The sequence below is a fragment of the Arthrobacter sp. efr-133-TYG-118 genome, from assembly GCF_030209755.1.
GTDB lineage: Bacteria > Actinomycetota > Actinomycetes > Actinomycetales > Micrococcaceae > Arthrobacter.
On sequence record NZ_JARVRH010000024.1, the window covers coordinates 1 to 113,081 of the forward strand.

A 113,081-nucleotide genomic window follows, 5' to 3' on the forward strand; every position below is an offset into this window, starting at 1 on the left:
AAAAATCGGTATCAACAAACTTGGCACACTATTGAGTTCTCAAACAACAGACACAATCCGATTACTTCTCGGAACAAATTCAATTGAATTCGCTGTTCCGCATTTCTTCGCTGCGATGTTTCTACTTTATTTCATTCATTTCCACTTTGCAAATCCAGGATTTCTCCGGAAATTCACCCAAGTGGATCGAATTTCGCCACAGAGTCTATAAATCATCCGATTCCCAGACTTTTGGTCTAAATCGGATTATTCACATTCCATGGGATTTTGTCGCAATTTATCCGCTTCAGCGGCAGCGACTCAGAAAACGATACACGCTCCCCCGGAGCCGCGCAAGTCGGCCCGGAGGAGCGTGCAATAGAAGGCGTCAGACGGTCACTTCGACGGTGGCCAGGTTCTTCTTCCCGCGACGCAACAACAGGTATCGACCGTGAAGCAGTTCCGCCTGGTCGATCACGGCGTCGGGATCGGTTACCTTGCTGTTGTTCACATAGGCGCCGCCCTCCCCCACCGTGCGTCGGGCAGCAGACTTGCTCTCGGACAGTCCGGAAGCAACCAGGAGGTCGACGATGCCAAGGCCATCCGCGCCGATCGAGGCAGACGGCAGCTCAGCCGTTGCGGACGCCAAGGTCACTTCGTCCAGAACCGAGAGATCGCCATTGCCGAACAGCGCAGCCGAAGCGGCGATCACTTTCTCCGTCGCATCGACTCCATGCACCAGCGAGGTGACTTCGTAGGCGAGCCTGCGCTGGCCCTCGCGCGCGAACGGGCGCTCGGCAACAGCGGTTCCAAGTTCCTCAATCTCGGCGCGGCTCAGGAAAGTGAAGACCTTGAGACGGTCAACGACGTCGGCATCCGCGGTGTTGAGCCAGAACTGGTAGAAGGCGTAGGGGCTGCACATGTGGGCGTCCAGCCAAATGGCGTTGCCTTCGCTCTTACCGAACTTCGTTCCGTCCGAGTTGGTGATGAGGGGCGTGCCGAGGGCGTGAACAACCTTCCCGTCGACCTTGCGGATGAGCTCCGTGCCACTCGTGAGGTTGCCCCACTGGTCCGAACCGCCGGTCTGCAGCACGCAATCGTAGTCGCGGTTGAGCTGGAGGTAATCCATGCCCTGCAGGATCTGGTAGCTGAACTCGGTGTAGCTGATGCCCTCATCGGAGCTGAGACGGGAGGCAACGGCATCCTTGCGGAGCATGGTACCCACGCGGAAGTGCTTGCCGATTTCGCGCAGGAAATCGATGGCACTCAAGGGCGCGGTCCAGTCAAGGTTGTTCACCATGCGTGCCGCGTTGTCACCCTCGAAGCTAAGGAAGCGGCGGACCTGGGCCTGAAGGTAGCCAACCCACTCCGAAACGGTGTCCTTGGTGTTCAAGGTGCGTTCCGCCGTCGGGCGCGGGTCGCCGATCAGGCCGGTGGAGCCGCCCACCAGGCCGAGCGGCTTATGGCCGGCCAACTGCAGGCGGCGCATGAGCAGGAGCTGGACAAGGTTGCCAAGGTGCAGGGACGGAGCCGTGGGATCGAAGCCACAGTAATACGTGATCGGGTCCCCGGCGAGGAGCTTTTCCAGTTCCGTTTCATCAGTGGAAACGTGGATAAGGCCGCGCCATTTGAGCTCTTGCCAGATATTGGCAAAGCCCGGGTCGTTGTGTTGGGACTCGAGGTTGTTTACGTGTGACACGAGTTCTAAGTTAGCAGGATTGCCGTGGGGCTTGCTTGCATGGCTCAGCGCTCGATACCCGCAGGCAACGGCGCGGCGGTAATGAGGCGCAGCCGCTGCGTCGGACGCGTCATGGCGACGTAAAGATCGCCCACCTTCCCATGTTCGTGGTTCAGCATGGCAGCAGGCTCAAGAACAACCACGCCATCGAACTCCAGTCCCTTGGCTTCCTTGGGACTGATCACCACGATGTCCTGGGAGTAGCTGCCCGCTCCGGTGCCCACACGGTGGCCATAGACCCCACGAAGGGCAGCTGCTGCCTGAGGCAGGAGGGCGCCGTCGGCAATCACGGCGAGGAGGCCGCCGTCGATCGCTTCCAGTTCCTCCGGAAGGATTTCGACGAGACGGTCCACCATCCCCGTTTCGTCCACGCGGTCCACGATGGGCGACCATTTACCTTCACGCACGGCCTTGGGAGCCGAGACCACCAGCCCAGCGCGGTTCGCCATGCGGACTGCCGCTTCTGCGATCTGCGAGGGGGTGCGGTAGTTGACGGTGAGTTCTTCGAGCTGCCAGCGGTCTCCGAACGACGGCGCGAGGGCACTTTGCCACGAATTCGCACCGGCGGAGGAACTCGTCTGGGCGATGTCGCCGACGATCGTGAAGGACTTCAACGGGCACCGGCGGACCAATAGCCGCCACTGCATGGGCGAGAGTTCCTGGGCTTCGTCCACCACGATGTGCCCGAACGCCCACGAACGGTCGCTCGTGGCTCGTTCTGCTGCTGTCAGGCGCGTTTCGCGTTCCTGGTTCTGGTCGGCCAGTTCCTCGGCCGTCATCAACACGTCGACGCCCATGGCCTCCATGTTGACAAGCGTCTGCTTGGCGTTCGCGATGTCGCGGGCACGGTCGTGTTCTTGCTGTGCCAGTCCCCTGCCTGCGGCAGGATCCAGCTCGCCCAGGAGCTCAGCGGCCTCGTCGAGCAGCGGAACATCGGCTTCCGTCCACGGGGCATCCGCAGGGCGAAGCAAGAGGGCGCGCTGCGCCGGCGTGAGGTGCGGAGTGCAGGCTTCCAGGATGGCGGGCTTGCTGAAGAGCTCGGAGACGAGCTTCTCGGGCGTCATGGGCATCCAGCACAGGTTCAGGACGATCCTGACGTCGCGTGCCGAACGGACGTCTTCGGCGAGGTAGGAACGGTCGGCGTTGTTGCCGATGTTCGATTCCTCGACGATCTCCGTCAGCTGTTCCGTGAGTTCGCGCAGCAGGATCTTCACGAACGTCACTCGCGCTTCGTTGTGCGGCTTGCCGGTGGCGCGGGCTCTGTCCCGGGCGCGGCGGACTTGCCGCACGGACAGCGTGAGCTTGCGGGAATCGACCTCGAGGATACGGTCCTCTGCGGGAGTCCGCTGCCGGTTGGCCACGGCATTGGCAATGACCTCCGCCATGTTCAGCTTGCCCTTGAGCGCTGCGACGTCGGGATCCGCTTCCGGGACGGCATGGATGCCGGGCATGAGGCGGCCCAGGCTCGCCATGACGACGCCGGTCTCGCCGAGGGAAGGCAGGACCCGCTCGATGTAGTGCATGAACGACGAGGAAGGCCCGACGAGCAGCACGCCCGCGGACTTCAGGCGGTCACGGTGGGTGTAAAGCAGGTAGGCGGCGCGGTGGAGCGCGACGGCCGTCTTTCCGGTACCGGGACCACCTTGGACAACCAAGGCACCCGACATGGATGAACGGATGATCCGGTCCTGCTCGGACTGGATGGTGCCGACGATGTCCGACATGCGGCCGGTGCGCTTGGAATTCAGGGCGGCAAGGAGTGCGCCCTCACCCTGGAGCGAGGCGTTGTCCGCCAGCATGCTGGCATCCAGGACATCGTCTTCGATCGCCTTGACCTCGCGGCCTTGCAGGATCAGGTGGCGACGGCGGCGGACGCCCTGGCGGTCGAAAGCGGTCGCCTGGTAGAAGTGGCCGGCTTCCGGGGCGCGCCAGTCGACCATAAGCCGCTGGAGGTCCGCGGTGGACAGTCCGATGCGGCCGATGTACTGCGCCTCTCCGGTGTCCAGGTCAAGCCGCCCGAACACGAGGCGGTCGTCGACGGCGTCGAGCTGGGCGAGGCGGTCCTCGTACAATGCCGCGAAGGCGTCCCTTTCGGAAACGTTCTGCATGGTGCCCACCGCTCCGGCGCGCCGGACCTGCGCCAGCTGTTGGCGCTTTTCCTCCCGCAGCTCATCCAGGCGCGAGTAGAGACCGGCCACGTACTCCCGCTCGTGGATCAAATCAGCGTCGTGCATCGAAACGTTCCCCTATCGAAAAAGACGGACCGTCCATTCTACAGCGGTTTTGCTTGACGTGCGTGAAACTGCCCGCACGCCGGTGCGTCACGCAATGTTCACCCGGCGCTAACCTCCTGAGCTTTTCCATCCGTACCCAGTGGTGCTTCAATGCTGCAATGCAGCACGACGTTGCCCTGACCCGACACGGCATCAGCCTGGTCCCGCTCTCCCCCGCACATGCCGGTCCGCTCTTCGATTTCGTGGACTCCGGGATGTGGGCCGGCATGGCCGCCGAGCAGCCTTTGAGCGCCGCGGAACTGGCCGAACTCTTCGCGGCCCGCCTCGAAGATCCGGCAACCTTACCTTTCGCCGTCGTCGAGCAACGGACGGGAGCCCTGCTTGGAACCTCCTCCCTGTGCGAGTACAGTCCCCGCCAACAGCGACTGGAAATCGGCGGCACTTTTTACGGGCGCCCTTTCTGGGGCAGTCACGTCAATCCGGCCGCGAAGCAACTGCTGCTGGCCTACTCCTTCGATGTCCTGGACGTCCACCGGGTTGCCTTCCGCTGCGATGCCCGCAATACGCGCAGCGCCTCGGCCATTCAGCGGCTCGGGGCCAGCTACGAGGGCACGCTGCGCGGGCATCGTTTCGCTCCTGACGGCAGCCGTTGCGACACCGCCGTTTTCTCGATCCTGCGCGACGAATGGCCCCAGGTACGTGAGTCGTTGCTCGGCCGCCTGGCGCCCTTCGAAGTGCCCGACAACCACTGCGCGTATGTCGCCGAACCGACCCGGACCGAACACGCCGCTTGAGGGACTCCTCCCCGGGCTCCTACAAAGGCTTCTCGACGGCGCGGCCCCGGCCCGGCTTGTAGCGGGACACTGTGGGGTCCCCGGAAAGCCAAAACCGCCACGGGTAGTCGGCGGAACCGCCGTCGCCGGATACTCCTACGCGGAGACCGCTCGCGACTGCCGAGGGCGCCGCCGGCGTGACCGGAAGTTCGAGGCCGAACGGTTCAGCCAGGGCATCGCGGCCGCTGTCCGCCGTGGTCAGCCCCATAGCGGAGGCAAGCCGGGCGGGCCCGCTGGCGAGGTCGGTCAGCGACTTCGACGCCGGACGGCGGGACTGTGCCAGGGCCTGCCCGGCCACGACCTCCCCTGCCCGCAACAGCAGCGCGGACGCAACGCCGTCGGGACCGCAGACAATGTTGGCGCAATAGTGCATGCCATACGTGAAGTAGACGTACAAGTGCCCTGCCGGGCCGAACATGGGTGCGTTCCGGAGGGTGGGCCCGCCAAAGGTATGGGATCCAGGATCGGGTTGGGCCGAGCCCCGCGGACCCAGATACGCTTCCACCTCACTGAGCCGGACGGATACCGTGCCCTCAGGAGTCCGGTAGCTCAGCACGGCGCCAAGGAGCAAAGGGGCAACGTCCCGCGGATCTCCGGAAAGAATGGCCCGGATGGCCTCCGGGGATGCACCCAGCGTTGTCATGCCCAGACCCTAGCAAATCCGCGGCCTGGATCCGCCGCCGGCAATGTCCGATTTCCGCTAGGAAGGGCCTGCCGATGCTGAAAGGATGAAGCCATGGATTTTTGGCAACGCTACCGTGCCATCGATGCGCGGGATCCCCGGTTCGACGGCCAGTTCTTCACCGCCGTCCGCTCGACGGGCATCTACTGCCGGCCGTCGTGCCCGGCACGGACACCCAAAGCCGAAAACGTGACGTTCTACGAAACCTCGGCCGCCGCGCACGAGGCCGGGTACAGGGCGTGCAAACGCTGCCTCCCGGAAGCGGTTCCAGGCACGCCGGCGTGGAACCTGCGCTCGGACGTCGCCGGTAGGGCGATGCGGCTCATCAACGACGGCGCACTCTCCCGGGTCGGCGTGGAAGGACTCGCCACCAGGCTGGGCTACTCTTCCCGCCAGCTCAACAGGATCCTCAGCCATGAACTCGGCGCCGGGCCGCTGTCCTTGGCGAGGGCCAGCCGTGCGCAGACCGCCAGGACGCTCTTGGTCTCGACCTCGATGAAACTCTCGGACGTGGCGTTCGCTGCCGGATTCAACAGTGTCCGCCAGTTCAACGACACCATCAACGAGGTCTTCGCCCTGACTCCCACAGCGCTCCGGGCCACCGCGAAACCCTTGGGCCATCAAGGCAGGCAAGGCGAGGCTACGTCCCTGACCCTCAACCTGCCATACCGGGAGCCTTTCGATACGGGGATTTTCGACTTCCTTGTGGCCCGCGCCGTTCCCGGCGTCGAGCTGGCGAGCGCAAACAGCTATACGCGAACCCTCCGCTTGCCCCGCGGCAACGCCGCGTTCACCGTGGAGTACGACGCCGGGGCGCGCGGCGGTGCCCTGACCCTGGCCGTCAGCACCCTGGATCTTCACGATCTTCCCGTGCTCCTCAGCCGGGTGCGGCGATTGTTCGATCTCGACGCCGATCCCGTCGCCGTCGACGAGGCGCTGGCCGCCGATGCCAGGCTCGGCCCGTCGGTTCGCGATACGCCCGGAATCAGGGTCCCGGGCGCAGTGGATCCCCAGGAACTCCTCGTCCGCGCGATGATCGGCCAGCAAATCACGGTAGCCGCCGCCCGCACGGCGTTGACCCAGCTTTCCGACGCAGGAACCCGCCTGCCGGAAGGGCACGCAGGGCATGCGCTGGGCCTGGATCGCCTCTTTCCCACGGCCGAGGAGATCGCCCGCTCGGGCCGGGAACTGCTGAAGGGTCCGCAGCGCCGCATAGATTCCGTGCTGGCCGCGGCGGCAGCCATGGCCGGCGGGGAGCTGGACTTCGACTACGGCGACGACCCCCATACGCTGGCGGACAAACTGTTGCCGCTGCCCGGCGTCGGACCCTGGACCGTGGGCTATGTGGCGATGAGGGTCATCGGCGACCCGGACGTCTTCCTCGCCAACGATGCGGCGGTCCGGAACGGCCTCAAGAACCTGGCGGCCGCGGAAGGCCTGCCTGCCGACTTCCGCAACGTGAGCCCGTGGCGTTCCTACGCCACGATGCACTTGTGGCGGGCAGCCGCAAGCAAACGCGTCAGCGTTAGTGCGCCGCGGGAACGCTCGATGGCCACGGGAGAAGTTCCGGCAGGTCAACACCGTCCGCGTCGGCGGAGGCCCGCAGGCTCCCCAGGTTAGGCGTCCGGCCGGCGAGCCAGGCTGCGATATCCGTGATCATTCCGTTGATGGCGACGGACTGCCGTCCCGAGCCGATGACCAGTTGAGGGAGACCCAGTGGCTGAAGCACGAACTTCTGGTCGGCCGGGACACGGGCCGAGAGGAAATCGAAGAGATGCTCGCAGAATTGCCGGCTCCAGGCCTCCGGGCCGCGACCGACTCCCAGATCCGAGACGTGGATGACCAGTTCGCGCCAGAGCGCCAAACCGCCGTCGAGCACTGTTCCATTCCGGAAGCTGATCCGGGTGTTCCAGCCGGACTCCACGAGCCCGTCGAAGGCCCTCAGGGCCCGGGAGAGGGCAGCTTCCGTGGCGGCGCGGTGTTCAGCGAGGCTGTGGCTCGCCGCCAGCTCAATGGCCTTCGTACGGCCCTCGTAGCCGCCGTCGTAGATGTCGATGGTCTCGCCGCGTGCTGCGTATTCCAGCTGGCGGGCCATGGCGTTGGAGATGCCGGCAATGTGCGCCAGCACATGGCCGCGGGTCCACCCGGGCAGCTCCGAGGGAGCTGTAACATCGGCGTCGTCGAGTTTGGCGACAACGTCGGTGACAGTGCCGGCTGCTTTGTGGAGCTCGGCAAGAAGCGCTGTTGTAGTGATCTCGGTCATAGCGCCATAGTATCCGACAGGGTTAACGACCGTTAACAAGGATTAACTGACACCGGCGGGCATTTCGCGGCAGCTTTTGCAAAAAACTGCCGCGAAATCCCCACGGCCCCTAACCTCGCAAGCTCGGCCAGGGAACCCTGCGGGCGTGGGCCCCTTGTTGTTACCCGGTGTTGTTACCCGGCGTAGCCCCGTGCCGCCGCGAGTTCGGCTTCGAGGGCAAGCAGTTGGCGCTCGACGGCGGCCGGAGCCGTTCCGCCCTGGGAGTTGCGGCTGTTGAGCGAACCTTCGGTGCTGAGCACGGTGCGGACCTCGGGGGTCAGGTGCTCCGAAATGCCCGCGTACTCTTCGTCCGTGAGGTCCCACAGTTCAACGCTGCGTCCTTCAGCCAGCTTCACCGCGGCACCGGAGAGCTCGTGCGCCTCCCGGAACGGCACGCCCTGGCGGACCAGCCACTCGGCGATGTCCGTGGCAAGCGCGAAGCCCTGCGGTGCCAGGGTTGCCATGCGCTCGGTGTTGAACGTGAGCGTGGCAATCATGCCGGACACTGCCGGGAGCAGCACTTCCAAGGTGTCCGCGGCGTCGAAAACCGGTTCCTTGTCTTCCTGCAGATCGCGGTTGTACGCGAGCGGCAGGCCCTTGAGCGTTGCCAACAGTCCGGCCAGGTTGCCAATGAGGCGCCCTGCCTTGCCGCGGGCGAGTTCGGCGACGTCCGGGTTCTTCTTCTGCGGCATGATCGAAGACCCCGTGGAGTACGAATCATGAAGCGTCACGAAGGAGAACTCCTTCGTGGCCCACAGGATGATTTCCTCCGAGACCCGCGACAGGTCGATGCCGATCATCGAGCAGATCCATGCGAACTCGGCGAAGACATCCCGCGAGGCGGTGCCGTCGATCGAGTTGTGGACCGCCGAGAAGAACCCGAGATCCGCGGCGACGGCCTCAGGATCCAGGCCGAGCGAGGAACCGGCCAAGGCACCGGAACCGTACGGCGAGACACCGGCGCGCTTGTCCCAGTCCTGGAACCGCTGCACGTCGCGCAACAGTGCCCAGGCGTGGGCCAGCAGGTGGTGGCTCAACAGGACAGGCTGGGCATGCTGCAGGTGCGTCCGTCCAGGCATGGCAACGCCCTGATGGGCCTTGGCCTGCTCAACGAGCGCATCGATCGTGGCGAGCACACCGCGGGCGATGATGCGGGCGTGGTCGCGCAGGAACATGCGGCCCAGCGTGGCCACTTGGTCGTTGCGCGAACGCCCGGCCCGGAGCTTGCCGCCCAAATGGGTTCCTGCGCGCTCAATGAGCCCGCGTTCGAGGGAACCGTGCACGTCCTCATCGCTCTCGGCAGGCTGGTAGGCGCCGCTCGCGACGTCCTCATCCAGCAGGGTGAGCGCCGCGAGCATGCCTTCGAGTTCGCCGTCGTCCAGCAGCCCGGCCTTGTGCAGCACGCGGGCATGCGCCTTGGAGCCGGCGATGTCGTAGCGGGCCAGCCGCCAATCGAAGTGCGTGGACTTGCTCAGTGCGGCGAGCGCATCTGCAGGGCCGCCGGCGAACCGGCCGCCCCACAGTGCGCCCGTATTCGTTGCTTCCGATTTTGGCTCAGCCACAGGTGCTACTTTTCCGAAACCCGCAGGTCGCGGCCTGCGGCGACCTTGGAGGACATTCCCCACAGCTCAATGAAGCCCTTGGCCTGCGACTGGTCGAACGTGTCGCCGGTGTCGTAGGTGGCGAGGTCGAAGTCGTAGAGCGAGGTGTCGGAGCGGCGGCCGTTGACGATGGCCTGGCCGCCGTGCAGGACCATGCGGATGTCGCCGGACACGTACTTCTGGGTGTCCTCGATGAAGGCATCCAGGGAGCGCTTGAGCGGGGAGAACCACTGGCCGTCGTAGACCAGCTCGGACCAACGCTGGCCGACGGTGGCCTTGAAACGGGCCTGCTCGCGCTCGATGGTGACGTCCTCGAGGTGCTTGTGGGCGGTGATGAGGGCCATGGCGCCCGGAGCTTCGTAGATTTCGCGGGACTTGATGCCGACCAGGCGGTCCTCGACGACGTCGATGCGGCCAACGCCTTGGGCGCCGGCGCGGCGGTTCAGTTCCTGGATGACCTGCAGCGGAGTGCGCTTGACACCGTCGATGGCCACCGGGATGCCGGCTTCGAAGGTAATGGTGACTTCGTCCGGTGCCGGCGGGAATTCCGGGGTGGCCGTGTAGTCGTAGATGTCCTTGGTGGGAGCGTTCCAGATGTCCTCGAGGTAGCCGGTTTCGACGGCGCGTCCCCAGACGTTCTGGTCGATCGAGTACGGGTTCTTTTTGGTGGTCTCGATCGGCAGTCCCTTTTCCTCGGCGAAGGCGATGGCCTTGTCGCGGGTCAGGGCGAGGTCGCGGACCGGTGCGATGCACTTCAAGTCCGGGCCGAGGGTCTGGATACCGACCTCGAAGCGGACCTGGTCGTTGCCCTTGCCCGTGCAACCGTGCGCAACTGTGGTGGCACCGAATTCGCGGGCGGCCTTGACGAGGTGCTTGACGATCACGGGGCGTGAGATCGCCGAAACCAGCGGGTAGTGGCCTTGGTAGAGGGCGTTGGCCTTCAGCGTCGGCATGGCGTATTCGTTGGCGAATTCGTCGCGGGCGTCGGCCACGTAGGCCTCGACGGCGCCGCAGCCGAGGGCGCGCTGGCGGATGGTCTCCAGCGACTCGCCGCCCTGTCCGACGTCAACGGCCACGGCGATGACCTCGGCACCGGTGGCTTCACCGATCCAGCCGATGGCTACGGAAGTATCAAGGCCACCGGAGTAGGCCAGAACAATGCGCTCAGTCACGAGAGTGCTCCTTTGTTGTTGCTTGGTTCTTTTTGAGTCAAATGCTTGGGTCGGGCGGAAGGCCCGGGTGGAACAGATTAGTTCCCCGGTCCAGCTTCCTGGGCCAGCTGAAGGAATCGGGCTGCCAGCTCGGCGCCGCCGTCTGGATCCCTGGCAACCAAAAGCAAGGTGTCGTCGCCTGCGATCGTACCCAATACAGACGGCATCACCGAGTGGTCGATGGCCAGCGCGAGGAAGTTGGCGGCACCCGGCGGGGTCCGCAGCACCACGATGTTGCCCGAAGCCTCGGCGGTGACCAGCAGCTCGCCGCAGAGGCGCGACAAGCGCGCGTCCAGGATTTCCTGGGTGACACCGCTCTTTGCATTGCGGTCACCTCCCTCGCCGGGCACCGCGTAAACCAGGGCACCGTCCTTGCCGCGCACGCGGACCGCCCCCAGTTCCACCAGGTCCCTGGACAGGGTCGCCTGGGTGACCTGCACGCCGTCGTCCGCCAACAAGGCTGCGAGCTCAGCTTGCGAGCGCACCGACTGACCGGTCAGGATCGCGGTGATCCGCGCCTGCCGGGCGGTCTTGGTGGCGGGGCTGGCGCCTTGCGACGCAGGATGGGTGGACACTAGAACGTGCTCTCCGCAGCGCCTTTTCCGGGAGAAACGTTACCTTCAACGGGGGAAAGCCCGTCGACGAATGCGAGTCCCGACCTGTGCATCAGCCACGCCATGAGCGCCTTCTGGGCGTGCAAGCGGTTCTCGGCCTCGTCCCAGACGATGGACTGGGGCCCGTCGATCACGCCGGCGGAGATTTCGTAGCCGCGGTAGGCGGGCAGGCAGTGGAGCACGACGGCGTCCGGCGCGGCGTGTGCCATGGCCGCCTCGTCTACGGAGTACTCGCGGAAGAGCTGCATGCGCGCTTCTTTTTCGGCTTCCTGGCCCATGGACACCCAAGTATCGGTCGCGACGACGTCGGCACCGTCGAGGGCTTCCGTGGCGTTGGTAGTGATGAGCACGGAACCGCCGGTCTCGGCGGCGCGCTCCTCCGCTGCTGCAACGATCTCGGCGGCCGGCAGGTAGCCTTCCGGGCCCGAGATCCTGACGTGCATGCCCGCCGTGACGCCTGCCAGCAGGTAGGAGTTGGCCATGTTGTTCGCGGCGTCGCCCAGGTAAGCCATCGTCAGGCCCTTGAGTTCGCCCTTGTGCTCTTTGACCGCCAGGAGGTCTGCCAGAAGCTGGCAGGGGTGGTAGTCATCGCATAGGGCATTGATGACGGGAACCTTGGAGTTTTCGGCCATGGCTACGAGGCCGGAGTGCGCCGAGGTGCGCCACACGATAGTGGAGACCATGCGTTCGAGGACCTTCGCAGTGTCTTCCACGGATTCCTTGTGGCCGATCTGCGCCTCGCCGGGATTGATGATGAGCGCGTTGCCGCCCATGTCGGCAATACCGGTTGCGAAGGACACACGGGTACGTGTGGAGGTCTTGTCGAAGATGACGGCGACGGTCTTGCGCCCGTTGCCGTCCGCTGCGAATGGTTGGACGCTGTACGGGGCGGCCTTCATCCGAACGGCGAGCTCGAGCACCTCGGCTTGTTCGGCCGGAGTGAGGTCCGTGTCCTTGAGGAAGTGACGTGTGGTGGGGTTCACTGTGCGTCCTTAGCGTTCACGGCTGCCGCGGCCTTGATGATGCCCGGCAGCGCGTCGAGGAAACTGTCGGCTTGCTCAGGGGTGAGGATGAGCGGCGGAGCCAGCCGGATGGTGCGCGGGCCGGGACTGTTGATGATGAAGCCTGCGTCGAGCGCGGCGGTCACCATGGCGGGCGCGATGTCGGCGTCAACGTCGAAACCGATCAGGAGACCTTCGCCCCGCACCTCGGTGACAGCGTCGACGTCGGACAGTCCGGCCCGCAGGCGGGCGCCGACGGCGAGCACGTTCGCCAGCACGCCCTGGCTTTCGATGGCATGCAAGGTGGCGAGGGCGGCGGCCGTGGCCACCGGATTCCCGCCGAACGTGGTGCCGTGCTGGCCCGCGGTCAGGAGCGACGACGTCGGCCCGCCGAAGGTGATGAGCGCGCCGACCGGGAAGCCGCCGCCCAGGCCCTTCGCGAGGGTCACGGCGTCGGGGACGATTCCGGCGTCTTCGATGGCCAACCATTTGCCGGTCCGGCCGATGCCGGTCTGGACCTCGTCCAGTATCAGCAGCGCGCCGGCAGCGGTGGTGGCTTCGCGGGCCGCCCGCAAGTACTCGACACTGAGCGGGCGGACGCCGGCTTCGCCCTGGATGGGCTCGAGGAACACTGCGGCCGTGGTTTCGTCGACGGCGGCACGGAGAGCCTCGATGTCGCCGAACGGGATGTGGACCACGCCGCCGGGCAACGGCTCGAACGGCGCCCGATATGCTTCCTTGGCGGTCAAGGCGAGCGCACCCATCGTGCGGCCGTGGAAGGCACCTTCGAGGGCGATGATCTTGGTGCGCTTGGCTGACTTTGCACCGGCGGGGGCTTCACTGTTGCGCCGCGCCAGCTTGAACGCGGCTTCGTTGGCTTCCGTGCCGGAGTTGGCGAAGAACACCTTGGATCCGGCAGGAGCTTTGGTGATGGCCAGCAGTTTCTCGGCGAGGGCGATCTGCGTGGGGCTCGTGAAGAAATTCGAGACGTGGCCCAGGGTGGCCAGCTGGCTGGCGATCACCGAGGTGACGAACGGGTGGGCATGGCCCAGGGCGTTCACGGCAATGCCACCAAGGAGGTCCAGGTATTCCTTGCCGTCGGCGTCCCACACCAGGGCCCCTGCACCACGGACCAAGACCCGCTGCGGTGTGCCGAAGACCCCCATGAGCGAAGAAGAGTAGCGGGCCAGCCAGTCACTTCCCGTGCTCTGGGAAACGAGGGTGGTTTCGGCGGAATGGCTTAGTTCGGTGGGACTCATGCGTCTACTTCCTCGTCGGGGACTACTTGGGTTCCGATGCCCGCGGTCGTAAAGGTTTCCAGGAGCATGGAGTGCGGCAGGCGGCCGTCCACAATGTGGGCTTGTTCCACACCTTCGTCAATGGCCTTCAGGCAGGCCGCCATCTTCGGGATCATGCCGGACTCCAGGCGCGGCAGCATCTCCCGCAACTCCGTGGCCGTCAGCGAGGAGATGAGCGAGGACTTGTCCGGCCAGTTGGCGTAGAGGCCTTCGACGTCGGTCAGGATGACGAGCTTGGATGCGCCCAGCGCTGAGGCGACCGCCGCTGCAGCGGTGTCCGCGTTGACGTTGAGGACCTGCCCCGTAGTGGAGCCCGTGCCGTCCCCCTCGTCAAGGATCTCGGGGGCGACCGTGGAAATCACCGGGATGCGGCCGGCGTCGAGGATGTCCTCGATACCCGTGGGATCAACACCCACCACTTCGCCAACGAGGCCAAGGTCCACTTCTTCCCCGTTCACCACTGTGCCGGTGCGCACGGCACGCAGGAGTCCGCCGTCCTCACCGGACATGCCCACGGCATAGGGGCCGTGGGAGTTGATGAGGCCCACGAGTTCGCGGCCCACTTGTCCGGTGAGCACCATGCGGACCACGTCCATGGCTTCGGGGGTGGTGACGCGCAGGCCGCCCTTGAATTCGGATTCGATGCCTAGCCGGCCGAGCATCGAGTTGATCTGCGGGCCACCTCCATGCACCACGACCGGGTGGATACCCACGTGGTGCAGGAACACGACATCCTCGGCGAAGGCACGGCGGAGTTCCTCGTTGACCATGGCATTGCCGCCGTACTTGATCACCATGGTGGTGCCGGCGAAGCGCTGGATCCACGGCAGCGCCTCGATCAGGGTCGCGGCCTTGTCCTGGGCATCGCTCATCGACGTATTTTCGCGGGTGTGCGCAGTCATGGTCATCCCGTCTAGCTCGAGTAGGCGCTGTTCTCATGCACGTACTCGTGCGTGAGGTCGTTGGTCCAGATGGTGGCCTCGGCGTCGCCGGCCTGCAGGTCGATTTCCACGAGCACCTCGCGGGGCTCGAGATCAACCAGGTTGCGGTCGTCGCCGATGCTGCCGTTGCGGCAGATCTGGATGCCGTTCATCGAGACGTTGAGCTGGTCCGGTTCGAAGACGGCGTCCGTGGTGCCCACCGAGGACAGGACGCGGCCCCAGTTCGGGTCCTTGCCGAAGATGGCGGTCTTGAAGAGGTTGGAGCGGGCCACGGAGCGGCTGACGATTTCGGCGTCGCGCTCGCTCGCCGCGTTGAACGTACGGATGGCGATGTCGTGGCTTGCGCCTTCGGCGTCGCCGATCAGCTTGCGGGCAAGCTCGGCACACACCTGGGTGATTCCGGCGCCAAGCTGTTCGGCGGAGGGGATGGCCTCGGAGGCCCCGGAGGCCAGCAGGACCACAGTGTCGTTGGTGGACATGCAACCGTCCGAGTCCGTGCGGTCGAAGGTGACGCGCGTGGCGTCGCGGAGCACGACGTCGAGCTCTTCCGCCGGGACCTGGGCATCGGTGGTGAGCACCACCAGCATGGTTGCGAGGCCCGGCGCCAGCATGCCGGCGCCCTTCGCGATGCCCCCCACCGTGAATGTGTTGCCTCCGGCATCGGTGCCGGTGAAGACTGCTTCCTTCGCCACGCTGTCCGTGGTCATGATCGCCGTGGCTGCGGCGGGACCGCCGTCCTCGGAGAGCTCCGCCAACGCTGCATCGATGCCCGGGATGATTTTGTCCATGGGCAGTTGCTCACCGATGAGTCCGGTGGAGCAGACCACGACGTCGGAGGCAGAGATCCCGAGGACGGCCGCCACTTTCTCTGCGGTTGCGTGCGTATTCTGGAATCCCTGCGGACCGGTGCAGGCGTTGGCGCCGCCGGAATTCAGCACCACTGCGTCGACGCGCCCGTCGGAGAGAACCTGGCGGGACCAGTGCACGGGAGCCGCGGCGACGCGGTTGGAGGTGAAAACGGCGGCTGCGGCTTTCAGGGGGCCGTCGTTGACAACCAGGGCGAGGTCGGGATTGCCCGATGCCTTGATGCCGGCTTTGACGCCGGCGGCCCGGAATCCCTGGGGGGCGGTGATGGTCACGGGGCGACTCCTTGGACGTTGAGGCCGGCGGATTCGTCCAGGCCGAGGGCAATATTCATGGACTGCACGGCGCCGCCGGCGGTCCCTTTGGTCAGGTTGTCGATGGCGCACGTGACAACCACGCGGCCGGAGTGCTCGTCGAAAGCCAACTGCATGACGGCGTGGTTCGAACCCTGCACCGATTTAGTGGTGGGCCACTGGCCTTCGGGCAACAAGTGGACGAACGGTTCGTCGTCGTACGCTTCAGCCCAGGCATTGCGGAGTTCGGCAGCGGTGACGCCGGCCTTGACCTTGGCTGTTGCCGTGCTCAGGATGCCGCGGCTCATGGGCGCGAGGGTGGGAGTGAAAGACACTGTGACCGGTTCACCAGCGGCGTTGGTAAGTCCTTGTTCGATCTCGGGGGTGTGGCGATGTCCGCCGCCCACGCCATAGGGACTCATGGAGCCCATGACCTCGGAACCGATGAGGTTCACCTTGGCCGCCTTGCCGGCACCCGAGGTGCCGGAGGCGGAAACAATCACGACGTCGTCCGGCTGGAGAAGCTTGTGGGCGAAGCCGGGCGTGAGGGCGAGGAGGGCCGACGTCGGGTAGCAGCCGGGCACGGCAATCCGCTTCGCGCCCTTGAGCGCGTCGCGCTGGCCGGGGAGTTCCGGCAGCCCGTAAGGCCAGGTCCCGGCGTGGGAGGAACCATAGAACTTTTCCCACGCCGCGGGGTCTTCGAGCCGGTGGTCCGCACCGGCGTCGATCACCAGCGTGCCTTCGGGTAACTGTGCCGCGATCCCGGCGGAAGCTCCATGCGGGAGCGCCAGGAACACCACATCGTGACCAGCGAGGTTTTCCACGCTGGTGTCTTCGAGAATCCGGCTGGCCAAACCATGGAGATGCGGCTGCAACTCCCCTAGTCTGGAACCGGCATTGCTGTGCGCAGTGATGGCACCGATGGTGACGTCCGGATGGCCTGCCAGGAGGCGCAGCACCTCTCCCCCGGCATAGCCACTGGCACCGGAGACGGCAACAGAAATAGTCATGGCAAGACTATACAGCAAAACTATTCATGGTTGCCGATATTTATGCAGACCTTTTTTCGAAGCCCTCATCGGGGGCCCATCTCGGCACAGCCGATTTGGGGGCGTATGCTGAGTAGAGGGTGATCTAGACCGTGCAGCCGATCGTCGGTTGCAGCGTTGCCCGTTATTTATTACGGGGCAACTGCATATGTCACCGACCTCCACCACGGAACGTCCCACTAAGAGCGTGCGGCAGCCTAACGCCGTCGTGCTCAGCTATTCCGAACTCCTCAAGACGGTCCGCGCGGAAGGGCTTTTGAAGCGCCGCGTCGGCTTCTATGTCAGCGTTTTTACGTCCTTGGTCCTCTTGCTGACCGGCACCTGGTTCGGCTTCGCGCTGATTGGCCCCAGCTGGTACCAGCTTCTCATCGCCGCGGCCCTGGGCATCCTTTGCACCCAGTTGAGCTTCCTTGCCCATGAGGCGGGCCACCGCCAGATTTTTGCCTCCCGCAGGGCCAACGACTGGTCCGCGCGCATCCTGGCCACCTCGGTTGCCGGTATCAGCTACTCCTGGTGGGAACAGAAGCACGGCGCACACCATAACAACCCGAACGTCATTTCCAAGGACCCGGACATCAAGACCGGAGCCCTGGCCTTCCACGTTGAAGCCGCCGCGGGCAGGCAGGGACGCTTCGCGTTCCTCACTCGCAGGCAAGGCTGGTTCTTCTTCCCGCTCCTCATGCTGCTGGGCATCAGCCTGCAGTGGGAGTCGTTGATGTACATCTGCCGGCCTGGAGCCATCAAGCACCGCTGGGTGGAGACCCCCATCCTTCTGGCACGGCTTCTCGCGCTGCCCGTCCTCGCCTTCACCTTCCTGCCGCTTGGCATGGCATTTGCCTTCCTCGGCGTCCAGATCATGGTGTTCGGCTTCTACATGGGCGCTTCCTTCGCCCCGAACCACAAGGGCATGCCGGTTCTGCCCACCGACTCGCGCGTCGATTTCCTGCGTCGCCAGATTCTGACTGCCAGGAACATCTCCGGCGGACCCTTCATGAACATCCTCCTGGGCGGCCTCAATCACCAGGCGGAACACCACCTCTTCCCCGACATGGCCCGCCCCCACCTGCGCCGCGCCTCGGAGATCGTCCGAAGCTACTGCGAAAAGCACTCCATTGCCTACACCGAAACCACGCTGATGCAGTCGTACGCAATCGTCGTACGCTACCTCAATGAGGTAGGACTCGCCGCCGGCCGCGGCTTTGACTGCCCTGTCGCTTCCGCGCACGGCAGAAGCTGACACGCCCGGAAGGCCACGGGACACAATTACGGCGAACCACGGCATCAAGCCGCTGACTGGACACTCGACGGACTCCGCTCCCTAGGATGGGTGTGTGAATGCGGGCACGAAAGTGCCTCGACGGAGAAGGAGACCCATGACGCAAGCGATCATTGCCCGGCAAGCCGGAGGACCCGAAGTCCTCGAACTCTCCGAGGCTGACGTTCCGGCCCCCGGCCCGCGCCAACTCCTCGTCAAAGTCGCAGCCGCCGGAGTGAATTTCATTGACACTTATCAGCGCAGCGGCATCTACAAGGTCGAGTATCCGTTCACCCCCGGCTCCGAGTCGGCAGGCACGGTGGAGGCCGTTGGCGCAGGCGTCGAGGACTTCGCCGTCGGGGACAGGGTCGCCACCGCTGAGGGATCCCGCAGCTATGCGAGGTACACCCTCGTCGACGCCGACAAAGCGCTTCCGGTGCCGGACGGTGTCGACGACCACACGGCTGCAGCACTACCGCTGCAGGGAATGACCGCGCACTACCTGATCAACTCTTCTTTCCGTGTGGAGCCGGGCCACACCGTCCTGACCCATGCCGGCGCCGGCGGCGTGGGCCTCATCCTGACGCAGTTGCTCAAGGCCCGCGGCGCCCGCGTCATCACCACAGTCTCCTCGGACGAGAAGGAAGCCCTGGCGCGGGAAGCCGGCGCGGACGAGGTTCTGCGCTACACCGGATTTGCGGACAAGGTCCGCGAGCTCACCGACGGCGAAGGCGTCAACGTGGTGTATGACGGCGTCGGCAAGGACACCTTCGACGGTTCCCTTGCGAGCCTGCGCATCCGCGGCTCCCTCGTCCTTTTCGGGGCAGCATCCGGACCGGTGCCCCCGTTTGACCCCCAGCGCCTGAACGCGGGCGGATCGTTGTCCCTGACACGCCCGACACTTGGCCACTTCCTGCAGAACCCGCAAGAGCGGCGCTGGCGTTCGGCCGAAGTCTTCCGCGCTGCCGCCAGCGGCGCCCTCAAAGTCCGGATTGGCGGAACGTACCCGCTCGCCGAAGCCGCCCGGTCCCATCGCGACCTGGAAGCCCGCAAGACCACGGGCAAGCTACTGTTGGTCCCATAACCGCAGCAACGGCCACGCGACCGCTGACACTTTTTGTTCACCTCAATCCGGGAAGCTTCGAACGTGACCCAGGAACATGACATCCCGGCGGACAGCCTGGAACTCCACATGGTGCATCTGCCCCAGCTGCAAGGCTCAGCAGCAGCGCCCCCTGCGCGCACGCTCATGGAGATCCTCCAAGACACTGCCCTGGCATTTCCGGAGGCCTCTGCCCTCGATGACGGGCAAAAGTCGCTGAGTTACTCCGAGCTCATGGCGCAGGTGCGAAGCTTTGCTGCCACGCTCAACGCGGCCGGACTGGGCCCCGGAGACAAGATCGGAGTGCGGGTCCCCTCCGGCTCCAACGATCTCTACATTGCCATTCTGGCGATCATCTCGATTGCGGCCGCCTATGTACCCGTGGACGCGGACGATCCCGAGGAACGGGCACGGCTGGTTTTCGGGGAAGCCAAAGTGTCTGCCGTCGTCACAAAGGGCCGCAGGATCGAAGTGTCCGGGGAGCGCCCAACACCGCACCCGGCTCCGCGTCCACCAAAGCTCGATGACGACTCCTGGGTCATCTTCACCTCGGGGTCCACCGGCACGCCCAAGGGTGTGGCGGTGCAGCACCGTTCGTCCGCTGCCTTTGTTGACGCCGAAGCCCGGCTCTTCCTCCAGCAAGATCCCATAGGTCCGCAGGACCGGGTCCTCGCCGGCCTCTCAGTCGCCTTCGACGCTTCCTGCGAGGAGATGTGGCTGGCGTGGCGGCACGGTGCCTGCTTGGTCCCGGCCCCGCGCGCCCTCGTGCGTTCCGGCATGGACCTTGGCCCATGGCTCATCAACCACGGCATCACACTGGTGTCTACAGTTCCCACGCTCGCGGCCCTGTGGCCTGCAGAAGCCCTCGAGAACGTGCGCCTGCTCATTTTCGGCGGGGAAGCCTGCCCTCCCGAACTCGCCGAGCGCCTCGCGGTGGACGGCCGCGAAGTGTGGAACACGTATGGCCCCACTGAAGCAACCGTCGTGGCCTGCGCGGCTCCCCTGGGCGCGGATGGCCCCGTCCGGATCGGATTGCCGCTGGACGGCTGGGACCTCGCCGTCGTCGATGCCTCCGGTGTCCCGGTCGCGGAAGGCGAGACAGGCGAACTCATCATCGGCGGCGTCGGACTTGCCCGCTACCTCGATCCGGCCAAAGACGCCGAAAAGTACGCCCCCATGCCGTCCCTGGGGTGGGAGCGTGCGTACCGCTCCGGCGATCTCGTCCGCTACGAGGAAGCCGGCCTCATCTTCCAAGGCCGCGCGGATGAACAGGTCAAACTTGGTGGCCGGCGCATCGAACTCGGTGAAATCGACGCCGCCCTGCAGGCCCTCCCGGGAGTCGCAGGTGCCGCCGCGGCAGTCCGCACGACGGCGGCAGGGAACCAGATACTGGTCGGTTACCTGGCACCGGCCGGACCTGAGGACATCGACCTCGCAGCTTCCCGCGAGCTGCTCACGGAAAGCCTGCCCGGCGCGCTGATCCCCCTGCTGACGGTCGTGGATTCGCTTCCGACGAAGACAAGCGGCAAAGTGGACAGGCACTCCCTTCCCTGGCCGTTGGCGGGCGCGGGCGCCGCGGATGCCGACAAGGCGCCACTCAACCTGCCTGAGGACGCCCAATGGGTGGTTGAGCGGTGGGAAAGCGTTCTCGGCTCCAGCGTCACCTCGCTCGACGCCGACTTCTTCGCCTATGGCGGTGGCTCCCTGGCCGCGGCCCAGCTCGTCTCGGCGCTGCGCGTGCGCTACCCCATCATCACGGTGGCCGAAATCTACGCAACACCCCGCGTCGGCGCCTTGATCGACGTCGCGCGGCAGTCACTGCCGGAAGGCGGCATCCAAGGGCCGGCGGCCGAACGCACGGTTCGCCCCACCTCCCGGAAATCACAGATCTTCCAGACCTTGATGGGTATTTTCCTCAACATCTTGGTGGGCATGCGTTGGCTCACGTATCTCATGGCCGCAAACCATTTGCTGGCCGACTTCGCCGGTTTCACAGCCGCTCCCGTTGTGTCCTGGTGGTGGATCCTGGCGTCTTGGCTGGTGTTCGTCAGCCCGCCGGGACGCATGGCGATCTCGATCCTTGCCGCGCGAACACTCTTGCGCGGAGTCCAGCCCGGAACCTACCCGCGCTCGGGCAAAGTCCACTTGAAGTTGTGGCTGGCCGAACAGATCCAGGATCTTTCGGGCGCCATCAGCCTCGCCAGCGCACCCTGGGTTCCCTACTACGCCAGGGCACTGGGTGCGAAGATCGGGAACAACGTCCATTTGCACTCCTTGCCTCCGGTCACAGGACTGCTGTCGTTGGGCAGCGGCTGCAACATCGAACCCGAAGTGGATCTCTCCGCGTGGTGGATCGACGGTGACTACGTCCACATCGGCGCCATCCATGTGGGAGCCGGCGCCACAGTAGGCTCCCGCAGCACGCTCATGCCAGGAGCCAGCATCGGCGCAGGTGCGCGCGTGGAGCCAGGTTCGGCGGTGTTGGGCAGGGTCAAGGCCGGGCACCTTGTTGCCGGCTCCCCCGCTGAACGCCGTGGCAAAGCCAAGAATGGCTGGCCCGAGACCCCGTCGTCACACCATCTGATCGGCCGGCTCTGGTTCGCGGCGTTCGCTGCGGCCTCGGCGCTGCTTGCCTTGATCCCCTACATTTCGGCGTTCGTCGCCGCGATCGTCATTCTGGCCTTCATCCAAGGCAGGAGTTCCCTGCAGGATGCCTTCCCGGAGCTCCTCGTTGCCATTCCCTTGGCGGCATTGGCCTGGTTCCTGTGTAATCTCCTGCTGATCCTGGCGACCACCCGGATGCTCGGCGTCGGCCTCAAGGAGGGGTACTATCGGGTCCGCAGCCGCGTCGGCTGGCAGGTTTGGGCCACTGAGCGTGTACTCGACATGGCGCGGGACCTGCTCTTCCCCATCTACGCCAGCCTCTTCACCCCGGTGTGGCTGCGCCTGCTGGGTGCCAAAGTAGGCCGTAACGTGGAGGCTTCGACGGTGCTGCTCCTGCCCCGCATGACGACCATCGGCGAAGGCGCTTTCCTCGCCGACGACACCATGGTGGCCTCTTACGAGCTTGGCGGCGGCTGGATGAAGATCGGGCCGGCCAAGATCGGCAAACGCTCGTTCCTCGGCAATTCCGGGATGACCGCCGCAGGCCGAAGCGTGCCCAAGAACTCACTGGTCGCGGTGCTATCGGCCACGCCGGCGAAGGCCAAATCGGGCACGTCCTGGCTGGGCAGTCCGCCTGTCAGGCTGCGCCGGACCGCAGTCAATGCGGATCAGAGCCTCACCTTCAACCCGCCGCTGGCCCTCAAGACCAAACGGGCCCTGTGGGAACTGTGCCGGCTGGTGCCGGTCATCCTGACGGTGGGAATCGCCGTCGGCATCATGCTGGTCCTGGACTGGATCGCCACTGAGTCCTCTTACTGGCTCGCGGCCGTCCTCGGGGGCGTCGTGGTCCTCGCAGCGGGTGCCGTGGCCGCGGCGAGTTCGGTCGCGGCGAAATGGATACTGGTGGGACGCATCAAAGAGGGCGAGCATCCCCTGTGGAGCTCGTTCATCTGGCGCAACGAAGTGGTGGACACTTTCATCGAAATGGTCAGCGCTCCCTGGTTCGCGCGTTCGGCGTCCGGCACGCCGGCGTTGGTGTGGTGGCTCCGGGCGCTCGGCGCGAAAATCGGCCGGGGTACCTGGTGCGAGAGCTACTGGCTGCCCGAAGCCGACCTCGTCACGCTCGGCGAAAGCTCCACGGTCAACCGTGGCTGCGTGGTCCAGACACACCTCTTCCATGACCGCATCATGAGCATAGACACCGTGGTCCTTGGGGACGGCGCCACCATGGGCCCGCACGGCGTCATCCTGCCGCGCGCCAGTATCGGAGCGGGCGGAACGGTGGGACCGGCGTCGTTGGTCATGCGTGGTGAGACTGTCCCCGCGGGCACGTACTGGATGGGCAACCCGGTCAGCCCGTGGTCCGGACCGTAGCGTAGATTGGCAAGAGGGCTTATGAAATACGAGCCCATGACAACAGCAACACAACAAGCTACACGGAGGCAGCCAGCGCACATGAGCCCTAGCGAACCAGGAATCACCACAACTGCCGCCGATCCCTACACGCTGCATCACGGGAGCCTGGCATTCCAAGTGCTGAGGTATGAGCTGGACCTTGACTACAGCCTGGGCAGCAACCGGCTCAACGGCCGCGCAATGCTTCGCTGCATGGCCCTCGAAGACACGGACTCGGTGATCCTGGACCTGGTGGGCCTGAAGGCTTCCAAAATCTTGATGGACGGCAAGAAAGTGCCGAAGTTCAGTACCCGCGGCGAGCACCTCGTGATCACCGCCAAGGACCGGTTGCGGACAGGCCAGCATTTCACAATTGAGCTCCGCTACGACGGCAATCCTAAGCCGCGCCGGGGCCTGTGGGGCGAAGTCGGTTGGGAAGAGCTCGACGACGGCGTTCTGGTTGCCGGGCAGCCGAACGGCGCCGCGTCCTGGTTCCCGTGCAACGACCATCCGCGACACAAGTCCAGCTACTTGATCAGTATCACCACCGACGACAACTACCGCGCCATCTGCAACGGCCGCCTCGTCTCCCACAGCAGGAAATCAAGCCGCGAAACCTGGGTCTACGAACAGGGCGAGCCGATGGCAAGCTATCTCGCCACTGTGCAAATCGGACGGTACCGGCTTCACCAGCTCAGCCCCTCACTCGGGGGAACCCGCACAGGGACGGCCCATCATGCCGAAGCCCTGCGGCAGGCCCCGGTGCCCCAGTTCGTTGCCGTCTCCCCTGGTTTATTGACCGAAGCCCGCGAAGGCCTGGCCCGGCAAGCCGACATGATGCGCACCTTTGTGGACTGTTTCGGTCCGTATCCTTTTGCGGAATACACGGCCGTCGTGACCGAGGACGAACTGGAAATTCCCCTTGAGGCCCAGACCCTCTCGATCTTCGGCCGGAACCACATGGAGCAATCATGGGACGCGCAGCGCCTCATCGCCCACGAGCTGTCCCACCAGTGGTTCGGCAACTCGCTCACGGTGAGCAGTTGGCGGGACATCTGGTTGCATGAGGGCTTCGCCTGCTACGCCGAGTGGATCTGGTCCGAGGAAGCCGGCGTCATGTCCCTCGCCAACCGTGCAAGGGCCGCGTGGCGCAAACTCGACGCGGGCGCCCAGGACCTGGTGATCGGCGACCCCGGACCCGAGCACATGTTCGACGACCGAGTCTACAAGCGTGGGGCCCTGGCCCTCCACGCCGTCCGTCGTGCATGCGGGGACGCAGTGTTCTTCGGATTGTTGCAGCATTGGACCGGGGCCAAGCGCCACAGCTCAGTGTCTACGGCGGAATTCATCACCGCGGCCGACGCTTACGTCCCGGGGCTCGACGCGGCCAGCGTCCTGGAACCGTGGCTTTACCAAGCAAGGCTGCCCGCCTTCGGTTGATCCTTGAGTTCAGCTAAGACACAGCCTCAGCGGGCCGATACCGCGAGGGCGGCAAGCAGTCCGGCCGGAAGATCCCTACCGCCTGCGCTGGCCGGGAGTTCCAGGTCCCACAGCCCAGGCCTTTCAAGCACATCGAGGGAATCCGGGGCCACCCTGAGCCCTTCGCCTGTCATCTTCAACCAGGCTTCCTTGCGTGCCCACAATCGTGCGCGCTCCTGAGCTCGGTGCCCGGGTTCCAGCGCGTTGAGATGGAATTGCTCGCGTGCGGTCAGGGCAACGTCGTCGAAGCCGGCGAACTCCGTGCCCGCCGCATTTTCCAGATCCACGCCCACCTGGAGCTCCGGTTCCGGATGCACGACGGCGGCAAACAGCACCCAGCCCGACGACCGTGAGGCGCTGAGCACAAGGGGTGCTGGGCCGCCGTCGAGCAGGTAACCGGGCCGGCCATGTGCGATGTCCGGCCCAGCACCACATTCCGGGCACTCATAGGCCGCCTGGAGCTTCGAAGCGGGAACACCCAGGAGGGTTGCGGCGAAGTTCTGCTGCGCCAGCCGGGATGCCAGGAATTCCAGTCGGAGGACCGGGGCCATGGCGTCTCCTCGAAGAGTCTCGGCCGGAGACAGCAATTCCGCCGCCATCTTCTCGATGGCGGCGGAATCAGCAGGATCCAGGGACTGGATGTGAACAGCCAGCCCCTGGATCCCCGGGTTGATACTCGTCAGCGCTGGACTGCTCCGAATCGCTCTGCGGCGACGGCGACGGCGGACTCGCGTGCCTCCGATGCCTCATCGGCGGTCAACGTGCGGTCCGTGGCACGGAATCGCAGCCCGAAGGCGAGCGACTTCTTGCCCTCTTCGATGCCCTGGCCCGCGTATACATCGAACAGGGCGACGTCTTCGAGGAGTTCGCCGGCGCCTTCCCGGAGGGCAGCCAGTACGGCGTCCGCCGGGACCTCCTGCGGCACTACGAGGGCAACGTCCTGGGTTGCGACCGGGAAACCGGAGATGTGCTTGGCAACAATGACGTCCGGAGCGGCGTCGAACAGTGCATCCGCGTTGAGCTCGAGGGCAACAGAGCGCGCCGGCATGTCATGGGCTGCGAGCAGCTTGGGGTGCAATTCGCCGGCGTAGCCTACGATGTCGCCGGAGCGGAGCGCCAACTGGGCGGCACGGCCCGGGTGGAACGCCTGGTGGCTGCCTTGGCTGACCACGAGTTCCACGCCGAGGACATCGCCGACGAGCCGGGCAACATCCAGGGCGTCGGCCCAGTCCCAGGCACGCGGGGTGTGGGCCGCGGCGGCCGGGGAATCATGGCCGGTCAAAACAGCGGCGATGTGCAGCGGCTGGTCCGGGACGCCGTCGTACAATCCGTCAAGGACCTCGTCCGAAGGCTTGACGCCCAGCGGCGGGATGGACGCCGTGCCCAGCTGCCCGTCGGGAAGGAACACCGAGCCTGCCTCGAAGAGGGCGAGGTCGCGGAACCCGCGGGAGTGGTTGCGCCGGGCAACCTCGATCAGGCCGGGAAGTACGGAGGTACGCAGGTAGCCGTGTTCCTCGCTGATCGGGTTGGCCAGTTTAAGGGCGGTGCGTGCCGCGCCCTCTTCCGCAACGCCGAAGGTGTCATTGGCCGGCTTGGAGACGAAGGGGTAAGAGAGGACCTCGGTGAGCCCCGCGTCGGCAAGTGCCTGGACCACGCGGCGTTTTTGCTGCTGGGTCCGGGTCAAGCCGCGGCCTGGAGGGGCCACGGGCAGGGTTGCCGGGATGTTGTCGTAGCCCACCAGCCTTGCGATTTCCTCGGAAAGGTCTTCCTTGGTTTCCAGGTCATTGCGCCAACTCGGTGCCGTGACCACATAAGAGCCGCCCTCTTCGCCCATCAGAACGATGGCGCCCAGGTCCCTCAGGGAACCGGTGATCTGTTCTTCCGTGAAGTCGATGCCGATCCGGGAGGCGGCGTAGTTGGCCGGCAGCTCAATGGTCACGGCGTCGGGTGCTGTCCCCACGTCGGTACCGGCCTCGTCTGCCGTCCCGCCAGCCAGTTCAACCAGGAGGTCAACGACGCGTTGGGCAGCAATGTTGGCAACCTGCCAATCCACTCCGCGTTCGAAGCGCTTGGACGCCTCTGACGGCAGCTTGTGCCTGCGGCGGGACCGCCCGATAGAGACCTCGTCGAAATGCGCCGCCTCGACCAGGATGTTGGTGGTCGAATCGGAAACCTCGGTGTTGGCTCCGCCCATGACGCCGGCGATGCCGATAGCGCCGGACTCGTCGGTGATCAGGAGGTCTTCGACGTCGAGCGCACGCACTTTGTCGTCGAGGGTGGTGATCTTCTCCCCCGAGACGGCGCGGCGGACCACGATATCGCCCGAAAGCTTGTCGAGGTCGTAGCAGTGGTTCGGCTGGCCGAGTTCGAGCATCACGTAGTTGGAAATGTCGACAGGTAGCGAAATGGAGCGGATGCCTGCCAACCGCAGCCGGGAGACCATCCACGGCGGGGTCGGACGGGTGGCGTCCACGCCGCGGACCGTGCGGGCCACGAAGCGGTCGCAACCGGGCTTGCCGTAGATGGGAGCGTCGTCGTTGAGTTTGACGCCGTAGCCGCCGGAGAGTGCCGCAGGGGCATTGACCTTGGCGGCAGGGTCCGTGAAGACGGTTCCGGTGGCGTGGGCGTATTCGCGGGCAACTCCACGGATCGAGAACGCATAGCCGCGGTCCGGAGTGACGTTGATTTCGGCGGCTTCGTCGTAGAGGCCGAGGAGGGACATGGCGTCGGTGCCGATTTCGGGATCCAGGCCAATGCGGGAAAGCACCAGGATGCCGTCGTGGTCCTCGCCGATGCCGAGTTCACGGACGGAGGCGATCATACCTGCGGACAGGTGCCCGTAAGTCTTGCGCGCGGAAATGTGGAAATCACCCGGGAGCACGGCGCCCGGGAGGGTCACCACAACCTTGTCTCCCTCGACGAAGTTGTGGGCACCGCAAATGATGCCCTGCACGCCGTAGGGGTCGATGCCCTTGCCGGTCAGGGTCTGCTCCTGGCCTTCGGGAACCACGCGGACCTGGCACCAGTTGATGGTCTTGCCGTTGCTCTGCGGTTCCTTGACGAGGCTCAGGACCTGGCCCACGACGATGGGACCCTTGAGTTCGTCCGTGGGGCGGTGGACGGCTTCCTCTTCAAAACCGACCTTGACGAGTTCCGCCATGACGTCTTCGGCCGTTGCGTCGGCCGGAACCTGCGCGAATTCACGCAGCCATGAAAGTGGGATACGCACTGTTAGATCTCCATCCCGAAGTGCTCGCTGAAACGTACATCGCCTTCGATCATGTCGCGCATGTCGCCGACTTCGTTGCGGAACATGAGCGTGCGCTCAATGCCCATGCCGAACGCAAAACCTGAATACTCGTCCGGGTCGATGCCGGCAGCGCGCAGGACGTTGGGATTGACCATGCCGCAGCCGCCCCATTCGATCCAGCGAGGGCCGCCCTTGGCACCAGGGTGCCAAATGTCCAGCTCCGCGGAGGGCTCGGTGAACGGGAAGTAGTTGGGACGCAGTCGGATCTGCGCCTCGTCACCGAACATCTGCCGGGCGAAGTGCTCCAAGGTGCCTCGCAGGTCGGCCATGCTCAGCTTCTTGTCGATGGCCAGGCCCTCGAACTGGTGGAACACGGGCGTGTGGGTGGCATCGAGTTCATCGGTGCGGAATACCTTGCCCGGGCACAGCACGTAGATGGGCACTTCGCGCTCCAGCATGGACCGGACCTGTACCGGTGAAGTGTGCGTGCGCATGAGGAGGTGCGCCTCGGGAGGTTCCACGAAGAAGGTGTCCTGCATTTCGCGGGCCGGGTGGTCGGGCTTGAAGTTGAGGGCGTCGAAGTTGAACCACTCGGACTCGACCTCGGGTCCTTCGGCGATTTCCCAACCCATTCCGACGAAGATGTCCGCCACGCGGTCCTGCAGCGTGGACAGGGGATGGCGGGCACCGGCACGGCGCCGCCGCGGCGCCGCCGTGACGTCGACGGTTTCCTCGACAAGGATCCGGGCGTCGTTTTCGGCTTCGAGCACAGCGGTCCGTGCGGCGAGCGCCTGGTTGACGCGGCCACGGGAGGAACCCATGAGCTTGCCTGCGGCGGCCTTCTGCTCCTTGGGCAGGCCACCGATTTCACGGTTGGCAAGGCTCAAGGGCGACTTCTCGCCGGTGTGCGCCAAGCGGACGGCTTTGAGTTCTTCGAGGGAGGATGCAGCGGCAATCGCGGCGACGGCTTCCTCAACGGCAGCGGTGATGGCGGCTTCATCCAGAGGGTTCGGGATGGCAGCGCCCGGCAAAGTGTCAGTCATCTACTGTTCTTAGCTACGAGTCGGAAATGGTCTTCACCAGGCAAGGCCATGGCAAAAGCAGGAGCAATGCTCGCTGGACGCGTCCGGCGGGCACTAACACAGTCTAGTAGAAGCGTTCGGCGGGGCTTTAACCCGTGACACCGTCCGGGCGGCGTTCGCCAGGGCCCGGGGCTAGCATGGCCTCATGACACCGGCCCGCACCATCACTGTCACCGGAGAAGGAACCGCCGAAGCCGTTCCCGACCTGCTCACGTTCACGCTCGCCGTCGAGGTCAGGCGCGACGCCGCCGAAGCTGCCTATGGCGACGCGGGCGCGATCGCCTCGGCCGTGATGGAGGCCTTGCGCGGGCGCGGTGTGGCCGGTCTTGACCTGCGGACCAGTGGCCTCAATCTGCGTGCCGAACTCGTCTGGGCCGAAAACCAAGGGCAAAAGGTCACGGGTTATGTTGCATCCACCACCCTGGTTGCCCGGGTCGGCCCGCCGTCAGCGGCCCCGGCGGCCATTTCCGCCGCGGTGGCTGCAGGCGGCGACAGCCTTCGCATCAACGGGATCGAACAAGGATTCACGGATTCCTCGGCCGTTGCCGCGCGGGCACAAGAGGCGGCATGGCGGGAGGCCGAAGCAAAGGCGGCCCGGTTTGCCGCACTCGCCGGCGGCCGGTTGGGGCAAGTGCTATCCATAGACCAGCGTCCGGAGCATGGATCGCCGGTGCCTATGATGGGCGGTATGAAGCGCGCCTCAGTGAGCGAAAGCGTGCCCATCGAAGCGGGATCGGTGGCGGTTTCTGCGAGCGTTGTGGTGCAGTGGGAGCTCGACTCATCGGGGAGTAACGGCGGCTGATCCGGGACATAGGTAGGCGGCACCGGCCTAGTGAACAGCGCCCGCCCAGTGGACAGCGCCCGCCTAGTGAACAGCGCCCGCGGATAGCTTCGCGTCCACTGGAGTCTCAAGCGCAGTGCGAACGACGACGGCGATCCCCCGTCCCATGTCCCGCGTCGCCATGCCAGGCGCGGCACTTCCCTTCGGCAGTTGGGCCTCGTCATAGGGAACGTGGATGAAACCGCCCCGCGCGCGGGGCGCAACAGCCCCGGCGAGCTCGTGCATCAGGGCATAGAACACGTGGTTACACACGTAGGTCCCGGCAGTCTGCGAGACTTCGGCGCGGATTCCGGCGATCTGCAGCGCCCTGAGCGCGGACTTCACCGGCAGTGTGCTGAAGTACGCCGCGGGCCCTTCCGGCACCACAGGCTCGTCGATGGGTCTGTTTCCAGCGTTGTCCGGGATTCTGGCGTCATCGCAGTTAAGTGCCACACGCTCCAAGGAGAGCCGGTCCCGGCCGCCGGCGAGCCCGACGCAGACGACCAGCTCCGGGCGCAGCCTCCCCATGGCCTCGCGCAGGACGGCAGCGGATTCACCGAAAACGCACGGTAGCTCGAGCGCTTCCACCTCATGCCCTTCGGCGCGCAAGACTTCCTGCGCTTCGAGGACTGCAGCCCATGAGGGGTTGTTGGAATCGCCGCCAAACGGCTCGAATCCCGTCAGCAGAATCATGAACCCACCCTAGCAACAGCCCACCCGGCTTCGGGGTTCGTCGCTCGATCTTTCACAGGCCTTCTTCAACAGGCCTTGACAAGCGTTCGAACATATATTCGAATGGAGGCCATGAGATGGGACGCACAAGCACTTTCACCACAACGTGGTCCGGCACCCGGAGACGACGGCAACAGCGTTCTGTCCGGAGCCGCCCCAGCAACGGACGCACTGCTGCCGCTGGCCGGGCTTGTGCGTTCCGTCTCAACCCCCGAATTCTCCGGAGTCACCTTTCATGAGGTCACCGCCAAATCGGTGCTCAACAAGGTGGCGTCCGGTTCCCAGATGCCTTTCGAATGGACGGTCAACCCATACCGCGGATGCAGCCACGCCTGTGTCTACTGCTTTGCACGCAAGAGCCACACCTACCTGGAGTTCGACGCCGGACACGATTTCGATTCCCAAGTGATAGTGAAGATCAACGCCGCAGAGGTCCTGCGCAAGGAACTGTCCAAACCATCGTGGGGCCACCATCATGTGGCCCTAGGCACCAATACGGATCCGTACCAGCGGGCAGAGGGCCGCTACCAACTGATGCCGGCGATCATCCGGGCCCTGGCCGATTCCGGTACTCCGTTCTCCATCCTCACCAAGGGAACCCTCCTGGGCCGAGACATCCCCCTCCTCAAACACGCCTCCAGCCAAGTGCCCGTGGATCTGGGTATCTCGCTGGCCATGACTGACGAAACCCTGGCCTCGGCCGTGGAACCGGGCACGCCCGCGCCGCGAGCCAGGCTCAAGCTCATCCGCCGGCTGCGCGAGGCCGGGCTGCCTTGTGGTGTCATGGCCATGCCCATCCTGCCGTGGCTGACGGACAGCGATGACGCCCTGGAGTCGCTCTTTACCGCCCTGTCCGACGCCGGCGCCACTGGCGTGACGGCCGGGGCGTTGTACCTGAAGCCGGGCACGCGGGAATGGTTCATGCAATGGCTGGCGGCACATCACCCCGGCCTCGTCGGCAAGTACCGGCGCCTTTACGGCCAAGGCTCGTACGCTTCGAAGGAATACAGGACCTGGCTGAGTGGCCGCATCAACTACTTCAAGGCCCGTCACGGCTTTTCCGGGAGCAGCGGATTCAGCCACAGGAACGCGACAGCGGGCAAGGAGACGTCGGTTTCCCTTCCACCGGCTTCCTTTCCAGCAACCGGTCAGTCGACTCTTTTCTAGCCAGGTCTTTTCCAACCAGGCCTTTTCTAGCCAAGCGGGCCGGAGGCCACCCGTTCAAAGAGTGCACCGACAATCGGCAGGTCGGCAGGAATCCACGGCAACGTGAACGCGTCTCCATTGCCAAGCGGAACCCACCGGAGTTCATCGTGGTCTTGGAGCGGACGCGGTTCGCCGTCAAGCAGTTCGGCGAACCATACCCTCATGACGGCCCGCTCGTTCAGGGGCCAACCGGCGCCTGCGTCCGGTTCCACTTCGGCCCCGAGCCGGACAGTGATCCCGAGTTCCTCGAGCAGCTCGCGGTGCAGCGCGTCCTCGAAGGACTCCCCCGCCTCCAGTTTGCCGCCCGGGAACTCCCACATTCCCGCGAGTTGCGGCGGGGCGCTGCGTCTTGCGGCCAGCAGCCGCTTCGGGTTTTCAAGGGAATCGACGACGGCGGCGCCCGCCACGCTTATCAGTCCAGTCACCGCAACAGTCTATTGGCCGTCAGGTCATCACCCCTGCCTATGGAAGTTGTCACATTCAGGGACATTCGCCGGAGACTCGCACTAAGCTTGAAAGTCGGCCTTATTTCCTTCGAGTGGCATCCCGCTCGCCCCCAAGAAACAGGACGATGACCACTACCGCTGTCACCAAGACCTCCCAAAAGACCGGAAGCCGTCACGTGGCGCTGGCGATCTTCGCCTTTGCCATGGGCGGATTCGCCATCGGAACCACGGAGTTCACCATGATGGGCTTGCTCAAAGAGATCGAGCAGGGACTCAATATCAGCACTCCCGAGGCCGGGAACCTGATTTCCGCCTACGCTTTGGGTGTCGTGGTGGGTGCGCCGATCTTCGCGGCGCTGGGCGCCCGGCTCCCCCGCAAGCAACTTGCTTTGGGACTCATGCTGTTCCTTTCCATAGCGAACCTGACGTCCTTCATTGCACCGGACTACGGAACCATGGTGATCACGAGGTTTGCCTCGGGACTTCCGCATGGCGCCTTCTTCGGGATCGCCGCGGTCATCGCAGCGAGCCTGGTTGCTCCCACCAAGCGCGGTTGGGCGATTTCGATGGTCATGGGCGGACTTACTGTCGCCAACGTGATCGGCGTTCCTGCGGCTACGTGGCTCGGCCAGACATTCGGGTGGCGCCTGCTCTTCGTCGTGGTGGGCGTCATCGGCCTGGCCACCAGTGTGTTGCTGTGGAAGTTTGTCCCGTTTGAGCCTGCCCACCCCGAGGCAAGCATCCGCCGGGAACTTGGTGCCCTCAAGCGCATCCAGGTGTGGCTGGCGCTGCTGATCGGAATCATCGGTTTCGGCGGCTTCTTCGCCACCTACACGTACATCTCCCACACCATGACGTCGGTGGCCGGGATCCCGGAGGCTCTGATACCTCTCGTAGTCGCCCTCTACGGACTCGGCATGGTGGCAGGCAATATCCTGGGCGGCCGCATCGCCGACAAGTCGGTCATGGGAACCATCTACCGGGTCCTTCCCCTCATCGCCTTGGCGCTGGTGGCCTACGCCGTCGCGGCCCACTGGGCGTGGTCGGCATTCATCATGGTCTTCATCGTGGGCGGTATCGGCTCCATGCTCATTCCGCCCTTGCAGACGCGCCTGCTCGACGCTTCGCCGGACGCCCCGTCCTTGGCCTCGTCGCTCAACCACTCCGCCCTCAACATCGCCAACGCCCTTGGCGCGTTCCTCGGCGGTGTGGTCATCGCCTGGGGCTGGGGATACGTCGCCCCTGCCCTCGTTGGAGCTGTCCTGGCAGTCCTGGGGCTCGGCGTCGCGGGCATCAGTGGCTGGTTGGAGCGCAAGCGGCCGTTGGCGGCATAGTGCTGCCTTCGCCAGCTTAGACCTGGACCCGCTCGACGTCGGGCTCCAAGTAGATGACCCGGGCGATCGGTACTGCAGTGCGGATCCTGAGTTCGGCGGCGTCGATCGCCTTGGCAATCGCCTGACCGGTATCTGCCGCGCCCACACTGATCTTTGCAGCGACAAGCAACTCCTCCGGGCCCAGGTGCATGGTCTTGAGGTGGATGATGCGCGTGCCATCGGACTCAATGGCTTCCGTGATGCGCGCGTTGTCCTCTTTGGTGGCCGATTCGCCGAGCAGCAAAGACTTGGTTTCCACCGCGAGAACCACGGCGATTCCCACAAGGAGCAGGCCGATCATTCCTGTGCCCGCGGCGTCCCACAAGCCATTGCCCGTGATCAGTGTCAGGCTCACGCCGAACAGCGCGAAAACGAGGCCCAGGAGGGCTCCGAAATCCTCCAGGAGGATCACGGGCAGTTCCGGTTGCTTGGCGTTGCGAATGAACTTGATCCAGCTTTGTTTTCCGCGCAAGGGGTTGGATTCGTGGATGGCGGTGCGGAACGAGAAGGATTCCGCCACAATGGCTCCGACCAGCACGGCGAGCGGCACCCACCAGAAATCGCCTTCAATGCCATGGGGGTGCTGGAATTTCTCCCAGGATTCGTACAGCGCGAAGAGGCCACCAACGCTGAACAGCACGATCGAGACGATGAAGGCGTAGATGTAGCGCTCACGGCCATAGCCGAACGGGTGTTCGGGGCTTGCGGCCCGCTGCGCCCGCTTCCCGCCAAGCAGCAGGAGCAATTGGTTGCCGGAGTCGGCTACGGAGTGGATTGCCTCCGCCAACATGGACGACGACATCGTCAGGACGAATGCGACGAATTTGAGTACAGCGATCGCCAGGTTGGCACTCAATGCCGCCACGATTGCCTTGGTACCGCCACTTGCAGCCACGAAAGCTCCACCTTTTCTTCGGTTCAGGGATGTGAGTGAATCGGCAGGAACGGACCGCAGGGCCGCGTCCCTGCAAGCAATACCGTACCTGTTGGGAAATTCTCAGGAGGCGTGCTGGGAGCGTGCGCTGGCGTAAAGGCAGACTGTGGCGGCCGTGCCGAGGTTCAGGCTTTCCGCCGAACCATAGACGGGCACTGCGACACGATGGTCGGCAAGGGCGAGCTCGGAGTCCGAAAGTCCTTGCGCCTCGTTGCCGAACAGCCAGGCCGTCGGGGCTTCGAGTGCGTAGGCGGAAGGCGCTGCCGACACACCCAGGCGGCGTGCCGCGTTCTCGTCCTGAAGTTTGTCCAGATTGAGGGTGCCGTAACCGTCCGCTGCGAGAATCCCGATGCCGCGCTCCTTGCAGAGGGCCACGAGCTCCTCGACGTCCGCACCCAGGACAACCGGCAGGTGGAAGAGCGAACCTGCCGTGGACCGCACAGCCTTCGGGTTGTAAATGTCAACGCTGGAGGCCGTCAAGACCACCGCATCCGCACCGGCCGCATCGGCGGCCCGAAGCACCGTTCCGGCGTTGCCGGGATCCCGCACTTGGCACATGACGGCGATCAGCCGCGGTCCGGCGTCGAGCACTGAATCAAGGCTGACGTCCACGAAACCGCAGACGGCCACAATCCCCTGGGGATTGACGGTGTCCGCCATTGCGGCCAGGACATCGTCATTAGCGAGCCGCAAGGCAACGCCGCCGGCGAGCTCGGCCAGTTCCGGGAGCCGGTCCAGGCAGCTTTCGCTCGCGAAGACTTCGTGTACGACGCCGGGCTCCCCCGCCGCGGTCCGCTCCCGGTGCAGGACCAGCGCCTCGCGAACGGCCTGGGGGCCTTCCGCGAGGAACCGGCCGCGCCTTAAACGGGCCGGGCGCCCTGCAAGCTTTGCGACATCCCTGACCCGATCGGCTCGGGGGTTGGACATCGGAAGTTCTTGCGGGCGCCCGGTTTCGTTCATATACAGAACTTTAGTGGCAGTTGCGACTAGTTCTTGATCTGCTGGCGGGCTTCGCCGCCGGCAGGCTCAAAGCCTGCAGCCTTTGCGGCCTCAACGGTGGAGAACCAGTATTCGGCAACAGTGACGTCGTACCAGGTGGAACCCGGAACGTGGTACTTGTTGGACTCGGCGTTGCCCTTGATGGCGTGGCCTTCCGGTGCAGCTTCGCCCTCAACGGCAACAACAGCGCCTTCGATGGCCGGCTTCTCGGAAACCGATGCCTTGACCGCAGTAGCGGTCTTGGCAGCCGGAGCAGCCTTGGCGGCAGCCTTCGGAGCGGCCTCGGCCTTGGCGGCCGGAGCGGAAGTGTCGGCAGGCAGGGAGTCCTTGGCAACCTTGACCAGCGCGGCGAAAGCGTTGGCGTCGGAAACGGCCAGCTCTGCCAGCATGCGGCGGTCAACCTCGACCTCAGCGGCCTTCAGGCCCTGGATCAGACGGTTGTAGGTCAGGCCGTTGGCGCGGGATGCAGCGTTGATGCGCTGGATCCAGAGGCGACGGAAGTCACCCTTCTTCTTGCGGCGGTCGCCGTAGCTGTACACAAACGAGTGCAGCAGCTGCTCTTTTGCCTTGCGGTACAGGCGAGACCGCTGACCGCGGTAACCCTTGGCCCGTTCAAGGACAACCCGACGCTTCTTGTGGGCGTTTACCGCCCGCTTCACACGTGCCACGTGCGTACTCCTTCAAAATTCTTATCCCAAGCTGCTACTGCCGGAAACCCGGCCGGCCTGAGAAGGCTTTGGTGTAGTCGGCAGCTACCGGATGGCAGCAACCAGAAAACTTGGAACTTAGACGCCGAGCATCTTCTTGATGACCTTGGCATCGCCCTTGAAGACGATCTTGTCGCCGGCAAGGCGACGAGTCAGCGTGGAGGACTTGTGCTCCAGGTAGTGGCGGCGGTTGGCCTGCTGACGCTTCAGCTTGCCGGTACCGGTCAGCTTGAAGCGCTTCTTAGCACCACTGTGGGTCTTCATCTTCGGCATGGGAACCGATCTCCTTACGTGTCCGCAGACTGGGTCTGCAGTTCTTTCGTGCAGCCTCCCCAGAGGGGGCGGCTGCTGCTTTCGTGCCGGGCGGAGGGGATGCCTCCTGCGGCGTGACTAGTTGGTCTTGCGTGCCGCTGGCTTCGGAGCGGCCTTGGGGGCTGCCGGTCGAGCTGCAGGCTTCGGAACCGCGGGCTTCGCCATCGGTTTCGGTACTGGTGTAGCGGCAGGCTTGGGGGCGGCCGGAACAACAGGCTTGGACGCTGCCTGCTCAGGAACCCTTGCGGGCGCCGGTGCCTTCGCCGGTGCCGGTGCGGGCGACGCTTCAACCACGGGAGCCGCTTCAACAACGGGGGCCTCTTCGACAACCGGAGCTGCTTCAACCACAGGGGCCTCTTCGACAACCGATTCCTCAGCGACCGGAGTCTCTTCGACTTCGGCAGCCTCCGCCTCAACGGCGTCGGGAACGGTTTCCTCAGCCTGGGTTTCCTCGGCCTGGGTTTCCCCAGCCTGAGTCAAGAGTTCCGCCGGGAGCAAGTCCGCAAGTGACTGGGTCAAGGGAGCATCCTCGCCTGAAACGTCAATCCGGCCTGCGGCCTTGGCTTCATTCTGGGCTTTGGCTTCTGCACGCTGCGCCGCGCGGCGGGCCTCGGCCTTGGCCTCGGCCTTGTTCTTCAACGGACCAATCACCATGACCATGTTGCGGCCATCGATGCGCGGGCTGGACTCAATCACGCCAACTTCGGCAACGTCCTCAGCGAAGCGCTGCAACAGGCGGATGCCCATTTCAGGGCGCTGCTGCTCACGTCCACGGAACTGGATCATGGCCTTCACCTTGTCACCGGCACCCAGGAAGCGAAGCGCGTGGCCGCGCTTGGTCTCGTAGTCGTGGGTGTCGATCTTCAGGCGGAAGCGGATTTCCTTGAGAACCGTGTTGGTCTGGTTCTTGCGGGCCTCACGGGCTTTGACAGCGGCTTCGTACTTGTACTTGCCGAAGTCCATCAGCTTGCACACCGGAGGCTTCGCCTGCGGTGCAACTTCAACGAGATCCAGGTCAGCCTCGGCAGCCAGACGCAGGGCGTCCTCAATACGGACGATTCCAACCTGTTCGCCGGCAGGGCCGACCAAACGCACCTCGGGGACGCGGATACGCTCATTGATTCTTGGCTCGCTAATGTCAAAGCTCCTGTTGTTGTGATGAGTATTCCACCGGCAAATAGAGAAGGCCCCCAATTGCTGGCGCAATCGAAGGCCTCGAAGATCGGATACGGCCCCTCAATGGGGCGTTCGCACCACCCAAGGCTGACCTTGAACGGTGTCCGACCAGGTACCCGGCAACTTACATCCCCGGAGGGAAACGGCTGACGCGGGTGGGAGAGAACTCCGCTTGCAAACTGAAAATCAATTCTACAGAAATCGGCAACCAACCGCACATTAACGATGGGGGGCCGAGCGCTGCGTGTGCCATGCAAAATGGCAACTTCCAGTCGGTCTGTGACAAGCTTACCAGCATGAGCACTTCAGACAGCAATTCCCTCGACCACGAGCCCTCCGGCACCGACGCCGGCGTAGGCCAGCAGATCCGCGACATTTCGGAAGTTCCGGCTGTTGAGGTCATCACCACCGGCGCCGTTCACCTCATGAGCGCAGCGGCCGTCAAGGTGGGCTTGGCCGACGACCCCGAGGCCGAGGAGCTCAAGGACCTGGACGAAGCCCGCAAACTGATCACCGCTTTGGCCGGCCTGGTCACCGCCGCGGCACCGGAAATCGGCTCGCAGCATGCCGGCCCCTTGCGTGATGGCCTGCGTTCCCTGCAGCTTGCGTTCCGCGAAGCTTCCCTCATCCCGGACGAGCCGGGCAAGGGCCCGGGCGAAAAGTTCACCGGCCCGGTCAACTGACCCGGACTACCCGTACCACCGCGACGGCGGGCTGGCCACTTTGGCCGGCCCGCCGTCGTCGTATCCTGGCGGTTTAGGCGCAATTCAGGCGGCCGGATCCTCCGCGCCGGACTGGGTGGTGGTCATGATCCGGCGCCGACGCAGCTGGAGGAACAGCCCGGCAAGGCACAGCACCACTCCGGCCGTCCCGATGGCGACGAAGCCGGCCCACGGCCCGACGCCGTCGATAAAGAGCCCCGCGACCGGCGAACCGAAAGCCACGCCTGCCGTGAGAGCCGAGCCATACCAGCCCATTGCCTCGCCGCGCCGGTCCTCATCCACGATCTCGGCGACCTTTTCCGAAGCCGCGGACAACACCGGCGCGCAGAGCAGGCCGGGGAGCAGGGACAACAAAGCAAGGGTCCAGGTGTCCCCGGCGAAGCCCATCGGGATGGTCAGGGCCGCCATGCCCAGCAGGAGGAGGATGGGTGAGACGGGGCGGTGCATGGCGCCGTAGATGAGCCCGCCGACTACCGAAGAGGCGCACCAGAAGAAGAAGACAATTCCGATCTCGCTCTCGTGCCCGCCGCGCTGCAACACCGCGACGATTCCGACGTCGGTGCCGCTCAGTACCATGCCGGATCCTGCGGCGACGGCGAACACGGCGGCCACCGCCGCGGTGAACCATGTGAAGTTCCGGGCCATCTTTCCCCGCAGCCCGGAAGGTTGCGGGACCGTCGGAGCCATCTCTGAAGCGGCTTCCTGGAGATGGGCCGGCGCCGATGCCACCACTGCGGCTTCGGCCGCATGGAGCTCATCGGCATCCCGGTCGGCCGTCTGGCCGGCATCCAGGACGCCCTCGCTACGGGTGGGCGGGTTGAACCACAGCAGGAAGAGACCGGCCGCCGAGGTACACACACCCACGATGGTCAGGCCGAGGACCGTGAACCCGCTGGTAGCCACAACCGCGCCCACCGCGGGGCCGATCATGAAGACCACTTCGGTGCCGATGGAGTCCAAAGCGTAGGCCGAACGCCGCTGCTCGCCAACAACCAGCACACCGAGGGACTGCCGGATGACGCTGAAGATCGGCAGCGTCAACAGGCCCCCGACGAAGACAAGCGGAAGGATCCATTCGTAACTGACGTGCGGCACCACGGACCAAATCACCAGCTCAGACACCACCGAAGGAACAAGCGCCCTGCGCAGGCCGACAGTGTCCACTCGCCGCCCTCGCCACGGGGCGCCAATCGCGATGCCGATGGTGAATACCGCGGCCGCAGCACCGGCGGCGGCGTATCCCTTGCCCAGGGTCAGCACGATGTGCAGGGTGAGCAGAACTCCCGCCGCCGAGTGCGGTATGCGGGCGACCATGCCTACCAGCAGGAGACGCCGCACGGACGTGATGGAAAGCATCTCCCGGTAGAGAGAGAAATTCACGAGATACATCCTCTGTTCTGCCGAGGGCAGGACAAGGACGTTCCCCCTGTGCCTTCGGCTACTGTGCCGCCCGCTGCAAGCTGACTTCGATCGAGTCAACCCGCTCGGCGAACAATTCGTTCTGCGCCCAACGTCCGTTCAGCCCGGAGACGAGATCCTGCACGGCGGCGGCGTCCAGGCCGTCTTCGAGGTACAGGACCACGCGCAATTCAGGCCCCGGTCCCCCGCCGGCCATGGCCAATCCATCAGCCGTGCGCGAAGCCATCCCCGATCCTGGCCGCATCTCCAAGCGCCGCACGGCCGGGTACGTCCCTGCCAAGGAATTGAGAGCAGCCTCCAGTTCATCATCAAGGTACGACGGCGTCCAGTCGCGCTGCTGCGCCAGTGACCACATGGCAGGCCGGCGCACCACGAAGGTGACATCCGAACCGGGATCCAGGACGAGCAGCTGGGCTCCCTCCGACACGGCAGACAACGCCGCCCGGGCCGCATAAACAGCGACGGGGCGAGCCTGCGGGTGCCATGCTTCAAGGGCGGCAGCCGAGGTGAACACGGGCATGGCTGTGCGCCCATCCGGCGCTTTCAGTGTCACGAGCGCCATGTCGGCCTGCTTGTCGGCATGGAGGCCGTCCACGCCTTCGGCTTCCTCAGCGAGCTGGGCCACCACCGGGACAAAGACCCTGGCGGTTGCCAACGAAGCCACCACGCCGGCCTCGCTGCCGGTACCGGCGAGCAAGGCCGCGACGGCGGCGAGGTACCCGGCGTCGGGCGTTCCGTCGTCGTCTTCGAAATTATGGATCTTGGCGGCGTCTCCGCTCAGGTCGCGGCCCGCCCAGGGCTGGCCGGCAGAATCGCCAGCTCCCCCGGCACCCGCCAGGGCCGCAGCGATGTGCCCGGGCAACTGCCGGGGTGCCGGAGTGGCAGCCTTGTCAGCAGGGGACTGTGGATCCCGCGACATCAGCGGCGGCCGGCGACGTCCAGGGCTTCCGGAAGCGTGAAGGCACCGGCATACAGCGCCTTGCCGACGATCGCTCCTTCGACCCCGAGCGGTACGAGTTCGCGCAGGACGCGCAGGTCCTCGAGGCTCGAGATGCCGCCCGACGCAACGACAGGTTTGCCGGTCTTTTCGACCATCTGGCGCAGCAGCTCCACGTTGGGACCCTGCAACGTTCCGTCCTTCGTGACGTCGGTGACCACGTAACGGGCGCAACCGGCGTCCTCAAGGCGGGCCAGCACCTCCCAGAGATCCCCGCCCTCCTTGGTCCAGCCACGGCCCGCGAGCGTTGTGCCGCGGACGTCGAGCCCGACGGCGATCTTGTCACCGAAGCGGCCGATGGCCCGGCGGGTCCACTCCGGGTTCTCCAACGCGGCGGTTCCGAGGTTCACTCGGGCGACACCGAGCTCAAGTGCGCGCTCGAGGGACTCGTCGTCGCGCAGTCCGCCGGAAAGCTCCACCTTGACGTTCAGCTGCGAGACGACCTCGCTGATGAGGTCAGCATTGTTGCCGCGGCCGAAGGCGGCGTCAAGGTCCACCATGTGTACCCATTCGGCTCCGGCGTTCTGCCAGTTCAGTGCAGCTTCCAGCGGGGTGCCGTAGCTGGTCTCGGAGCCGGCTTCTCCCTGAAGGAGACGGACAGCCTGGCCGTCCACGATGTCGACGGCGGGCAGGAGTTCCAGAACAGGCAGTTCGGAGGCGGTGGTCATTGAAGTCCTCGGTGTTGTGGAGACGGGCGTCAGTCGCCCGCTGAGCTAATTGGCAGGCAAGGTCACGTGGCGGGCACGATCATTTGGAAGGCAGGGTGAAGAGGTAGGCCGCCAGCAGTGCCAGGCCGGCTAGTACGTAGAACGAAATGGAGACCCAGGCGGGACGCTTCTGCTGGTGGAAGGAGATTCCGCCGCCAACCAGTAGCCCGGCCGCGCCCATGAAGATAACGGACCACATATTAGGCAGCGCCTCCGGCCCCGGTCGCCTGCGGCTGGATTTTTGCTTGCGGGCGCAAGCCCTCAACCCAGTTTCGCAGGAGCCGGGCTCCGGCGTCGCCCGACTTCTCGGGGTGGAATTGCGTGGCGCACAACGGACCGTTCTCCACGGCGGCGATGAAGGGGGCGCCGTGCTCGGACCATGTCACCTTCGGCGGGGCCATGCGGGGCTGGACGACGTCGAATTCCCACTTCTGCACGCCGTAGGAGTGCACGAAATAGAAACGTTCGTGCTCGACGCCTGCGAACAGCTTTGAGCCTTCCGGCACGTCCACGGTGTTCCAGCCCATGTGCGGGACAACGGGTGCAGGGAGGAGTTCCACCTTGCCTGGCCACTCGCCCATGCCTTCTGCCTCGGTACCGTGCTCCACTCCGGCCTCGAACAACACCTGGAGCCCGACGCAAATACCCAGGACGGGCCGGCCCCCGGCCACACGACGGCCGATCATCCGGATGGCGTCGACTGCCTTGAGTTCGCGCATCACTGTTTCGAAGGCGCCGACGCCCGGGACCAGGAGCCCATCGGCGTTCAGGACATCTTCGGGCTTGGCGCTCAATGTGACTGCTGCTCCGGCACGCTCAAGCGCCCGGACCGCCGAGCGGACATTGCCCGAGCCATAGTCAAGGACCGTTACGGTCGGTTTTCCTTCAGGCGAGACAATGCGGCTGGCGGCCTTCGGATCCACGACAGCGCCATCCTTGAGGATGTGCGTACTCACAAGGCACCCTTGGTGGACGGAATGCCCTCGACTCGGGGGTCGGACTCAACGGCGGAACGGAGCGCACGGGCGAACGCCTTGAACTGGGCCTCCACGATGTGGTGCGGATCGCGGCCCGCCAGGACATTCATGTGAAGGCAGATGCCGGCGTGCAGGGTGATGGCCTCAAAGACGTGGCGTGTCAGCGAACCGGTGAAGTGACCACCGATCAGGTGGTATTCCTGGCCGGCGGGCTCCCCGCCGTGAACGAGGTAAGGGCGCCCGGAGACGTCGACGACGGCGTGCGCCAGCGCTTCATCCAACGGGACCGTGGCCTCGCCGAAGCGACGGATGCCGGCTTTGTTACCCAAGGCGGTGCGGAGGACCTCCCCGAAGGTGATAGCAACATCCTCGACGGTGTGGTGGGCGTCGATGTGGGTGTCTCCGGTCGCCTTGACGGTCATGTCGATGAGCGAATGCTTGCAGAGCGCCGTCAGCATGTGGTCATAGAACGGCACCGAGGTACTGATATCCGAGACTCCCGTGCCGTCGAGGTTGATTTCAACCAGGACGGAGGACTCGCTCGTGGTGCGTTCCATGCGTGCTGTCCGGGCGGCCGCCGTGCTGGCGCCGTTTTCGCTCATTGATGATCCTTAGGAGGAAGGAGTGGTGGGACTTGTTCAAGTCTAGGCCGGTGCGGAGACCTGGCCGTCCAGCAAGGCTTCGAGCGCCTCAAGGAAGGCCGTGGTCTCAGGCTCCGTACCGGCGGTGACGCGGAGGTGGCCCGGTATGCCGACGTCGCGGATCAGGACTCCGCGCTCCAGCAGGCCTTGCCACAGGGCATGGGGGTTTTCGATTCCGCCGAAGAACACATAGTTCGAATCCGAGGCGGCCGGCTTGAAGCCCATGCGGGTCAACTCGCTGACAATGCGGTCGCGTTGGACCTTGATGTCCTCGACGTCGGCCATGAGGGCTTCGCGGTGCCGGAGGGCCGCCAGCGCGGTTGCCTGGGTGATTGCGGAGAGGTGATACGGAAGGCGGACCAAGCGGATCGCATCGGCGACCTCGGGAGCAGCTGCCATGTAGCCGATACGTGCACCGGCGAGGGCGAAGGCCTTGCTCATGGTCCGGGAGACAATGAGGCGCTCCCGGCCAGGGAGGAGCGTCAATGCACTCGGCGTGTTGTCGTGGGCGAACTCGTGGTAGGCCTCGTCGACGATCACTACCGTCTGGCTCGCCTCGCCGGCTTCGTAAACGGCTTCGACGACGTCCAGGCCAAGTCCCGTGCCGGTGGGGTTGTTCGGGGAGCAGAGGAACACGACGTTCGGCTTGAGTTCGCGAACCTGCGCGGCGGCCGAGGCCGCATCGAGTCCATAGTCTTCAGCGCGAACACCCGCGATGTATGCCGTGTCGGTTCCGCTGGCGAGCAGAGGGTACATCGAGTACGTGGGCGGGAAACCGAGCGCGGACCGGCCCGGGCCACCGAAAACCTGGAGGATCTGCTGCAGCACTTCATTGGAGCCGTTGGCCGCCCAGATGTTTTCGGCCGCAAGGTCGTGGCCGAGGTATTCCGCAAGGGCCTCGCGCAGTTCGGTGAACTCGCGGTCCGGATAGCGGTTCAGCCCGACGGCGGCTTCCGCTACCGCTTCGGTGATGGCCGCCTGGACATCGGCTGGTACGCCATGCGTGTTTTCGTTGACGTTGAGCAAAATCGGAACATCAAGCTGCGGCGCGCCATACGGGCTCAGGCCGCGGAGGTTGGTCCGGAGGGGAAGTCGGTCAAGTCGCTCAAGCTGGTCACTCACCATGACAGTTTAAGGCGCCGCGGTGGATGCACTGAAACTGTGACGGCCCGGCGCCCGTCCGGGCGAGCTGTCAGCCCGGTCAAGGTTGCTGTCAGGTGGAAGGAATGAACAACTGCTGGCCCGGCACGATGCGGCCGTCCTGAAGGTTGTTCAGCTGGATAATCTCGGCAACGACGTCACGTGGATCCCGGGAGGGCGCGGCAGTTCCCGCAATCCCCCACAAGGACTGGCCCACTTGCACCGTGACGCTTGTACTGGAGGTGGGCTGCAGCTCGGCGGCGGAATCAGCAGCCTTGGCCGGCGAATTCAGGAATCCCGCCAGGCTGAGAAGCACTGCGACCAAGAGCATTGCCGGGACGCCGAAGAAGACCATGCGTCCCCGGCGTGTCAGTCGGAGCCGGCCCGGTGCCGTACTGCGGCCGGATTTGTGGGTGATGGTGATTGCGGACATGAGCTGAGCCCTTCTGAACAATGCCGCGTTCCGGAATCTCTGGTTGCGGCTGCCAATTCTTGCCTTCAGTCAGTGCTTGCAGGACGGTTGTTCGTCGATCTGTTCGAACGATTCGAACGAGCACCCGAATCCTGCACCACTTTTATAGAACACATATTCGAACCTTGCTATGACATTTTTAGCACTTATCAACGAATGATGTCGAGACTCGCTAGAACAAATGTTTGATAAACGCCTGTGCCTGCCCTACGTTTGAGTGAAGGAACGAGCACTGAATCAGTGCAACAGGAGGGTCTGACATTTCAGGCCGACAGTCCCGGCAAGGCCTCAGCGCCGCACGGGCGGAACGGAAGGGCGTTGGCGAACATGGCAGCGAAAGCCACTGGCAGCGGGTCGGCTTCAGCGCGGAGCCAGCAGCCGCAGAAGACACCCAAGAGCCTGACCGTCCGCCAGAAGAAGATCCTGGAGACCATCCAACGTTCGGTGAACGATCATGGCTATCCGCCGTCGATGCGTGAAATCGGGGACACCGTTGGCTTGGCCAGCTTGTCCAGCGTCACGCACCAGTTGTCACAGCTCGAAAAGCTTGGCTATCTTCGCCGCGATCCCAAGCGCCCGCGTGCAATGGAAGTCCTCATGCCATTGACCTTGGACGGCGGCTCTGTCATACCCGGCGTTGAAGCGCCGGCGAAACTACGCAGCGCCGGCGGCCTGGCTGTCACGGAACTCGCGAGTGCCAGTGACACGGCCATGGTTCCCCTCGTCGGGCGCATTGCTGCCGGTGGACCCATCCTGGCGGACCAGACCGTTGAAGATGTCCTGCCGCTGCCCCGCCAGTTGGTAGGCCATGGCGAGCTCTTCATGCTGAAGGTCGCCGGCGATTCCATGATCGACGCGGCTATCTGCGATGGGGACTGGGTGGTGGTACGGCGTCAAAACGACGCACTCAACGGCGACATCGTGGCCGCACTCCTGGACGACGAAGCCACCGTCAAGACCTTCCGGCAGCGCGACGGCCATACGTGGCTGCTCCCCCAGAACACGCAGTACGAGCCCATCCTGGGAGACCATGCCACGATCATGGGCAAGGTCGTCTCGGTCCTGCGCTCACTGTAGTTCGCGGCAGCTTTGACGGCACGAGGCCCGCACTAGGACTGGGGCCTGCTCGTGCCGGGCTGACCGCCGCCGTGGAGCCGGGCGTCCGCGAGGACCCGCTCCGGTTGGTCCTCAGAGGGGCCTACCTGATTGCCGCGGATTTGCGGGACAGCGATTTGTCGGGTGTGGATCTGCTCGGCGCAGACCTCAGGGAAACGAGGTTTGAACGCGCTGATCTATCCAAGGCCATTTATCTAACCCAGCCGCAGCTCAACGCCGCCAGAGGCAGTCGCGCGACTCTTCTACCCTCGGATCTGGATATGCCCTCGCACTGGCACGACGGATGACCACACTACCCCGGCCCAGGACTGGGGCTTGTTTCCAGCTCCGCACCAACAGGCTCCGGGATCGGAAACAAGCGCCGGTTTTCGCGTTTAGGCCGACTCGGCGTAAAGCCGTTCGAGCGCACCGCGCACTACTGAACGGTCCGTGGTGGGCCAGAAGGGCGGCAACGCTGCCCGGAGGAAATTGCCGTAGCGCTCCGTCGAAAGCCGTGAATCCAGGACTGCCACGACGCCCTTGTCCCCCGTTGAGCGGATGAGGCGGCCGGCGCCCTGGGCCAGCCGGATGGCGGCGTGCGTCGCCGAAACTGCCATGAAACCGTTGCCGCCGGCCTGCGCCACCGCGCGGGAGCGTGCCGTCATCAGGGGATCGTCCGGACGAGGGAACGGGATCCGGTCAATCACTACCAGCCGGCATGAACCGCCTGGAACGTCAACGCCCTGCCAAAGGGACATGGTGCCGAACAGGCACGTGTCTTGTTCCTCGGCAAACTGCCTGACCAGCGCGGCCATGGTCGATTCACCCTGGCACAAGATGTCCACGTCGAGGCGTGACCGCATCGCTTCCGCGGCGTCCTCCGCTGCGCGGCGGGAAGAGAAGAGGCACAAGGCTCCGCCGTGCGAGGCCTTGATGAGCTCTTCAAGTTCGTCCAGCGCTTCGGGCGAGGTGCCGCGCCCCGGCTTGGGCAGGTGCTTGGCGACGTACAGCATGCCCTGCTTCGGGTAGTCGAAGGGCGAGCCTACATCCACGCCGGTCCAGCTGGGGGCCCCTTGTCCTGTCAGCCCCAGCCCTCCGGCCGTGGCCTCGAACGCGGAGCCGATGGCCAACGTGGCAGAGGTCAACACCACGGTATGGCCCGCGAAGAGCCCTTCCCGGAGGCGTCCGGCAACGCTGAGCGGCGCGACGTTGATGAGCGCAGGCGAATCCTCGTCGGGCGCCGTGTAGCCCTGCTGCGGATCGAAGGTGCTGTTCCTGGAGAGCCAGACGACTTCCCGGTTTTCCCGGGCTGAGAGCAGCCGTTCGCACAGCTCGAGGATCAACATCAGCCGTGAGCGCGCGAGCTGGCGTCCGCCGTCGACCGCATTGGACGAGTCTCCCTTCGAATCGGAAAGCGCTGCACGGCAGGCTTCCCGGAGCTGGTCCACGCAATCAAGTTGTTCGTCATTGAGCCCGTTGGGCAGGAGGCCTGAGGGCGCTCCGATGATCGCGAGTTCCAAGCGGTCCGCAGCGGCGTTCAGCGCGTCCACAGTGATGGCAGTGTGTTTGCGGGCGCTCGAGGCCGCGGCATGGATCATCGCCACGGACAGCTGCCCGGACACGGCACCGGTCACGCGGTCCTGGAGCTCATGGGCCTCGTCCACCACGACCACGTCGTATTCGGGCAGCACGGCCAGGCCTTCGAAGGCGCTGACGGCAAGCATCGCATGATTGGTGACTACGACATCGGACTCCGCGGCACGGTGGCGGGCCAGCTCGCTGAAGCACTCCTCGGCCATCGGACACTTCTGCGCCCCGAGGCACTCCATGGACGTGACCGATACCTGGCGCCACGCCCGGTCCGTCACGCCGGGCATGAGTTCATCCCGGTCCCCCGTCGCGGTCTTCCCGGCCCACTCACGCAGCCGCAGGACTTCCTTGCCGAGCTGCGAGGCAGGCCCGCCGATGGCTGCGGCGAGATGCGGAACGCTCGTGTCCTCACCGAGGGAGAACAACTGTCCTTCAGCGGGCTCCTCGCTGGGGAAACCGCCCTCGAGCTTGTGCCGGCACACATAGTTGGCCCGGCCCTTGACCAAGGCGATGCTGACCGGGCGCTCCAGCTCCGGATTGATGGTTTCCAGGAGCCGGGGCAAATCCCGGCCCACGATCTGCGTCTGCAGGGCGAGGGTGGCCGTCGACACGAGGGTAGGCTTGTTGCTCTCCATCGCGTGCGCAATCAGCGGAATCAAGTACGCGAGGGACTTGCCCGTGCCCGTGCCCGCCTGGACCAAGAGGTGTTCACCGGTCTCGATCGCCCGCGCCACCTGCCTGGCCATCTGGTGTTGGCCCGTGCGGTTCTGGCCACCCATGCCCGCGACGGCTTTGTCCAGGAGTTCGAGGGCGATCCGTTCCCCCGTGGTCTCGCCGCGCTCCCCCGCTTCTGGATCAACCATTGCTGACGAACGACTCCAGCTCGGCTGCCAGGTGCTCATGGACCATGGCCACCACGCGGGTACCTTCCTCCTCATGCTCAAGGCTGAGGATTTCGGCGTCGGTGTTGTGCAGCTTGTTGATGAGCTCACCGCGGTTGTACGGAATCAGAACCTCAAGGCGCACACCAGGACGCGGGATAGCCTCGCTGATGGCTCCAAGGAGCTCGGCAATGCCCTGTCCGGTGCGGGTGGACACGACGACGTGGCGTGGCTCTTTCTGCTTGAGCCGTTCCACGACAAACGGATCCGCGGCGTCGGCCTTGTTCAGGACAATGATTTCGGGGATCTTCCGGGCATCCACTTCGCTGAACACCGTGCGGACGGCCGCGATCTGGCCTTCCGGATCGGGATGCGAAACGTCCACCACGTGGAGGATCAGATCGGCGTCGGCCACCTCTTCCAGCGTGGAGCGGAAAGCCTCCACGAGCTGGGTGGGCATCGAACGCACGAAGCCGACGGTGTCCGAGAGCGTGTAGCCGATCCCATCAGGAGTCTGGGCCTTCCGGACCGTGGGATCCAAGGTGGCGAACAACGCGTTCTCCACGAGGACACCGGCATCCGTCAGGCGGTTGAGCAGTGACGACTTTCCGGCGTTCGTGTAACCGGCGATGGCGACCGAAGGAACGGCATTACGACGACGGTTGGCCCGCTTGGTCTCGCGCGATGGCTTCATCGCGGCGATTTCACGCCGCAGCTTGGCCATGCGTGTACGGATCCGACGGCGGTCAAGTTCGATCTTGGTTTCACCAGGACCACGCGAACCCATGCCGGCGCCGGCACCACCCACCTGGCCACCGGCCTGGCGGGACATGGAATCGCCCCAGCCACGCAGGCGCGGCAACAGGTATTCCAGCTGTGCCAGCTCAACCTGGGCCTTGCCCTCGCGGCTCTTGGCATGCTGCGCGAAGATGTCGAGGATCAACGTGGTGCGGTCCACCACCTTGACCTTGACGATGTCTTCAAGGCCGCGCCGCTGGGACGGCGCCAGTTCGGCGTCGACCACCACGGTGTCCGCGCCGGTGGACATCACGATGTCCTTGAGCTCCATGGCTTTGCCTGAGCCAAGGAACGTGCCGGGGTCCGGCTTCATGCGGCGCTGGACGATCCCATCCAGGACTTCCGAGCCAGCCGTTTCGGCCAGGGCGGCAAGTTCCCGCAGGGAATTCTCTGCGTCGGCCAGCGTGCCTTCGGTCCAGAGCCCTGCCAGCACGACGCGCTCAAGGCGCAGCTGCCGGTATTCGACCTCGGTGACATCTTCAAGTTCCGTGGACAGGCCCGCAGTACGGCCCAAGGCCCGGCGCTCGGCCAGATCCTCTTGATCGCCGTCGTAGATGCTGTGTTCTTCGTCCAGACGGGAAATCGCCTGGGCCTTGCCAAACACGCCCCGGGGTTCGTCGCGGTCCTGAACTATGGCAGGTGCGTCCTTGGAGAGAATCCGGTCGATGACAGCCTGGATTTCTTCAGGACTCATGTCCTGGGCGTCGGAATCGGGTCCGGTGTTCTTCTGCGTGGTCATGGTCTCCTTTAGGGGGTTCGGCATTTCCAGAATAGTGCCGATTCGGGTCTTATGGCGCGGAATTCGCGCAGGGCTGATGCCTGGCAAGGCTCTGCCGACGGTCTGGAGCCTCCATCCGGAACGGGCTGTGCGGATTGCATGCACGGATCCCAGGACGGGAGGGGGACGATCTGCTGAGTGTCCAGCGTCAAGACGCAACGTCTGGAACGGACATGCCAAGGCGGAATGGCGCTGCAAATGAAGCAGGCCTGCGTCGCGGGCGGTGCCGGCTACTCAAAGATCAAGAACATGCGGATCAGACTATCAGACTCCGTCAAGCCCGCGTTGAGCCGGCATGGAGCGGTGCGCGGTTTCCCTTGCCCGCTGCTGGCCACTAATCTGGCAAGCTATGGAGTCTGCTCACTATTTCAGCGCACAGCCCGCGGGGCCGTTCACCCGCAAGTCCCTCACGGTGGAACTGGCCGGCGCGACCCGCCGACTCCAGACATCGGGCGGTATCTTCAGCCCCGACGGGATCGACAAGGGAACAGCGATCCTGCTCTCCGAGGTTCCACCGCCGGCCCCGCAGGGAAATCTGTTGGACATCGGCTGCGGCTGGGGTCCCATTGCGTTGACGATGGGGCTCATGGCTCCACACGCCCGCGTCCACGCCGTTGATGTCAACGAGCGCTGCGTCACCTTGACCAACGAGAATGCCGCCCTGCTGGAGCTCGGGAATGTCACAGCGAGCCTGCCCGACGACGTCGACCCAGGCCTGACGTTCGACACCATCTGGTCAAACCCGCCCATCCGCATCGGCAAGGATGAACTCCACAGCCTGCTGCTCAGGTGGCTGCCGCGGCTCGCTCCGGGTGGAAACGCCTGGCTTGTGGTGCAGAAAAACCTTGGAGCGGACTCGCTTCAGCGGTGGCTTGCCGATACCCTCGATGCTTCCTTCTCGGTATCCCGGGAAAGTACGTCGAAATCCTTCCGCGTGCTCCGGATCAGGAAAGCGTCCCGCTAGCGACAATCACGGCCGGGCCGCTGAGCTCAACATGTTCACGGCCGCTTTCTCCCGGGAAGAACCGCACGCCGACGACGCCGCCCGGCACCTTGACGCGCCACGTGTCGGGAGCGCCTTCCCCGGCCCAGTGGCGGATGGCGACGGCGGCCGCGCAGGCACCGGTGCCGCACGATTGGGTCTCACCGACGCCGCGTTCGTGGACTCGCATGGTGATGTTGCCTACGCCGTCGTGAACGAGGGGCTCCGCGGGAACCACAAACTCGACGTTGGTGCCGTTGGCCGGCTTGGGATCGACGACGGGTGCCTTGAAGAGCTGCGTGGATTTGAGCTCTGAAAGTTCGGCCAATGCCACGACCGTGTGCGGGTTGCCCATGCTGACGGAAAGGGCTGGCCGGGCGACTTCCAGTCCGTCGGCGCTGACGAGGGAGTCCATCGCCTTGCTGGTGGCATCCTTGGGGAAAATGAACTCCCAAGGACCCATGTCCACTGCATAGCCCTCAGAGGTCCGCACGATCTTCTTGATGCCGCCGCGCGTCCCGATGGTCAGGGAATCACCAGCGTTGAGCGCGACAAGACCTTGCTCGATCAGGAATTGGACGAAGACCCGGACGCCGTTGCCGCACATCTCGGACAAAGAACCGTCGCCGTTCCGGTAATCCATGAACCACTCCGCATCGGAGTCCGCTTCGAGCAGCTGGAGGCCTTCGGGCAGGAATCGCGAAGGGACTGCTCGGATGAGCCCGTCCCCGCCGATGCCCAAGTGGCGGTCGCATAGCGCCGCGACCTGCTCCGGAGAAATCTGGTGCGCGTCTTCGGGGTCCGCGATGAGGACGAAGTCGTTGCCCGTACCGTGCCCCTTGGAGAAGGACAGTCCGTGAAGACCGGAGGCGGGGACGGCACCGCCGGCAGCGGCAGGCTGCGGGGCGGAAAATGCAAGGGTTTCATCCATGGCTCAAGGCTACCTGCACTAGGGGTTGCGCCTAAATCACCGACGCCGGGCTCGCGCAGATTTCTGCGGCTTTGGCCACCAAATCCGGATCCTGCCAGTCAAGCCAGTGGATCCGGGGGTCGGCCCGGAACCAGGTGAGCTGGCGGCGCGCGAATTGCCGGGTGGCCACGATGGTTTCTTCGGCCGCGGTAGCCGTGTCGGACTCGCCGTCGAGGACCCGCAGGAACTGGGCATATCCCAGCGCCCGCGATGCGGTCTTCCCTTGTCGCAGTCCGGCAGCGTCCAGCCACGCGACCTCTTCAAGGAGTCCGGCGTCGACCATCCCCAGGACGCGCTCGGCCAATCGCCCGCGCAGTACTCCGCGGTCGACGTCGAGCCCTACCTGCACGGCCGGCTGGAAGTACTCGCGCTTCGGCATGAAGGAGCTGAACGGACGCCCCGTGAGCTCGAAGACTTCCAGCGCGCGGATGACGCGGCGGGCGTCACCGAGCCTTCCGGCAGAAACGGGGTCGACGTGTTGCAGGCGTTCCTGGAGGCCCGGAAGACCAGATGTTTCGTGCTCCCGCTCCAGCCGCTGCCGTACGCCGGGGTCCGTGCCGGGAAATTCCAGGACGTCCAACGCTGCCCGGACGTAAAGTCCGGAGCCGCCCACCAGGATGGCACGCTTCCCGCGGCTATGGATGTCTCCAATGGCGGCGCGGCAGTCGGCCTGGAAAGCGGAGACGCTGGCTTCCTCGGTGACATCCATGGTGTCCAGCAGGTGGTGGGGTACTCCCCTGCGTTCAGGGACGCTGATCTTGGCCGTGCCGATATCCATTCCGCGATAGAACTGCATGGCGTCGGCGTTGATGACCTCGCCGTCGATCGCGAGGGCGAGACGGACGGCGAGATCGGACTTACCGGATCCGGTGGGTCCGACGACGGCGATCACGGGCGGATTCGGATCCGCTGATCCGGCCGGTACTGCTGGCATGTCGGACTAGCCGTGCCGCGCGGGGAGCGACGGCATGCCGAGGGAGACGCCCTTTTGACCTGTGGCAGCGCCGGCACCCGGTGCCGGAGCGCCGCAGGAGTCCGCCAGCGAGCGGTCCCAAGCGTCGCCGGCACGGGAGCGCCTCAAGCTGTAGTCCGCTGTCGTCGCCGGATCTGAGACGAGGTGGAAGGCAGCAGCCCCGGTGATCGTCACGGTGACGAAGTCGCCAGGCCGTGGGGTCTCTGCGCCTTCGGGCACGGAGAAGTGCACCAGCCTCTGGTCCTGCGAGCGGCCGGACAAGCGATGCGTTTCCTCGGCTTTGCGCCCGGACTGGGCCGTGACGAGGAGTTCGACCCGGCGTCCGAGCTGTTTCGCGTTCTCCTCGGCCGCGATGCGGTCCTGCAATGCCGTCAGCCGCTCATAGCGTTCCTGGACAACGGCCTTGGGGAGCTGTTCCGGAAGGTCCGCGGCGGGGGTGCCTGGGCGCTTGGAGTACTGGAAGGTGAAGGCTGAGGCGAAGCGTGACTTCTCGACGACGTCGAGCGTAGCTTGGAAGTCCTCTTCCGTCTCGCCGGGGAAGCCCACGATGATGTCGGTGGTGATCGCGGCGTGCGGAATCTTGTCACGGACCTTGTCCAGGATGCCCAGGAACTTCGTGGAGCGGTACGAGCGGCGCATGTCCTTGAGCACCTTGTCCGAGCCGGACTGGAGGGGCATGTGCAACTGCGGCATGACGTTGGGGGTCTCGGCCATCGCCTCGATGACGTCGTCGGTGAAGGCGGCCGGGTGCGGGCTCGTGAAGCGGACACGCTCAAGGCCCTCGATGTCACCGCAGGCGCGGAGCAGTTTGGAGAAAGCCAAGCGGTCCCCGAATTCCACGCCGTAGGAGTTCACATTCTGGCCGAGCAGGGTGACCTCGACGGCGCCGTCGTCCACCAACGCCTGGATTTCGGCCAGGATCTCGCCCGGACGGCGGTCCTTCTCCTTGCCACGCAGCGAAGGAACGATGCAGAACGTGCAGGTGTTGTTGCAGCCCACGGAGATGGAAACCCAGCCCGAGTACACGGAGTCGCGTTTGGTGGGCAAGGTGGATGGGAAGACGTCCAACGACTCCAGGATTTCCAGCTGTGCCTCGTTGTTGTGGCGGGCCCTGTCCAGCAAAGCCGGGAGCGCCCCCACATTGTGGGTACCGAACACGGCATCCACCCACGGAGCCTTGCGCACGATGGTTTCGCGATCCTTTTGCGCCAAGCATCCGCCCACGGCGATCTGCATGCCCGGATGGGCGGCCTTGACCTGTTTGAGTTCCCCGAGGTTGCCGTAAAGCTTGTTGTCGGCGTTCTCACGGACGGCGCAGGTATTGAAGACCACGACGTCGGCGACGCCGCCGTCGAAAGGCACGTATCCTGCATCCTCCAGGAGTCCTGCCATGCGCTCGGAGTCATGGACATTCATTTGGCAACCGAAGGTGCGGACCTGGTAGGTGCGCTTCACCCCGTGCTCGGGTGCGGGCTCGCTAACAGGGGCCGGAACGGGCTGCTGAACGGGGGCTGGTGCTGGTGCTGCGGAAGGGGAACTCACCAATCTAGGGTAGCCCCTCGGACTAGTACCAGTTGAAGCCCATCTCATGCTGCCAAGCGTTACAGGGGGAACCGTAACGGTCGCGGATGTAGCCGAGGCCCCAATCGATCTGGGTCCGGTAGTTGCTGAGCCAGTCGCTGCCTGCCGAATAGTACTTGTCCGGCGGCAACGCCTGCGCAACACCGTAGGCACCGCTGCTGGGATTGGTGGCATCCGTCATCCAGCTTGATTCCTGGGTCCATAGCAGGGACAGACACTGCATTTGGTCCTGGCCCCAGCCGTAGGCGCCGAGCCGGGAGGACGCATATTGCCGTGCACCTGCCGGGTCGTTGACGACGTTTCCTCCGCCACCGCCTCCCCCGCCTCCGAAGCCGCCGCCTCCGCCGCTGCTGATGGGCGGCTGGACGGGTTGCTGGGCTTGCTGGGCTCTGTTGGCTGCTGCCGCGGCGTCGGCTTCCGCTTGGCGCTGCGCCGCCTCCCTCTTGGCTTCCTGGGCAGCCTGATAGGCGGCAAGCGCCACCTGGCCTTCCTGGTATTTCTGCGCAACCGCGGCAGAAGTGGAGGTCAAGGTCGCGAGCTGAGCGACCATGGTCTTTCGCTGGCCGTCCGTGGCGGCAACGCTGTCCTCGGCGGCGCGCCTGGCGGACTCTGCGGCCTGGGCCTTTGCCGCGGCGTCGCTGTCCAACTGCGCCAAGACATCGCGGGCAGCTTGTTCCTGCGCGGTTGCGGCGGCGGATGCCTGGGAAGCGCTCAGGGCATCATCGTGCAGCTTCGCCGTCCGATCGAGGACCCTGTTCAGCAAAGCGAAATTTTGGATGTTGTCTGGCGCGATGGCGGCATTCGCGAGGGACCAGGGCCCGGGATCGAAGCCGCCTGACTCGTATGCCTTGACAACCAGGGACGAGGTGGCCTTCTTCAATGAATCCGCTTTTGCCTTGGCCTGTTGGGACGCTTCAGCCAGTTTCTGGGTGACTGCCTGCTGATGCTGCAGCGCGTCATGGGCCTTCGCGTACTCAGTTCCCGCTTTGATGGCTGCCGCGCCTAGCTCGCCGGACTTCTGTTGAAGGCCGGCCAATAACTGGTTGATGCGGTCCACTTCGGCACTTGCGGCAGCCTCGTTCCCCTGGGCCTGCTGTACCTCCGCCCAGCTCGGATAGCCCGACGGCGGGGCATCGTCGTCCGCGGAAGCCGGGCTTGCCTGGAGAAGCGACGCGACAAGCAAGGGCACAATGATTGCCGAAAGCCGTAACGACAACGGATTCATTGGATCTGACCTGCTTCCCAACTCGGAACACTAGTCCAGAACCTTAGCCGACGGCCACCAAGAAGCCACCTAAACCCGCCGCCCGGGACAAGACTCACAGGCAGCTCTCAGTTTCCCGGGCGACGTCGCCTAGCCGATGTCATCTGCTTCAGGACCACCGTGCGCCCCGGCACTGTGGGACTCCGGCTGCCCTGCCAAGGCTTCGTCCAAGACCTCCCCAACAATCCGGAACGCCGCCGATGGTTGGTAGCCCTTGCGGGCAAGCATCGACGCGAGCCGCCGGGTTTGCTTGTCGCGCTCGGTCCTGTCGGAAAGGTCTGTTCCAGCCCTCAGACGGCGCGCGACCAGGTCCCTGGCCGCGGTGCGCTCGTCGTCATCGCTCACCTGCGCGAGGGCCTTCTCGGCCGTTTCGGCGTCGATGCCTTTGTCCGCCAATTCGCGCCGCAAGGCACCCCGGGCGAGTTTCCTCGACTGTGCACGGCTGCGGACCCACATCTCGGCGAAATCGGCGTCATCAATGAGCCGGACTTCCTCGAAGCGGTCCAACACGGCTTCGGCCACATCATCCGGCACACTCCGCTCAGCCAGCTTGCGCGCAAGCTGGAGCCTGCTCTTGGGCGAATTGGTGAGTTGGCGGAGCACAATGGCCCGGGCAACTGCTTCCGGATTGGCTTCAGGGTCTGCTGCTACGGACGAATCCGCAGACGGACCCCAGGACCGGGAATGGCCCTGGCGCTTAGCCGTCAACGGCCTTCAGCTTCGGAGATTTCTCGGCTTCGGCAGGCTTGACTACTCCGACACCAAGCTTTTCCTTGATGAGCCGTTCGAGGTCCGCGGCCAACTCCGGGTTGTCCCGCAGGAAGCGGCGGGAGTTCTCCATGCCCTGCCCCAGCTGGTCACCGTCATAGGTGAACCATGAACCGGACTTCTTGATGATGCCGTGCTCGACGCCCATGTCGATGATGCCGCCCTCACGGGAGATGCCCTGGCCGTAGATGATGTCGAACTCCGCGATCTTGAAGGGCGGAGCCATCTTGTTCTTGACGATCTTGGCCTTGGTGCGGTTACCTACCGAATCCGCGCCTTCCTTCAGCGTCTGGATGCGTCGGACGTCGATGCGGATGGAGGCATAGAACTTGAGGGCCTTACCACCGGTGGTTGTTTCCGGGGAACCGAAGAAGACGCCGATCTTCTCACGGAGCTGGTTGATGAAGATAGCGGTCGTCTTGGTCTGGCTCAGCCGGCCGGTGATCTTACGCAGGGCCTGGCTCATGAGACGTGCCTGGAGGCCGACGTGGGAGTCACCCATTTCGCCTTCGATTTCAGCGCGGGGAACCAAAGCGGCGACGGAGTCGATCACGATGACGTCCAAGGAACCTGAGCCGATCAGCATGTCCATGATCTCAAGCGCCTGCTCACCCGTGTCCGGCTGCGAAACCAGTAGCGCGTCGGTATCGACGCCCAGTTTTGCCGCGTACTCGGGGTCGAGGGCGTGCTCGGCGTCGATGAAGGCTGCGATGCCGCCCTGGCGCTGGGCGTTCGCCACCGCGTGAAGCGCGACGGTGGTCTTACCGGAGGATTCCGGACCGTAGATCTCGACGACACGGCCACGAGGCAACCCGCCAATGCCAAGAGCGACGTCCAAGGCGATGGAACCGGTCGGAATGACCTCGATCGGCGCCCGGACTTCGTCCCCAAGGCGCATGACCGAGCCCTTGCCGAATTGCTTGTCGATCTGGGCAAGCGCTGCCTCGAGCGCCTTCTCACGATCCTGATTTGCCGCCATGGTTCACACCTCTGATGCTTTCTCGCTGTGGACTGGCCTGAACGGCCGCTTTCCTGTCTCATCCGACGCTAGTACGAGCCGCTGACAATCTTGTGTGCGACTTCGTCTATGTGGAAAACCACAGGATCCGAATGATGCGAAAAATGGTCCGCTAGGGTCAATTTTCCTCTGAAAGGAGCATAGCCTCATCCGAACAGATATTCGAACAAATTTGCGGGCGTGTCCGCCAGAAACCGGAAGTCAGAACGTTCCGGCCGCTTTGTCCGCGGGCTTGATGTCCCTGCCGAGCCGTCGCTCCGGAGGAACGTCCTGGACGTCGCACAGGGCAAGCCAGACGTCGCGGGGGCTGTAGCCCGCTGCCAAGGCGTCGTCTGCCGTACGGCCGCCGACGCCGGCCAATACAAGGGAGCTGCTGAGGACCCGGGAGTATCCAGCCCCGAATTCATCGTCCATCAGCCGCCAGAAGTCACTGATCCGCACCAATAGAGTCTCTCATGGGAGCGGACTCTAGAATGGTTGTCATGAGCAACACTTCCGACGACGCGCCAGAGATGGTGGAGGCAGGCGACAACGTCGACGCCGCCCTCCAGCAGGTGGAACACCAGCTGAGCATGTTCTGGCGACGCGCCCGATCGCTGTCCCACCAGTTATCCCGCCAGGTCCATCCCGACATGGAACCAGCCGCTTACGGACTGCTGTCGATCATCCGCAAGGAGGGTCCCATCCGACTCACGGAGCTTGCCTCGTGTATCGGCGTCGGGAAGCCCTCGGTGAGCCGCCAGATCGCGTTCCTCGAGAGCATCGGCATGGTCTACAAAGAAGCCGACCCCCAGGATGGCCGCGCACAATCGATCCGGCTCACCCCCAAGGGCGAAGAAAAGATGCACCAGGTCCAGGACGCACGCCGGCAGGTATTCCGGGAACGCCTGGGCGAGTGGCCGCTGGAAGAAATCCAGACGCTGGCTGACTACATTGAACGGCTCAACGCGGCCTACGGCGAAGGAACCGGCAAGGACTGAGCGCCAAGCCACAGAAGACCAAAGAAGGAGGGCCTCCAGATGGAGGCCCTCCTTCTTTGCTTCAAGTATGTGCCGCTAATTCGGCGCAACAGATCCCTGCAGCGACGTGCTGGATCGTACTCCGGCAACTGGGTACCGGAGCCAGGTCCGTCTAGCGGGCTCCGGAGAGCATGCCCTGGGTGAAATCGTCGTTCAGTTCGGCGCTGAGCTCGCGGTCGAGATCGCGGCCGTAGCGCTGCGCGAATTCCTGCGGGACGGTGTCCGGAACTGCGACGCCTTCGGCGACGGCAACCCGGTCACTGACCTCGCGGAGCATGCCGGACAACGGAACGTCCAGCGCCGAGCAGATCGAGGACAGCAGCTCTGAGGATGCTTCCTTCTGGCCGCGCTCAACTTCGCTCAGGTAGCCAAGGGAAACGCGGGCGCTGTGCGAGACTTCGCGGAGCGTACGGCCCTGGCGCTGGCGGACATCGCGCAGGACATCACCAATTTCGTGACGCAGTACAACCATTTTGCGCTCCTTCTGTTCGCTCGGTGCCTTCTCGGCCAAGCCCACATCCTTCCAGCGGACAACGCCGTTTATGGATACGGGCTGCTTAACCATCTGTATCGCCTTGCTCCCTCGTGAGTCCGGTTCACCTTGCAGGTGCACCGGTTGTTTTCTACATCCTAGGCGCCCCGGCCATTCCGGGGCGACACAATGTAACAACTATTGGGCCGCTGTTTTTGTTCCCGGCTACTTTACGTGCGGTAGGTCGGCATGGGCAAGGCACTCAAACAAGCGCTCCAGCGCGGCTTTCGTTGCCTGCGCACGGATGCTTGGCCGATCTCCCCGAAAGGAGTAGGCATGAGCCGCGGCTCCGCCCGACGTGGCGACACCAATGTAGACAGTACCAACCGGCTTCCCGTCGTGCGGCAATGGCCCCGCAACTCCCGTGGTGGAGACCCCGACGTCGGCCCCGCACGCGCGTCGGGCGCCGTCGGCCATAGCCGCGGCCACCTCGGCGTCGACGGATCCGACCGCGGAAAGCAGGTCCTCGGAGACCCCCAGGATTCCGGCCTTGACCGCATTCTGATAGGCGACGACCCCGCCCTGGAGCATCCCTGACGCCCCAGGAGTATCAGCGAGGGTGGCGGCAACCATCCCGGCTGTCAGGGATTCCGCGGTAGCCACTGTGACGCCCCGCTCGATGGCGAGGGCGACGGCGGAAGCGGCCACGTCATCAGCGGTAGGGCTCATGCGCGCTTTCCGGCCGAGCGAAGCTTTGCGGCTTCAATCACGTATTCGACGCCGGTCCACACTGTGATGACGAGAGCGACGATCATGACCCAGAAGGCCACGCTGACGAGCCACGGGGCGAAAGAATTCAACGGCAGGATGTAGAGGAAGATCGCGACAGTCTGGACGGCGGTCTTGAGCTTTCCGCCACGCGACGCCGGCATCACCCCATAGCGGATGACAAAGAAGCGCAAGGCGGTGATGCCCCATTCGCGCACGAGGATGAGGATGGTGATCCACCACGGCAGCTCCCCCAGCGCCGACAGGAGGACGAGTGCCGATCCGATCAGCAACTTGTCGGCAATGGGGTCCGCGATCTTGCCGAAGTTGGTGACGAGGTTGCGGCTCCGGGCGATGTCGCCGTCGAGCTTGTCCGTATAGATGGCCACGGCGAAGGCCACTACGGCGGCCCAGCGCCAGATTCCGTGCTGGCTGTTGTCCTCCAGAAGGAACCAAACGAAGAACGGGACCAGGACAATTCGAAGCATCGTCAGGATGTTGGGCAGGTTCCAGATATCGGAGCTGCTGGAACCGGCTTTGCTGCCGTCGGATGTAGTCACCCCTCTAGGCTACCGTCCGGTCAATGACCAGGCGTCTTCGCCGCCCTCGTCCTCGTCATCGATGCCATCTGCTCCGTCGTGGTATTCCGTGACCTGCTTGCGGCGTTCGAGATCGGCGGCCACGAGGTCCTCTGCGTAGCCTCCGACGGCGATGTTCGCGTTCGCGTTCTCGCTCAGGGCCGCCGTGTGCGCGTCGGGCGCAGCCGGAGCCTCCTGGCCCTTCATGGCCGCCAGCACGGGAGCGAGGTCGTCCGGCTTGACTAGGACATCGCGGGCCTTGGAGCCCTCCGACGGACCAACGACGCCGCGCGACTCCAGGAGGTCCATGAGGCGGCCGGCCTTGGCGAAGCCGACGCGAAGCTTGCGCTGCAGCATCGACGTAGAGCCGAACTGGGTGGTGACCACGAGTTCGGTCGCCTGAAGCAGGACCTCGAGATCGTCTCCGATGTCGTCGTCGATCTGCTTCTTCTGCGCCTCGGGCGCCACGTCGTCGCGGTAGACGGCCTTGAGTTGGCCCTTGACGTGCTCCACCACGCGGTGGATTTCAGACTCGGTGACCCAGGCGCCCTGCACGCGCATCGCCTTGGAGGCGCCCATCGGCAGGAAGAGCGCGTCACCCTGGCCAATGAGTTTTTCCGCGCCCGGTTGGTCCAGGACCACGCGGGAGTCGGTGACAGAGGACGTGGCGAACGCCATACGCGAGGGGACGTTCGCCTTGATCAGGCCGGTGACGACGTCAACCGAGGGACGCTGGGTGGCCAGGACCAGGTGGATGCCGGCAGCACGGGCGAGCTGGGTGATTCGGACAATCGAGTCTTCGACATCGCGCGGGGCCACCATCATGAGGTCGGCGAGCTCGTCCACGATCACCAGCAAATAAGGGTAGGGCTTGATGACGCGCTTGGAGTCAACCGGCGGAACAACCTTGCCGGCGCGGACGGCCTTGTTGAAGTCGTCGATGTGCTTGAAGCCATACTTGGCGAGGTCGTCGTAGCGGGCGTCCATTTCACGCACCACCCATTGAAGCGCCTCGGCCGCCTTCTTGGGGTTGGTGATGATGGGCGTGATGAGGTGCGGAACACCCTCGTAAGCGGTCAGTTCGACGCGCTTGGGGTCCACCATGACCATGCGGACCTCATCGGGCGTCGCGCGCATCAGGATCGACGTGATCATCGAGTTCACGAACGACGACTTACCGGCACCCGTAGCACCCGCCACGAGCAAGTGCGGCATCTTGGCGAGGTTCGCGACGACGTAGCCGCCCTCGACGTCCTTGCCGACGCCCATCACCATGGGGTGATCGGTCCGCCGCGCGTTCTGGCTGCGCAGGACATCGCCGAGGGACACAGTCTCGCGGTCCGTGTTGGGGATCTCGATGCCGATGGCCGACTTGCCCGGGATGGGGCTAAGGATACGTACGTCGCTCGACGCCACGGCATAGGAAATGTTCTTGGACAACGCCGTGACGCGCTCCACTTTGGTGCCGGAAGCAAGTTCGATCTCGTAGCGGGTCACGGTCGGGCCCCGGCTGAAGCCGGTGACGGTAGCGTCCACATTGAACTGTTGCAGGGTGTCCGTGAGTGCGGCCACGACGGCGTCGTTCGCTTCCGTGCGCTCCTTCGGGATGGAACCCGGGGTCAGGTTGTCCGAGGACGGCAGCGTGTAGGTGACATCGCCGGCAAGCGAAAGTTGCTCGGTGCGCTGCGGAATCGGCGTCGGGGGCGGGGGCGGGCCGACCGGTGCCGAAGGCACGATAACAGGGGGGACGGCGGCGGTCGGCGCGACCAGGGGGATCGCTTCGGTGGCGTTGTCCGCAGCCGCCTTCGGGCTTCCGAGTCCCTGGGCGGCCTTGATCTTCTCGACGGCGATTTCGGCCTGGGTCGGTCGGCGTACCCCTGGCGGCACGGACGGCCCGCCCTTTGCGGGAGGGGCATCGTCGTCGACGATTGCGTGTTCGAAGGCCTCGTCGCCGACATAGCCCTCGAGCGTGGGGTCGTCGTCGTGGTCCTTGCCGAAGAACCGCTTGCGGCGCTTCTTCTTCGGTTCGACCGCCACCTCGTTTTCGTAGAGGTAGCTGCGGTCATGGGAATCGCCGCGTTGCGCGTCCGGATCCACCAGGTCGACGCCCATGAGGTGCTCGTAGGCGCCACGGATACGCCGGGGAATGGCGCCGAAGGGCGTGGCGGTGAGAATCAGGAGGGACACAAACGCCAGGGCACCGTAGACCATGACGGGGACCACGGGGTGGATGGCGGCAAGAGGCGACGCCGCGAGGAAGCCGAGCATCCCGCCCGCGCGGCGGAGGCCCTCGAAGCCATCGGCGACAGTCGGCTGGCCGCCGATAATGTGGGCCAAGCCGGTGCCGGCGAACGTCATGATCAGGAAGCCGATGCCCACGCGGTTATTGCCACGGCTGTCCCACGGCTGCCGGAAGAGCCGGAAAGCGCAGACGAAAAGCATGAGCGGAAGAAGCAGGGATACCCAGCCGAAGGTTCCATTCACGATGCTGAAGACAACATCCGGGAACCAGCCTTTGAAGCCCCACCAGGCGAAGGTGGCTATGAAGACACCGAGTGCCAGGTTGAAAAGCGCGGCGCCGTCCCGGCGGTCCAGGGGATCAAGGTCACTGACGTCGTGGCCGATCCGGCGGATGCCCGCACCCACAACGTGCCCGATCCCCAGCCAAACACCGGCAAGCGCGCGCTGGATCCACGGCTGTTGGGGTTCGACGACGGCGGCCTGCTTGCCGCGGGCCGTGGCTGTGCCGCTCCTGCCGGTCTTGGCCGGGGTCCGGCCGCTGCCCGAGCCGCCGGATTTGCTATTGGAGCTGCCTCTAGGCGCGGAGGTAGTACGAGTCGCCATATCGGCCACGCTACCCCAAGCCGTCCGGAAACCCGCGGATTTCAGGGGCGCGGAGGAACCATGTTGCCCCTGTTGAACAATCTGCGGACCCTGTTTTGCGGCGAGCCGGTCCTGAAACACGAACGGCCCGGTTCGCCTGAACCGGGCCGTTCGGAGCCTGACACCGGGGCGTCAGACTGGCTGTGCCTGCGGAAGTCATGCCTCCGGGATTAAGCTTCCAAGACCAACGGGATGATCATGGGGCGCCGGCGAAGCTTGCGGTTGACCCACGTGCCGATCACGCGACGCACCACTTGCTGGAGCTGGTGGTTGGTGTGGTCCGCGTGGTGTAGCACTGCGTCTTCAAGGGCCGCGTTGATCTTGGGGATGATCTCGTCAAAGACGGAATCGTCTTCGGCCACGCCGCGGGCGTGGATTTCCGGGCCCGAGACGATCTTGCCTGTGGTCCGGTTGATCACGGTGATAACGGAGATGAAGCCCTCGTCGCCCAGGATCCTGCGGTCCTTGAGGTCGGCGTCGGTGATTTCACCCACGCTGGAGCCGTCCACATAGACGAAGCCCACTTCCACCTGGCCCACCACATTGGCTTTGTGGTCCCTGACGTCAATAACTGTGCCGTTGTCGCTGAGGATGACGCGGTCCGAGGGCACGCCGGACTCTTCCGCCAGGTTGCCATTGGCGATGAGGTGCCGGGTTTCGCCGTGCACGGGCATGGCGTTCAGGGGCTTGAGGATGTTGTAGCAGTAGAGCAGTTCTCCGGCGGCGGCGTGGCCGGAGACGTGCACTTTGGCGTTGCCCTTGTGGACGACGTCGGCGCCGAGCTTGAGCAGCCCGTTGATGATCCGGTAGACCGCGTTCTCGTTGCCCGGGATGAGGCTCGAAGCCAGGATGACGGTATCGCCCTGGCCGACCACCACGCGGTGGTCTCCGTTGGCCATCCGCGACAGGGCCGCCATGGGTTCGCCCTGGGATCCCGTGGACATCAGGACCACGCGGTGGTCCGGAAGGTTGTCGATGTTCTTGATGTCCACCAGGATTCCCGGCGGGACGTCAAGGTAGCCCAGTTTCGCGGCGATAGCCATGTTGCGCACCATGGAACGGCCCACGAAGGCGACATTGCGGCCGTGCTTGGCGGCAGCGTCCAGCACCTGCTGGACCCGGTGCACGTGCGAGGAGAAGGACGCAACGATGATCCGCTTCTTGGCCTGGCCGAACAAGCGGTCCAGGGTGGGACCGATTTCCTTCTCCGCCGTGGTGAAGCCGGGGACATCCGCGTTGGTGGAGTCGGCCATGAACAGGTCCACCCCTTCTTCGCCCAGGCGGGCGAAGTGACGCAGGTCCGTGATGCGGCCGTCGAGGGGCAACTGGTCCATCTTGAAGTCGCCCGTGTGCAGCACGTTGCCGCCGGCGGTGCGGATGAAGACGGCCAAGGCGTCCGGAATGGAGTGGTTGACGGCAACGAATTCGCATTCGAAGGGACCGAACTGCTCCGCTTGTCCTTCGGCGACCGTGAGCGTGTACGGCTTGATCCGATGTTCCTGGAGCTTGGCCTCAACGAGGGCAAGCGTCAGCTGGGAACCGACCAACGGCAGGTCCGGACGCAGGCGCAGCAGGTACGGCACAGCGCCGATGTGGTCTTCGTGGCCGTGCGTCAGGACGATGGCAACGACGTCGTCCAGCCTATCCTCGATGTACGAGAAATCGGGCAGGATCAGGTCGACACCCGGCTGGGTCTCTTCAGGGAAGAGCACGCCGCAGTCAACCACCAGCAGCTTGCCGTTGATTTCGAAAACAGCCATGTTGCGGCCGATCTCCCCCAGGCCGCCAAGGGGCACAATCCGGAGTGTTCCCTGCGGAAGTTTGGGCGGGGTGACAAGTCCGGGAAGGGCGGTTTGGGTCATAATGCGCTACTTTCCGGCGGAATCCTTCTAGACAGTGAAGTCCATTCCAGCTTCCGCCAAGTCCTCGCGGATGATTGCGATCTCGGCGGCGTCCGGCTCCACGAGGGGCAAACGGACAACCGAGTTGGGCAGGACTCCCTGCCATTTAAGAATTTGTTTGGCGGCGACTGCGCCTTGGACCCGGGTCATGGTTGCACGGATCACGGGCTCGAGATCGAAGTTGATCTTGCGTGCCGTGCCCAGGTCGTTCGCGTTGATGGCGTCGATGAGCTCACGGAAACGGCGGGTGACGACATGGGTGGTGACGCCAATCAGGCCGACCGCACCCATGGCCATCCACTGGAGGGTCAGGCCGTCGTCCCCCGAGTAGAAGAGAAGGTCGGTTTCCGCCATGACCCTGGTGGCTGCGGCGAAGTCGGCTTTGGCGTCCTTGACCGCAACGATGTTGGGGTGGGCGGCCAGGCCGATCATGGTCTCCGGCGTGATCTGAATGGAGGAGCGTCCGGGAATGTCATAGAGCATGACAGGGAGCTCGGTGGCGGACGCAATGGCCTCGAAGTGGGCCCGGACTCCGGCCTGGCTCGGCTTGTTGTAGTACGGGGTGACGATCAGGAGTCCGTCGACGCCGAGCTTCGCGGCTTCCTGGGAGAGGTGCACCGAGTGCGCGGTGTCATTGGTTCCCGTGCCCGCGATGATTGCCGCGCGACCGCCCACAGCTTCCTTCACGGCGCGGAACATGCCGAGGTTTTCCTCGTCGGTGAGCGTCGACGTCTCCCCCGTTGTTCCGGTGACCACCAGGCCATCGCAGCCGTCGTCAACGAGCTTGACTGCCAGTTCCGCTGCCTGCTTGTAGTCAACTTCGCCGTCCTTGGTGAACGGGGTGACCATGGCGGTCAGAAGGGTACCGAGAGCAGGAACGTTCGCACGAGAGTCAGACATATGAAAAACGTTACCCTGTCACCTGCGGGTTAGGAGAATGGGGCCCGCGTGATGATCGTCAAATTCAGCGAAGTGAGAGCAAGACCTCAGGCTAATGTCATTTTCAGAAGTCGACTGCACGGAATGTCCAAAGCCCTCTGCACGGATTCGAGGCGTGTTTGACTGAAACCGGTTCTGCGAGTGTACTTGGGGCTGGTGAGTAGCAGGGCTTGGCTACTTGGTGGCGTCGTTGAGCGGATGTCGGAACTCCTCTTCGCTGTTGGGGCCGACGCTTGAACGCTAATGAAAAACGTGGACCCGGGTCCTGTTAGAAGTCGATGACGACGTCGAAAAGGTTGGCCGGCTGCCCGGTGACGGCAGCGGCCGCGGAGCGGACCGCGTCAGGGATTTCCTCTAGCGTCCGCGCCTGAGCGGACAGCTCTGCATCTGCACAGCCTTGGCCTTGAAGAACCCGTCCGAGGCACTAGCGTTGTAAACGTTCAGCTGCAAGCCTTTCACCCTCCAGCCAGCTTCTGAAAGTAACTGCGCGGATTATCCGAAGTCGTCTGCACAGGGTGCACGTCAACATGTAGGAAATCTGACTCCTCTGTCCGGCGTGGGGGGAGGCATCCAGAGATCCGCCTGCTGTTAAAGCCTGGCGTAGGCCCAGCCGTCCCGCTGGCGCTGGGCAAGGTGGGCGATAGCCGCGGGAACTGTGCCAACGTCGGGGGTGAGGTCCTTTTCTTCCAAGCCCGCTGAGCGCATGCTGTTGCCGCAGGCGAGGATGCTCACGTCCAGTTGCCGGGCGTCGCTAACAGCTTCGGCGGCTGGGGAGCCTGCGGCGAGGAGTTTGACGCCTGGCCCTTGGACAACCACTTCAATGCCGGTCTCAGGGTGCAGTGCTGCGCGGGCGTTCGCGGCGCTGCGGAGAATACCGGCCAGGGCGTCCTGTTCAAGCGGACCAGCGGCGTGAATGAGAAGGCCCTTGCCGTTTCCCGCCTTCGTGGCTTCGGGGGTCGTTTGGTTCATTGGCATCATTTACTCCGTTGCTTCCCCGAGCGCGGTCATGGCCTTGCGAAGGCGCGTGGCGGCGTCGTCCGCCACTTCCTTGACGGCGGCAGTGTTGCTGAGCTGGACCATGGTTTGCGGGTCGATGGCTTCCACCGTGGTGGAGTCCGCGAGGCTGTTCCGGCGTACCACCACGTTGCACGGCAGCAGGGCACCCATTTGCGGCTCGGCGGCGAGAGCTCGGCTGGCGAGGGTCGGGTTGCAGGCGCCGAGGATGACGTAATCCCCGACGGCGTCCGCGGCTTCGGGGCCGAGCTTGGCTTCGAAGGCGGACCGGATGTTGATTTCCGTCAGGATCCCGAACCCCTGCGCGGCAAGGGCCTCCCGGGTGCGTTCCAGTGCTTCGGCCCAGGGAAGGGCAACGGTGGTGGCCAGCGTGTACGTCATGGTGCTCCTCGAAGTTGCAGGACGGTGTCCGGGCGGACTGGTCAGGCGAGGGACAGGAAGAGCTTTTCCAGCTCTTTCCGGTCCATGGTTTCGTCCTTCTGGACGATGCACTGCTCCAGGCCGGTGGCGATGATGGCGAAGCCGGCGCGGTCGAGGGCCTTGGAGACGGCCGCGAGCTGGGTAACGACGTCCTTGCAGTCCCGGCCTTCCTCCAGCATGCGGGTGACGGCGGCGAGCTGGCCCTGTGCGCGCTTGAGGCGGTTGATCACAGGCGTGAGTTCAGTTGGGTTCAGTTCCATAAGGGGTTCTCCATCATCGGGGTGCTGCCCCCAAGCATATACCCCCCTGGGTGTATTGACTACCCCTGGGGGTATCTGTGATACTCGGTGGGGTATTCACGTTTACCTATCGAGAGGCCAGCAATGACTTCCCCCTCCTCGGCTCCTGCCGTTACCTCGCTCGCCCCTGCAGCCCTCCAGTCCTGGCTCAAGGAACACCAGGACCTGGTGGTGATTGATGTGCGTTCCGCCGCTGAATTCGAGTCCATGCACATCCGCGGCTCCTACAATGTGCCGCTTCCGCTGCTTTCCGAGCACACCGACGAGCTCGCCGCGCGGCTGGGTTCTCGCGTGGTCCTGGTGTGCCAGTCCGGCATCCGCGCCGAGCAGGCACGCCAGCGCCTCGGCAAGTCAGGGATCGACGGCGCCTACGTCCTGACGGGCGGTGTTCCCGGGTTCGCTGCCGCGGGCGGCGATGTTGTCAAGGGCAAGGACCGCTGGGACCTGGAACGCCAGGTCCGCCTGGCTGCCGGTTCCTTGGTGGTGCTGGGCCTGGCCGGGGGCAGGTTCGTCTCTCCCAAGGTGCGCATGCTGGCCGGGGCCATCGGAGCCGGCCTGACGTTCTCGGCCGCCACCAACACGTGCGCCATGGGCAAGGCCCTCTCGGCCATGCCGTGGAACAAGGCCGCCACGGAGCCCACCCGCGAAAGCGCCATCCTGCGGCTTCCCGCGCCGGCCCTTGAAGAGGACGCCGCGGCGTGATTCCCGCCCTGGGTCTGGGGCTCGTCGTCGGGATCGTCCTGGGCGTAGTGGGCGGCGGCGGGTCGATCATCGCGGTTCCGGCCCTGGTGTATGGGGTGGGCATGAGCCCGGCCCAGGCCATCCCCACCTCGCTGCTGGTGGTGGGGGTGTCCTCGCTGGCCTCCCTGCTGCCACGGGTCCGGGAGGGCCTGAACTGGCCGGTCATCGCACTGGTCGGGGCTGCCGGCATCCCTGCTGCCTGGGGCGGTGCGGCCGTAGGCCGGCTGCTGGACCCGAACATCCTGATGCTGGCCTTCGCCGTGATCATGGTGACAGCGGGCATCCGGATGCTCAGGAAGCCGCGCGAATCCGAAGGGTCCTGCAGCACGGGGCCGCACCGGGCCTTCCGGTCCTGCGCCCCGAAGGCCATAGGGGTAGGGCTGCTCGTGGGCTTCCTCACCGGACTGCTCGGGGTGGGCGGGGGCTTCCTCATCACCCCCGCGCTGACCATCTTCCTTGGCCTGCGCATGAAGCAGGCTGTCGGAACGTCCCTGGCGATCATCGTCATCAACTCCGCCGCCGGATTCAGTGCCCACGCTGCCGGTTACACCATCGACTGGGCCACCACCCTGGCGTTCGCGGTCCCGGCCATCCTCGGTTCACTCGTCGCCGCCAGGCTGGCCCGCCGTCTGAAGGACAAGCACATCCGCATCTCATTCGCGGTACTCATCTTCGCCGTAGCGGTATGGGTCACCGCCGGCACCGTCAACGCCTGACCACACCAAATAGGAGAACACCATGGGACTGATCGATTCCCTCAAAAAGGCCTTCAGCAAGCCCTCCAGGACCATCAGCGTCGCCCAGGCCAAGGAACTGCTGGGGGCCGGCGCCACTCTGATCGACGTCAGGTCCGCCCAGGAATGGCGCACCGGACGCGCGCCCCAAGCCAAGCACATCCCCCTGGACCGGCTGCAGGGCAGCCAGGCAGGGATCCAGAAAGCCCGTCCCGTGATCGCCGTGTGCGCCTCCGGGGTACGGTCCGCCTCCGCGGCCCGGCTGCTAGCCGCTAAAGGCTACGACGCTTACTCCCTCCGCGGCGGCATGGCGGCCTGGCGCCAGGCCGGCGAACCCGTCCGCTAACAACAGCCCACAATATTCCGAAGGAGAATCCCATGGCCGAAATCACCATCACCGAAGCCGATCAGCGTAGCTCCACTGCCCGCATCCTCGATGTCCGTGAGGACTTCGAAGTCGCCGAAGGCATAATCCCCGGCGCCCTGCACATCCCCATGGGCCAGCTGCAGGCACGCCTGTCCGAACTGGACCCGGCAGTCCCCGTCATCACGGTCTGCCGCAGCGGAAACCGCAGCGCCGCCGTGGCTGACGCCCTCAACGGTGCCGGCTTTTCGGCGGACACCATGGCCGGCGGCATGGTCGCCTGGACCCGCGCCGGACTCCCCACCACCTGAGCCCTGCCCGAATCCAACCACCCACCCGAGAGGATACGAATCATCATGGCAACCATCGACGTCACCGAACAGAGCTTCGCCGAGACCCTGGAGAGCAACGAGATCGTCTTCGTTGACTTCTGGGCGGCATGGTGCGGTCCCTGCCGCATGTTCGCACCCACCTACGGGAACGCTGCCGAACGGCACCCGGACATCACCTTCGCCAAGGTCGACACGGACGCCGAACAGGGATTTGCCGCAGCTGCGGGCATCACCTCGATCCCCACGCTGATGGCCTTCAAGGATAAGACCCTGGTCTTCTCCCAGCCCGGAGCCCTGAACGCGACCGGCCTGGAAGAGATCATCCAGGCCGTAAAGAACCTGGACATGGACAAACTCCGGGCTAATGATGCCCGGCAGCAGGCCTGACGCACGTACGGATTGTCGGGGGGATACCCCGCTACGAGCACACCGAAAAAATTTCCCTCCACCCCTCCCCGAAGGAGAGCACCAGATGCTTATCGAGCGCATTTACGATGAAGACCTCGCCCAGGCCAGCTACCTGATTGGCTGCCAGGCAAAGGGTGAAGCCATTGTTGTCGACGGCCGCCGCGACATCGCGGTGTACCAGGATCTCGCCGCGAAGAACGGCATGAAGATCGTGGCCGTCACCGAAACCCACATCCACGCCGACTATCTTTCCGGCACCCGCGAACTTGCCGCCGCGACCGGGGCAAAGATCTACGTCTCCGGCGAGGGCGGACCGGACTGGCAATACGAATTCGACGGCGAGCGGCTCTACGACGGCGACACCATCACCCTGGGCAACATCAGCATCAAGGCCGTCCACACCCCCGGGCACACCCCGGAGCACCTGTCCTTCCTGGTCACCGACGGCGCGTTCAGCGACAAACCCGGCTACCTGCTCTCCGGAGACTTCGTGTTCTCCGGCGACCTGGGCCGGCCGGACCTGCTGGATGAAGCAGCCGGCGGGATCGACACCCGCTTCCTGGGTGCCAGGCAGCTCTTCGCCAGCCTGCGCGACAAGTTCCTCACCCTGCCGGACTACGTCCAAGTCCACCCCGCCCACGGCGCGGGCAGCGCCTGCGGCAAGGCCCTGGGCGCCATCCCGTCCTCCACTGTGGGCTACGAACGCCTGTACGCCTGGTGGGGCCCCTACCTGGCCGCTAACGATGAACAGGGCTTCATCGACGAACTGCTGGATGGCCAGCCGGACGCGCACGCCTACTTCGGCCGGATGAAGCGTGAAAACCGCGTCGGCCCGGACGTCATGGGCGAACGCACCCTGCTGTCCGAGCTCTCCACCGAAATCGTCGCCGCAGGCCTGGCGGAGGACACCCTGACGTTCATCGACACCCGTTCCAACGCCGAGGTCCACGAAGGCACAGTGGCCCGGTCCCTGAACGTTCCGTCCGGCAAGTCGGTGGCAAGCCACGGCGCCTGGGTGGTCAACCCCGAGACCGACAAGAATCCGCTGGTGCTCCTGGCGAAGGACCAGGAACAGGCGCAGGACATGTGGGACCACCTGGTCCGGGTGGGCATCGACAACGTGGCCGGTTATGTCACCGGCATCGAGGGGCTGCCCACCTTCACACCGAAGCTGATCCAGCCCGAGGAAATCGACGGTTTCGATGCCGCCATGGTCCTGGACGTCCGCAACAAGACCGAGCACACCGCCGGGCATGTCCCGGGCTCGTACCAGCTCAGCGGGGGCCGGATCATGTGGCACCTGGATGAACTGCCGATCGGCGGTACCATCGTCTCCTACTGCCAGTCCGGCGTACGGAACTCCGTGGCGGCCAGCGCCCTGCGCCGCGCCGGGTACGACGTCGTTGAACTCGACGGCAGCTACGCCGCCTGGAACGCCTGGCAGCAGGCCCGCGAATCCGTCTCCAGCAACTAGAACAAAAACAGCAGCGCGTAGCGCGACATGAAGGCAAAGCTCTGGCGGCGGTACGGGAACCCGGCCACCGCCAGAGCTTTGCTCCGGCCATCGTTCCGACATCTGGAGTACATCCGTGAAATCCGGCAGCACCTCTTTCCCGCAGCGCCCCGGGCCACACGGCACCCCCTCCCGGCCAGCGCTCACCCTGGGCCTGCGTGAGAACCTGGCCCAGTTTATGCTCCTGGTCACCGTCAACGCCCTCGTCGGCGGCACCCTCGGACAGGAGCGCACCATCCTGCCGCTGCTGGCCGGACAGGTCTTCCACCTCGACCTGTATACGTCGGCCCTGACATACATCCTTGCCTTCGGGGTGGCCAAGGCCGCCACCAACTACTTCGCCGGAACCCTCTCGGACCGTTACGGCCGCAAACCCATCCTCGTGACGGGCTGGCTCATCGCACTCCCCGTCCCCCTGCTGCTGATCCTCGGGCCCTCCTGGGGCTGGATCGTCGCCGCCAACGTGATCCTCGGCATCAGCCAGGGCCTGACATGGTCCACCACTGTGGTAATGAAGATGGACCTGGTCGGGCCGTCCCGGCGGGGCCTCGCCATGGGCCTGAACGAGGCCGCCGGCTACCTAGGCGTAGCGGCCACTGCCCTGGCCACCGGCTACATTGCCGCGAGCTACGGTCTTCGGCCCGGCCCGTTCCTGCTCGGAGCCGCCTACATCGCACTCGGCCTGGGCCTGTCCATCTTTGCGGCGAAGGAAACCAGAGACCATGCCAGGGTCGAGGCGTGCAGCCACACGGCAGCCCACTCCGGCGCCCAAAGGGACCTGAGCAACCGGGAGATCTTCACCCTCACCAGCTTCCGGGACAAGTCATTATCCTCGGTCAGCCAGGCCGGCATGGTGAACAACCTCAATGACGGCCTTGCCTGGGGCCTGTTCCCTGTCCTGTTTGCCACCGCCGGGCTCAGCGTCGAACGCATAGGCATCCTCGCCGCCGTGTACCCCGCCGTCTGGGGAGCCGCTCAACTCGTCACCGGCGCCATGTCTGATAAATACGGCCGTAAATGGATGATCGTAGGCGGCATGCTTGTCCAATCTGTGGCACTGGGTATGGTCGCAGTCGGAACGAGCTTCGGTGTCTGGCTGGCTGCCGCAATCTTCCTAGGACTCGGAACCGCGCTGGTTTACCCCACCCTGTTGGCCGCAATCGGCGACGTCGCACACCCGGAATGGCGGGCGCGTTCGGTGGGCATCTACCGACTCTGGCGCGACGGCGGTTTCGCCGTCGGCGCGCTGCTCGCCGGCGTCCTCGCTGACGCCTTCGGCATCCCAGCTGCAGTTGCCGTCGTCGCCGCCCTCACTGCACTGTCCGGCATCCTCGTCGGGGTCCGCATGCGCGGATCGGACCACCTGACAAAGCGGTAGCAGCTTGGGCGCGATGTCCCGCAGTTCGCAGGAAGGGTATCCTGGCCGGGGCCACAAGGGCCGCACCACGATGGCAGCGAACCGCTGGTTCGCTTCGTTCGCATCAGGGCCTCATATGGTCACTTTGTGTGAAGGAGTTTGTGGCCGTCTGGGCGCAGCTCGCCGGTCGGCGACACATGCCGGTAGAGGGTCTGGCGGGTGATGCCGAGCTCATTGCAGAGTTCGCTGACTTTGGTGCCGGGCTTACCAAGCTTTGCGGAGGCCGTGGTGTCAATGGCAGTGCCCTGCCCAGTGAGAACCTTCAAACCACAACAGCTGGTACGGGTACGGCGGTTTGACGTCGCAATACATTGCGGGCATGCCCGCAACGCCGGCCGCGAGGGAAGCCATGCCCGCCACGCGGGGATCTCCCGCGGCCGCAGCCTTCCTGCCGGCAGCAGCACGGAAAACTTTCGGGTATAGCTGGTAAATGCTTCGGGGCCCGGTTCCATCTGGTCAATGAGCCAGGGTGTCCAGCCGCTAAGGCTCATCCTCTGAATCCGGTACAGGTCAACGCCGGTTCGTCGTGCCAGCTCGCGAGCGAATCCGGCGGGCGGGAATGTGTACAGTTCTTCCGGCCCGCCCCGTGCATGGCCCAAGTCCGACATGAGAACGTCAAGGCTGGCACCGTAGCGAGCGACGATTCGCCGCAACCATGACGAGAGTGCCTCGCCGGGCAGCGGTGCAGGATGGACCGGCCAGCGGCGCGAAGCAATCACAGCCGTTCCTTTTCGAACAGCCTTCGCCGTTCGCTGGGGCCGGTGCAGTCGGCCATGGTCAGCGTCCGGTGATTGATCCTCTCTTCCCCGCTTTCAACTACGGCGACCGCGGCGGCAGTCAGAAGGCGGGCGAGTTCTCCGATTTGGTGCCCTCGCTACGGGCGAGCAGGTACCGGGCCATGTCCTCGGTATCGATCGAGGACGGTGAGTGGAGGGGGAACGAGGCGGCGAAGCTGGCCAGCAGCGACCGGGTTTCGTCGCCCACCTCCCATGGCGGCAAGACGAACGGTTCGAATCTGTTCTCGAACTGGTCATCTGACCTCACGGCAAGGTATGCCTCACGCGTGCCCACCCCGACGAGGGGAATGTGGAGCTCGTTGCCCAGAAAGCGGAGCAGGTTCGGGAACTCACGCCGTGGCTCACCCCGCCCGGCGAGAACGTTGTGGAACTCATCGATCACCAACATCCGAACACCCACCTCACGCACCAAGGAGAGCGCCAGACGCTCGACGTCGGCGAGGCGCTGTCGCGGCCGAATCGGCGCACGGCCGCAATCCCTATCGAGCCCTGCGACGCCAACGCCCCGATCACTGAAGTCCGGCTTCTGGCCAGTTCCCACGCGGCATCCGACATCGTCAGTTCTCCCCGCGCAACAATGCGAACCGGATCGGTGTCCATGCCTGCATCCTTTGGGAACAGGAGTGCCGAACAGAAGCGACCTTAGCGCAGAGGAGTACCGACCGGCCAGTGTTCACAAGTCATCTGCACAACCCCCGAAACCACGGGAAGGTTTGCGCAGTCAGCTTCTGAAAGTGACAGATGAAGCGTCGCTATGGCGCCCGGGCTTCGCTGGCGTCTCGGGCGAGCAATACCGGGCAACCGCAGACTCCCGCAAGCGGTCCGCCCACGCCCCGAGTCGTTGGGCGGCCCGCACATAGTCGAACAATTCAACAGGGGTCAACGATTCGAGGTCAGTCTCCGCGAGCCGTCTGGCGAGTTCGGCGCCCGGCTGCTGTTCGGCCAGAACGGTTCCCTCGTGCCGCCACTGCACATCTTCGGGAGGCTCGCCCGCCACTAACTGCCGGAAGAGGAAATCGACGACACCCGGACTCATCGCCTTCATGGGCCCGTCCAGGCCTTGGGGATAGCCGTTCGGCCGCTTCGAAGGATCGTTCATGCAGCCATGGTATTCGAACATATATTCGAATACAAGGTGTTTCCTTAGAGGCGACAGCCGCTATCGCTCAGCTGCGGTGGGCTCAGAGCGGAAGAGGCGCACGGCGTCGCGCATGGATTCCCTCGCGCGCTTGCGGTCGCCGGCGGCGTCGTACGCGCAGCTGAGCCGGAACCAGGAACGCCAGTCTTCGGGGGCGGCCTCGGCCTCCACACGGTACTTCTCAAACTCGGCGTCCGCGGCGGCGCGCACGATGCGGCCCCCCGGCGTGCGGGGCAAGTTGTCCACGGGCAGCCCGCCCTCGGCTTCGAGCACCTTTGCCATCTTCTCCGTGCGGGCACCGAACACAAGCTCGCGGATCAATGCCCAGGCTCCGATGATGGGAAGCACCAGGTAGGCAGCGCCGATTCCCTTGGCGACCAGGTTCGCGTCACTGAGCAGCAGGATCGAGCGTTCGAACGTGACCACGAGGTAGAGAACCAACAAGAGGGTGACGGCACCCACCCAGATCTTGGTGCGGTTCTCCTTGAATGCGTTCCAAAGCGGGCCCATGCGCCTACAGCCCCAGGTCCAGATAGCCGTCCAGGCCGACCGTCAGCCCGGGGTGGGACGCCACATTGCGCAGTCCCAGCAACACTCCAGGCATGAAGGATGCCCGGTCGAAGGAATCGTGACGGATGGTCAGTTGCTCTCCTGGGCCGCCGAGGAGCACTTCCTGGTGTGCCACGAGTCCGCGCAGGCGGACGCTGTGGACGCGGACACCGTCCACGTCACAACCGCGGGCACCGTCAAGGGCGCTGTTCGTGGCATCCGGGCTTGCCGGGACGCCGGCTTCTTCGCGGGCGGCGGCAATGAGCTGGGCCGTGCGGACGGCCGTGCCCGAAGGCGCGTCCACTTTGTTGGGGTGGTGCAGTTCGATGATTTCCACCGATTCGAAATACTTGGAGGCCTTGGCCGCGAAGGCGGAGGCGAGGACGGAACCGAGGGCGAAGTTGGGGGCGATGAGGACGCCCGACTCCGGGTTCGCCGCAAGCAAGCCGCGCAACGCGTCAAGCCGCGCGGCGTCCCAGCCGGTGGTCCCGACAACAGCATGCATCCCGTGTTCGACGGCGAAACGGACGTTCGCTTCGGTGCTGTCCGGAACGGTCAGGTCAACGACATACTTGGCGCCGGCGTCGAGCAAGGTGTCAAGGGAATCGCCGCGGCCGAGCGCCGCGACGAGCTTCATATCGGAGGCTGCCTTCACCGCGTTCACGGCTTCGATACCCATGCGCCCCTGGGCGCCCAGCACGGCGACAGCAAGTTGTTCGGTCATGCCCTTAACCCTACCGGTTGGTGGCTGCCCCCAACGTGGGGTCGCCGGAACTGTGCCGGTTCGCCCGAACGCTCCGGCGAACCGGCACCGTTCCGGCGATTTCGACGGGAAGCGCCCTACTCCCCAGCCCCGACCCACTCGACCGTGCCGTCGCTGAAGAACTGTTCCTTCCAGATGGGCACTTGGGCTTTGATCCTGTCCACAAGCTCCGAGCACACCGCGAAGGCTTGCCCGCGGTGTGCAGCGGCAACGGCGCACACGAGCGCAGGGTCGCCAACCTCAAGCATGCCGATCCTGTGGGCGGCCCAGATACGGACAGGCTGGGCGGCCTCCCCCGAGTGCTCCGCCACGAGCGTCGCGACGACGTCGGCCATGACCTGGTGCGCCGTGGGGTGGGCGCTGTAGCTGAGCCTGTCGACAGGTTTGCCGCCGTCGTGGTTCCGGACCACACCGCTGAAGCTCACCACCGCTCCCGCGGTGTCCGATTCCACGGCCGCTATGGCCTGGACCACGGAAATCGGCTCCGCGCTGAGGATCGCACTGACGACTTCGAAGTCGGTTTCAGTGGTCATGGCTTCCCTCCAATTGATCGCAAAGGTGGGCGATGACGGGATCAAGGACGGCAAGGCCGTCCATCACGCCCTTGGGCGAACCCGGCAGGTTCACAATGAACGTCTTGCCGGCCGTACCGGCATGGCCCCGGCTCAGCATCGCCATGGGGGTCTTGGCCGCTCCGGCGCGGCGGATGCCTTCCATGAGCCCTGGTATTTCGCGATCCAGCAAAGGCAGGGTGACTTCCGGAGTGCGGTCATCGGGGCTCAGCCCGGTACCGCCGCTGGTAATAACGACGGCGGGTTCCTGGGTCAGCAGCGCACGGATGGCGGCACCGACCGGCTCGCCATCCGGCACCACCATGACGGGGAAAGTCTCGTAGCCGTGTTCGACCAACCAGTCCAGGATCACGGGGCCGCTCTTGTCCTCGTAGATTCCTGCCGCGGCGCGGTTGGACGCGATGACAACGCCAGCCTTCCGCGGGCCACGGCGGGGTTCGCACGCGTTCATGCCCGCACTCCTTCGTCGGGCGCGCCCGACGAAGCAGGAAGGGCCCAGTCACCGCTCTTTCCGCCGCTCTTGGCCAGCACTTGGATGCCGCTGATGACGGCGTGCTTATCCACTGCCTTGATCATGTCGTAGACGCTCAATGCAGCCACGGAGGCGGCAGTCAAAGCTTCCATCTCCACGCCCGTGACGCCCTTGGTCTTCACCGTTGCCAGGACAACTACCGTGTCCGGGCCGAGTTCGAAGTCCACCGTGACCTTTGAAATCGGCAGCGGGTGGCACAGCGGGATGAGTTCGGGCGTCTTCTTGGCTGCCATGATGCCGGCAACGCGCGCCACTGCAAGGGCGTCGCCTTTCGGTAGCTCACCGGCGCCGAGCAGGGTGAGCACCTCGGACGTGCTGTGGACGGTGGCGGTGGCGGTCGCCTCCCGGGTGGTCACGGCCTTCCCGGAGACATCGACCATTTGGGCTGTTCCGTCCTGGCGCAAGTGCGTGAGGGCGCCGCCATCCTGGCGCGAGTGGGTGGGGCCGCCGACGACGTCTGCGGGCTCTGGAGTGTCATTCACAACATCCATACTTCCACTTCCGCCCCGGCGTCGAGTTCCGTGACGGCTGCCGGCACCTGGACGAGCGCGTTCGAGTTGGCGAGCGCATGGATCAGATGGGACCCTGGGCCCCCTTCAAGCCTGACCGTTCCGCCGGGAAGCAGCGTGCCTCGGCGGACCTGGTGCTTGCCGGCGGGCGAGGTCAGAGACTCCGCGAGGCGCGCCTGCAGGCTCGGACGCAAGGCGGGGCTTCCCACGACGGCGGCGAGCGCCGGGCGAAGGAACATTTCGAAGGACACGAGGCAGCTCACCGGATTGCCGGGGAATCCCAGGAAGGGCAGTCCGTCGAACGTCCCGATCCCCTGGGGGCCGCCGGGTTGCATGGCCACCGACACGAATTCGACCGGCTGGCCCATCATGGCCTGCCGGACCACTTCGTAGGCGCCCTTGCTGACGCCACCGGTGCTGACGATGAGATCGACGATTCCGCTCTGGCCGCGGAGGAGCGCCAGCAGCCCGGCGGGATCGTCGCCGCTGATTCCCGTCCGCGTGACGTGGAGGCCGGACTGCAGCATGGCGGCTTCAAGCAGGGTTCCGTTGGAATCGTAGATCTTGCCTTCCGGCAGGGACGTACCGGGTTCCACGACTTCGTCGCCGGTGGTCACCAGAAGCACGCGTACAGGCGTCCGGACCTCGACGGCGGTCATCCCCAAGGCGGCGAGCAGCCCCAATTGCCCGGGACCGAGCGACGTTCCAGCGCGCAAGGCAACGGTTCCCGCGGCGATGTCGCTCCCGGCGTCGCGAACGAACGTCCCCGGCTCGGTGGTGGGAAGACGGACGGTTGCTGCCACACCGGGGGCGGGAAAGACATCAGGCACTGCCTGTTCGATAGGTACGACGGCGTCCGCACCCTCGGGCATCATGGCGCCGGTCATGATCGGGGCCGCTGTGCCGGGCATGAGTCGGACCGGTGCCGCGCCGGCCGGGACGGGATCCACTACCGTCAGCTCCGCACCGGCGTCGCTCCCTGCGTGGGGGGCCAGGTCCGCTGCCCGGACGGCAAAACCGTCCATCTGGGAGTTCGCGAAGGGCGGCAGGCTCAGCGGAGCCAAGACGTCGGCGGCGAGTACCCGGCCGAGCGCCCCCATCAACGGCAGCTCTTCGGTGCCCCCTTTGCGTGCAAGGCCGGACAGCAGCTCCTGGACGGCTTGGCGGTGGGCTGCGACGGATCGTGCCACGAGGGTTCCTCCCGGGTTGTTTCGCTCAGACCTACACAGCCTAATGTCAGTTGGCGGAGACATGGATGGTGTGGAACCCCGTGGCGCCGTTCGGGGCTACGGGAGTTTGGGCTTCGGGCTGAGGGGTACCCGTGGCATCGGTGGCACGGACTTGGACTTCATGGTTCCCGGAGCCCAACTCAAGGCCCAGCTGCCATTGGTACCACGTGTCCGAGGAGATCCCAGGGGCGAGCTTGGCTTCCTGCCAATTGCCGCGGTCGACGCGCAACTCCACCCGGGAAACGCCGCGGTGTTGAGCCCAGGCGACACCGCCGAACTGGACCGTTCCGGCCTTGACCGAGCGGCCGTCCCGCGGCACGTCGATGCGGGACTGCGTCTTGATGGGACCGTGGTCGCTCCAACCGCGGGGAACCCAGTAGCCCTGGTCGTCAGCGAAACGAGTGACCTTAAGTTCCGTCAGCCATTTGGTGGCCGAAACATATCCGTAGAGGCCCGGGACGACCATCCGGACGGGGAAGCCGTGCTCCAGCGGCAAGGGTTCGCCGTTCATTCCGACGGCGATGATCGCGTCGCGATTGTCGGTGAGCGCTTCGAGGGGGGTTCCGGCAGTCCAGCCGTCAGTGCTGCGGGACAGCACCATGTCCGCCCCGGGCTTGGGCCCGGCCATGGCGAGGAGTTCGCGGACCGGCCAGCCCAGCCAGAGGGCGTTGCCGATCAGGTCTCCGCCGACTTCGTTGGACACGCAAGCGATGGTCACGTAGCGCTCGATCATCGGCTTGGTCAGCAGCGTGGCGAAATCCAACTGGACTTCGCGTTCCACCAAACCGGTCACCTTGAGGGTCCAGTCCGGCGGATTCACGGCTGGCGGGATCAGTGCCGTGTCGATCCGGTAGAAGTCGGGGTTCGGCGTGACGAGCGGCTGCAGACCCGCCAAGGTGAGTGCAGCGCCGTCGGGAACCTTTTGCGGGGGTGCCACCGGGGCGGGAAGGGCCACCCCGCGGCGGAAATCGGATGCCACTGTACCTGCCCTGCGCACCACCGTCGTCACGATCCCTACGACGACGGCTGCGATCGCGCTTCCACCCAGCAATTGCATGAAGCTTCGGCGGGCCAATGGCATGTCGGCTGCCTCGGGCACGGGCCGCCACGTTTCGAGCCGCTGGATCAGGAGCCGGAGGAAAAGCATGGTGACCACGGTGGCCACGACGGGGGCGATGGCCGCTGTGGGCGCGGCTTGGGCGCGGGTCAGCACGGCGGCCAGCCCTGCCGCTCCGGCGAGCAAGGCAAGCGCCAGCCCCGCTCCCTTTCGCCGATACTCCAGGAGGCCGGCGACCGCGGCGAGGATCAGGGTCACCAGGGCGATGCTGACGATCAAGGCAAGTTTGTCGGCGGTGCCGAAGAGGTTGACGGCCAGTTCCTTGGCCCAACCCGGCACGGCGTCGATCACCACACCGCCCAGTGCGGTGACGGGCGAGACCGACGGGCTCAGGAACCCGGCCAGCAACTCGCCGGCCGCCACCCCGAGTCCGATGGCCACCACTCCGCACGCAGCCGCCCATCGGGCCGCCGTCCTGGTAGTGGCTTTCTTCGAAGTGGTCCTGCTCATGATATGCCTGCCTGTTTGGTGCTCTCTGCCGGAATAGTGTCCGCGGGAACTGTCTGTGTCGGAAATGCCTCGTTGCGGGATGGGGTTGCCTGTGCACCCGAGGGAAGGCGGAGCGTGAAACGGCAGCCCTCCCCCGTATTCGCCACCGTGACAGTGCCACCATGCGCCTTCACGATGCCCGCCACCATGCTGAGTCCCACTCCGGCCCCGCTGTATCGCGGCGGCCCCCCTTCCACCGGGATTCCCGCTCCCCGGGAACGGTCCTTTTGCCATCCGGTCTCGAAGACGTGGGCGAGATCCTCCGCGTCGATGCCGCCGCAGCTGTCCACGACGTCGACGACGGCGTCGCTTCCGTCGCGTCCGACGCGAACCAGGACCCCGCCGTCGGGCCGGCTGTAGATAATCGCATTGAGCAGCACGTTCCGGACGGCCCTTCCCAGGCTCGGGCCATCCGCGACGGCCATGCACTCGCGGTCGCCGCCGCCGTCGAGCCGGATGCCGCGCTGCGCGGCGAGCGGCGCGAGATCCGCGATGGCGTCGCTCACGAGGTCATAGAGGTCCAGGGATTCTGCGCTCAGCCGGAGCGTTCCGGCCTGGATTTTGGACAATTCCAGGAGGTCGTTGACCATGACTGCCATCTGGTCCGTCTGGGCGATGATCTTGCGATAGTAGGCGGGGACGTCGGAGGCCATGCCGTCTTCCAGCGCTTCGGCCATGGCCCGCATGCTGGCCAAGGGGGTCCGGAGGTCGTGAGAGATCCAGGAGACCAGTTCGCGGCGGGCGGTTTCGACGGCGGCCTCACGTCGCCGGGATTCCTCCAGTTTGATGCTGCTCGCTTCGAGTTCCTGGGCGAGCTGGGCAAGCTCGGAGTTCATCGCCGGTCCGGCCCGCCGCGATGCTGATTGTGGCAGGAACGAGCCATCGAGGGCTTCTCCGCTGCCAAGGCGTCGCGTTGCTGCCACGAGCCGGATGGCGTTGCGGGACACCCCGGCCCCGAGGACCAGTGAAATCGCGATCGCCACGGCCGAGGCCACCCCGAGGATGTACCACATGACTTCGAGGTCCAGGGCGGAAATGAACATCGCGTTGAAGGCGCTCACCATCCCCGCTACGAGGACAGCAACGGTGGCCACCACCACGAGGCAAATCTGCACGAGGATCGATGCGCCGCGCAGGAAACGCAGTAAGGCGAGGGTCAAGGCGCCGATGAGGACGGCCCACAGCAGCATCCAGCCCAGAATCGTGAACATTTCAGCCGGCTGCATGTCCACCTTCCTTCGCGTCAAAGCGATAACCGACTCCCCAGACCGTCTTGAGAAGCACCGGGGTGGTGGGGTTGTCCTCGATCTTTTCGCGCAAGCGACGGACGTGGACCGTCACGGTGGACAAATCGCCGAAGTCCCAGCCCCATACTGCCTTGATGAGATCCTCGCGGCTGAACACTTGGTTGGGCCGACGGAGCAGGAACGCCAGCAGATCGAACTCACGCACCGTAAGCATCAGGGGTTTGCCATCCTGGAGCACTGTGCGCGAGGCCGGATCCAATGCGAACCCGGCGAGCTCCACGGAAGGTTCCGGGCTGAATTCCCGGATGCTCCGGCGCAACACGGACTTCACCCGAAGGACCAGCTCGCGGGGTGAGAAGGGCTTGGTGACGTAGTCGTCAGCTCCGGTTTCCAGGCCCAGGATCCGGTCGTCCTCCGTGCCAAGGGCGGTGACCATGATGATGGGAACGCTCATGGCCAGGCGCAGCCTGCGGCACACTTCAACGCCGTCGAGTCCGGGCAGCATCCGGTCCAGGATGACAAGGTCGGGCCGCCTGGCGGCCGCGAGGCTCAGCGCCGTGAAGCCGTCCCCCGCGAGATCCACTTGGAAGCCTGCCTGGACCAGGTAGTCCCGGACAACGTCGGCGATGGTCTGTTCGTCTTCGACCAGAAGAATTCGGCGATTGCCAAGTTCGCCAGCGTGGGGGCCGGGCTGCATGTTCACACCTTCAGCATAGATTCGCATGGTGCCCGCGGTATGTGTTCCGGGCGCCGCCGGGCCAACCGTATGCATTCCGTAAGAAGTCGGGCCGTGCGTTGCCTCCCACGGGAGCAGACGACGAACATGACCGGTGGGCGATATCACGCTCTGGCCCTGCCTGGCGTAGCCTGAACCCATGAGTGTTCAGCTAGGCATGCCGTTGCCCCCCACGGGCGACGGGACGGGAAGCAGCGTGTCTGCGCCCCCGCCGCGTCCTGCCGGTACTCCCCCGGGTCTGTTCGACCGTTACGGACGCCGGGCCACCGATATGCGCTTGTCCCTGACCGACAAATGCAATCTGCGCTGCACGTACTGCATGCCGGCCGAGGGCCTCGAGTGGTTGTCCAAGCAGGCCGTGATGACCGCCGCCGAGATTGTCCGTTTGGTGCGGATCGGCGTCGAACAGCTCGGGGTCCGCGAACTTCGCCTCACGGGAGGCGAGCCCTTGGTCCGTGCCGACCTCGTGGACGTCATCTCGGCCCTCCGCGATGCGCATCCCGACCTGCCGATCTCCATGACCACCAACGGCGTAGGACTCGACAAAAAGGCGGCAGCGCTCAAGGAAGCCGGGCTCACGCGCATCAACGTGTCCCTCGACTCCCTGCACGAAGAGACGTTCACGAAGCTGACCAGGCGACCCTTCCTGGGCAAGGTGTTGGCCGGTGTCGATGCCGCCTGGGCTGCAGGCCTGGGTCCGGTCAAGATCAACGCCGTCCTCATGCGGGGAATCAACGACGTCGAGTCCCCAGAGCTCCTGGCCTGGGCTTTGGATCGCGGCTATGAACTGCGCTTTATCGAGCAAATGCCGCTGGACGCCGATCACGGCTGGACCCGGCGGGACATGATCACCGCGGCCGAGATCCGCGAACTGCTCTCCCGGGACTTCGTGCTCAGTCCGGACCCGCGTGAACGCGACGGCGCACCGGCCGAACGATTCGACGTACGACGCCGGGACCCGGCATCTGCCGAAGCCGCGGGTCCGCTTCTGGGCACCGTCGGCATCATCGCCTCCGTCACCGAACCGTTCTGTTCCGATTGCCGGCGCACAAGGATCACCGCCGAAGGCAAGATCATGAGCTGCTTGTTCTCCCGCGAAGAATTCGACCTGTTGGGACTACTTCGCTCCGGAGCGTCTGACGCGGAACTCGCGCAGCGCTGGCAGGACGCCATGTGGATCAAACCCAAGGCGCACGGCATGGACCACACCGGCCTCGGCGCACCCGACTTCGTCCAGCCGGACCGCAGCATGAGCGCAATCGGAGGCTGAGGCTTTGCTCGTAAGATACTTCGCTGCTGCACGCGCCGCCGCAGGCGTCGAAGAGGAACACCACGATCTTCCGGAAGGAACCGGCCTGGACGGACTGATCGCGGCCGTGCTCGCCGTCGAACGTCCGGAACCACCGGCTGGTACGCCACCCCTGGCCCGGATTATTTCGCGCAGCAGCTTCCTGCGCAATGAGGTGGCAGTCCGCGACCGTTCTGCCGCTCTCGGTGCCGACGACGTCGTCGACGTCCTCCCGCCGTTTGCCGGGGGCTGAGCCGGCCACGGCCGAAGGGTGGTTCCCCGGCCCCAAGGAGCCTACGCTGTGCCTATCCGCGCAACAGCAAAGGAACAGCCATGTACACCCTCCTGATCGAACACGCCGTGAACGACTTCGATGCATGGAAACGGTCGTTCGACTCGGATCCGGCCGATCGCGCCGGCTCCGGCGTTGTCTCCTACAGGGTCTCCAGGCCCGTGGACGATTCTCAGCGCGTCCTGATCGAGCTTGATTTCGCCGGGCGAGAGCAAGCTGAATCAATGCTGAACACCTTGCGGACGAGGGTGTGGACTGGACCTGGACGACCGGCCTCGCTCGAGGGCATGCCCGATGCGCGGATCGTTGAGTCGATGGAGGCCAGGATCCTCTAAATGCCGTGCCTGCTGGACGTGGGCCTTAGACGCGCCGGCAGTTAGACGCGCCTGCAGACAGAGATCATGAACGGGCTGAACGTCGCGGCATCTCCGAGCCTCAGTTCAGCCATGTGGGTCAGTACACCGCCGTCCACCTTGAAAGTGTGCCTCGCGGTCCCGCGAGGGCTACGCCTCTCAAGCCTGAGTGTGCCGTCCTGCCAATGGCCCCGGGCCGGAGCTTCCGGTGGCCGGCCCATGCTGTCCACGTAGTACCACATGGTGTCCCCGTGGTCCGGGTCAACCGTAAAGACACCGTGCCCCTCGAAATGGGTGCCGTCGGGCTCAATGTGCCGGTAGCTCTGCACCAAGGCGTATCCTCCGGCCGCCCGCGAGAAAGTCACCTCGGCGTCGGCAGTCCGGGCAGGTCCCCAAGGCGAGGCAGCGAGCTCGGTGCTCCCCCGCCAATGCCCCAGGAATGCCTCGAGCGCAGTGTTTGCATGACTCTTCAATGGCTCGTTCATGGCGACTCCTGCGCAAGACGATGGATACGTCACCATCATGTTCCCGATCGAGCAGGCGCGTCCAGCCTTCCCCACCGGACATGCCCCCTGTTCCAAACCAGGAGTGCACATATCAGGGTTATGTCCGTTCCCAGGCCCCAACGCTGAGCATGTCCCACTGGTGTATCCAACGCCCACCACCGGACATGCCCCCTGTTCCAACCCAGAAATGGACATATCAGGGTTATGTCCGTTCCAAGGCTCCAACGGGGGGCATGTCCCTTAGAGGCCGAACGTCTCTGTTTCTTCGAAGGGCCCGACGACGGTCACGGTGCGGGGGGCTTCGGCGAGGACCCGGGCGAGTTCCTGGACTTGCCCGGCTGTGACGGCCGTGATGCGGTCCAGCGTTTCGTCGATGTCCTGGAATTCGCCGGAAACGAGTTCGGCGCGGCCAAGGCGGGACATCCGGGATCCGGTGTCTTCAAGGGCCAGGACGATTCCTCCGCACAATTGACCCACGGCCTTGCGCAGTTCTTCGTCCGTGATTCCGTCAGAAGCGAGTTTGTCCAGTTCGGCGCCCAAAAGTTCCAGGACCTGCTTGACCTTCGACGGCGTACAGCCGGCGTACATGCCGAAGTAGCCTGCGTCCGCATAGGCGGAGGCAAAGGAATAGGTGGAGTAGACGAGGCCCCGCTTTTCGCGGATCTCCTGGAAGAGGCGCGAAGACATGCCACCGCCAAGCACCGCGTTCAGGACGCTCATCACGAAGCGACGATCGTCGGTAGCCACGATCGAGGGGCAACCCATGATGATGTTGGCCTGCTCCACGGGACGCTTGATCACATGCAGCCCTGCGGTACCCGTGATATCTGCCCGTTCGGTGGAGCGGCGCTCGACGGGGGCTGCGGTGTCCTTCAGCTCCCACCCGGCCGTCCGCAAAGCATCGAGCACGAGGCTGCAAACGACGTCGTGGTCCAGGCCGCCCGCGGCGGTGATGACGATTTCGTCCGGCCGGTAGTAACGCTGGTAGTGTGCCCACACGGAATCGCGGGACACTGCCTTGATGGCGGCAGGGGTGCCGCCGATCGGGCGTCCCAGCGGATGCACGCCGAGTACGGCGGCCACAAAGTGTTCATGTGCGACGTCGGTGGGGTCATCGCTGTCCATGGCGATTTCCTCAAGGATCACGTCGCGTTCCTGTTCAAGTTCGGCAGGATCCAGGACGGCGCCGGTGATCATGTCGGCAATGACGTCGATGGCCATGGGGAGGTCCGTGTCCAGCACCCGCGCAAAGTAGCATGTGCTTTCCTTTGCCGTGGCCGCATTCGATTCACCGCCGACCTCGTCGAAAGCAGACGCGATTTCCAAGGCGGTGCGCTTCTTGGTGCCTTTGAACAAGAGGTGCTCGAGGAAATGGGTGGAGCCGTGCTGGCCGTCTGCCTCGTCCCGGGAGCCGACTCCCACCCAGAATCCGATGGTTGCCGAACGCTGCCCGGGCATGGCCTCGGTCAGCACCCGGACCCCTCCCGGAAGCACTGAACGCCGGACAACGGAGCCGCCTTCGGCACCATGGATCAATTCGCCGCCGGGCACGGTCTGCGCCAATGGGAGGGGTACGACAGTCATCAAGACCTTTCAGTTCTGAGTGAAATCATGGGTGCCAAATCTGGCTGCAATCGTACCAGCGGGCGCATCGCCCCTGGGACGGGAATTCGTTGTTAAAACCGGGCAGGACCGGTGGACATGTCCACCGGTCCTGCCGCGTGTTTGCCGGTTCAGGCTACTCGGCGGAAACTTCAGCCTCTTCGGCGGGAGCTTCTTCAGAGGCGGCGCCTTCTTCCTCGGCCACAACCGGGGAGAGGGAGAGCTTGCCGCGGTCGTCGATCTTGGTGATCTCGACCTGGATCTTCTGGCCCACAGAGACGACGTCGTCGACGTTGTCCACGCGCTTGCCGCTGGCCAGCTTGCGCAGCTCGGAGATGTGCAGCAGGCCGTCCTTGCCCGGGGTCAGGGAAACGAACGCACCGAAGGTGGTGGTCTTGACCACCGTGCCCAGGTAACGCTCACCGATTTCCGGGATCTGCGGGTTGGCGATGGCGTTGATCGCGGCGCGGGCTGCTTCTGCAGAAGGACCGTTGGTAGCGCCGATGTAGACAGTGCCGTCGTCCTCGATGGAGATGTCGGCGCCGGTGTCTTCCTGGATCTGGTTGATCATCTTGCCCTTGGGGCCAATGACCTCACCGATCTTGTCAACGGGGATGTTGACGGCGATCACGCGCGGTGCGAACTCGGAGAGCTCGTCCGGAGTGTCGATGGCGGCGTTGATGACGTCCAGGATGTGCAGGCGGGCTTCGCGGGCCTGCTTCAGGGCTGCAGCCAGGACCGACGCCGGGATGCCGTCGAGCTTGGTGTCGAGCTGGATGGCCGTGACGAACTCGGAAGTACCGGCAACCTTGAAGTCCATGTCGCCGAAAGCGTCTTCGGCGCCGAGGATGTCGGTCAGGGCGGCGTAGCGGGTCTGGCCGTCAACCTGGTCGGAAACCAGGCCCATGGCGATACCGGCAACAGCGGCCTTCAGCGGCACACCCGCGTTGAGCAGGGACAGCGTGGAGGCGCAAACGGAACCCATCGACGTCGAACCGTTGGAGCTGAGGGCCTCGGACACCTGGCGGATGGCGTACGGGAATTCCTCGCGGGACGGCAGGACGGGAACCAGGGCGCGCTCGGCGAGTGCACCGTGGCCGATTTCGCGGCGCTTCGGGGAACCGACGCGGCCGGTCTCGCCGGTGGAGTACGGCGGGAAGTTGTAGTTGTGCATGTAGCGCTTGCGCGTGACGGGAGACAGCGAGTCGATCTGCTGTTCCATCTTGAGCATGTTCAGCGTGGTGACACCCATGATCTGGGTTTCGCCGCGCTCGAAGATGGCGGAACCGTGAACGCGGGGCAGGACCTCTACCTCGGCAGTCAGCTGGCGGATGTCCGTCAGGCCACGGCCGTCGATGCGGATCTGGTCCTTGAGGATGCGCTGGCGGACAACCTGCTTGGTCAGGGAGCGGAAGGCTGCGGAGAGTTCCTTCTCGCGGCCCTCGAACTCGCCGGCGAGGGCGCCAAGGACCTCGTCCTTGAGTTCGTCGGAGGCGTTGTCGCGGTCCTGCTTGTCGGCGATCTGGAAGACAGCAGCAAGCTTCTCGGCAGCGGCAGCTTCAACAGCGGCGTAGGCGTCATCCTGGTAGTCCAGGAAGACGGGGAACTCAACCGTCGGCTTGGCGGCGCGGGCGGCGAGGTCTGCCTGGGCCTCGCACAGGGCCTTGATGAACGGCTTGGCGGCCTCGAGGCCCTCGGAAACGACCTCTTCGGTGGGAGCGGTTGCGCCCTGTTCCTTGATGAGGTTCCAGGAGTTGTCGGTGGCTTCGGCTTCGACCATCATGATGGCGACGTCGTCACCGGCGATGCGGCCGGCAACAACCATGTTGAAGACGGCGTTCTCAAGCTGGGAGTGCTTCGGGAAAGCAACCCATTCGGTGCCCTGTTCGTCGGCGATGAGGGCGACGCGGACGCCACCGATCGGGCCGGAGAACGGGAGTCCGGAGAGCTGGGTGGACATGGACGAGGCGTTGATGGCCACGACGTCGTAGAGCTCGTCCGGGTTGATCGCCAATACGGTGACGACGATCTGGACCTCGTTGCGCAGGCCCTTGACGAACGCGGGACGCAGGGGGCGGTCCATGAGGCGGCAAGCCAGGATTGCTTCGGTGGACGGGCGGCCTTCACGGCGGAAGAACGAGCCCGGGATGCGGCCGGCGGCGTACATGCGCTCTTCGACGTCGACGGTCAGCGGGAAGAAGTCGAAGCCTTCACGCGGGGACTTGCCTGCGGTGGTTGCGGACAGCAGTGCGGTGTCTTCGTCGATGTAGACCATCGCGGCGCCGGCTGCCTGCTTGGCGAGGCGGCCGGTTTCGAAGCGGATAACACGCTTGCCGAAGCGGCCGTTGTCGATGATGGCTTCTGAGAACTGGATTTCGGGACCCTCCATTGAGAGTCACCTCCGTTTCTTGTTTAGCGGAAGTCCTTCCGCATCGACCCAGGCCAGCGTCTGTTCCTGGCCTGTACGACACCCGGTCATCGATCGAGACCCACGGGCTGCGCCTTCATCACAGAAGACTGTTCCCGGGGATCACTACCGAGGACCGCGAATGCGCGATGCGGTTGAACTCCTGTTAAGTGTTGGATTTAGTTATGGGGAAAAGGCGGCCCGGTCCGCGGAGGATCGGGCCGCCCGAAGTCAAACTAGCGGCGCAGGCCGAGGCGCTCGATGAGCGCACGGTAGCGGGCAATGTCAGTCTTCTTGAGGTAGCCCAGCATGCGCTTGCGACGACCAACCATAGCCAGCAGACCGCGCTGGGTGTGGAAGTCGTGCTTGTGCTCCTTCATGTGCTCAGTCAGATCCTTGATCCGCTGAGTCAGGACTGCAATCTGGACCTCCGGCGAACCAGTGTCGCCCTTGGACGTTGCGTATGCCTCGATGATGGACTGCTTAACAGCGGCTTCAAGTGCCACGTGAACTCCTAGAGTTGTGCCGTGCGTCCCGATTCAGCGCCTCGCTGCCGGGTTGTGTTGTGCCGATGACCGCACACAAAACAGGTCCAGCCGCCACGGACTGCAGCCGGATCCATCCCTCAGTTTACCGGCAGCCCGGCAATCTTGTCGAAAGCTGCCGTGTGACCCTCCTCAAAGAGGAGCGCCGCTCACCGCCCGATCTCGGTCCGGACGGCGAAAAGCTCCGGGAAGAACGTTAGGTCGAGCGCCTTCTTCAGGAAGGAAACACCGCTTGAGCCTCCGGTTCCCGTTTTCATGCCGATGGTCCGCTGGACTGTACGGAGGTGCCGGAAGCGCCACAATTGGAAGTTGTCTTCCAGGTCCACCAGTTCCTCGCAGGCTTCGTAGGCCGCCCAGTTGTCTGCGGCATGTTCGTAGATGTGCTTGAAAAGCGGCAAGAGCCCGGGGTCAAACTCGTGGGCATGGGTCACATCCCGGTCCAGGACTGACCGTGGAACGTCGTAGCCGTGCCGGTCCAGGTAGGCCAGGAATTCGTCGTAGATGCTCGGGGCGTTCAGGAGCTCCTCCAGCATGGTCCTGGACTCCGGATCCGATTCGAACACCGGCAACATCTTGGCGTTCTTGTTGCCGAGGATGAACTCGACCGCGCGGTACTGGCTCGACTGGAACCCGGAGGCATTGCCGAGGAAGCCGCGGAACTGCGAGTACTCCGTAGGGGTGAGCGTAGCGAGAACCGACCATTGCTCGGTGAGCGTCTTCTGGATGTGCTTGACCCGTGCGATGGCCTTGAGCGCGGATCCGAGATCGTCCTGGCGCAGCCATACCGCCGCACTGCGGAGCTCGTGCAGGACCAGCTTCAGCCAAAGCTCGGTGGTTTGGTGCTGGATGATGAACAAAAGCTCGTCATGGTGCTCCGGCTGGCTGACAGGTTGCTGGGCGCTGAGCAGCAAGGGCAGCTTCAGGTAGGAGCCGTAGCTCATGCGTGAGCTGAAATCCTTGACGATGCCTTCGTCGAGTGGCCGGGTGTTCTTCTCAACGCTCACGTGCGGGGCTACTTGTCCAGCAGGAGATCATGGGCCTGGACGACGTCCAGCCGCATCTGCTCCACCAGGGCCTCGGGGCCGCGGTATGCCACCATGCCCCGCAGCCGCGCGGTAAATTCCACGACGACAGTCTGGCCGTACAGGTTGAAGTCCTCCATGGCCTCCTCCGGGCGGTCGATCACGTGCGCTTCCACCTGGCGGCTCACACCGTCGAACGTGGGGTTGGAACCCACCGAAATCGCGGCGGGCCAGCGGGTTCCGGATTCGTCCACGAGCCAGCCGGCGTAGATTCCATCCGCGGGGACGTAGCCCGTGGCGCCGTGGTCCAGGTTCGCCGTGGGAAAGCCCAGGGCGCGTCCGCGCGCAGCGCCGTGGACCACTTCGCCGCGCATCCTGTGCGGGCGGCCGAGGACGGCAGCCGCGGTCTCGACGTCGCCCTCGGCAAGGGCCTCGCGCACCCAAGTGGAGGAACAGCGGCGGTCCGTGCCGCCGTCGTCGTGGACTGGAAAGCCTTCCGCGCCGAACTCATTGACCACGTGGACGCCGAATCCGAGTTTCCTGCCCAATTCCTGCATGGTGCCGACGTCGCCGGAATTTCCCACGCCGAAACGGAGATCGTGGCCCACCACAACGTGTGCCGCGTGAAGCCCGTCCAGCAGGACGTTGACGACGAATTCCTCCGGTGTCATGGCCGCCAGCGTGAGGTTGTACTTCATGACGAGGACGGCGTCCACGCCCGTGCCGGCCAGCGCATCGAGCTTGTCCTGCAGCCCCATGAGGAGCTCCGGTGCGGAGTCGGGGCGGTGGACCAGGGCCGGGTGGGGATCGAAAGTCACGACGACGGACCGGGCACCGTGCTGCCCTGCCGTGCGCAACAGCTGCGTCAGCACCTGCTGGTGTCCGCGGTGGACGCCGTCAAAGTTGCCGATGGTAACGACGCTGGGGCCGAAATCCTCGGGGACCTCGGTGGGATCGTTCCAGATGTGGACCATCAACCTCGCCTTTTACTGCTGGTATTCGCTATGCCCGGCGACCTGGTCCGGCGCCGGAATTCTCTAAGGTTACCCGCTATCCCGGGGCTGGCATGCCCGGGTGGCAGAGCCCCGTTTTCTAGTGCGGGAGCCGTGCCGGGCGCCGACGGTAGAGCCACAACAGGCCCAGGACCGGCAGGATCAACGGCACAAAGCCGTATCCGCGTCCGAACAAGGACCACACGGTGTCGTGCGGGAAAGCCACAGGATCGAAAAGGCTGATGGCACCAACCACCACCACTCCGACCATCTCCACGAGGACGGCCGCAAGCGATACCTTGAACCATGTGCGGCCCGGCTTCGCGAGGGAGACTGTAGCCACGATGTACACCACGGCGGCGAAGGCCGAGAGGATGTGGGCCAAGGGAGCATCCGAGAACTTGGTCAGGATCTGGTAGCCGGCACGGGCCGTGGCCGAGATCGCGAAAACCGCGTAGACCGCAATCAGCAGCCTCCCGGGCCCGGTATTGCGGGTGTCCCGGTTCTTCTTCCCGGTGGTTTCAACAGTCACTTCGTGTGCTTCTTCCAATATCAGTACCAGATCTGGTTCATGCGGGCCGCCATGACCAATGCGGTGACGCCCACGGCGCCCATGACGAAATTGCTCCAACGGGTCCGCTCCAGGATGGACCAGTACACCGCGACGACGGGGAGGATGAGCGCCGTGATGATGTAGCCCCAGAATTCCCAGGGCTCCCCGGCGATCTTTTCACCCATCGCCACACGGATGATCGATCCCACCAGGTAGACCAGCAGGACGAGTTCGACGGCGGCAACGGACAGGATGGTGACGTCGTTGGGGGCCTTCTTCATGATGCCCGCCACGACGCAAATGACGGTGGACAGCAAACCCACGACCAGGACAGCGTAAAAGTATCCGTCCATGGCTAGTGTGCCTGCTTTTCGTTGTCGGGGGCGAACACCAGGACGGGCTTGGCGAAACTCCCCGCATCGGCCAACAACGCCACCAGCTCCCCTGACGGTGAGAACGCGGCAGCCGGGTTCTCGGCGGTGGCCGCGTCAGCCGTGCCTGCAGCGGGTCCCGCGGCGATCCTGCGGCCAAAGGAGATCTCGGTGGTTTCGGCGTCGCTCAACTCCCGGTTGGGCATGAGCGCGCGGGCGGCGGCGGACATGTCGAGGACTTCGAGTTCCTCGGCAAGCTGCTCGAGGGTGCGGGCCTGCTCCAGGGAGTACGGCCCCACCTGGGTGCGGCGAAGCGCCGTGAGATGGCCGCCGACGCCGAGAGCCTCACCAAGATCGCGCGCCAGCGCGCGGATGTAGGTGCCAGAGGAGCACTCGACGGTCACGTCGATGTCTACCACCCTGCCGTCGTCGACCCTCCGGATGGCGTGGATCTCGAAACGGTGGATGGTCACCGGCCGTGCTGCGAGCTTGACCTCTTGCCCCGAACGGACGCGCGCGTAGGACCGTTCGCCGTTGACCTTGATGGCGCTGACGCTGCTGGGAACCTGCTGGATCTCGCCGCTGAGCTGCGCGACGCCGGCACGGATGGCTTCCTCGGTGACCCCGGCGGCGCTGCGGCTTTCCGTGATGTCGCCTTCGGCATCGTCCGTGATGGTTGATTCGCCGAGCCGGATGGTGGCGGAGTACGTCTTGGAGGTGCCGACAATGTACGTCAGCAGCCGAGTCGCCTTGTTGATACCAAGCACAAGCACCCCGGTGGCCATGGGGTCCAGGGTCCCCGCATGGCCCACTTTCCGGGTACCGGCCAGTCGCCGCATCCGTCCAACCACATCGTGGCTGGTCCATCCTTGCGGCTTGTCAACGATTACCAGTCCAGAAAGCACGCCTCCCAGTATATCCGCGCCGGGGCATGCATCCTGCGGCCCGCGGCTTCCCTGAACGGTCCGGGACCGCGGCTAAGATGGCTCCCATGCCTGAGCTTGCCGCACACGTCCGCGAAGTGCCCGTCAACCAGATCCGCGAGATCACCGAGGCCGCGTGGAGCACCCCCGGGGCGATTGTCCTCAGCATCGGCGAGCCCGGCTTCGCGCTGCCCCGGCACATCCTGGACGCGGGGATCGCATGCCTGGACAGGGACGAGACGAACTACACCCCCAATGCCGGGATCCCGGCCCTGCGTGAAGCCTTCGCCGATCGGTTCCGTGCCCACAACAAAGTGGATCTCGGGGCGGAGCGCGTGTACGTCGTGGACGGAGCCCAGCAGGGGCTGCATTTCGCAATGAGCCTGCTCCTCTCCCCCGGAGACGAGATCCTGATTCCCAATCCGGGCTACCCTACTTTTGCCATGACGAGCCATTTGCTGCACGCCGTCCCGGTGCAGTATCCGCTCTATCCCGAGCACGAGTTCCAACCCCGCATCGAGGACATCGAGGCACTGATCACGCCCCGGACCAAGGTGTTGGTCCTGAATTCGCCGTCCAATCCCCTGGGCGCGGTGATCTGCGAGGAAACGACGCGCCAGCTCGTGGAATTGGCCGTCAAACACGATCTGTGGATTATTTCGGATGAATGCTACGAAGCCTTCACCTTCGACGTTCCGCACACGAGCCCCGCCCGCTTCGACAGCATTGTTCCCGGGGAGGCGCGCGTCTTCACGTCCCTGACCTTGTCCAAAACGTACGGGCTCACCGGGCTGCGGATCGGCGCGCTCATTTGCCCGCCGGGCCTGGAACGGAAGATGAACAACGTCATGGAAGCGATCGTTTCGTGCGTGGCTTCGCCTTCCCAGTACGCTGCGGTCGCTGCGCTGACTGGCCCGCAGGACTATGTGGACACCGCACGCGAGCATTACCGTTCCAACCGCGACGCCGCCTCGGCAGTGCTTGCGGAGAAGGGCATTCCCTTCCTGGGCGCGCAAGGGGCTTTCTATCTCTGGGCGGACGTCTCGCATGTGAGCGAAGGGGACGTGCGTACCTGGGTGCACCGGTTCCTCAAGGATTCGGGAGTGGCCGTCGCACCGGGCACCGCGTTCGGTTCCATCGGCGAGGGGTGGATCAGGATCGCGTTGTGCGGTGATCACCAGCAGCTGCTCGACGGCGTCGGGCGTCTTCCGGAGCGCGTTTAGGGCCCGGCACTTTGGCTGGCGGCGGCCGGTTTCAGTATTTGGTCCGGTTTTTGTGACCGCGCCAGGCATCGAAAGGAGCCTCCGATGCGGCGACCTCCGTATGTTGAACGGGCAGCAGTTCAGGCCTGTTGCCGTCGAAATATTCGTAGAACACTGCATCGTCGAAGCCTGCGGCTGCGGCCCCGTGCCGATCCGCGGCAAAGTAGACCCGGCTCACGCGGCCCCATAGGGCCGCCGAGAGGCACAAAGGGCACGGTTCGCAGCTTGAGTAGAGCACCGAGCCGCTGAGATCGAAGCTTCCCAGTTCCGACGCAGCCCGCCTGATGGCCACCACTTCGGCGTGCGCTGTGGGGTCGTTGTCGCGAGTCACCCGGTTGACACCGTCATGGAGCCGTCCGTCCGGGGTGACCACGACGGCGCCGAAAGGGCCGCCGCCGTCGGCGACGTTTTGAACCGCGAGCCGCAGGGCGTGTTCGAGGTAGTCTTCGGGACTCTGAGCTGCATCGTGCGCCGACATGCTCCGATCTTAGCGACGGCCCGTCAATTTGGCCCGGCTTTTCACGGTTAAACAGGAAGGACCGAATCCTGCAGTCCTAAGGGCTGCGGATCCGGTCCCGTCCGGGAAGCGCTGGACTACTTGCCGCCGTCTTCGTCGATGTCTTCATCGGCACGGAGGTCGATGTCTTCCTCATCAAAGTCGTCTTCGTCGATGTCCGCATCCTGCGGGGCATCGCTCTTGTACGGGTCTGCATCGCCTGCGTGCTTGGCGCCGGCGGCCAGCGCGGCTACCTCGGCGTCGCGCTGCTTGGCGGTGCGCAACAGCTCCTCAAGGTTCGAGGCATTGACCGGAATAAGGTCGGCAACGAATTCCAAGGTAGGAGTAAGCCGCACCGTGATGTTACGGCCCACTTCCTGGCGCAAAACACCCTTGGCCTTCTCCAACGCCCGAACAGCATCCGAATGAGCGGCTTCGTCACCGAAGACGGTGTAGTACACGGTGGCGTGCTGAAGATCGTTGGTGACGCGGGCATCCGTAATAGTGATGCCCTCAACCCGCGGATCCTTGATCCGCCGGCCCAGTGCCTCAGCAACAACAACCTTAATCCGCTGCGCCAACTTGGCAGCGCGTGCCGGATCAGCCATGACAACTCCTAAATTTCGCGTACGACGGCGCGTTAGCAACTTGCGTACTTAAGTTCTGTATAGTGCGACGCGCTTAGTGCGAGTCTACGACCGGCCGCCGCGTTCCGCGGAGGCCGTTGGAGCCGATATGGGGGCCCGGGAGTGGCATCTAAGGTGACAGCCGAGGGACCCGATGCGAGCTTGCGAGCATTGGGAAGGCTGCCACCGCTGCCGGAGCTGGGTGGCTGACGTCGCAAGACGTCAGCCACCCAGCGAAGGGGCGGGGCCCCCATGTCGGCGGAAAGGGCCGGGGCCGCCGGAAGAATCCAACGGCCCCGCCCTCTATTTTTCGTCCTTAGACGCGCGGCTTTTCGCGCATCTCGAAGGTCTCGATGATGTCACCTTCGTTGATGTCGTTGTACGAGCCAAGACCGATACCACACTCGAAGTCCGTGCGGACCTCCGTGGCGTCGTCCTTGAAGCGCTTGAGCGTCTCAACGGTGAGGTTGTCGCCGATGACCTTGCCATCGCGGCTGACGCGTGCCTTCGTGTTACGGCGGATGATGCCCGAGCGCACGATGGAACCGGCGATGTTTCCGAACTTGGAAGAACGGAAGACTTCGCGGACCTCGGCGGTACCGAGCTGGACTTCCTCGTACTCCGGCTTGAGCATGCCCTTGAGGGCCAGCTCGATGTCATCGATTGCCGAGTAGATGACGGAGTAGAAGCGCATGTCCACGCCTTCGCGATCGGCAAGGTCGGCCACGCGCTCGGCGGGCTTGACGTTGAAGCCGATGATGATGGCGTTGTCCACCGTGGCGAGGTTGACGTCGTTCTGCGTGATGGCACCCACACCGCGGTGGATGACCCGCAGCTGAACGTCTTCGTCGCCGACGTCGATCTTGAGCAGTGCGTCTTCGAGGGCTTCGACGGCACCGGAAACGTCACCCTTGAGGATGAGGTTGAGGGTGTCGATCTTGCCCGCGGCAACTGCCTGGTCGAAGTCTTCCAGGCTGATGCGCTTGCGACGCTTGGCCAGTGCCGCGTTGCGGTCGGCTGCTTCACGCTTTTCGGCGATCTGGCGGGCCGTACGCTCGTCGGAGGTCACCAGGAAGGTGTCACCTGCACGCGGTACGTTGGACAGACCCAGGACCTGGACCGGACGGGACGGAAGCGCGACGTCGAGGGCGTTGCCGTCTTCGTCGAACATGGCACGGACGCGGCCGTGGGCCGTACCGGCCACGATCGTGTCGCCAACGGCCAGGGTACCGGACTGGACCAGGACGGTGGCCACGGAACCGCGGCCCTTGTCCAGGTTCGCTTCGATGGCAATGCCTCGAGCGTCCTTGTCCGGGTTGGCGCGCAGGTCCAATGCGGCGTCTGCGGTCAGCAGGACAGCGTCGATCAGTTCGTCGATGTTGATGTTCTGGCGGGCAGAAACCTCAACGAACATGGTGTCGCCACCGTATTCTTCGGGAACCAGACCGTACTCGGTGAGCTGGCCCTTGACCTTGTCCGGGTTCGCACCTTCCTTGTCGATCTTGTTGACCGCGACGACGATCGGCACGTTGGCCGCTTGTGCGTGGTTGAGTGCTTCCACCGTCTGCGGCATGACGCCGTCGTCGGCTGCGACAACCAGGATGGCGATGTCGGTGACCTTGGCACCACGTGCACGCATGGCGGTGAACGCCTCGTGACCGGGGGTGTCAATGAAGGTGATGTCGCGCGGAGTGCCTTCGTGGATATGGCTGATCTGGTAAGCACCGATGTGCTGCGTGATGCCGCCGTGTTCACCGGCAACCACATTGGTCTTCCGGATGGCGTCGAGCAGTCGGGTCTTACCGTGGTCAACGTGACCCATGACGGTGACAACCGGGGGACGCGGTTCGAGGACGTCGTCGCCTTCGGCTTCCAGTTCGGCATCAAGGTCGATGTCGAAGGAGTCGAGGAGCTCGCGCTCTTCGTCTTCCGGCGAAACTACCTGGATCTTGTAGCCGAGTTCAACACCCAGCAGGCCGAAGGTGTCTTCGTCCAGCGACTGCGTAGCCGTTGCCATTTCACCGAGGTGGAACAGAACGGTCACCAGCGCGGCGGGGTTCGCCTCGATCTTGTCGGCGAAGTCCGTAATGGACGAGCCACGACGGAGCCGGACTACGGTGTTGCCGTCGCCGCGGGGTACGGATACGCCGCCCAGCGACGGAGCACTCATCTGCTCCAGTTCCTGACGCTTTGCACGCTTCGACTTGCGCTGCTTGCCGCGTCCTGCGCCACCCTTGCCGAAGGCACCCTGGGTACCGCCGCGTCCGCGGCCACCCTTGCCGAAGCCACCGCCGGCGGGAGCTCCGCCACCGGTGCCTGCACCAGGAGCGCCACCCGGACGGCCGGGGCCGCCACCACCGGGACGGCCAGCGCCACCCGGACGGCCTGCGCCACCGGGAGCGGGACGCTCGGTGCGGTTGGGCATCATGCCCGGGCTGGGACGGTTACCTGCGGGGCCACCTGCGGGACGCGGAGCGCCCGGACGGGGAGCACCGGGGCGCGGAGCACCCGGACGCGGACCACCGGAACCGGCTGCGGGACGGGGACCGCCTGCGCCGGCCGCGGGACGAGGACCGCCGGGACGTTCGCCGTCAGTGCGGCCACCGGAACGGGGCATGCCCTGCGATGTCGCGAAGGGGTTGTTGCCCGGACGGGGAGGACGCTCGCCGTCGCCACGGCCGCGGGGCATGCCCTGCGAGGTCGCGAACGGGTTGTTGCCCGGACGGGGGCCGCCGGGCCGCGGTGCCTGGCTGCCCGGACGTGCCGGGGCAGGGGCTTCGGCCTTGGGTGCCGGACGGGCGCCCGGCTTGGCGAAAACAGGGCTTGCTGCAGCTGCGGGAGCCGCAGGCGCTGCCGGGGCGGGGGTCTCAGCCTTGGGGGCGGGAACCGGAGCCTTGGGCGCAGCGGGGCCCGGAGCCGGGCGGGATGCTGCGGGTGCGGCAGGTGCCGCGGGGGCTGCAAGGCGAGGGGCTGCCGGGGCAGCCGCCTTTGCAGCGCCGGCACCCGGGTAGGCGTCGCGAAGCTTCTTCACGACCGGTGCCTCGATTGTCGACGAGGCGGAGCGAACGAATTCGCCCAATTCCTGCAGTTTTGTCACTGCATCTTTGGAAGTAATACCGAGCTCTTTGGCGAGCTCATGTACGCGGACCTTGGCCACATTTCTCCTGTCTCGGTCCGCACCGAGCCAGGCACGAACCGTCTAATTCTTACTGCGGGCCCCTGCCGCGAACGCGGCGGATAGGCCCTGTGCAGAGCGCAACAAAGTTGTCATCGTTGCGCACTCATCGCTGGGAACTCATCGGGTTTCCATCAGTTTTCTGACCCGCTTTCAGGTTTGGACGGTTTTCCTGCTTTCACGGAGTGTCCGCAGGGGGTATGACTGCCGCCAGGTAGCTTTCGACGGCGGTGACTTCACTTGCGCCCGCGAGGGCCCTTGCGAAAGCACGCCGTTTGCTTGCCAGCGTCAGGCATGTGGTGCTGGGGTGCAGCCACGCACCCCGGCCAGCCATCCGGCGTCGTTCATCCACCAGGACGACGGGTGACCCGCCGCCTTCGGCGACAAGCCGGATCAACTCGCTCCGCTTGCCTTGTTTCCGGCATCCGATGCAGGTGCGCACAGGCTGGCGCCTGGTGTGAAGCAGTTCAGTCACTGGGTGTATCAACCTGCCTCAGTGTCTTTACCTGTCTTCTGCTGTTCTGCTTTGCTCGGCGCGCGCCCCTGCCTTGTTGGAGTTGTTGCCCCACAAGTCGCGAGCACGCCAAAGCGCACGGATACCGGGCATAGGCCCGGTTCCATCTATTCTAAGCCCCCGAGGGCCCGGCCACCGAATCCACAGGTGCAAGGATCCGGGGCTGGGCACCGTTTGGTGTGTTTAGTTGCCCTTGGCCGGAGTGGCGTCGGAGACGATGTCGATCCGCCAGCCGGTCAGCTTGGCTGCGAGGCGGGCGTTCTGGCCTTCCTTGCCGATGGCGAGGGACAGCTGGTAATCGGGAACAACCACCCGGGCGGAGCGCGTGGCTTCGTCGGTGATAGTGACGGAATTCACGCGCGACGGCGACAGGGAGTTTGCGATGAAGGTCGCCGGATCTTCGCTGAAGTCGACGATGTCGATCTTTTCGTCGTTGAGTTCGGTCATGACTGCGCGGACACGGGAGCCCATTTCACCAATGCAAGCACCCTTGGCGTTGATGCCCGGGGTGTTGGCTTTCACAGCCATCTTGGTCCGGTGACCGGCCTCGCGCGCCAGTGCCACAATCTCGACGGAACGGTCCGCGATCTCCGGGACCTCCAGTTCGAAAAGCTTCCGGACGAGGCCCGGGTGTGAACGCGACAGCGTGATGGAGGGGCCCTTGGCGCCGCGGTGGACGTCCACCACAAACGCGCGCAGGCGGTTGCCGTGGGTGTACTTCTCCCCCGGCACCTGCTCGGGCGGCGGCAGCAGGGCTTCCACGGAACCGAGGTTCACCTGGATCATGTGCGGGTTGTTGCCCTGCTGGATCAGGCCGGCAACGAGTTCACCTTCACGGCCCTTGAATTCGCCGAGGACGTTGTCGTCCTCGACGTCGCGCAGGCGCTGCAGGATGATCTGCCGTGCGGTGCTCGCCGCGATGCGGCCGAATCCCGCGGGAGTGTCCTCGAACTCGCCGATGGCTTCACCGTCGTCGTCGATTTCCGTGGCCCAGATGGTCACGTGCCCGCTCTTGCGGTCCAGCTCCGCACGGGCCTTTTCGAAAGCGCCCGGCGTCTTGTGGTAAGCCACCAGGAGCGCCTGCTCGATGGTGGGAATCAGGAGGTCCAGCGGGATTTCACGCTCACGCTCCAGGAGTCTCAGCGCACTCATGTCAATATCCATTAGGCCTCCTCGGAAGGTCCGTTGTACTCGTCTTCCAGCACGGCCTCGTTGAGGTGGCTGAACTCTATCTCGACTTTTCCTTGGCGGATCCTGTCGAAAGGAATTTTTACGGGTTCGCCCTGCTTGGGCTTCATGCCCTTCTTGACCTCTTGCTCGGGAACCAGTGTGACGCCGTCGTCGTCGACGGACTGGATACGGCCCGTCAGGTTCTCTCCCTGGATCACGTTGACCTTGACCATGCGTCCGCGGGCCCGGTGCCAGTGGCGGGGCTCCGTGAGGGGCCGGCCGACGCCGGGCGAGGAGACCTCGAGGTCGTAGGGGCGGCCGTCGGTGCGGGGATCATTGTCCAGGATGTCCGAAAGAGCCCTGGAGATTTCCGCGATGACGTCCAGGCTGACGCCGCCGGTTTCCTCCTGGGGCAGGTCGATGACCACGTGGACTACCCGGTGCGAACCGGCAACCTGGATGGCAACATCCTCAAGATAGAGCCGGCTCGCCAGGACGGCAGGCTCCAGAAGCGCCTTCAGCCTGCTCTCCTCGGGGTTGCGGACCTCGTGTTGTGCTGGACTCGTCGGATCCGTTCCAGCCTGGTCTGTTGAAGTCGTGGCTTCCGAATGACTCACTGGCCAGCCGCCTCCCGATAGATGATGTTGTGACTACTAGCTTAACGATATTTATGGCGGCGTGGTGCACGGGGCTCCCCCACGGGAGACGCAAGTGGTCCGTGGGCGTGACACCATAGTCTGTTGTGAACCACGAGACTGTTGAGAAACCACGGAGCCATGGCTGGATGAGGGCCCTCCTGCTGGCGTTCCTCGCAGTCCTCGTCCTCGGAGTCGGCGCCGTGCTTGTCCCGCGGGACGCCGGAAGGCCCCAAGCGGCGCCGTTTTCCGAAACTGCCCGTTCCGAAGCGCTTTCTTCGACCGAGACACTCCTGGGTAGCGCATCCCTCCTGGAGAGCACGGACACTGTGATGTTGCTGACAAGCCAGGCGCAGGCGCTGCTGCAACCTTCCAGCTCTTCGGCGTCGAATACCCCCACGGCTTCCCCAAGCCCCGGCGCCACCCGGGACCGCCCGACGCGGGCCGGCTTTGTCTCCGCGCTCGCCTTGAGCGCTTCCCGTCGCTTGGCGGACGCCGCGAACGCCGACGGCGGCATGGCGCGGCTGCTGGCCGCCGTCGGGACCGCCCAGCTGCTTGAGTCATCGCGACTGGCCGCAACCTGGGGCCTGCCGGTACCGGCAACCCCGGCCGAGGCGAGTACCGCCCCGGGTCCGCCGCCGAGCTGCCCTGCCCCGTCTGGTACGTCGACGACGGCACCGACACCGGGCACGGCGCCCACCAAAGCCGATTTGCCCGCAGCCCTTGCCGCTGTCGTCAGCTCCGAACAGGAGGCGATCTATGCGTACCAAGTGGCCCTGACCAAGCTGGACGCGAAGGCATCGGCGACGGCAGCCACCTGGTTGGCGCGCCATCAGGAACTGCTCCGGGGAGCGGAGGCCCAAGGCCGGCTGCATTGCATCGCCACACCTCCGCGGGAAGCCGGCTATCGCCTGCCTGCCACTTTCGCCGCCAAACCCGGACTGGCGCTGGGAAGCATGGAGGCCAGTTCGCTGACTGCCTATGCCGACCTCGTGGCCTTGTCGGAGGGCCAGACGCGCCAGTGGGCCATCGACGGGCTTGTCGACGCCGCCAAACGCAGCCAAGCCTGGGGAACTCCGGTTGGCCCCTTCGCCGGACTTTCGATCGACAACACGGCGCTCCCCCCGCTGCCGACCGGCACCGCGGCTCCATAGGAAAGCCTTTCTTTGCTGGCGGCAGCAGTTTCCAAGTGCTTGGCTTGTACCATGGCTTCCATCGAAACTGCAGCCCTGCACGAGAACGAACCACACGCCAACGACCTCGCCCACAGACTCAACTGGCTCCGGGCCGGGGTCCTTGGCGCCAATGACGGAATCGTCTCCGTTGCCGCCATCGTGGTGGGCGTCGCCGGCGCCACGACGAACACCGGCGCCATCCTCACCGCTGGAGCAGCCGGACTCGTGGGTGGCGCGGTGTCCATGGCACTCGGCGAGTACGTATCCGTCAGCAGCCAAAGCGACAGCCAAAAGGCGCTCATCGAGAAGGAACGCCGGGAACTCGCCGAGGAACCCGAAGAAGAGCTGGCGGAATTGACCGCGATCTACGAGGCCAAGGGCCTGCGGCCTGAAACCGCGCGGAAAGTGGCCGCGGAGTTGACCGAGCACGACGCCTTGGCCGCACACCTCTCCGCCGAATTGAACATCGACGAAGACGACATCGTCAGCCCGTGGCATGCGGCCTTCGCGTCCGCCATTGCCTTCACCCTCGGCGCGGTGCTGCCCCTGCTCGCGATTCTGCTCCCGCCCCCGGGGCTGCGTGTCCCGCTGACCTTCATTTCCGTGCTGCTTGCGCTCGCAATCACCGGAGCCATAGGAGCATGGATCGGCGGCAGCTCGAAGACCCGCGCTGCCGTGCGCGTCGTCATCGGCGGAGCCCTTGCGCTTGCCGCGACGTTCATCATCGGAAGCCTCCTGGGCTCCTCCGGAGTGGTCTGAACCGCTCCCGGACCGGCTTGGGTAGGCTGGCAGTGATGACTACCTTCGTTTCCATCCCTGGCGACCTCCAGGCACGCTACTCCCGCACAGCGGAGGGGCGGGCGTGGCTCTCAGGGCTGCTCGGGCTGATCGACGCCAGCTTGGAACGCTGGCAGCTGTCCGTGGACCTGGAACCTGGCGCGGAACCATGGAACGGCCACGGCGGGATCGTCGTTCCGGTCCTCCACAACGGCGCCCGTTCGGTGCTCAAGATAGCGTTCCCGCACGAGGAGGCCCTCGTTGAACGGCATGCACTGGCCCTGTGGGGCGGTACCGGGGCCGTAAAGCTGCTCGACGCCGATGCGGCCTCGTGCGCGATGCTCCTGGAGCGGCTCGACCCCGTCAGCTGGCTGCAGAGCGCACCGATGGACGAAGCCCGCGACATCTGGGGATCGCTCGTGAGGGAACTCAGCATCGAGCCGGACGAGCGGCCGGAATGGAAGGAGTTCGAGCACATAGCGGCCCGTGCCGAGCGCTGGAGCGATGAGTTGCCTGCCGACTGGGAGCAGCTTGGCCAGCCTTTCCCCCGATGGCTCCTCGAAGCCGCGTTGGAGGTGTGCCAAACTCGGGGCGCTGTGGGGCGCCGGGCGGGCAGGGACGTCCTGGTGCATTGCGACCTGCATTTCATGAATATCCTCCCCCATCTCAATGGCGCCCTCCGTGGCCCTCTCAATGGCGCCCGGGCCATCGAAAAACGCGGATATGTGGCGATCGATCCGCAACCGATGATCGGTGAGGCGGAATTCGCCGTCGCCCCCATCTTGTGGAACCGTATCCGCGATCTCTCCACGACGGCTCCGGAAGTTGCGCTCCTGGAGCGCTGCGCGGATTTCAGCAGCGCGGCTGGCCTGGACGGCGAAGCGGCCCGGGAATGGAGCCTGGTCCGCGAGGTCGAAAACGCCCTGTGGTATGCGGGAAAACCACGACATGAGGGCGATCTGGCACGCTCCTTGTGGGTTGCCAGCACCCTCGCAGGACGGCCTCTGGACGGGCTGCCCGCCGCGCACGATCTGCCCGAACCGGGACTGGCCGCCTCGACTTAGCTTCGGGGCGCCGAGTCGTCCAGACGTCCGGCTTGGCCGGTGGCCTCCAGCGCGTCTTTCACGGCCTGCACAGCGATATCCAGGTCTGCCGAATCCGTTGACCAGTTGGTCACCGAAACACGCAGGATATCCCTGCCCTGCCAGCGCGAACCGGACATCCAGACCCTCCCGTCGGCCATGATGAAGTCCGTCACTGCGCGGGTCCTCTCGTCTGAACCGAACGCCAGGGACAACTGCGTGAACATCACATCGTTGAGGACCTCGACGCCGGGCACTTCGGCAAGCCGCCTGGCCAATTCCGCGGCACACTCCGCGCGTCCTGCGACAAGCTCCCGCACGCCGTCGCCACCCAAGGAGCGCAAGGCCGCCCACACCGGCACTCCCCTGGCACGGCGGGACAACTCGGGCACCTTCTCCATGGGGTCGCCGGGGCCGTGGTCATCCTGCATCAAGTATTCGGCGTGCATGCCGATGGCGGACCGCAGGGCAGCAACGTCGCGTACCACCACGATTCCGGCGTCGTACGGCACGTTGAGGGTCTTGTGGGCATCGGTTCCCCACGAATCGGCCAACTCGACGCCCTCGACAAGATGCCGCAGTGCCGGCACGGCCGCTGCCCATAGGCCGAAAGCCCCGTCAACGTGGACCCACGCGCCGTGATCCTTCGCAGCCGGAATCGCCTCGAGGAAAGGATCGAATGCTCCGGAATGCAGGTTCCCGGCCTGGAGACACACGATTGCCGGACCGGAACCGGCTTCCAACGCGGCCCGCAGCGCGGCTGGATCGATACTGCCTTGTTTGTCCGCCTCGACAACTTCGGGTGCCCCGAACCCTAGGAAGCGCAGTGCCATGTCAAGGCTCTCGTGCCGCTCGGCACCGACGAGGACACGCAGTTTCGGCGCGCCTTGGAGTCCCGCGGCGTTGACATCCCAGCCGACACTGGCCAGCTGGCGCCATCGGGCCGCAGCGAGGGCCGTGAAGTTGGCCATGCTGGCGCCGGTCGCGAATCCGACGTCGGAGCCAACAGGCAGGCGGAGAAGCTCAAGGAGCCATCGCCCGGCAGCCTCTTCGATCCCGGCAGTGGCGGGTGTGGCGAAGCGCAGACCCGAGTTCTGGTCCCACGCGGAAACCATCCAGTCCGCGGCCATGCCTGCCGGCACCGTACCGCCGATGACCCAACCGAAGAAGCGCCCCGATTGCATGGCCATCAGCCCGGGCTCGGCGTGTTCGGCGAGGAAATCAATGACTGCGGCCGGATCGAGTCCGGTGGCCGGGAAGGGTCCGCCGAAGACCGCCGTGATGTCTTCGGCCGCAGTACTTGGCCGTACCGGCCGCCCAGGCAAGGCCCTCAACCACTCGCGGGTATGTTCCCATGCACGTTCGAGTGCCTGCTCATAGTCGCCGGAATCGACCCACATGAGTGCATGCTACGCCCGCGGGATCCCTCCGGCCATCGCTGGCGACAACCGGAACACTACTTGGCGAAGTAGTCGTTCCAGACGTCCATGCCGAGTTTGATGATCAACGCGCCGACCACGATCAGGAACACGATCCTTACAAAACCGCTGCCCTGTTTCACGGCGGTCCGCGCGCCCAGGTAGCCGCCGGCCATGTTGGACAGGCCCAGCACCGCGCCGACGCCCCAGAGAAGTGATCCGTGCGGCAGGAAGAAGAACAGGGCACCGGCGTTCGTCGCCATGTTGACGATCTTGGCTTTGGCGCTGGCCTCAAGGAAGGCATAGCCCATGGCGGAGACGAGGGCTATCACCAGGAACGAGCCTGTCCCGGGACCTATCAGGCCGTCGTAGAACCCGATCACGGCACCTATGGCACAGGCCACGACGTAGTGCGTGTGGCCGTCGTGACGCAGGGCAGTCAACTCGCCTGCATTGGGCCGCAGCGCGGTGAAGAGCGCGACCGCAATGAGCGCCACTACGATGATGGGTTTGAAAACGCTCGCGGGAAGGTTGGCGGCCAGGACTGCTCCCCCGAAACTGCCCGCGAGGGCAATGACCGCCATGGGTATGGCCGTCTTGAGGTCAGGGCCAACCCGACGGTAATAGGTGACGGCACTGGTGGTTGTCCCGAAGATGGAGCCCATTTTGTTGGTAGCCAGCGCCTGGACCGGGGTAATCCCCGGAACCAGGAGCAAGGCGGGGAGCTGGATCAGTCCCCCGCCGCCCACCACTGCGTCTATCCAACCGGCTGCGAATCCAGCCACCACGATCATGATGAGCGTGGTGAGCTGGACCGACTCGAAGCCGGAGATCACTTCTGTCGTACGGCGTTGACCACGTAGTCGGCAGCCTTCTCGACTGCCACGTTTTCGGCCTCACCGGTGCGACGGTCCTTGATCTCCACAACACCGTCAACCAAGCCACGGCCGACCGCCACGATGGTGGGGACGCCCACAAGCTCCGCATCACCGAACTTCACGCCCGGGGAAACCTTGGGGCGGTCGTCGTAAATCACGTCGAGGCCGGCGGCCTCAAGTTCGGCGGAGAGCTTCTCGGCTGCCGCGAAGATTTCCTCGCCACGTCCGACGGCGACCACGTGGACGTCCGCGGGGGCCACGGAGCGCGGCCAGATCAAGCCGCGGTCGTCGTTGTTGGCCTCGGCCAGCGCGGCCACGGCGCGGGTCACGCCGACGCCGTACGAGCCCATGGTGACCACAACCTGCTTGCCGTTCTGGTCAAGGACCTTCAGGTCGAGGGCCTCGGCGTACTTGCGGCCGAGCTGGAAGATGTGGCCCATTTCGATGCCGCGTGCAGTCTCCAAGGGACCGGAGCCGTCCGGGGCTTCGTCTCCCGCGCGGACCTCGGTGCATTCAATGACGCCATCCCAGGCGAAATCGCGGCCGGCCACGAGACCGAAGACGTGCTTGCCGTCTTCGTTCGCTCCGGTGACCCAGCTGGTACCCGAGACAACCCGGGGATCAACAAGGAAGAGCAACTTGGACGTGCCTTCGATCCCGAGAACGGCTTCGCCGAGGACCAGCCCGGGGCCGATGTAGCCCTTGACGAGTTCCGGGATTTTCTTGAGGTCTTCCTCGTTGGCCGCTTCCAGCCCGATCTCCCCGGCAATCGGCAGGAATGAACCGATGTTGGCTTCGACGCGCTTGAGGTCCACCGCGCGGTCACCGGGAACGCCGATGACAACGATCTGGCGCTCGCCGGTGGGCAGCGTAACAGCGAGGACAACATTCTTGAGGGTGTCGGCGGCAGTCCAGGCGCCGCCGTCGGAATCGCTGCGGGGAGCGAGCTGGTTGGCAGCCGCCACGAGGGTTTCGATGGTGGGCGTGTCCGGGGTGTCGAGGACGCGTGCGGGAGGGGCGTTGCTGAAGTCGATCTCGGCGGGGACCACGGTGGTCACGGCTTCGACGTTGGCCGCGTAGCCGCCTGGCGAGCGCACGAAGGTGTCCTCGCCGATCTCGGTGGGGTGCAGGAATTCCTCGCTCTTGGATCCGCCCATGGCGCCTGCCGTGGCGGCTACGGGGATGACCTCAAGGCCAAGGCGCTCGAAGATTTTCAGGTACGCGGCGCGGTGGGCCGCGTAGCTCGCGTCCAGGCCGGCGTCGTCGACGTCGAACGAGTAGGAATCCTTCATGATGAATTCACGGCCGCGGAGGAGGCCCGCCCGCGGACGTGCTTCGTCGCGGTACTTATTCTGGATCTGGTAGAGGCTCAGAGGCAGGTCCTTGTACGAGGAGTACAGGTCCTTGACCAGGAGGGTGAACATTTCCTCGTGCGTGGGAGCGAGAAGGTAATCGGCACCCTTGCGGTCCTGGAGGCGGAACAGCCCCTCGCCGTATTCGGTCCAGCGGTTGGTGGCCTCGTACGGTTCCCGGGGCAGCAGTGCCGGGAAATGGACTTCCTGGGCGCCGATGGCGGCCATTTCCTCGCGGATGATCTGCTCGACCTTGCGCAGGACGCTCAATCCCAAAGGCAGCCACGTGTAGATGCCCGGTGCGGCACGGCGGATATAGCCCGCACGGACCAGGAGTCTGTGGCTTGCGACTTCGGCGTCGACGGGATCTTCACGCAAGGTGCGCAGGAATAGCTGGGAGAGGCGAAGGACCACGGGTCAGAATCCGTTTCTATGGCAAGAGCTGGCAAAAACTACTGTGTACCAATCTACCGGCTTGTGGCCGAGGAACCTGCCGGGCCCGTCCCCCGCGTTCCTCCCCGATGCAGGCACCCCACCACAAACGAAGATGAGCCACGCCATGGTGCGAGGAAGCCCCTGGCCGCTGGGCGGCTGGTCATCCTGCCATGGCGTGGCTCAGCGGCCGGTCGGCCGCGGGCGTTGTCCTGGAGCCTTAGTCAGACTTGTCGAATGCCTTCGAAGGATCAACGCTTACAGCCATTTGGTTGGTGTTTCCTCTCTGAAACCGCCCGCGCCCCAGCGACACGGCTGGTTCTGAATTTATGTGATGGTGGACACTTTTTTCAAGGGCTTGGACTTATCAATATTTGTTAGTGCATGGGCTATAGCCCTAGCAACGAACAACGCGGGGTCACTTAGCGCCCATCCGGAGGTCCGACATGGGCCGTAAGTGACCCCGCGTTGCAGAGCGAAGGCCCAGATCCGACCCTCGAGGCTCACAGTTGACGAGCCCGTGTATCGAACTTACCTTTTATTCATCACCTGATGAATAAATCGGAGGCCGCGATGTCCCACAGCCCAGCGGGAAGTCCCGCACCAGGCATGTCCCCCGCGCCCCCGGCGGTCACAGCGGAGGGCCTGCATGTCACGCGCGGCCACAAGAAGATCCTGCGCGGCTTGGACTTCGCCATCGAGCCCGGGCGCATCACGGGCCTGCTCGGACCCTCCGGGAGCGGCAAGACAACGCTCATGCGCTGCATCGTGGGGGTCCAGCGCCTTACAGCCGGCAGCGTTGAAGTATTGGGCCGTCCGGCGGGTACGCCGTCATTGCGGCACGACGTCGGATACGTCACCCAGGCACCGAGCGTCTACACGGACCTCAGTGTCGAGGCGAATGTCAGGTATTTCGGAGCCATGCACGGCGTCTCGGCGGCCGACACCGCGGAGGCGATTGCCGCCGTCGGGCTCGAATCACTGGCGCGGCGTAAGACGGCAGACCTTTCCGGCGGTGAATTCAGCCGGGTGTCGCTGGCCTGTGCGCTCGTCTCGCATCCGAATCTGCTGGTCCTCGACGAACCGACGGTTGGCTTGGATCCGGTACTGCGTGCCGAGCTGTGGGAACGGTTCGCCGCGATGGCCGAAGCCGGCACCACCCTGTTGGTGTCGAGCCATGTCATGGAAGAGGCCTCGCACTGTTCCTCGTTGCTCCTGCTTCGCGACGGTCTGCTGCTGGCGCAGCTCAGTCCGGCGGAACTCAGCGAGCGGGGACACAGCAACGATCTGGAACAGGCCTTCCTGCACATCATCCAGGAAGCGAGCGTTACTTCGAACCGCCGGGGTGCAGATGAAAGCCAGGTGGCGTCATGAATCCAAGGATGATGTTTGCCACCACCAGGCGGGTTTTGGATCAACTGCGGCACGACCACCGCAGCGTCGCGCTCATCATGGTGGTTCCCGCCCTGCTGCTCACGGGCGTCTACTATCTGTTCGAGAACGAAACCCTGCCTCCCGGATTCCCCCGCACCTTTGACCGTGTGGGACTCATGATGCTCGCCATTTTCCCGTTTGTGGTGATGTTCCTGGTCACGTCGATCACGATGTTGCGCGAAAGGACCTCGGGGACGCTGGAACGGCTCCTGACAACGCCAATCCACAAAGCGGATCTCCTCTTCGGCTACGCGTTCGCGTTCTCCATCATGGCGGCCCTGCAATCGCTCGTCGCCACGGCCGTGGCCTACTGGATCTTCAATCTGGATATCAAGGGCGGTCCGGGTTTCGTCGTGATGATCGCCGTCATCAACGCAGTGCTCGGTGTCGCCCTCGGCCTCTTGTGCTCAGCCTTTGCGCGGACCGAATTCCAAGCGGTGCAGTTCATGCCGGTAGTGGTGATACCGCAGATCCTGTTGTGCGGACTCTTCGTGGCCCGGGACCACATGAACGGCCTCCTGGAGGGCATTTCAAATGTGCTGCCGCTGACGTTTTCGGTCGACGCGCTCCAAAAGATCGCCGACAACACCGAGGCGACGCAGGCCATGTGGCAGGATGCCGGGGTCATGGCGGCGATCGTGGTGGGAGTATTGGTCCTGGCCTCGTTCACCCTCCGACGGCGAACCTCGTGAGCGGGGCCTTGCCTCCCTTGCGGCGGGGACGCCGCAGCGGCGGAAGCGACTCGCGCGAACGGATCCTGGCCACAGCGCGCCGGCTTTTCGCGGAGCATGGGTTCGACGGCACGAGCCTGCGGCAAGTGGCGCGCGAAGCCGAAGTGGACCCGGCCATGGTCCACCACTTCTTCAAGGGCAAGGACGAACTCTTCGCCCAGAGCATCGAACTCCCGGCGGATCCCGACGAGGTCCTTGCCGGCGTCGAATCGTTGGATCCATCGCAACGCTCGGAGGCAATCGTCCGCGCCGTCGTGCGTCTGTGGGAAAGCCCCGCGCAACACGGGCTTGTCGCGTTCGTCAGGGGAACGATCGGTTCCAAGGCAAAGACCGCCCTGCTGCGCGAGATGGTGTCCCGGACCATTCTCTCCAGGATTACGGCCGGGCTTCCCGGCTCCCCCGAGGAAGCAAGGATGCGCGGCAACCTCGTTGCCACGCAAATGGTGGGGCTCATGCTGATGCGCTACGTGGTCCGGCTCGAACCCCTGGCTTCGGCCTCCCAGGATGAGGTAGTGCGGCTCGTCGCCCCGAACGTCCAGCACTACCTCACGGGCGAGCTCACTCCTCCCAACTGACTCGCATTTGTTGTCGTTATGAGCCCTCAAAACGACAACTACTGCGAGTCAGTTGGGGTGGTCAGTACAGAACCGGTCAGTACAGAACCGTGGCGAAGGTTCCGAGGCGTTGGAAACCGACCCGCTCATAGGTGGCGCGAGCCCTTGTGTTGTATTCGTTGACATAGAGGCTCGTGATCGGCGCGAACTGCTGCGCCAGGACAACCACTCCCGCCATGTACCCGGCGCTGAGTCCCTGGCCGCGGAACTCGGGGTTCATCCAGACACCCTGCACCTGGGTGGCCTGCGCGGTGACCGCCCCGAGTTCGGCTTTGAACTTCACGGTCCCGCCTGCGTCGATGTGCACCAAGGAATGGCCTTGCCGGATCAGTCCGGCCACCCTGCGGCTGTAGAAGTCCTCGCTCCCGAGAAAGGGCGAATAACCCACTTCCTCTTCGAACATGGCTGCGCAGGCGGGCAGGATCCGGTCGAAATCGGCGATGTCCCCGAAGCCGAGCTGCGCATTGGCTTCGACGGCGGGTGGCCCCGAGATCGCCAGAAGCGGCTGGTCGGCCCGTACTTCGTGGGCGAAATGCCCCAATTGCTCCAAACGGGAATGGAGCGCCAGCACGGTCTCCGCGGGCCCGAAGATCGAGGCATAGCGACGTCCGGCCCGGTGTGCAACCGCCGCAACGCGGGAAGCCAGTCCGGGGTCCAGCTGCACCGGAACCAGGTTGGCGCCGGCCCAGCAGGCACCTACCAGGGCGTCGCCGTCGAACACTCCAAAGACGCTCGCGCCACCGGAAGTGGGTGCGGCGCTCCCCGACGAATCGAGGTGCGCCAGAATGAAGACGTTCGCTACCGGGTCTTCCATCGCGAGCACGCGAAGGGCCCGGGTGTCGGCAGCGCCGAGCACCCGGACGGAAATCCCATCGGCGGCTGTCTCGTTACGAGACGCTAACCACGGGGCTACCCTTGACAGCATCTTCGCCATCGGCCTCCCCCACCTCTTCGGCGATACGCATGGCCTCTTCGATCAGTGTCTCAACAATCTGGCTCTCGGGGACAGTCTTAATGACTTCGCCCTTCACGAAGATCTGGCCCTTGCCGTTTCCGGAGGCTACACCAAGATCTGCTTCACGTGCCTCGCCCGGGCCGTTCACGACGCAACCCATGACGGCGACGCGCAGCGGGATCTCCATTCCTTCAAGCCCTGCCGTGACCTGCTCAGCGAGCGTGTACACGTCCACCTGGGCGCGTCCGCATGAAGGGCAGGAGACGATTTCGAGTTTGCGGGGGCGCAGGTTGAGGGACTGCAGGATCTGGTTGCCGACCTTGATTTCCTCAACTGGCGGCGCGGAGAGGGACACTCGGATGGTGTCACCGATACCCCGGGAAAGCAGCGCACCGAAGGCCGTTGCAGACTTGATGGTGCCCTGGAAGGCGGGTCCGGCCTCGGTCACGCCAAGGTGCAGGGGCCAGTCGCCCTTTTCGGCAAGCATCTCGTAGGCGGCCACCATGATGACGGGGTCGTTGTGCTTGACGGAGATCTTGAAATCGTGGAAGCCGTGTTCCTCGAACAGCGAAGCTTCCCACACGGCCGACTCGACGAGGGCTTCCGGCGTGGCCTTGCCGTACTTCTTCAGGATGCCGGGCTCCAGTGATCCAGCATTGACGCCGATCCTGATGGAGGTGCCGTGGTCCTTGGCGGCCTTGGCGATTTCCTTCACCTGGTCGTCGAACTTGCGGAT

At 64.9% G+C, this 113,081-nt stretch carries 111 protein-coding genes (1 of these 111 running past the window's edge); 31 read left to right on the forward strand and 80 right to left on the reverse strand.

Going from position 1 to position 113,081, the window contains the following annotated elements; translation table 11 throughout:
* Positions 1-367 precede the first annotated feature (367 nt).
* Together tyrS and QRN59_RS18240 are read right to left on the reverse strand one after the other, a co-directional pair.
* Entirely contained in the window at positions 368-1,678 is a 1,311-nt protein-coding gene (gene tyrS, locus QRN59_RS18235) for a tyrosine--tRNA ligase (RefSeq protein WP_284983883.1), read from the reverse strand.
* A 44-nt stretch (positions 1,679-1,722) separates the two neighbouring features.
* Complete coding sequence (locus QRN59_RS18240) at positions 1,723-3,951, reverse strand: helicase domain-containing protein (protein WP_284983884.1); 2,229 nt, start codon at positions 3,949-3,951, stop codon at positions 1,723-1,725.
* Between the two features lie 158 nt (positions 3,952-4,109).
* Here QRN59_RS18240 and QRN59_RS18245 point away from each other — a divergent pair, with 158 nt between their 5' ends.
* Entirely contained in the window at positions 4,110-4,745 is a 636-nt protein-coding gene (locus tag QRN59_RS18245; RefSeq protein WP_284983885.1) for a GNAT family N-acetyltransferase, read from the forward strand.
* A 19-nt stretch (positions 4,746-4,764) separates the two neighbouring features.
* Here the strand turns inward: QRN59_RS18245 and QRN59_RS18250 are convergent, their stop codons facing one another.
* Positions 4,765-5,427 carry a DNA-3-methyladenine glycosylase gene (locus tag QRN59_RS18250; RefSeq protein WP_284983886.1) on the reverse strand — a complete coding sequence of 221 codons (663 nt, stop codon included), beginning with the start codon at positions 5,425-5,427 and terminating at the stop codon, positions 4,765-4,767.
* A gap of 93 nt (positions 5,428-5,520) precedes the next feature.
* Between QRN59_RS18250 and QRN59_RS18255 the strand changes: the two genes are divergently transcribed.
* Positions 5,521-7,086, forward strand: coding sequence for an AlkA N-terminal domain-containing protein (locus tag QRN59_RS18255; RefSeq protein WP_284983887.1), 1,566 nt, complete (start codon positions 5,521-5,523; stop codon positions 7,084-7,086).
* Here the strand turns inward: QRN59_RS18255 and QRN59_RS18260 are convergent.
* From QRN59_RS18260 to argC, 9 genes are all read right to left on the reverse strand, one after another.
* Complete coding sequence (locus tag QRN59_RS18260) at positions 6,992-7,729, reverse strand: maleylpyruvate isomerase family mycothiol-dependent enzyme (protein ID WP_284983888.1); 738 nt, start codon at positions 7,727-7,729, stop codon at positions 6,992-6,994. The two genes, QRN59_RS18255 and QRN59_RS18260, sit on opposite strands and share 95 nt — an antisense overlap.
* Positions 7,730-7,902: 173 nt before the next feature.
* Complete coding sequence (gene argH / locus QRN59_RS18265; protein ID WP_284983889.1) at positions 7,903-9,330, reverse strand: argininosuccinate lyase; 1,428 nt, start codon at positions 9,328-9,330, stop codon at positions 7,903-7,905.
* A gap of 5 nt (positions 9,331-9,335) precedes the next feature.
* On the reverse strand, positions 9,336-10,541 hold the full coding sequence (locus tag QRN59_RS18270; RefSeq protein ID WP_284983890.1) for an argininosuccinate synthase: 1,206 nt from the start codon (positions 10,539-10,541) through the stop codon (positions 9,336-9,338).
* A 77-nt stretch (positions 10,542-10,618) separates the two neighbouring features.
* On the reverse strand, positions 10,619-11,155 hold the full coding sequence (locus QRN59_RS18275; RefSeq protein ID WP_078105637.1) for an arginine repressor: 537 nt from the start codon (positions 11,153-11,155) through the stop codon (positions 10,619-10,621).
* Positions 11,155-12,177, reverse strand: a complete 1,023-nt coding sequence (gene argF, locus QRN59_RS18280; RefSeq protein WP_284983891.1) for an ornithine carbamoyltransferase — start codon at positions 12,175-12,177, stop codon at positions 11,155-11,157. Before argF ends, QRN59_RS18275 begins: the two co-directional genes overlap by 1 nt.
* Positions 12,174-13,454 (reverse strand): acetylornithine transaminase, encoded by a 1,281-nt coding sequence (locus QRN59_RS18285; RefSeq protein ID WP_284983892.1) that lies wholly within the window; start codon positions 13,452-13,454, stop codon positions 12,174-12,176. The genes argF and QRN59_RS18285 overlap by 4 nt, the downstream gene beginning before the upstream one ends.
* Positions 13,451-14,395, reverse strand: a complete 945-nt coding sequence (argB, locus tag QRN59_RS18290; RefSeq protein WP_284983893.1) for an acetylglutamate kinase — start codon at positions 14,393-14,395, stop codon at positions 13,451-13,453. Before argB ends, QRN59_RS18285 begins: the two co-directional genes overlap by 4 nt.
* 11 nt (positions 14,396-14,406) lie before the next feature.
* Positions 14,407-15,573 (reverse strand): bifunctional glutamate N-acetyltransferase/amino-acid acetyltransferase ArgJ, encoded by a 1,167-nt coding sequence (gene argJ, locus QRN59_RS18295; protein WP_284983894.1) that lies wholly within the window; start codon positions 15,571-15,573, stop codon positions 14,407-14,409.
* Complete coding sequence (argC, locus tag QRN59_RS18300; RefSeq protein WP_284983895.1) at positions 15,570-16,601, reverse strand: N-acetyl-gamma-glutamyl-phosphate reductase; 1,032 nt, start codon at positions 16,599-16,601, stop codon at positions 15,570-15,572. Before argC ends, argJ begins: the two co-directional genes overlap by 4 nt.
* Before the next feature lie 187 nt (positions 16,602-16,788).
* Here argC and QRN59_RS18305 point away from each other — a divergent pair, with 187 nt between their 5' ends.
* From QRN59_RS18305 to QRN59_RS18320, 4 genes are all read left to right on the forward strand, one after another.
* Positions 16,789-17,877, forward strand: coding sequence for a fatty acid desaturase family protein (locus QRN59_RS18305; protein ID WP_284983896.1), 1,089 nt, complete (start codon positions 16,789-16,791; stop codon positions 17,875-17,877).
* A gap of 136 nt (positions 17,878-18,013) precedes the next feature.
* Complete coding sequence (locus tag QRN59_RS18310) at positions 18,014-18,979, forward strand: quinone oxidoreductase family protein (RefSeq protein WP_284983897.1); 966 nt, start codon at positions 18,014-18,016, stop codon at positions 18,977-18,979.
* A 108-nt stretch (positions 18,980-19,087) separates the two neighbouring features.
* A complete protein-coding gene (locus QRN59_RS18315; RefSeq protein WP_284984073.1) occupies positions 19,088-22,975 on the forward strand; it encodes a Pls/PosA family non-ribosomal peptide synthetase in 3,888 nt (1,295 codons plus the stop codon).
* 81 nt (positions 22,976-23,056) lie between these two features.
* Entirely contained in the window at positions 23,057-24,436 is a 1,380-nt protein-coding gene (locus tag QRN59_RS18320; RefSeq protein WP_284983898.1) for a M1 family metallopeptidase, read from the forward strand.
* A 26-nt stretch (positions 24,437-24,462) separates the two neighbouring features.
* Here QRN59_RS18320 and QRN59_RS18325 read toward each other — a convergent pair whose 3' ends face one another.
* The 3 genes from QRN59_RS18325 to pheS form a co-directional block, all read right to left on the reverse strand.
* On the reverse strand, positions 24,463-25,026 hold the full coding sequence (locus QRN59_RS18325) for a 4'-phosphopantetheinyl transferase family protein (RefSeq protein WP_284983899.1): 564 nt from the start codon (positions 25,024-25,026) through the stop codon (positions 24,463-24,465).
* 128 nt (positions 25,027-25,154) lie between these two features.
* The gene (pheT, locus tag QRN59_RS18330) at positions 25,155-27,704 is read right to left on the reverse strand and encodes a phenylalanine--tRNA ligase subunit beta (protein ID WP_284983900.1); all 2,550 of its coding nucleotides are present in this window, start codon (positions 27,702-27,704) and stop codon (positions 25,155-25,157) included.
* 2 nt (positions 27,705-27,706) lie between these two features.
* Positions 27,707-28,768 (reverse strand): phenylalanine--tRNA ligase subunit alpha, encoded by a 1,062-nt coding sequence (gene pheS / locus QRN59_RS18335; protein ID WP_078105647.1) that lies wholly within the window; start codon positions 28,766-28,768, stop codon positions 27,707-27,709.
* A 184-nt stretch (positions 28,769-28,952) separates the two neighbouring features.
* Between pheS and QRN59_RS18340 the strand changes: the two genes are divergently transcribed.
* Positions 28,953-29,609, forward strand: a complete 657-nt coding sequence (locus tag QRN59_RS18340; protein ID WP_284983901.1) for an SIMPL domain-containing protein — start codon at positions 28,953-28,955, stop codon at positions 29,607-29,609.
* A gap of 63 nt (positions 29,610-29,672) precedes the next feature.
* On the opposite strand, the gene pcp is transcribed toward QRN59_RS18340, so the two are convergent.
* Complete coding sequence (gene pcp / locus QRN59_RS18345; protein WP_284983902.1) at positions 29,673-30,320, reverse strand: pyroglutamyl-peptidase I; 648 nt, start codon at positions 30,318-30,320, stop codon at positions 29,673-29,675.
* A gap of 111 nt (positions 30,321-30,431) precedes the next feature.
* Here pcp and QRN59_RS18350 point away from each other — a divergent pair, with 111 nt between their 5' ends.
* A complete protein-coding gene (locus tag QRN59_RS18350) occupies positions 30,432-31,526 on the forward strand; it encodes an Rv2578c family radical SAM protein (RefSeq protein WP_284983903.1) in 1,095 nt (364 codons plus the stop codon).
* 26 nt (positions 31,527-31,552) lie between these two features.
* Here QRN59_RS18350 and QRN59_RS18355 read toward each other — a convergent pair whose 3' ends face one another.
* A complete protein-coding gene (locus tag QRN59_RS18355; protein ID WP_284983904.1) occupies positions 31,553-31,990 on the reverse strand; it encodes a (deoxy)nucleoside triphosphate pyrophosphohydrolase in 438 nt (145 codons plus the stop codon).
* 146 nt (positions 31,991-32,136) lie between these two features.
* Between QRN59_RS18355 and QRN59_RS18360 the strand changes: the two genes are divergently transcribed.
* A complete protein-coding gene (locus tag QRN59_RS18360) occupies positions 32,137-33,345 on the forward strand; it encodes an MFS transporter (RefSeq protein ID WP_284983905.1) in 1,209 nt (402 codons plus the stop codon).
* A 16-nt stretch (positions 33,346-33,361) separates the two neighbouring features.
* Here QRN59_RS18360 and QRN59_RS18365 read toward each other — a convergent pair whose 3' ends face one another.
* From QRN59_RS18365 to infC, 5 genes are all read right to left on the reverse strand, one after another.
* The gene (locus tag QRN59_RS18365; protein ID WP_284983906.1) at positions 33,362-34,279 is read right to left on the reverse strand and encodes a cation diffusion facilitator family transporter; all 918 of its coding nucleotides are present in this window, start codon (positions 34,277-34,279) and stop codon (positions 33,362-33,364) included.
* 102 nt (positions 34,280-34,381) lie between these two features.
* Complete coding sequence (locus tag QRN59_RS18370; RefSeq protein ID WP_284983907.1) at positions 34,382-35,278, reverse strand: TrmH family RNA methyltransferase; 897 nt, start codon at positions 35,276-35,278, stop codon at positions 34,382-34,384.
* Between the two features lie 26 nt (positions 35,279-35,304).
* Entirely contained in the window at positions 35,305-35,985 is a 681-nt protein-coding gene (rplT, locus tag QRN59_RS18375; RefSeq protein ID WP_284983908.1) for a 50S ribosomal protein L20, sunset domain variant, read from the reverse strand.
* 117 nt (positions 35,986-36,102) lie between these two features.
* Positions 36,103-36,297 carry a 50S ribosomal protein L35 gene (gene rpmI, locus QRN59_RS18380; RefSeq protein ID WP_059387794.1) on the reverse strand — a complete coding sequence of 65 codons (195 nt, stop codon included), beginning with the start codon at positions 36,295-36,297 and terminating at the stop codon, positions 36,103-36,105.
* Positions 36,298-36,414: 117 nt separating this feature from the next.
* Positions 36,415-37,431: a translation initiation factor IF-3 gene (infC, locus tag QRN59_RS18385; protein WP_502871083.1), complete on the reverse strand. Its 1,017-nt coding sequence runs from the start codon at positions 37,429-37,431 to the stop codon at positions 36,415-36,417.
* A gap of 377 nt (positions 37,432-37,808) precedes the next feature.
* Here infC and QRN59_RS18390 point away from each other — a divergent pair, with 377 nt between their 5' ends.
* The gene (locus QRN59_RS18390) at positions 37,809-38,195 is read left to right on the forward strand and encodes a DUF1844 domain-containing protein (protein ID WP_284983909.1); all 387 of its coding nucleotides are present in this window, start codon (positions 37,809-37,811) and stop codon (positions 38,193-38,195) included.
* 84 nt (positions 38,196-38,279) lie between these two features.
* Here the strand turns inward: QRN59_RS18390 and QRN59_RS18395 are convergent, their stop codons facing one another.
* From QRN59_RS18395 to QRN59_RS18430, 8 genes are all read right to left on the reverse strand, one after another.
* Complete coding sequence (locus QRN59_RS18395; RefSeq protein ID WP_284983910.1) at positions 38,280-39,614, reverse strand: MFS transporter; 1,335 nt, start codon at positions 39,612-39,614, stop codon at positions 38,280-38,282.
* A gap of 58 nt (positions 39,615-39,672) precedes the next feature.
* Entirely contained in the window at positions 39,673-40,572 is a 900-nt protein-coding gene (locus tag QRN59_RS18400) for an SseB family protein (protein WP_284983911.1), read from the reverse strand.
* Positions 40,572-41,318 carry a bifunctional 1-(5-phosphoribosyl)-5-((5-phosphoribosylamino)methylideneamino)imidazole-4-carboxamide isomerase/phosphoribosylanthranilate isomerase PriA gene (gene priA / locus QRN59_RS18405; RefSeq protein WP_284983912.1) on the reverse strand — a complete coding sequence of 249 codons (747 nt, stop codon included), beginning with the start codon at positions 41,316-41,318 and terminating at the stop codon, positions 40,572-40,574. The genes QRN59_RS18400 and priA overlap by 1 nt, the downstream gene beginning before the upstream one ends.
* Before the next feature lie 79 nt (positions 41,319-41,397).
* Positions 41,398-41,556: a CG2302 family histidine operon protein gene (locus QRN59_RS18410; RefSeq protein WP_234753137.1), complete on the reverse strand. Its 159-nt coding sequence runs from the start codon at positions 41,554-41,556 to the stop codon at positions 41,398-41,400.
* Position 41,557: 1 nt separating this feature from the next.
* The gene (hisH, locus tag QRN59_RS18415; RefSeq protein WP_284983913.1) at positions 41,558-42,313 is read right to left on the reverse strand and encodes an imidazole glycerol phosphate synthase subunit HisH; all 756 of its coding nucleotides are present in this window, start codon (positions 42,311-42,313) and stop codon (positions 41,558-41,560) included.
* On the reverse strand, positions 42,310-42,936 hold the full coding sequence (hisB, locus tag QRN59_RS18420; RefSeq protein WP_234753135.1) for an imidazoleglycerol-phosphate dehydratase HisB: 627 nt from the start codon (positions 42,934-42,936) through the stop codon (positions 42,310-42,312). Before hisB ends, hisH begins: the two co-directional genes overlap by 4 nt.
* A 42-nt stretch (positions 42,937-42,978) precedes the next feature.
* Complete coding sequence (locus tag QRN59_RS18425; protein WP_284983914.1) at positions 42,979-44,097, reverse strand: histidinol-phosphate transaminase; 1,119 nt, start codon at positions 44,095-44,097, stop codon at positions 42,979-42,981.
* Positions 44,098-44,188: 91 nt separating this feature from the next.
* Positions 44,189-44,548 carry a LysM peptidoglycan-binding domain-containing protein gene (locus QRN59_RS18430; protein WP_284983915.1) on the reverse strand — a complete coding sequence of 120 codons (360 nt, stop codon included), beginning with the start codon at positions 44,546-44,548 and terminating at the stop codon, positions 44,189-44,191.
* Between the two features lie 366 nt (positions 44,549-44,914).
* Here QRN59_RS18430 and lexA point away from each other — a divergent pair, with 366 nt between their 5' ends.
* Positions 44,915-45,664 (forward strand): transcriptional repressor LexA, encoded by a 750-nt coding sequence (lexA, locus tag QRN59_RS18435; protein ID WP_284983916.1) that lies wholly within the window; start codon positions 44,915-44,917, stop codon positions 45,662-45,664.
* 71 nt (positions 45,665-45,735) lie between these two features.
* Positions 45,736-45,990: a pentapeptide repeat-containing protein gene (locus QRN59_RS18440; RefSeq protein ID WP_350225247.1), complete on the forward strand. Its 255-nt coding sequence runs from the start codon at positions 45,736-45,738 to the stop codon at positions 45,988-45,990.
* A gap of 87 nt (positions 45,991-46,077) precedes the next feature.
* On the opposite strand, the gene QRN59_RS18445 is transcribed toward QRN59_RS18440, so the two are convergent.
* On the reverse strand, positions 46,078-48,135 hold the full coding sequence (locus QRN59_RS18445) for an ATP-dependent DNA helicase (protein ID WP_284983917.1): 2,058 nt from the start codon (positions 48,133-48,135) through the stop codon (positions 46,078-46,080).
* Positions 48,128-49,690 carry a GTPase HflX gene (hflX, locus tag QRN59_RS18450; RefSeq protein ID WP_284983918.1) on the reverse strand — a complete coding sequence of 521 codons (1,563 nt, stop codon included), beginning with the start codon at positions 49,688-49,690 and terminating at the stop codon, positions 48,128-48,130. Before hflX ends, QRN59_RS18445 begins: the two co-directional genes overlap by 8 nt.
* Before the next feature lie 388 nt (positions 49,691-50,078).
* On the opposite strand from hflX, the gene QRN59_RS18455 reads away from it, so the two are divergent.
* Complete coding sequence (locus tag QRN59_RS18455) at positions 50,079-50,693, forward strand: class I SAM-dependent methyltransferase (protein ID WP_284983919.1); 615 nt, start codon at positions 50,079-50,081, stop codon at positions 50,691-50,693.
* On the opposite strand, the gene dapF is transcribed toward QRN59_RS18455, so the two are convergent.
* From dapF to QRN59_RS18490, 7 genes are all read right to left on the reverse strand, one after another.
* Positions 50,674-51,642: a diaminopimelate epimerase gene (gene dapF / locus QRN59_RS18460; protein ID WP_284983920.1), complete on the reverse strand. Its 969-nt coding sequence runs from the start codon at positions 51,640-51,642 to the stop codon at positions 50,674-50,676. The two genes, QRN59_RS18455 and dapF, sit on opposite strands and share 20 nt — an antisense overlap.
* A gap of 31 nt (positions 51,643-51,673) precedes the next feature.
* A complete protein-coding gene (miaA, locus tag QRN59_RS18465) occupies positions 51,674-52,615 on the reverse strand; it encodes a tRNA (adenosine(37)-N6)-dimethylallyltransferase MiaA (protein ID WP_284983921.1) in 942 nt (313 codons plus the stop codon).
* Positions 52,616-52,621: 6 nt separating this feature from the next.
* Positions 52,622-54,244, reverse strand: coding sequence for a tRNA (N6-isopentenyl adenosine(37)-C2)-methylthiotransferase MiaB (gene miaB / locus QRN59_RS18470; protein ID WP_284983922.1), 1,623 nt, complete (start codon positions 54,242-54,244; stop codon positions 52,622-52,624).
* Positions 54,219-55,460, reverse strand: coding sequence for an aggregation-promoting factor C-terminal-like domain-containing protein (locus QRN59_RS18475; RefSeq protein WP_284983923.1), 1,242 nt, complete (start codon positions 55,458-55,460; stop codon positions 54,219-54,221). The genes miaB and QRN59_RS18475 overlap by 26 nt, the downstream gene beginning before the upstream one ends.
* Positions 55,461-55,589: 129 nt before the next feature.
* Entirely contained in the window at positions 55,590-56,207 is a 618-nt protein-coding gene (locus QRN59_RS18480) for a regulatory protein RecX (protein ID WP_284983924.1), read from the reverse strand.
* A complete protein-coding gene (recA, locus tag QRN59_RS18485) occupies positions 56,197-57,246 on the reverse strand; it encodes a recombinase RecA (protein ID WP_234753124.1) in 1,050 nt (349 codons plus the stop codon). Before recA ends, QRN59_RS18480 begins: the two co-directional genes overlap by 11 nt.
* A gap of 240 nt (positions 57,247-57,486) precedes the next feature.
* The gene (locus QRN59_RS18490; RefSeq protein WP_284983925.1) at positions 57,487-57,726 is read right to left on the reverse strand and encodes a DUF3046 domain-containing protein; all 240 of its coding nucleotides are present in this window, start codon (positions 57,724-57,726) and stop codon (positions 57,487-57,489) included.
* A 41-nt stretch (positions 57,727-57,767) separates the two neighbouring features.
* On the opposite strand from QRN59_RS18490, the gene QRN59_RS18495 reads away from it, so the two are divergent.
* Complete coding sequence (locus QRN59_RS18495) at positions 57,768-58,265, forward strand: MarR family winged helix-turn-helix transcriptional regulator (RefSeq protein ID WP_284983926.1); 498 nt, start codon at positions 57,768-57,770, stop codon at positions 58,263-58,265.
* 151 nt (positions 58,266-58,416) lie between these two features.
* Here QRN59_RS18495 and QRN59_RS18500 read toward each other — a convergent pair whose 3' ends face one another.
* The 9 genes from QRN59_RS18500 to QRN59_RS18540 form a co-directional block, all read right to left on the reverse strand.
* Positions 58,417-58,869: a helix-turn-helix domain-containing protein gene (locus tag QRN59_RS18500; RefSeq protein WP_059387810.1), complete on the reverse strand. Its 453-nt coding sequence runs from the start codon at positions 58,867-58,869 to the stop codon at positions 58,417-58,419.
* Between the two features lie 132 nt (positions 58,870-59,001).
* A complete protein-coding gene (locus QRN59_RS18505) occupies positions 59,002-59,505 on the reverse strand; it encodes a CinA family protein (protein WP_284983927.1) in 504 nt (167 codons plus the stop codon).
* Entirely contained in the window at positions 59,502-60,104 is a 603-nt protein-coding gene (gene pgsA / locus QRN59_RS18510) for a CDP-diacylglycerol--glycerol-3-phosphate 3-phosphatidyltransferase (protein WP_234753121.1), read from the reverse strand. Before pgsA ends, QRN59_RS18505 begins: the two co-directional genes overlap by 4 nt.
* Before the next feature lie 9 nt (positions 60,105-60,113).
* Positions 60,114-62,966 carry an FtsK/SpoIIIE family DNA translocase gene (locus QRN59_RS18515; protein WP_284983928.1) on the reverse strand — a complete coding sequence of 951 codons (2,853 nt, stop codon included), beginning with the start codon at positions 62,964-62,966 and terminating at the stop codon, positions 60,114-60,116.
* A gap of 209 nt (positions 62,967-63,175) precedes the next feature.
* Positions 63,176-64,867, reverse strand: a complete 1,692-nt coding sequence (locus QRN59_RS18520; protein WP_284983929.1) for a ribonuclease J — start codon at positions 64,865-64,867, stop codon at positions 63,176-63,178.
* Positions 64,868-64,894: 27 nt separating this feature from the next.
* Positions 64,895-65,806: a 4-hydroxy-tetrahydrodipicolinate synthase gene (dapA, locus tag QRN59_RS18525; RefSeq protein ID WP_284983930.1), complete on the reverse strand. Its 912-nt coding sequence runs from the start codon at positions 65,804-65,806 to the stop codon at positions 64,895-64,897.
* 627 nt (positions 65,807-66,433) lie between these two features.
* On the reverse strand, positions 66,434-66,814 hold the full coding sequence (locus QRN59_RS18530; protein ID WP_284983931.1) for a DsrE family protein: 381 nt from the start codon (positions 66,812-66,814) through the stop codon (positions 66,434-66,436).
* Positions 66,815-66,823: 9 nt separating this feature from the next.
* Positions 66,824-67,240 carry a DUF302 domain-containing protein gene (locus QRN59_RS18535; RefSeq protein WP_284983932.1) on the reverse strand — a complete coding sequence of 139 codons (417 nt, stop codon included), beginning with the start codon at positions 67,238-67,240 and terminating at the stop codon, positions 66,824-66,826.
* 41 nt (positions 67,241-67,281) lie between these two features.
* Positions 67,282-67,539, reverse strand: coding sequence for a metal-sensitive transcriptional regulator (locus tag QRN59_RS18540; protein ID WP_012630939.1), 258 nt, complete (start codon positions 67,537-67,539; stop codon positions 67,282-67,284).
* A gap of 123 nt (positions 67,540-67,662) precedes the next feature.
* Here QRN59_RS18540 and QRN59_RS18545 point away from each other — a divergent pair, with 123 nt between their 5' ends.
* From QRN59_RS18545 to QRN59_RS18575, 7 genes are all read left to right on the forward strand, one after another.
* Positions 67,663-68,280: a rhodanese-like domain-containing protein gene (locus QRN59_RS18545; protein ID WP_284983934.1), complete on the forward strand. Its 618-nt coding sequence runs from the start codon at positions 67,663-67,665 to the stop codon at positions 68,278-68,280.
* A complete protein-coding gene (locus QRN59_RS18550; protein ID WP_284983935.1) occupies positions 68,277-69,035 on the forward strand; it encodes a sulfite exporter TauE/SafE family protein in 759 nt (252 codons plus the stop codon). The genes QRN59_RS18545 and QRN59_RS18550 overlap by 4 nt, the downstream gene beginning before the upstream one ends.
* 22 nt (positions 69,036-69,057) lie before the next feature.
* Positions 69,058-69,399 carry a rhodanese-like domain-containing protein gene (locus QRN59_RS18555; protein ID WP_284983936.1) on the forward strand — a complete coding sequence of 114 codons (342 nt, stop codon included), beginning with the start codon at positions 69,058-69,060 and terminating at the stop codon, positions 69,397-69,399.
* Between the two features lie 32 nt (positions 69,400-69,431).
* Complete coding sequence (locus QRN59_RS18560) at positions 69,432-69,728, forward strand: rhodanese-like domain-containing protein (protein ID WP_284983937.1); 297 nt, start codon at positions 69,432-69,434, stop codon at positions 69,726-69,728.
* Positions 69,729-69,773: 45 nt separating this feature from the next.
* Entirely contained in the window at positions 69,774-70,136 is a 363-nt protein-coding gene (trxA, locus tag QRN59_RS18565) for a thioredoxin (RefSeq protein WP_284983938.1), read from the forward strand.
* Between the two features lie 85 nt (positions 70,137-70,221).
* Positions 70,222-71,631 (forward strand): MBL fold metallo-hydrolase, encoded by a 1,410-nt coding sequence (locus QRN59_RS18570; protein ID WP_284983939.1) that lies wholly within the window; start codon positions 70,222-70,224, stop codon positions 71,629-71,631.
* A gap of 217 nt (positions 71,632-71,848) precedes the next feature.
* The gene (locus tag QRN59_RS18575; RefSeq protein ID WP_284984075.1) at positions 71,849-73,048 is read left to right on the forward strand and encodes an MFS transporter; all 1,200 of its coding nucleotides are present in this window, start codon (positions 71,849-71,851) and stop codon (positions 73,046-73,048) included.
* A gap of 119 nt (positions 73,049-73,167) precedes the next feature.
* Here the strand turns inward: QRN59_RS18575 and QRN59_RS18585 are convergent, their stop codons facing one another.
* The 12 genes from QRN59_RS18585 to QRN59_RS18640 form a co-directional block, all read right to left on the reverse strand.
* Positions 73,168-73,806, reverse strand: coding sequence for a TniQ family protein (locus QRN59_RS18585; RefSeq protein ID WP_502871084.1), 639 nt, complete (start codon positions 73,804-73,806; stop codon positions 73,168-73,170).
* A 118-nt stretch (positions 73,807-73,924) separates the two neighbouring features.
* Positions 73,925-74,425 carry a TniB family NTP-binding protein gene (locus QRN59_RS18590; protein ID WP_502871085.1) on the reverse strand — a complete coding sequence of 167 codons (501 nt, stop codon included), beginning with the start codon at positions 74,423-74,425 and terminating at the stop codon, positions 73,925-73,927.
* 180 nt (positions 74,426-74,605) lie between these two features.
* A complete protein-coding gene (locus QRN59_RS18595; protein WP_350225248.1) occupies positions 74,606-74,983 on the reverse strand; it encodes a hypothetical protein in 378 nt (125 codons plus the stop codon).
* A gap of 60 nt (positions 74,984-75,043) precedes the next feature.
* Positions 75,044-75,532: a hypothetical protein gene (locus tag QRN59_RS18600; protein ID WP_284983940.1), complete on the reverse strand. Its 489-nt coding sequence runs from the start codon at positions 75,530-75,532 to the stop codon at positions 75,044-75,046.
* A 4-nt stretch (positions 75,533-75,536) separates the two neighbouring features.
* Complete coding sequence (gene dapB / locus QRN59_RS18605; protein ID WP_284983941.1) at positions 75,537-76,295, reverse strand: 4-hydroxy-tetrahydrodipicolinate reductase; 759 nt, start codon at positions 76,293-76,295, stop codon at positions 75,537-75,539.
* Between the two features lie 116 nt (positions 76,296-76,411).
* Entirely contained in the window at positions 76,412-76,867 is a 456-nt protein-coding gene (locus tag QRN59_RS18610; protein WP_284983942.1) for a molybdenum cofactor biosynthesis protein MoaE, read from the reverse strand.
* The gene (locus QRN59_RS18615; protein WP_234753113.1) at positions 76,857-77,357 is read right to left on the reverse strand and encodes a MogA/MoaB family molybdenum cofactor biosynthesis protein; all 501 of its coding nucleotides are present in this window, start codon (positions 77,355-77,357) and stop codon (positions 76,857-76,859) included. The genes QRN59_RS18610 and QRN59_RS18615 overlap by 11 nt, the downstream gene beginning before the upstream one ends.
* Positions 77,354-77,929 (reverse strand): cyclic pyranopterin monophosphate synthase MoaC, encoded by a 576-nt coding sequence (gene moaC, locus QRN59_RS18620; RefSeq protein ID WP_284983943.1) that lies wholly within the window; start codon positions 77,927-77,929, stop codon positions 77,354-77,356. The genes QRN59_RS18615 and moaC overlap by 4 nt, the downstream gene beginning before the upstream one ends.
* Positions 77,917-79,137 carry a molybdopterin molybdotransferase MoeA gene (locus QRN59_RS18625; RefSeq protein ID WP_284983944.1) on the reverse strand — a complete coding sequence of 407 codons (1,221 nt, stop codon included), beginning with the start codon at positions 79,135-79,137 and terminating at the stop codon, positions 77,917-77,919. The genes moaC and QRN59_RS18625 overlap by 13 nt, the downstream gene beginning before the upstream one ends.
* Positions 79,138-79,183: 46 nt before the next feature.
* Complete coding sequence (locus QRN59_RS18630; protein ID WP_284983945.1) at positions 79,184-80,743, reverse strand: molybdopterin-dependent oxidoreductase; 1,560 nt, start codon at positions 80,741-80,743, stop codon at positions 79,184-79,186.
* Positions 80,740-82,008, reverse strand: a complete 1,269-nt coding sequence (locus tag QRN59_RS18635) for a sensor histidine kinase (protein ID WP_284983946.1) — start codon at positions 82,006-82,008, stop codon at positions 80,740-80,742. The genes QRN59_RS18630 and QRN59_RS18635 overlap by 4 nt, the downstream gene beginning before the upstream one ends.
* Positions 81,995-82,726 carry a response regulator transcription factor gene (locus QRN59_RS18640; RefSeq protein WP_284984077.1) on the reverse strand — a complete coding sequence of 244 codons (732 nt, stop codon included), beginning with the start codon at positions 82,724-82,726 and terminating at the stop codon, positions 81,995-81,997. The genes QRN59_RS18635 and QRN59_RS18640 overlap by 14 nt, the downstream gene beginning before the upstream one ends.
* 178 nt (positions 82,727-82,904) lie before the next feature.
* Here QRN59_RS18640 and moaA point away from each other — a divergent pair, with 178 nt between their 5' ends.
* The 3 genes from moaA (at position 82,905) to QRN59_RS18655 (ending at position 84,680) form a co-directional block, all read left to right on the forward strand.
* The gene (gene moaA, locus QRN59_RS18645; protein ID WP_284983947.1) at positions 82,905-84,035 is read left to right on the forward strand and encodes a GTP 3',8-cyclase MoaA; all 1,131 of its coding nucleotides are present in this window, start codon (positions 82,905-82,907) and stop codon (positions 84,033-84,035) included.
* A 4-nt stretch (positions 84,036-84,039) separates the two neighbouring features.
* The gene (locus QRN59_RS18650) at positions 84,040-84,306 is read left to right on the forward strand and encodes a MoaD/ThiS family protein (RefSeq protein ID WP_234753108.1); all 267 of its coding nucleotides are present in this window, start codon (positions 84,040-84,042) and stop codon (positions 84,304-84,306) included.
* A gap of 80 nt (positions 84,307-84,386) precedes the next feature.
* Positions 84,387-84,680 (forward strand): hypothetical protein, encoded by a 294-nt coding sequence (locus QRN59_RS18655; protein WP_284983948.1) that lies wholly within the window; start codon positions 84,387-84,389, stop codon positions 84,678-84,680.
* A gap of 41 nt (positions 84,681-84,721) precedes the next feature.
* Here QRN59_RS18655 and QRN59_RS18660 read toward each other — a convergent pair whose 3' ends face one another.
* From QRN59_RS18660 to truB, 9 genes are all read right to left on the reverse strand, one after another.
* Positions 84,722-85,183: a DUF1579 family protein gene (locus tag QRN59_RS18660; protein WP_284983949.1), complete on the reverse strand. Its 462-nt coding sequence runs from the start codon at positions 85,181-85,183 to the stop codon at positions 84,722-84,724.
* 261 nt (positions 85,184-85,444) lie between these two features.
* Positions 85,445-86,788, reverse strand: coding sequence for a M16 family metallopeptidase (locus tag QRN59_RS18665; protein WP_284983950.1), 1,344 nt, complete (start codon positions 86,786-86,788; stop codon positions 85,445-85,447).
* Between the two features lie 154 nt (positions 86,789-86,942).
* A complete protein-coding gene (locus QRN59_RS18670; RefSeq protein WP_284983951.1) occupies positions 86,943-89,195 on the reverse strand; it encodes a polyribonucleotide nucleotidyltransferase in 2,253 nt (750 codons plus the stop codon).
* 254 nt (positions 89,196-89,449) lie between these two features.
* Entirely contained in the window at positions 89,450-89,719 is a 270-nt protein-coding gene (gene rpsO / locus QRN59_RS18675; protein ID WP_028266602.1) for a 30S ribosomal protein S15, read from the reverse strand.
* A gap of 188 nt (positions 89,720-89,907) precedes the next feature.
* Positions 89,908-90,762 (reverse strand): tryptophan 2,3-dioxygenase, encoded by an 855-nt coding sequence (gene kynA, locus QRN59_RS18680; RefSeq protein WP_284983952.1) that lies wholly within the window; start codon positions 90,760-90,762, stop codon positions 89,908-89,910.
* A gap of 8 nt (positions 90,763-90,770) precedes the next feature.
* Positions 90,771-91,754 carry a bifunctional riboflavin kinase/FAD synthetase gene (locus tag QRN59_RS18685; RefSeq protein ID WP_284983953.1) on the reverse strand — a complete coding sequence of 328 codons (984 nt, stop codon included), beginning with the start codon at positions 91,752-91,754 and terminating at the stop codon, positions 90,771-90,773.
* 118 nt (positions 91,755-91,872) lie between these two features.
* Positions 91,873-92,322 (reverse strand): hypothetical protein, encoded by a 450-nt coding sequence (locus tag QRN59_RS18690; RefSeq protein WP_441414615.1) that lies wholly within the window; start codon positions 92,320-92,322, stop codon positions 91,873-91,875.
* A 2-nt stretch (positions 92,323-92,324) separates the two neighbouring features.
* On the reverse strand, positions 92,325-92,678 hold the full coding sequence (locus tag QRN59_RS18695) for a hypothetical protein (protein WP_284983954.1): 354 nt from the start codon (positions 92,676-92,678) through the stop codon (positions 92,325-92,327).
* Positions 92,679-92,680: 2 nt separating this feature from the next.
* Positions 92,681-93,601 carry a tRNA pseudouridine(55) synthase TruB gene (truB, locus tag QRN59_RS18700; RefSeq protein ID WP_284983955.1) on the reverse strand — a complete coding sequence of 307 codons (921 nt, stop codon included), beginning with the start codon at positions 93,599-93,601 and terminating at the stop codon, positions 92,681-92,683.
* A gap of 86 nt (positions 93,602-93,687) precedes the next feature.
* Here truB and QRN59_RS18705 point away from each other — a divergent pair, with 86 nt between their 5' ends.
* The gene (locus tag QRN59_RS18705) at positions 93,688-94,842 is read left to right on the forward strand and encodes a pyridoxal phosphate-dependent aminotransferase (RefSeq protein ID WP_284983956.1); all 1,155 of its coding nucleotides are present in this window, start codon (positions 93,688-93,690) and stop codon (positions 94,840-94,842) included.
* Positions 94,843-94,873: 31 nt separating this feature from the next.
* Here the strand turns inward: QRN59_RS18705 and QRN59_RS18710 are convergent, their stop codons facing one another.
* From QRN59_RS18710 to rimP, 6 genes are all read right to left on the reverse strand, one after another.
* Positions 94,874-95,359, reverse strand: coding sequence for a nucleoside deaminase (locus QRN59_RS18710; RefSeq protein ID WP_284983957.1), 486 nt, complete (start codon positions 95,357-95,359; stop codon positions 94,874-94,876).
* Positions 95,360-95,475: 116 nt separating this feature from the next.
* Positions 95,476-95,985, reverse strand: a complete 510-nt coding sequence (gene rbfA, locus QRN59_RS18715) for a 30S ribosome-binding factor RbfA (protein WP_236816645.1) — start codon at positions 95,983-95,985, stop codon at positions 95,476-95,478.
* Between the two features lie 334 nt (positions 95,986-96,319).
* Complete coding sequence (gene infB / locus QRN59_RS18720; RefSeq protein WP_284983958.1) at positions 96,320-99,160, reverse strand: translation initiation factor IF-2; 2,841 nt, start codon at positions 99,158-99,160, stop codon at positions 96,320-96,322.
* Between the two features lie 196 nt (positions 99,161-99,356).
* Positions 99,357-99,653 carry a YlxR family protein gene (locus tag QRN59_RS18725; RefSeq protein ID WP_284983959.1) on the reverse strand — a complete coding sequence of 99 codons (297 nt, stop codon included), beginning with the start codon at positions 99,651-99,653 and terminating at the stop codon, positions 99,357-99,359.
* A 222-nt stretch (positions 99,654-99,875) separates the two neighbouring features.
* Positions 99,876-100,856, reverse strand: coding sequence for a transcription termination factor NusA (nusA, locus tag QRN59_RS18730; RefSeq protein WP_078105700.1), 981 nt, complete (start codon positions 100,854-100,856; stop codon positions 99,876-99,878).
* Positions 100,856-101,479 (reverse strand): ribosome maturation factor RimP, encoded by a 624-nt coding sequence (rimP, locus tag QRN59_RS18735; RefSeq protein ID WP_078105701.1) that lies wholly within the window; start codon positions 101,477-101,479, stop codon positions 100,856-100,858. Before rimP ends, nusA begins: the two co-directional genes overlap by 1 nt.
* A gap of 167 nt (positions 101,480-101,646) precedes the next feature.
* Here rimP and QRN59_RS18740 point away from each other — a divergent pair, with 167 nt between their 5' ends.
* The 3 genes from QRN59_RS18740 to QRN59_RS18750 are packed head-to-tail and all read left to right on the forward strand — an operon-like array spanning position 101,647 to position 104,513.
* A complete protein-coding gene (locus QRN59_RS18740; RefSeq protein WP_284983960.1) occupies positions 101,647-102,651 on the forward strand; it encodes a DUF4439 domain-containing protein in 1,005 nt (334 codons plus the stop codon).
* 51 nt (positions 102,652-102,702) lie between these two features.
* Positions 102,703-103,431 (forward strand): VIT1/CCC1 transporter family protein, encoded by a 729-nt coding sequence (locus QRN59_RS18745; protein WP_284983961.1) that lies wholly within the window; start codon positions 102,703-102,705, stop codon positions 103,429-103,431.
* Between the two features lie 35 nt (positions 103,432-103,466).
* A complete protein-coding gene (locus QRN59_RS18750; RefSeq protein WP_284983962.1) occupies positions 103,467-104,513 on the forward strand; it encodes an aminoglycoside phosphotransferase family protein in 1,047 nt (348 codons plus the stop codon).
* Here QRN59_RS18750 and QRN59_RS18755 read toward each other — a convergent pair.
* From QRN59_RS18755 to QRN59_RS18765, 3 genes are read right to left on the reverse strand one after another with little or no spacing between them, the layout of a single operon-like run.
* Positions 104,510-105,931 carry a pyridoxal phosphate-dependent decarboxylase family protein gene (locus tag QRN59_RS18755; protein WP_284983963.1) on the reverse strand — a complete coding sequence of 474 codons (1,422 nt, stop codon included), beginning with the start codon at positions 105,929-105,931 and terminating at the stop codon, positions 104,510-104,512. The two genes, QRN59_RS18750 and QRN59_RS18755, sit on opposite strands and share 4 nt — an antisense overlap.
* 56 nt (positions 105,932-105,987) lie before the next feature.
* Positions 105,988-106,785, reverse strand: coding sequence for a sulfite exporter TauE/SafE family protein (locus tag QRN59_RS18760; RefSeq protein ID WP_284983964.1), 798 nt, complete (start codon positions 106,783-106,785; stop codon positions 105,988-105,990).
* Positions 106,782-108,593, reverse strand: coding sequence for a proline--tRNA ligase (locus QRN59_RS18765; RefSeq protein WP_284983965.1), 1,812 nt, complete (start codon positions 108,591-108,593; stop codon positions 106,782-106,784). The genes QRN59_RS18760 and QRN59_RS18765 overlap by 4 nt, the downstream gene beginning before the upstream one ends.
* Before the next feature lie 627 nt (positions 108,594-109,220).
* Here QRN59_RS18765 and QRN59_RS18770 point away from each other — a divergent pair.
* The 3 genes from QRN59_RS18770 to QRN59_RS18780 are packed head-to-tail and all read left to right on the forward strand — an operon-like array spanning position 109,221 to position 111,351.
* Positions 109,221-109,985 (forward strand): ABC transporter ATP-binding protein, encoded by a 765-nt coding sequence (locus QRN59_RS18770; protein WP_284984078.1) that lies wholly within the window; start codon positions 109,221-109,223, stop codon positions 109,983-109,985.
* 8 nt (positions 109,986-109,993) lie between these two features.
* Positions 109,994-110,737, forward strand: coding sequence for an ABC transporter permease (locus QRN59_RS18775; RefSeq protein WP_284984079.1), 744 nt, complete (start codon positions 109,994-109,996; stop codon positions 110,735-110,737).
* Positions 110,734-111,351, forward strand: coding sequence for a TetR/AcrR family transcriptional regulator (locus tag QRN59_RS18780; protein WP_284983966.1), 618 nt, complete (start codon positions 110,734-110,736; stop codon positions 111,349-111,351). Before QRN59_RS18775 ends, QRN59_RS18780 begins: the two co-directional genes overlap by 4 nt.
* Positions 111,352-111,427: 76 nt before the next feature.
* Here QRN59_RS18780 and QRN59_RS18785 read toward each other — a convergent pair whose 3' ends face one another.
* A complete protein-coding gene (locus QRN59_RS18785) occupies positions 111,428-112,315 on the reverse strand; it encodes a GNAT family N-acetyltransferase (RefSeq protein ID WP_284984080.1) in 888 nt (295 codons plus the stop codon).
* On the reverse strand, positions 112,278-113,081 hold the 3' portion of the coding sequence (gene ispG, locus QRN59_RS18790; protein WP_284983967.1) for a flavodoxin-dependent (E)-4-hydroxy-3-methylbut-2-enyl-diphosphate synthase. The gene runs 363 nt beyond the window's last position; the window shows 804 of its 1,167 coding nt (coding positions 364-1,167); its start codon lies beyond the right edge, outside the window — the gene reads right to left on this strand; it ends in the stop codon at positions 112,278-112,280. The genes QRN59_RS18785 and ispG overlap by 38 nt, the downstream gene beginning before the upstream one ends.

What these genes read in the sequence shown, in the direction of transcription:
- trxA (WP_284983938.1), top strand. Translation starts at nt 69,774, where the DNA reads ATGGCAACCATCGACGTCACCGAACAGAGCTTCGCCGAGACCCTGGAG.
- QRN59_RS18640 (WP_284984077.1), bottom strand. Translation starts at nt 82,726, where the DNA reads ATGCAGCCCGGCCCCCACGCTGGCGAACTTGGCAATCGCCGAATTCTT.
- QRN59_RS18600 (WP_284983940.1), bottom strand. Translation starts at nt 75,532, where the DNA reads ATGGGCCCGCTTTGGAACGCATTCAAGGAGAACCGCACCAAGATCTGG.
- QRN59_RS18665 (WP_284983950.1), bottom strand. Translation starts at nt 86,788, where the DNA reads ATGACTGTCGTACCCCTCCCATTGGCGCAGACCGTGCCCGGCGGCGAA.
- QRN59_RS18370 (WP_284983907.1), bottom strand. Translation starts at nt 35,278, where the DNA reads ATGAACGAAACCGGGCGCCCGCAAGAACTTCCGATGTCCAACCCCCGA.
- QRN59_RS18305 (WP_284983896.1), top strand. Translation starts at nt 16,789, where the DNA reads ATGTCACCGACCTCCACCACGGAACGTCCCACTAAGAGCGTGCGGCAG.
- QRN59_RS18520 (WP_284983929.1), bottom strand. Translation starts at nt 64,867, where the DNA reads ATGACCCAAACCGCCCTTCCCGGACTTGTCACCCCGCCCAAACTTCCG.
- QRN59_RS18475 (WP_284983923.1), bottom strand. Translation starts at nt 55,460, where the DNA reads ATGAATCCGTTGTCGTTACGGCTTTCGGCAATCATTGTGCCCTTGCTT.
- QRN59_RS18755 (WP_284983963.1), bottom strand. Translation starts at nt 105,931, where the DNA reads ATGTGGGTCGATTCCGGCGACTATGAGCAGGCACTCGAACGTGCATGG.
- QRN59_RS18430 (WP_284983915.1), bottom strand. Translation starts at nt 44,548, where the DNA reads ATGTCCGCAATCACCATCACCCACAAATCCGGCCGCAGTACGGCACCG.
- miaA (WP_284983921.1), bottom strand. Translation starts at nt 52,615, where the DNA reads ATGCCAGCAGTACCGGCCGGATCAGCGGATCCGAATCCGCCCGTGATC.
- QRN59_RS18635 (WP_284983946.1), bottom strand. Translation starts at nt 82,008, where the DNA reads ATGCAGCCGGCTGAAATGTTCACGATTCTGGGCTGGATGCTGCTGTGG.
- rpmI (WP_059387794.1), bottom strand. Translation starts at nt 36,297, where the DNA reads ATGCCGAAGATGAAGACCCACAGTGGTGCTAAGAAGCGCTTCAAGCTG.
- QRN59_RS18325 (WP_284983899.1), bottom strand. Translation starts at nt 25,026, where the DNA reads ATGGCCCCGGTCCTCCGACTGGAATTCCTGGCATCCCGGCTGGCGCAG.
- QRN59_RS18745 (WP_284983961.1), top strand. Translation starts at nt 102,703, where the DNA reads ATGGCTTCCATCGAAACTGCAGCCCTGCACGAGAACGAACCACACGCC.
- QRN59_RS18685 (WP_284983953.1), bottom strand. Translation starts at nt 91,754, where the DNA reads ATGGTCCACATCTGGAACGATCCCACCGAGGTCCCCGAGGATTTCGGC.
- moaA (WP_284983947.1), top strand. Translation starts at nt 82,905, where the DNA reads ATGAGTGTTCAGCTAGGCATGCCGTTGCCCCCCACGGGCGACGGGACG.
- pcp (WP_284983902.1), bottom strand. Translation starts at nt 30,320, where the DNA reads ATGATTCTGCTGACGGGATTCGAGCCGTTTGGCGGCGATTCCAACAAC.
- QRN59_RS18540 (WP_012630939.1), bottom strand. Translation starts at nt 67,539, where the DNA reads ATGGAACTGAACCCAACTGAACTCACGCCTGTGATCAACCGCCTCAAG.
- QRN59_RS18560 (WP_284983937.1), top strand. Translation starts at nt 69,432, where the DNA reads ATGGCCGAAATCACCATCACCGAAGCCGATCAGCGTAGCTCCACTGCC.
- QRN59_RS18615 (WP_234753113.1), bottom strand. Translation starts at nt 77,357, where the DNA reads ATGAACGCGTGCGAACCCCGCCGTGGCCCGCGGAAGGCTGGCGTTGTC.
- QRN59_RS18595 (WP_350225248.1), bottom strand. Translation starts at nt 74,983, where the DNA reads ATGAACGATCCTTCGAAGCGGCCGAACGGCTATCCCCAAGGCCTGGAC.
- QRN59_RS18695 (WP_284983954.1), bottom strand. Translation starts at nt 92,678, where the DNA reads ATGGACGGATACTTTTACGCTGTCCTGGTCGTGGGTTTGCTGTCCACC.
- QRN59_RS18660 (WP_284983949.1), bottom strand. Translation starts at nt 85,183, where the DNA reads ATGAACGAGCCATTGAAGAGTCATGCAAACACTGCGCTCGAGGCATTC.
- QRN59_RS18255 (WP_284983887.1), top strand. Translation starts at nt 5,521, where the DNA reads ATGGATTTTTGGCAACGCTACCGTGCCATCGATGCGCGGGATCCCCGG.
- QRN59_RS18310 (WP_284983897.1), top strand. Translation starts at nt 18,014, where the DNA reads ATGACGCAAGCGATCATTGCCCGGCAAGCCGGAGGACCCGAAGTCCTC.
- rbfA (WP_236816645.1), bottom strand. Translation starts at nt 95,985, where the DNA reads ATGGCTGATCCGGCACGCGCTGCCAAGTTGGCGCAGCGGATTAAGGTT.
- QRN59_RS18655 (WP_284983948.1), top strand. Translation starts at nt 84,387, where the DNA reads ATGTACACCCTCCTGATCGAACACGCCGTGAACGACTTCGATGCATGG.
- QRN59_RS18785 (WP_284984080.1), bottom strand. Translation starts at nt 112,315, where the DNA reads ATGCTGTCAAGGGTAGCCCCGTGGTTAGCGTCTCGTAACGAGACAGCC.
- QRN59_RS18340 (WP_284983901.1), top strand. Translation starts at nt 28,953, where the DNA reads ATGACACCGGCCCGCACCATCACTGTCACCGGAGAAGGAACCGCCGAA.
- QRN59_RS18775 (WP_284984079.1), top strand. Translation starts at nt 109,994, where the DNA reads ATGATGTTTGCCACCACCAGGCGGGTTTTGGATCAACTGCGGCACGAC.
- QRN59_RS18250 (WP_284983886.1), bottom strand. Translation starts at nt 5,427, where the DNA reads ATGACAACGCTGGGTGCATCCCCGGAGGCCATCCGGGCCATTCTTTCC.
- QRN59_RS18710 (WP_284983957.1), bottom strand. Translation starts at nt 95,359, where the DNA reads ATGTCGGCGCACGATGCAGCTCAGAGTCCCGAAGACTACCTCGAACAC.
- QRN59_RS18285 (WP_284983892.1), bottom strand. Translation starts at nt 13,454, where the DNA reads ATGAGTCCCACCGAACTAAGCCATTCCGCCGAAACCACCCTCGTTTCC.
- argB (WP_284983893.1), bottom strand. Translation starts at nt 14,395, where the DNA reads ATGACTGCGCACACCCGCGAAAATACGTCGATGAGCGATGCCCAGGAC.
- nusA (WP_078105700.1), bottom strand. Translation starts at nt 100,856, where the DNA reads ATGGATATTGACATGAGTGCGCTGAGACTCCTGGAGCGTGAGCGTGAA.
- dapB (WP_284983941.1), bottom strand. Translation starts at nt 76,295, where the DNA reads ATGACCGAACAACTTGCTGTCGCCGTGCTGGGCGCCCAGGGGCGCATG.
- QRN59_RS18360 (WP_284983905.1), top strand. Translation starts at nt 32,137, where the DNA reads ATGACCACTACCGCTGTCACCAAGACCTCCCAAAAGACCGGAAGCCGT.
- QRN59_RS18535 (WP_284983932.1), bottom strand. Translation starts at nt 67,240, where the DNA reads ATGACGTACACGCTGGCCACCACCGTTGCCCTTCCCTGGGCCGAAGCA.
- QRN59_RS18705 (WP_284983956.1), top strand. Translation starts at nt 93,688, where the DNA reads ATGCCTGAGCTTGCCGCACACGTCCGCGAAGTGCCCGTCAACCAGATC.
- QRN59_RS18610 (WP_284983942.1), bottom strand. Translation starts at nt 76,867, where the DNA reads ATGACCACTGAAACCGACTTCGAAGTCGTCAGTGCGATCCTCAGCGCG.
- priA (WP_284983912.1), bottom strand. Translation starts at nt 41,318, where the DNA reads ATGACCACCGCCTCCGAACTGCCTGTTCTGGAACTCCTGCCCGCCGTC.
- lexA (WP_284983916.1), top strand. Translation starts at nt 44,915, where the DNA reads ATGGCAGCGAAAGCCACTGGCAGCGGGTCGGCTTCAGCGCGGAGCCAG.
- QRN59_RS18740 (WP_284983960.1), top strand. Translation starts at nt 101,647, where the DNA reads ATGAGGGCCCTCCTGCTGGCGTTCCTCGCAGTCCTCGTCCTCGGAGTC.
- moaC (WP_284983943.1), bottom strand. Translation starts at nt 77,929, where the DNA reads ATGGATGTTGTGAATGACACTCCAGAGCCCGCAGACGTCGTCGGCGGC.
- QRN59_RS18505 (WP_284983927.1), bottom strand. Translation starts at nt 59,505, where the DNA reads ATGAGCCCTACCGCTGATGACGTGGCCGCTTCCGCCGTCGCCCTCGCC.
- hflX (WP_284983918.1), bottom strand. Translation starts at nt 49,690, where the DNA reads ATGACCACGCAGAAGAACACCGGACCCGATTCCGACGCCCAGGACATG.
- hisB (WP_234753135.1), bottom strand. Translation starts at nt 42,936, where the DNA reads ATGAGCGAAAACGGCGCCAGCACGGCGGCCGCCCGGACAGCACGCATG.
- QRN59_RS18260 (WP_284983888.1), bottom strand. Translation starts at nt 7,729, where the DNA reads ATGACCGAGATCACTACAACAGCGCTTCTTGCCGAGCTCCACAAAGCA.
- QRN59_RS18495 (WP_284983926.1), top strand. Translation starts at nt 57,768, where the DNA reads ATGAGCAACACTTCCGACGACGCGCCAGAGATGGTGGAGGCAGGCGAC.
- QRN59_RS18770 (WP_284984078.1), top strand. Translation starts at nt 109,221, where the DNA reads ATGTCCCCCGCGCCCCCGGCGGTCACAGCGGAGGGCCTGCATGTCACG.
- QRN59_RS18400 (WP_284983911.1), bottom strand. Translation starts at nt 40,572, where the DNA reads ATGTCGCGGGATCCACAGTCCCCTGCTGACAAGGCTGCCACTCCGGCA.
- dapF (WP_284983920.1), bottom strand. Translation starts at nt 51,642, where the DNA reads ATGGATGAAACCCTTGCATTTTCCGCCCCGCAGCCTGCCGCTGCCGGC.
- QRN59_RS18555 (WP_284983936.1), top strand. Translation starts at nt 69,058, where the DNA reads ATGGGACTGATCGATTCCCTCAAAAAGGCCTTCAGCAAGCCCTCCAGG.
- QRN59_RS18530 (WP_284983931.1), bottom strand. Translation starts at nt 66,814, where the DNA reads ATGAACCAAACGACCCCCGAAGCCACGAAGGCGGGAAACGGCAAGGGC.
- QRN59_RS18570 (WP_284983939.1), top strand. Translation starts at nt 70,222, where the DNA reads ATGCTTATCGAGCGCATTTACGATGAAGACCTCGCCCAGGCCAGCTAC.
- QRN59_RS18455 (WP_284983919.1), top strand. Translation starts at nt 50,079, where the DNA reads ATGGAGTCTGCTCACTATTTCAGCGCACAGCCCGCGGGGCCGTTCACC.
- QRN59_RS18240 (WP_284983884.1), bottom strand. Translation starts at nt 3,951, where the DNA reads ATGCACGACGCTGATTTGATCCACGAGCGGGAGTACGTGGCCGGTCTC.
- QRN59_RS18320 (WP_284983898.1), top strand. Translation starts at nt 23,057, where the DNA reads ATGAGCCCTAGCGAACCAGGAATCACCACAACTGCCGCCGATCCCTAC.
- dapA (WP_284983930.1), bottom strand. Translation starts at nt 65,806, where the DNA reads ATGTCTGACTCTCGTGCGAACGTTCCTGCTCTCGGTACCCTTCTGACC.
- argC (WP_284983895.1), bottom strand. Translation starts at nt 16,601, where the DNA reads ATGACTATTTCTGTTGCCGTCTCCGGTGCCAGTGGCTATGCCGGGGGA.
- recA (WP_234753124.1), bottom strand. Translation starts at nt 57,246, where the DNA reads ATGGCGGCAAATCAGGATCGTGAGAAGGCGCTCGAGGCAGCGCTTGCC.
- pheS (WP_078105647.1), bottom strand. Translation starts at nt 28,768, where the DNA reads ATGACTGACACTTTGCCGGGCGCTGCCATCCCGAACCCTCTGGATGAA.
- QRN59_RS18500 (WP_059387810.1), bottom strand. Translation starts at nt 58,869, where the DNA reads ATGGTTAAGCAGCCCGTATCCATAAACGGCGTTGTCCGCTGGAAGGAT.
- QRN59_RS18575 (WP_284984075.1), top strand. Translation starts at nt 71,849, where the DNA reads ATGCTCCTGGTCACCGTCAACGCCCTCGTCGGCGGCACCCTCGGACAG.
- QRN59_RS18545 (WP_284983934.1), top strand. Translation starts at nt 67,663, where the DNA reads ATGACTTCCCCCTCCTCGGCTCCTGCCGTTACCTCGCTCGCCCCTGCA.
- QRN59_RS18630 (WP_284983945.1), bottom strand. Translation starts at nt 80,743, where the DNA reads ATGAGCAGGACCACTTCGAAGAAAGCCACTACCAGGACGGCGGCCCGA.
- QRN59_RS18445 (WP_284983917.1), bottom strand. Translation starts at nt 48,135, where the DNA reads ATGGTTGATCCAGAAGCGGGGGAGCGCGGCGAGACCACGGGGGAACGG.
- QRN59_RS18350 (WP_284983903.1), top strand. Translation starts at nt 30,432, where the DNA reads ATGAGATGGGACGCACAAGCACTTTCACCACAACGTGGTCCGGCACCC.
- QRN59_RS18750 (WP_284983962.1), top strand. Translation starts at nt 103,467, where the DNA reads ATGACTACCTTCGTTTCCATCCCTGGCGACCTCCAGGCACGCTACTCC.
- QRN59_RS18245 (WP_284983885.1), top strand. Translation starts at nt 4,110, where the DNA reads ATGCAGCACGACGTTGCCCTGACCCGACACGGCATCAGCCTGGTCCCG.
- QRN59_RS18410 (WP_234753137.1), bottom strand. Translation starts at nt 41,556, where the DNA reads ATGTGGTCCGTTATCTTCATGGGCGCGGCCGGGCTACTGGTTGGCGGC.
- QRN59_RS18390 (WP_284983909.1), top strand. Translation starts at nt 37,809, where the DNA reads ATGAGCACTTCAGACAGCAATTCCCTCGACCACGAGCCCTCCGGCACC.
- QRN59_RS18315 (WP_284984073.1), top strand. Translation starts at nt 19,088, where the DNA reads ATGGTGCATCTGCCCCAGCTGCAAGGCTCAGCAGCAGCGCCCCCTGCG.
- miaB (WP_284983922.1), bottom strand. Translation starts at nt 54,244, where the DNA reads ATGAGATGGGCTTCAACTGGTACTAGTCCGAGGGGCTACCCTAGATTG.
- QRN59_RS18515 (WP_284983928.1), bottom strand. Translation starts at nt 62,966, where the DNA reads ATGGCGACTCGTACTACCTCCGCGCCTAGAGGCAGCTCCAATAGCAAA.
- QRN59_RS18670 (WP_284983951.1), bottom strand. Translation starts at nt 89,195, where the DNA reads ATGGAGGGTCCCGAAATCCAGTTCTCAGAAGCCATCATCGACAACGGC.